Here is a 115,343-nt window from a genome sequence, read left to right on the forward strand (position 1 = left end):
ATTACAAAAATGATCGCCAACGTATCGATCAGCCATCCCGCTGTTTGCGTGGTATGCGCCATAAGCACCCCCACTGCGAACAATATGAATGCCTCGATGCTGTTCTGGTGCGCCGCCAGTGCCCTCGCACCGTAACCAGTGAGCTGTGCCTGCTGTTGGCGCGGCAGGTGGTTGTTGTAACCGCCCTGCTCTTTCATGGCCTTGCCCACCGGCAGGCGCGCGATATAAATCAACAGGGCACTGATAAACACACACCAGAACGGAATACTCATGAAACGACCTCTTTGCTCGCCTCGGGAATGGGCGCCTCTGTAGGGGTATAGACCATGACATCCAGAACGTCGGAATGAAACTCGCGGCGATACAAGACGACGACTACTCCGGCACTCATCAGCATGAACAACCAAGGGCTGACAAACCACGCCAGCATACTCATGCCGAAGTAGTACGAGCGCAGGCCGAAGTTGAACTGGTTGGCCGCCATCGAAATCACCCGCGCCGCTCGCGAAGCGAAGGCTTTGCGCTCCAGCTCCGAGACTTGTCGCTCACCGATCATCGGCGCCGAGCCCACCAGAATCGCCGCGAAGTTGTACTGGCGCATGCACCAGCTGAACGTGAAGAACGCGTAGACAAATACCATTGCCAGGCACAGCAACTTGATCTCCGACATGCCTTGCGAGGCCTGCTGCACCATCGGAATATCCGCCAGCAATGACACTGCACGGTCGGAAGCGCCCAGCACGGTGAGGATACCTGCAAGGATAATCAGGGTGCTGGATGCAAAGAACGAGGCGTTACGCTCCAGGTTGCCGATCACGCTGGCGTCCGCGATGCGGTTGTCGCGCAGCAACATGCGGCGCATCCAGTCTTCGCGGTACAGGTGCAGCACGCTGGCCAGACACGCGGTGTCGCGAGCCTTCCAGCCGGCGTAACGGGTATAGCCGCCCCAGCAGATGACAAACCAGAGTGCGGCGAGCAGATGAATCAGATTGGCCTGGATGAACGACATGCGGTTCCTTGTGATGTGTGAACACGATTCCTGTAGGAGTGAACCTAAGCAACCCTTCGACGCTAGCTCACGGAAAAAGACACTGCCTGATACCCATAAAAAATGCCCCGTATCGATTGATACGGGGCATTTCTGTTTAAGCGTCACCGGCCCGCTTATGACGGGCCTGATGAACGTCAGGCGATTGCGCTACGACGTTTGCCCAAGGCGCTATCGATCGCCACGGCGAACACCAGCGTGATCACGGACGGGATCAGCCATGCAAGGCCCTGCTCGCTCAGTGGCAGCGTCGCAAGCGGTCCCGGCATCCAGCCTGCCAGATCGGCGCCTTTGAGCGCGTCAATGCAGCCGAACAGGAACGACACCAGCATGACCGGGCCGACGATGCGCACCTGCTCGTTCCAGAAGCTCGAGCAGAAACTCAGGGCGACCAGAACGATGCACGGTGGGTAAATCGCCGTCAGCACAGGAATCGAGAAAGCAATGAGGTTCGTCAGGCCCAGGTTGGACACCAACAGGGAGAACACAGCAAGAATGATCACCAGCGTCTTGTAGGACAGTGGCAGTACGCGGCTGAAATACTCGGCGCAGGCGCAGGTCAGGCCCACCGCCGTCACCAGACACGCCAGCGAGATCAGCACCGCAAGGAAACCGCTGCCCAACGAACCGAAGGTGTGTTGCACATAAGCGTGCAATACCGCCGCACCATTGGTGGCACCGACAGCCACTTCATGGCTACCCGAACCGAGACGGAACAGGCTGACATACACCAGCGCCAGACCGACACCGGCAATCAGCCCGGCGATGATCGCGTAACGGGTGATCAGCGCTGGCGACTCGACGCCACGGGAGCGAATCGCGTTAACGATGACGATACCGAACACCAATGCGCCGAGGGTATCCATGGTCAGGTAACCATTGATGAACCCCTGGGAGAACGGCGCCGCCACGTATTCAGGTGTGCCGTGACCGATATCACCGGCCGGCAAGGCGAAGGCAGCGATGCCCAGCACGGCCAGCGCGATGATCTTCAGCGGCGCGAGGAAACGCCCTACGGTATCCAGCAAACGGCCCGGATACAGCGAGATGAAGAACACCAGCAGGAAATAAACCGAGCTGTAGAGGAACAGCGCTAACGGGCTCTCGCCGGTCAACGGCGCCAGGCCCACTTCGAACGACACGGTTGCAGTACGCGGGGTAGCGAACAGCGGGCCGACCGCCAGGTAGCACGCGGCAGCCAGCACACCACCGGCAATTTTGCCGATCGGGCTGCTCAGGGCATCCATCGCTCCACCGACCTTGGCCAGCGCAACCACGGTGATCACCGGCAAACCGACTGCGGTGATCAAAAAGCCCAGCGCCGCCATCCAGACGTGAGGTCCGGCCTGCAAACCGACGATAGGCGGGAAGATGATGTTACCGGCCCCAACGAACAGGGCAAACGTCATAAAACCGAGTGCCAGGATGTCCTGACCTTTCAAAACTTTCATTAAGGAAATACCACACTACTGAATCGGAATTTAGAGGGGGATTGCCCTGTGGGATTAGGGAAATGCTGTCGATCCGTATGGGACTGACCCGTAACGCGCGGTGCATGCCTTGTGGGCGGCAGACGCAAAAATGGCGGCTAGCCTAACGAATTTGCCTGACAAACGCACTGTTAGAGGGCGAACTATCCGATACCCGACGTTTCCGTGTCGCGTTTATGTATGAAAAGCCGCTCCAGGCTACAAGTTTCAAGCGGCAAGCTTTTGTCTTGTAGCTAGCAACTTGAAGCTTGCAACCGCTCTGAAACGACAAAGGCCACCCGAAGGTGGCCTTTGTTTGGTAAAGCGTCAGCTAAGCGGGAAGCTTACTTGACAGCCCAACCGGTCAGCTCGGACAAAGCCTTGCCGATGTCTGCCAGCGAACGCACGGTTTTAACGCCTGCGTCTTCCAGGGCAGCAAACTTCTCGTCTGCAGTGCCTTTGCCGCCAGAGATGATTGCGCCAGCATGGCCCATGCGCTTGCCCGGAGGAGCAGTCACACCAGCGATGTAGGAAACAACCGGCTTGGTCACGTGTGCCTTGATGTAGGCAGCCGCTTCTTCTTCAGCCGAACCGCCGATCTCACCGATCATCACGATCGCTTCGGTCTTCGGGTCTTCCTGGAACAGCTTCAGGATGTCGATGAAGTTCGAACCCGGGATCGGGTCACCACCGATGCCGACGCAAGTCGACTGACCGAAACCGGCGTCAGTAGTCTGCTTCACAGCTTCGTAGGTCAGGGTGCCGGAACGCGAAACGATACCGACCTTGCCTGGCAAGTGAATGTGACCTGGCATGATGCCGATCTTGCATTCGCCTGGGGTGATAACGCCTGGGCAGTTAGGGCCGATCAGGACTACGCCCAACTCGTCGCACTTAACTTTAGCGTCCAGCATGTCCAGGGTAGGAATGCCTTCGGTGATGCAGACGATCAGCTTGATGCCGCCGAAAGCCGCTTCCAAGATCGAGTCCTTGCAGAAAGGAGCTGGAACGTAGATCACGCTGGCGGTGGCGCCAGTTTGAGCAACAGCATCTTTCACGGTGTTGAACACTGGCAGACCCAGGTGCTCGGTGCCGCCTTTACCAGGAGTAACGCCACCAACCATCTTGGTGCCGTATTCAATGGCTTGCTGGGTGTGGAAACTACCTTGCGAACCGGTAATACCCTGGCAGATAACTTTGGTGTCTTTATTGATCAGGACGCTCATTATTTGCCCTCCGCAGCTTTAACAACTTGTTGAGCAGCGTCGGTCAGGCTGGTAGCAGCGATGATGTTCAAACCGCTTTCTGCCAGTACTTTAGCGCCCAGCTCAGCGTTGTTGCCTTCAAGGCGAACAACAACCGGGATTTTCACGCCGACTTCTTTCACAGCGCCGATGATGCCTTCGGCAATCATGTCGCAGCGAACGATGCCGCCGAAGATGTTGACCAGTACTGCAGCGACGTTGGTGTCGGACAGAATGATCTTGAACGCTTCAGTTACGCGTTCTTTGGTAGCACCACCACCTACGTCGAGGAAGTTGGCTGGTTTGCCGCCATGCAGGTTGACGATGTCCATGGTACCCATGGCCAGGCCAGCACCGTTGACCATGCAGCCGATGTTGCCTTCCAGCGCTACGTAGTTCAGTTCGAACTTGGCAGCGTGCGCTTCGCGCGGATCGTCTTGCGACGGATCGTGGAAAGTCTTCAGCTTAGGCTGACGGTACATTGCGTTGGCGTCGATGTTGATCTTGGCGTCGAGGCAGTGCAGATCGCCGTCAGCCTTGATCACCAGCGGGTTCACTTCCAGCAGAGCCAGGTCGTGATCCTTGAACAGTTTGGCCAGACCTACGAAGATCTTGGCGAACTGAGCAACCTGCTTGCCTTCCAGACCCAACTGGAATGCCAGCTCGCGACCCTGGAACGGCTGAGCGCCAACCAGTGGATCGATAGTGGCTTTCAGAATTTTTTCTGGAGTGTCGTGAGCGATTTTCTCGATGTCCACGCCACCTTCGGTGGAAGCCATGAACACGATGCGACGGCTCGAACGGTCAACGACAGCGCCCAGGTACAGCTCTTTAGCGATATCAGTGCACGATTCAACCAGGATCTTGGTGACTGGCTGGCCATTGGCGTCAGTCTGGTAAGTCACCAGACGCTTGCCCAGCCACTGCTGTGCGAAGGCTTTGGCGTCTTCTTTGCTGCGAACCAGCTTAACGCCGCCCGCTTTACCGCGACCACCGGCGTGGACCTGGGCTTTGACAACCCACTCGCTGCCGCCGATTTTGTCGCAAGCTTCTGCTGCTGCTTCTGGGGTGTCTACTGCGTAACCAGTGGAAACTGGCAGGCCGTATTCAGCGAACAGCTGCTTACCCTGATACTCGTGAAGATTCATGCTTTTTACCGTCTTCGTTAGGTACTGCGCATTCGGCGCTGCACTCGTGATGAGTGCCGCGCCACCTTTGACTGCTGCTTGCGTAGCTGAGCTACGCAAGACTGCGTCCAGCGGACATTCCGCGGTGAGTCTTGCTCGCAAGGCTCACGACGGGCCGTTACCGCCGTGGTTTCTTATTGTCTGTTAACGCTTCTTGCGGTTGGCAATGTGGATGGCGCCGCCATTCACAGCCAGAGCAGCTTCGTGCAAGGCTTCAGACAGGGTCGGATGGGAGAAAACCATCATGCCCAGGTCTTCAGCGCTGGTGCCGAATTCCATACCGATCGCGCCCTGCTGAACCAGTTCTGCAGCGCTCGGACCAATTACGTGCACGCCCAATACGCGGTCAGTCTTGGCATCAGCGATGACCTTGACGAAACCACCGGTATCGTTGGCGGCCATGGCACGGCCGGAAGCGGCGAACGGGAAGGTGCCGACGTTAACTTCAACGCCTTCAGCTTTCAAGGCCTGCTCGGTTTTGCCAACCCACGCGATTTCCGGGTGAGTATAAATAACCGAAGGGATCAGATCATAGTTCATCTGGGCTTTGTGGCCCTTGATGCGCTCGACAACCATGATGCCTTCTTCCGAAGCCTTGTGAGCCAGCATCATGCCGCGAACCACGTCACCGATGGCGAAAACGCCCGGTACGGTGGTAGCGCAGTGATCGTCAACGTGCACGAAACCGCGCTCGTCCAGGGTCACACCGCTGTCGGCAGCCAGCAGATCAGTGGTCACCGGACGGCGACCAACGGCTACGATCAGCTTGTCGAAAGTGATGGTCTGTTCGCCGTTGGCATCGGTGTAGTTCACAACGACTTCGTCGCCATTCACTTTAGAACCGGTAACGCGAGCGCCCAGCTTGATGTCCAGACCTTGCTTGGTCAGGGTTTTCAGCGCTTCCTTGGAAACAGCGGTGTCCGCTGCCATCAGGAAGGTGTCCAGTGCTTCGAGGACAACCACTTGCGAACCCAGACGCGACCAAACCGAACCCAGTTCCAGACCGATTACGCCAGCGCCGATAACGCCCAGACGCTTAGGTACGGCTTGGAATTCCAGTGCGCCAGTCGAATCGACGATGACGTTCTGATCAACCGGAGCCGGTGGGATGTCGATCGGACGCGAACCTGGTGCCAGGATGACGTTTTCAGCTTCGATGATTTCTACCGAGCCGTCTGGCTTGGTGACTTCGACTTTCTTGCCGGCCAGCAGTTTGCCGTGGCCCTGGATCGAAGTAACGCCGTTGGCCTTGAACAGAGTGGCAACGCCGCCGGTCAGGTTCTTGACGATGCCAGCCTTGCGGCCAACCATCGCAGCAACGTCCATTTTGACTTCGCCGGTCGAGATACCGTGAACGTTGAAGCTTTCTTTCGCTTCCTTGTATTTCCAGGAGCTGTCGAGCAGCGCCTTGGAAGGAATGCAGCCGACGTTCAGGCAGGTGCCGCCCAGGGCTTGCTTGCCTTCGGCGTCGGTGTACTTCTCGATGCAGGCCGTGGTCAGACCCAGCTGCGCGGCCTTGATGGCAGCCACATAGCCACCAGGGCCAGCACCGATCACTACTACGTCAAATTTCTGCGACATTCAAAAAATCCTCTTTAGCGAAAAGCTTCAAGCCGCAAGCTTCAAGCTGCAAGCCCACCCGCTCGCCTTGAGCTTGAGGCTTGTAGCTGAAAGCTTGCAGCTGCTTTTTAGATATCCAGCAACAGACGAGCTGGGTCTTCCAGCAGGTTCTTGATGGTCACCAGGAAGGTCACAGCTTCTTTGCCATCGATCAGACGGTGATCGTAGGACAGTGCCAGGTACATCATCGGACGGATAACGACCTGACCGTTGATGGCCATCGGACGCTGGATGATGTTGTGCATGCCCAGAATCGCTGCCTGCGGCGGGTTGACGATCGGGGTCGACATCATCGAACCGAAGGTACCACCGTTGGTGATGGTGAAGGTACCACCGGTCATCTCGTCCATCGACAGTTTGCCGTCACGGGCTTTCTTGCCGAAGGTGGCGATGCCGCCTTCGATTTCAGCCAGGCTCATCAGTTCGGCGTTACGCAGAACCGGAACCACCAGACCGCGGTCGCTGGAAACAGCAACACCTACGTCGGCATAGCCGTGGTAAACGATGTCGGCACCGTCGATCGAAGCGTTGACAGCCGGGAAGCGTTTCAGCGCTTCGGTAGCAGCCTTCACGAAGAACGACATGAAGCCCAGACGTACGCCGTTGTGCGACTTCTCGAACAGGTCCTTGTACTTCGAACGCAGCGCCATGACTTCAGTCATGTCGACTTCGTTGAAAGTGGTCAGCATCGCCATGTTCGACTGAGCTTCAACCAGACGCTTGGCCACTGTGGCACGAACGCGGGTCATAGGAACGCGCTTCTCGATGCGGTCGCCAGCGGCGAACACAGGAGCAGCAGCCGATGGTGCAGCAGCCTTGGCAGGAGCGGCGGCCGGAGCAGCTTTCTTGGCTTCAACAGCGGCAACCACGTCTTCCTTGGTTACACGGCCATCTTTACCGGTGCCTTTGACGGACGCCAGGTTGATGCCGTTTTCTTCAGCCAGTTTGCGTGCAGCAGGCGCGGCGATAGCATCTTCGTCGGTGCCGGCAGCAGGTGCAGCAGCAGCTTGGGCAGCGGCCGGAGCAGCAGCGGCAGCCGGAGCAGCGGCAGCCGGAGCAGCGGCAGCAGCGGCAGCAGCGCCGCCCGCTTCGATGGAGCCCAGGACTTCGTCGGACAGAACAGTGTCGCCTTCGTTCTTGACGATAGCGCCCAGTACGCCGTCGGCAGTCGCCAGAACTTCCAGTACGACTTTGTCAGTTTCGATGTCGACGATCAGGTCGTCACGCTTGACGGCGTCGCCCGGTTGCTTGTGCCAGGTGGCAACGGTGCCATCGGCAACCGATTCCGGGAAAGTGGGGGCTTTGATCTCGATAGCCATTATCTGTAGTTCCTTAAATTCGGTTTCAGGTGCGCGAAGGCGTTAAACGGTAAACGCGGCTTGCAGCAGTTTTTCCTGCTGCTCGGCGTGCATCGATGCGTAACCACAAGCAGGTGCAGCAGAGGCATCACGGCCCGCGTACTCGAGTACGAGAGATTTGTCGTGTTTGCCAACGATGCGGCGCATGTGGTGCTGGCTGCAGTACCAGGCACCCTGGTTCATCGGCTCTTCCTGACACCAAACGATATGTTTGAGGTTGGTGTACGGAGCCAGGACTTCAATCAAGTCGTCCTCAGGGAATGGGTACAGCTGCTCGATACGCACGATGGCGATATCTTCACGGCCTTCGGCACGGCGTTTTTCCAGCAGGTCGTAGTAGACCTTGCCGCTACACAGAACAACGCGCTCGACCTTGTTCGGGTCCAATACGTCGATTTCCGGGATAACGGTCTGGAACGAACCCTCGGCCAGATCTTCCAGGGTCGAGACAGCCAGCTTGTGGCGCAGCAGCGACTTCGGAGTCAGGACGATCAACGGTTTGCGCAGCGGGCGAATCACCTGACGACGCAGCAAGTGGTAGATCTGAGCCGGCGTAGTCGGTACCGCTACCTGAATGTTGTGCTCGGCGCACAATTGCAGGTAACGCTCCAGACGAGCCGAAGAGTGCTCAGGACCCTGACCTTCATAACCGTGCGGCAGCAGCATGGTCAGACCGCACAGACGGCCCCACTTGTGCTCGCCACTGGTGATGAACTGGTCGATAACCACTTGGGCACCGTTGGCGAAGTCGCCGAACTGGGCTTCCCAGATCACCAGCGCATCCGGCGTGGTGGTCGAGTAACCGTATTCGAACGCCAGAACGGCTTCTTCCGACAGGAACGAGTCGTACAGGTCAAAACGTGGCTGACCGTCGTACAAGTGCTGCAGCGGAATGTAAGTGCCCGCATCTTTCTGGTTGTGCAGAACAGCGTGACGGTGCGAGAACGTACCGCGACCGATGTCCTGACCGGTCATGCGAATCGGGTGACCTTCGAACGCCAGGGTCGCATATGCCATGGTTTCGGCGTAACCCCAGTTGATCGGCAGGCCGCCGGCTTGCATCTTCTGACGGTCTTCGTAAATTTTCGAGACCTGGCGCTGAACCACGAAGCCTTCCGGAATTTCCAGCAGCTTGGCGGACAGTTCCTGCAGGGTCTTGAGGTCGAAGCGAGTGTCGTGACGCGCGGTCCAGGCGTGGCCCAGATACGGACGCCAGTCCACGAACAACTCTTTATTCGGCTCTTTGACCAGGCTTTTTACTACGTGCAGACCGTTGTCCAGCGCGTTGCGGTATTCGTCGACTTTCGCCTGAACACGCTCAGCGTCGAGCACACCGCTCTGAGTCAGACTGTCAGCGTACAGCTCACGGGTGGTGCGCTGTTTGGTGATCTGCTGATACATCAGAGGCTGGGTGCCGCTTGGTTCGTCAGCTTCGTTGTGGCCGCGACGACGGTAGCAGACCAGGTCTATCACCACGTCACGCTTGAACTGCATGCGGTAGTCGATGGCCAGCTGAGTCACGAACAATACGGCTTCCGGATCATCGCCATTCACATGGAGGATCGGTGCCTGGATCATTTTCGCAACGTCGGTCGCGTACTCGGTGGAACGCGAGTCCAGCGGGTTGCTGATGGTGAAACCAACCTGGTTGTTGATCACGATGTGCACGGTACCGCCGGTCTTGAAACCGCGGGTCTGCGACATCTGGAAGGTTTCCATCACCACGCCCTGGCCGGCAAATGCCGCGTCGCCGTGGATGGAGATTGGCAGAACCTTCTCACCGGTAGGGTCGTTACGACGATCCTGACGGGCACGAACCGAACCCTCGACCACCGGGGAAACGATTTCCAGGTGGGACGGGTTGAACGCCATGGCCAGGTGAACTTCACCACCGGTGGTCATCACGTTGGACGAGAAGCCCTGGTGGTATTTAACGTCACCGGAACCCAGCTCGACCTTCTTCTTGCCTTCGAACTCGTCGAACAGCTCGCGCGGGTTCTTGCCGAAGGTGTTGACCAGCACGTTGAGACGGCCACGGTGGGCCATGCCGATCACGACTTCCTTGGTGCCATACGAACCGGAACGTTGAATCAGCTCGTCGAGCATCGGAATCAGGCTTTCGCCGCCTTCCAGACCGAAACGCTTGGTACCCGGGTATTTGGTGCCCAGGTATTTTTCCAGACCTTCGCCGGCGGTGACGCGCTCGAGCAGGTGGCTCTTGATGTCGGCGGAGTACGTTGGACGGCCGCGCACGCTTTCCAGACGCTGCTGGAACCAGTGACGCTGCTCGGAATCGGTGATGTGCGTGAATTCAGCGCCGATGGTGCGGCAATATGTCTGCTGCAACGCTTCGTGAATTTCGCGTAGGCTCGCTTCCTCTTTGCCGATGAACAGGTCGCCGGCACGGAAGGTCGTATCAAGATCGGCATTGGTCAAGCCGTAATGATTGATCGACAGGTCTGCAGGTGCAGGACGCTGCCACAGCCCCAGCGGGTCAAGCTGGGCTGCCTGGTGGCCACGCATACGGTAGGCCTGGATCAATCGCAGCACTTCAACTTGCTTCTTCTCGTGCTCACTGCTCACGCTGCCGGCGGAAACCGGTTGAGCGCGGCGCTGGTTCTTTGCCAGCAGCACGAAATGATCGCGAATCGTGGAGTGCGAAACATCAGTGGCAGAGCCGCCGTCGGCAGGCAGCTTCTGAAAGTAGGTGCGCCACTCTTCTGGCACAGCGTTAGGGTCGTGCAGGTAGAGCTCATAAAGCTCTTCCACATAGGCAGCGTTTCCACCTGAAAGGTAGGCGCTGTTCCACATGCGCTGCATCACGCTTTCTTGCATGCTTGGTCACCCTCGGTTAGGGGAACACCATCGATGTCGACACCGAGCAAACTTGCAGAAGTCCGAATGCAGCGACTAAAACAAGCCACTTAGGATCACACTGATAGTCCGGGTACCAGCCCGGATGCCCCTGCTTGTCTCATTTCTTCAAAATAAGAGCCGCAGCTTGTGGCTGCTGCTCTGGTTATAGCCATGACGCGGGTTGAAGCCCGCGCCACAGCCTCTACGGTGCAGCGGTTACAGCAGCTGAATCACACGCCGCTAGAAAGCAGCATGTTACGGATGTGACCGATGGCCTTAGTCGGGTTCAGGCCTTTCGGACATACGTTGACGCAGTTCATGATGCCCCGGCAGCGGAAAACACTGAACGGGTCATCCAGCGAAGCCAGACGCTCGGACGTCTTGGTGTCACGGCTGTCTGCCAGGAAGCGATAAGCTTGCAGCAGTGCGGCCGGGCCCAGGAACTTGTCCGGGTTCCACCAGAAGGACGGGCAAGAGGTCGAGCAGCAAGCGCACAGAATGCACTCGTACAGACCGTCGAGCTTTTCACGCTCTTCAGGGGACTGCAGACGCTCGATGGCCGGAGCCGGCGTGTCGTTCTGCAGGAATGGCTTAACCTTCTCGTATTGCTTGTAGAAGATGCTCATATCGACAACCAGGTCACGGATAACCGGCAAACCTGGCAGCGGACGAACGATCAACTTGTTGCCTTTTACGACAGCGGACAGCGGCGTGATGCACGCCAGGCCGTTTTTGCCGTTGATGTTCATGCCGTCGGAACCGCAAACACCTTCACGGCAAGAGCGACGATAGGAGAAACCCTCGTCCTGCTCTTTGATCAGGGCCAGCACGTCCAGCACCATCAGGTCTTTACCACCGGTATCAACCTGGAATTCCTGCATGAACGGCGCGGCGTCCTGATCAGGGTTGTAACGATAAACGCTGACTTGCAACATGGCGGCCACCCTTAATAAGTCCGAATCTTAGGTTCAAAAGTCGGAACAGTTTTCGGCGAGAAATTCACGGCACGCTTGGCAACGCGCTTGTCACCCGGGAAGTACAGGGTGTGGCACAGCCAGTTTTCGTCATCACGATCTTCAAAGTCTTCACGGGCGTGCGCGCCGCGGGACTCTTTACGGACTTCGGCCGCAATGGCAGTAGCCTCAGCGACTTCCAGCAGGTTTTGCAGCTCAAGCGCTTCGATACGTGCAGTGTTGAACGCCTGCGACTTATCGTTGATTTTCACGTTGGCGATACGGGTGCGCAGGTCTGCCAGCTGGGCAATACCTTTCTGCATGTATTCGCCGGTACGGAATACGCCGAAGTAGTTCTGCATGCAGCTTTGCAGCTCGCGACGCAGCGTAGCAACGTCTTCGCCATCGGTACGGCTGTTCAGTGCATTGAGGCGCGACAGGGCAGCGTCGATATCAGCTTCGGTGGCGTCATCGTATTCGATGCCGTCAGTCAATGCTTTCTCGAGGTGCAGGCCGGCAGCGCGGCCGAACACTACCAGGTCGAGCAGCGAGTTGCCGCCCAGACGGTTGGCACCATGAACCGATACGCAAGCCACTTCGCCGACGGCGAACAGACCATGAATGATCTCGTCCACGCCTTCAGCGTTCTGGGTGATCGCCTGGCCATGAATGTTGGTCGGAACACCGCCCATCATATAGTGGCAAGTCGGAACAACCGGAACCGGAGCAACAACCGGGTCAACGTGTGCGAAAGTCTTCGACAGTTCGCAGATGCCTGGCAGACGGCTGTGCAGCACTTCTTCACCCAGGTGATCGAGTTTGAGCAGCACGTGGTCGCCATTCGGACCGCAACCGTTACCCGCGATGATTTCCTTAACCATCGAGCGGGCAACAACGTCACGACCGGCAAGGTCTTTGGCGTTCGGAGCATAACGCTCCATGAAACGCTCGCCGTGCTTGTTGATCAGGTATCCACCTTCACCACGGCAACCTTCGGTAACCAGTACACCGGCGCCGGCGATGCCGGTTGGGTGGAACTGCCACATTTCGATGTCCTGTACCGGCACACCCGCACGCAGAGCCATGCCGACGCCGTCACCGGTGTTGATCAGGGCGTTGGTGGTGGACGCGTAGATACGACCTGCACCGCCGGTTGCCAGAACAGTAGCCTTGGCGCGGATGTAGGTGGTTTCACCGGTTTCGATGCAGATAGCGATCACACCGACGAACTCGCCTTGAGCGTTTTTCACCAGGTCGACAGCGTAGTACTCGTTCAGGAACGTGGTACCGGCTTTCAGGTTGCCCTGATAAAGGGTGTGCAGCAGTGCGTGACCGGTACGGTCGGAAGCGGCGCAAGTACGGGCAGCCTGCCCGCCTTTACCGTAATCCTTCGACTGACCGCCGAACGGACGCTGGTAGATGCGGCCCTGTTCGGTACGCGAGAACGGCATCCCCATGTGGTCCAGCTCATAAACAGCAGCCGGGCCTTCCTGACACATGTATTCGATAGCGTCCTGGTCACCGATGTAGTCGGAGCCCTTGACGGTATCGTACATGTGCCAGCGCCAGTCATCGTTCGGATCGGCAGAAGCGATCGCGCAGGTGATGCCACCCTGAGCCGATACAGTGTGCGAACGAGTCGGGAAAACCTTGGTGATCACGGCAGTCTTGTGACCACCCTGTGCCAGTTGCAGCGCAGCGCGCATGCCAGCACCGCCGCCACCAATAATGATGGCGTCGAAAGAAATCGTTGGAATGTTAGCCATGAATCAGATACCCCAGAGAATCTGCACACCCCAGACGAAGTAAGCGAACATCGCAACGCCGCATACTGCCTGGAAAAGGAAACGTACTGCGGTCGCGGACTTGCCCAGCGCCATTGGCGTCAGGTAGTCGGTCGCGATGGTCCACATGCCGACCCAGGCGTGAGCGCCAAGGGCAACGAGGGCCAGCAGACTGAAGATACGCATCCCGTTGTGGGCGAACAGGCCATGCCACTGGTCGTAACCAATGCCCGGATTCGCTGCAAGGTATCCGATCAGGAAGATGAAATAAGCCGCGAGAACAACCGCAGACACACGTTGCGCCATCCAGTCATAGAGGCCCGAACGCGAAAGGTTCGTAACGCTGGTTACCATATCCAAACTCCTGCCAGAACGATCAGCACCACGGAAATGGCGACGATGATTTTCGAGCCCAGGCGGCCGCCTTCCAGCGTCTCACCGATGCCCATATCCATGATCAAGTGGCGCACACCGGCTACCAGGTGATACAGCAGAGCGGACAGGAGGCCCCATGCTACGAACTTGGCCAGCGGGCTGGTCAAGCATGCCTTCACCTCGGCAAAACCTTCCTCGGAATCCAGGGATTTGCCCAATGCATAAAGCATGAAGCCCAGGCCCAGGAAGAGGATGATGCCGGAAACACGGTGAAGAAACGACGTAACGCCGGTGATGGGGAGTTTGATGGTCCTTAGGTCTAGGTTTACAGGTCGTTGGCTTTTCACGGCTTTTTTTTCACACTGAAGAGCCCCTAACAATCAGGGCAAAGTTGTTGGGGAGTGCACTGGTCAGGTAACCACCACCCAGGGATGCGACCCCCAATAAAGCAGGCCCAAAAGCCCTTGGCGGTCGGTGGCCGAGTATAGACAGTTAGGCTACTAATGACAACGCAATCACCTACCCCAAATAGCGCATTGCACAAGTCGTATAAAAGGCGTAAATGGCAGTCAATTTCGAGGAAAAAGGGCAGTTAAAGCCTTCTGGAGCAAGACTTTAGGCAAATTGACATTCGAATTTATCTCACTATAGTGGTGCGGGCCCTGCGTGGGGGGTCTGTCTGATGGTTCAAGCATAAATAGGAGGCCACATGGCTGACAAAAAAGCGCAGTTGATCATCGAGGGCGCAGCCCCCGTCGAGCTGCCCATTTTAACCGGCACCGTTGGTCCCGATGTTATTGATGTTCGGGGCCTGACGGCCACGGGCCGCTTCACTTTCGACCCGGGTTTCATGTCGACCGCCTCGTGCGAATCGAAGATCACCTATATCGACGGCGACAACGGCATTCTGTTGCACCGCGGCTACCCGATCGAACAGCTGGCTGAAAAGTCGGACTACCTGGAAACCTGCTATCTGCTGCTCAACGGCGAACTGCCGACCGCAGAACAGAAGGCCCAGTTCGTCAGCACCGTGAAAAACCACACCATGGTTCACGAGCAGCTGAAAACCTTCTTCAACGGTTTCCGTCGCGACGCCCACCCGATGGCCGTCATGTGCGGCGTAGTCGGCGCCCTCTCGGCCTTCTACCACGACTCCCTCGACATCAATAACCCGCAGCATCGCGAAATCTCCGCGATCCGTCTGGTTGCGAAGATGCCGACCCTGGCAGCGATGGTTTACAAGTACTCCATGGGTCAACCCATGATGTACCCGCGCAACGACCTGACGTACGCGGAAAACTTCCTGCACATGATGTTCAACACCCCGTGCGAGATCAAACCGATCAGCCCGGTGCTCGCCAAGGCCATGGACAAGATCTTCATCCTCCATGCCGACCACGAGCAGAACGCATCGACTTCCACCGTGCGTCTGGCGGGCTCTTCGGGTGCCAACCCGTTCGCCTGTATCGCCGCCGGTATCGCCGCACTGTGGGGCCCTGCCCACGGCGGTGCGAACGAAGCCGTTCTGACCATGCTTGACGAAATTGGCGATGTGTCCAACATCGACAAGTTCATCGCCAAGGCCAAGGACAAGAACGACCCGTTCAAGCTGATGGGCTTCGGTCACCGCGTTTACAAGAACCGCGATCCTCGCGCGACTGTGATGAAGCAGACCTGCGACGAAGTATTGAAGGAACTGGGTATCAACAACGATCCGCAACTCCAACTGGCCATGCGCCTGGAAGAGATCGCGCTGACCGACCCGTACTTCATCGAACGCTCGCTGTACCCGAACGTCGACTTCTACTCGGGGATCATCCTCAAGGCGATTGGCATTCCAACCAGCATGTTCACTGTGATTTTCGCGCTGGCACGTACTGTTGGCTGGATCTCCCACTGGAAAGAGATGCTCTCGAGCCCGTACAAGATTGGCCGTCCGCGCCAGTTGTACACCGGCTACGAGTCGCGTGACATTACCAAGCTGGAAGACCGCAAATAAGATTTGTCTTGCGATAACGTTTTAAGTTGTACCGGGAACGGCCTCTATTTATATAGGGGCCGTTTTTGTTTGTTTGGTTTCAGCGGCCTGTGGGCCGACTGTGTTTTTGATTGGGGGCATATCCGTTTTTGCGGGTGTTGCCGCTGGCGGTTTCGCTTTTACAGCGAGTCCCTTTTTCAAACGCCAAAAAGGAACCAAAAGGCTTTGCCCCTGGCGTACGGCACTTCGCTGAAGCTCAGTGTTCCCTCGCTACGGTGTCCATCCGGGGGCATCGCTCGGCCTGCCGATGGGGCAAAAAAATCAAAAGCCAAAGCCAAAGCCAAAGCAAGATCAAGAGCCCCCTCACCCTAGCCTTCTCCCGGAGGGAGAGGGAACTGATCGAGGTGTTTGGCAGAGCTATGCCGACCTGGGATACCGAGTCGAACTTAGATTCTGAAAGCCTCACAAATCGGCTCCCTCTCCTCGGGGAGAGGGCCGGGGTGAGGGGCGAACACAACACAAAACCTAAGCCGACCGCATCGCTCTCCCGCCACTCAACAGGATGAGCGTTAGCTCGGCTGCAGCTTTTGATCTGTAAGGCGACGTCGGAAAGCCCGATAACCGCCCACAAAAAAAATGCCCCGATCTCTCAACCGGGGCATTCAGAACAACATTACAAAACCATCAAGCAATCAATGCGAAACCGCCCCACTCGCCCCCAACCCTGTCTGCGAACGCACAAACTGAGGGAAGAACAACGCACGTTCCCGGTCCGCAGCCGCCGACTTGTCAGTGATCGAGAAGAACCAGATCCCCACAAACGCAATGATCATCGAGAACAGCGCCGGGTACTCATAAGGGAAGATCGCCTTCTCATGATGCAGAATCTGCACCCAGATGGTCGGGCCGAGAATCATCAGGCCAACAGCGCTGACCAGACCCAACCAGCCACCAATCATCGCCCCACGAGTCGTCAGCTTCTTCCAGTACATCGAAAGCAGCAATACCGGGAAGTTACAGCTCGCCGCGATCGAGAACGCCAGGCCAACCATGAACGCAATGTTCTGGCTCTCGAAGAGAATGCCCAGACCAATCGCCAGCACCGCCAGGGCAATCGTGGTGATCTTCGAAACGCGAATCTCGTCCTTCTCGTTCGCCTTGCCCTTTTTGATAACGCTGGCGTAGAGGTCGTGAGAAACCGCCGAAGCACCCGCCAGGGTCAGACCTGCCACTACAGCAAGGATGGTCGCGAAGGCAACCGCCGAGATGAAGCCAAGGAAGATGCTACCGCCGACCGCGTTGGCCAGGTGCACCGCCGCCATGTTGTTGCCGCCCAACAGCGCGCCAGCAGCATCTTTGAAGGCCGGGTTAGTGCTGACCAGCAGGATCGCGCCGAAGCCGATAATGAACGTCAGAATGTAGAAGTAGCCAATGAACCCGGTAGCGTACAGCACGCTCTTACGGGCTTCTTTTGCATCACTCACGGTGAAGAAGCGCATGAGGATGTGCGGCAGGCCAGCGGTACCGAACATCAACGCCAGACCCAGCGAGAATGCCGAAACCGGATCCTTGACCAGACCGCCCGGGCTCATGATCGCTTCGCCCTTGGCGTGCACCTTGATCGCCTCGGAGAACAGCGTGTTGAAGTCGAAGTTGACGTGCTTCATCACCATCAGTGCCATGAACGATGCACCCGACAGCAGCAACACTGCCTTGATGATCTGCACCCAGGTGGTTGCCAGCATGCCGCCGAACAGCACGTACATGCACATCAGCACACCAACAAGAATCACCGCAACGTGGTAATCCAGACCAAACAGCAGCTGGATCAGCTTGCCCGCACCCACCATTTGCGCGATCAGGTAGAACGCCACCACCACCAGCGAACCGCAGGCGGACAGCGAGCGAATCTGGGTTTGCCCGAGGCGGTAGGACGCCACGTCGGCAAAGGTGTATTTACCCAGGTTACGCAGACGCTCGGCGATCAGGAACAGAATGATCGGCCAGCCCACCAGGAAGCCGATCGAGTAGATCAGGCCATCGTAGCCGGAGGTGAACACCAGCGCGGAAATCCCCAGGAAGGACGCCGCCGACATGTAGTCACCGGCAATCGCCAAACCGTTCTGGAAACCGGTGATCTTGCCGCCCGCTGCATAGTAGTCGGCCGCGGAGTTGTTTTTCTTCGAGGCCCAGTAGGTGATGTACAAAGTGGCGCCGACAAATGCCACGAACATCAGGATCGCGGGAATGTTCAGCGGCTGCTTGGCCACCTCACCGGTCAAGGCATCAGCTGCCCAGGCACCCGGTGCGAAAGCTGCAACGCTCAATAGAGCCAGTAGACGCCGGATCATTGCTGAGCCTCCTTGAGAATCGCATTGTTCAGGTCGTCGAACTCGCCATTGGCGCGCTTTACGTAGATGCCGGTCAGGATGAAGGCCGAAAGAATCAGCCCGACACCGATAGGAATGCCCCAGGTAATGGAGGACTCAGGACTGATCTTCGCGCCCAGAAGATGCGGCCCGTAAGCAATCAGAAGGATGAAACCGGAGTAAAGCCCAAGCATGATCGCTGAAAGAATCCAGGCGAACTTTTCTCGCTTGCTAACCAGTTCCTTGAATCGGGGACTGTTTTGAATCGAGAGGTAAATGCTGTCGTTCATTGTTTTTATCCTCGCAGCACAGATTATTGTTGGAACGATATCCACTGTATGCGGCTGCGAGCCAGGTTCCAGACGACCTTAGTAGTAGAACGCCATGACAGCTTTGCCATTCTCAAGCACATATAAAAAACTGTGGGAGCTGGCTTGCCAGCGATTGCGTCATGCCAGTCGACTGATTAGCCAACTGACAGACCGCTATCGCGGGCAAGCCCGCTCCCACAGGGTTCGCGGTGAAAAAGCTATGTCAGGTTATTTAGTCCAGTCAGCCACACGCTCCGGGTGCTTGGCTACCCAGGCTTTGGCGGCGGCGTCAGGTTTTGCACCGTCCTGAATCGCCAGCATCACTTCGCCAATTTCGTCCTTCGAGGCCCACTGGAAGTTTTTCAGGAACTTCGCCACTTCCGGCGCTTTGGCATCAAGCTCTTTGCTGCCGATGCTGTTCACGGTTTCAGCTGCACCGTAAACGCCTTTCGGGTCGTCGAGGAAACGCAGTTTCCACTTGGCGAACATCCAGTGCGGTACCCAACCGGTGACGGCGATGGATTCGTTTTTCTTCTCGGCGCGGGTCAGTTCGGCGATCATGCCGGCGCCGGAACTGGCCTTGAGCGAGTATTTGTCGAGGCCGTAGTCCTTGATCGCCTGATCAGTCTTGAGCATCACACCTGAACCGGCATCGATGCCGACGATGCGATTTTTGAAGGTGTCGTCGGTTTTCAGGTCTTCGATGGATTTGGCTTTGACGTACTCCGGCACGATCAGGCCGATTTTTGCATCCTTGAAGTTCGGGCCGTAGTCGACGACCTGATCCTTGTTCTTCGTCCAGTAATCACCATGGGTTACTGGCAGCCAGGCCGAGAGCATGGCGTCAAGTTTGCCGGTGGCCACACCTTGCCACATGATCCCGGTGGCGACGGCTTGCAGTTTCACGTCGTAGCCGAGTTTCTGCTTGATCACTTCGGCCGCCACGTGGGTGGTCGCGACGCTGTCGGACCAGCCGTCAACGTAACCGATGTTCAGGGTCTGTTTTTCAGCGCTGGCGAAAGTGGAGCTCATCGCAAGCGCCAGAACGGCACCTGCGCTTAAAAGTCGTCGCATCTTCATTGTTACTTCCCCGAAATGCTGCGCCCGACGGATGCCGGGCATCGTCAACGTATTGTTATGGTGCACAGCGCCCCCATCACGCCCGACCGCACACTCATTCGAACATCAGCGCGATTTATCAATAAGGGTTACTGACGACTTCGATCATCAACCTGACGCCCGAGGCGACCTGCTCTGCCAGCGACCTCAAGGCAACGAGAAACGACATTAGAAGGCCATTAACCACGTCTATATAAATGACGCCAAATAATCCGCCCGAACTTTGCATGTCAAAATCATGCGAGCCACCTACCGCCGGATAAATACAGGTAACATGCGTCGCTTTGCAGCCACTCGGCCTGACCATGTCCGCGACGCCCCGCTTTCCTTTTCTCCCTTATCTCTTCGCCTGCCTGCTCGGACTGTTTGCCTTCGGCGGCTTCTGGTATGGCCTCGGCAAACCGGTGATCCTGCCGGACGCCGCAACACCGACGCACAAGCTGCAATGCGCTTCCTACACCCCGTTCGACAAAGACCAGTCGCCATTCGACGTACCGTTCAAGTTGCGCCCGGAGCGCATGGACGCCGACCTCGCCCTGCTCGCCACCCGCTTCGAATGCATCCGCACCTACTCGATGACCGGCCTTGAAGCACTGCCGGATCTGGCGCGTAAACATGGCCTGAAATTGATGATCGGCGCCTGGGTCAACAGCAACCCGGTGGAAAGCGAGAAGGAAGTCGACCTACTGATCGCATCGGCCAACGCCAACCCGGACGTGGTCAGCTCGGTGATCGTCGGCAACGAAGTGTTGCTGCGCAAGGAAGTCACCGGCGGACAGCTGGTGAAGCTGATCAACAAGGTCAAAAGTCAGATCAAACAACCGGTGACGTACGCCGATGTCTGGGAATTCTGGCTCAAACACCCGGAAGTCGCGCCAGCGGTGGATTTCCTGACCATTCACTTGCTGCCGTACTGGGAAGACGATCCGTCGAATATCGATGCGGCGCTGCAGCATGTGGCGCAGGTGCGCCAGGTATTCGGCAACAAGTTCGCACCCAAGGACTTGATGATTGGCGAAACCGGCTGGCCGAGTGAAGGTCGCCAGCGCGAGACGGCACTGCCGAGCCGGGTCAACGAAGCGAAGTTCATTCGTGGTTTTGTTGCCATGGCCGAGAAAGAAGGCTGGCATTACAACCTGATCGAAGCTTTCGATCAGCCATGGAAGCGTGCCAGTGAAGGCGCGGTTGGCGGGTATTGGGGGTTGTTCGATGCCGACCGTCAGGACAAAGGCATACTCGCGGGGCCGGTGACGAACGTGCCGCACTGGAAGCAGTGGCTGGCGGTCGGCGGTCTGATTTTCCTTGGCACCCTGTTTCTCGGTGGTCGGGTGCGCAATACGCGCTCGGCATTGGTGCTGCCGCTGTTAGGCGCCCTCGCCGCTTGCTCGATCGGGGCCTGGGGTGATCTGGCATTTGTGACCACACGATTTGCCAGCGAATGGCTGTGGGTGGGCTTTCTGACGGCCTTGAATCTGTTGGTGCTGGCGCATGCTGCGCTGACCTTGAGCGCTCGTACGGGCTGGCGTGAGCGCATCTTCAATCTGCTGGAACGGCGTGCCGGATGGCTGGTGGCGGCCGCCGGATTTGCGGCTGCGGTGATGATGCTCGAGATGGTGTTCGATGCACGTTATCGCAGCTTTGCCACCATGGCATTTGTGCTGCCGGCGCTGGTTTATCTCTGCCGACCGGTGAACGTGCCGCGTCGGGAGATTGCTCTGCTGACGTTCATCATAGGCGCCGGCATTGCGCCGCAGTTGTATCTGGAAGGCATGCAGAATCAGCAGGCCTGGGGTTGGGCACTGGTCAGCGGGTTGATGGTTGTGGCTTTGTGGCGCTGCCTTCGCGTTCGCACCCGCTGATCTTCAGCGTTTGTGCCGGCCTCTTCGCGAGCAGGCTCGCTCCCACATTAGATCTGGGTGTTCCCCAATACCCTGTGGGAGCGGGCTTGCCCGCGATGACTGACCGTTATGCGCTACGGGACGCCCGGACCAGGCGCAGCCCCGCAATCACCCCGGCAAACACCGCCAACGTCGTGTTGTACAACGCCAGTGCCGGCAGCCCGAACACCAGCGCCAACACCGCCAACCACCACCCTGCCCGCCCCGGCACGACAAAACCGATCAGCGCACAGCTCAGTGCCGCCCAGCCCAATACCTTGAAGTGAATCATCAGCCCAAGACTGGCTCGCAGCTGACATTCCCAACGGCTGGCCTCATCGACGCAAATCCCCACCCATTTGCCATCCTCCATGAAGCCATAACGCGCGCCGTAGCTGGCGGCCAGCCACAATGGCAACAAAACGAGTAACAGAATCACGGGCAAGCGGCGGGACATGAAGCACTCCAATCTTCGGAAATCGGCGGCCAGCTTAATCCGCCGCCAACCATACGCAAGCAATAACAACTGTTAACTAGGCATCCAATCAGTGCAAAGTGTATCGTCCAGCTACTATTACTCCGAATTCTGCCTGTTTGGTGCCGCGGCATGGCACTTTGGCGCAAGCACGGTGGTCATAGCCTGCGAACTTCATTCGGCACCTTCCTCTTAGGGATCCAGTCATGCTCCATTCCTTGCGCTTCGCCGCGCTGTTTAGCGGCCTTATTTTGAGTGCGTCCGCACTGGCGGTGGATATCGACGCCGCCAGTTATGGCTATCCCCTGACCAACCCGTTCGAGGCGACCATCGCCACGACTCCGCCGGACTTGCGCCCGGAACTGCCGTTGGACGACGACATCAATCAATCGGACCGCAGCGTCACTCTGCGTCCGGAGCGCGAGTTCATCCTGCCGGACAACTTCTGGCCGGTGAAGAAGCTGACCTACCGAATCGCCGAACAGGACAAACCCGCGCCGCTGATCTTCCTGATCGCCGGCACCGGCGCCCGCTTCGACAGCACCCTCAACGAATACCTGAAAAAGCTCTACTACAAGGCCGGCTACCACGTCGTGCAGCTGTCTTCACCGACCAGCTTCGACTTCATCAGCGCTGCGTCCCGCTTCGCTACGCCGGGTATTACCAAAGAAGACGCCGAAGACATGTACCGGGTGATGCAGGCCGTACGGGCGCAAAATCCGGATGTGCCGGTCACCGACTATTACCTCACCGGTTATAGCCTCGGTGCGCTGGATGCCGCATTCGTCGCGCACCTGGACGAGACCCGTCGCAGCTTCAACTTCAAGAAAGTTCTGCTGCTCAATCCGCCCGTCAATCTCTACACCTCGATCACCAACCTCGACAAACTTGTGCAGACCGAGGTTAAAGGCATCAACAACAGCACCACCTTTTATGAACTGGTGCTGGCAAAGCTGACCCGCTACTTCCAGCAGAAAGGCTACATCGATCTCAATGACGCCCTGCTTTACGACTTCCAGCAGTCCAAGCAGCATCTGAGCAACGAGCAGATGGCGATGCTGATCGGCACTTCGTTCCGCTTCTCGGCAGCCGACATTGCCTTTACCTCGGACCTGATCAACCGTCGCGGCCTGATCACCCCGCCGAAATACCCGATCACTGAAGGCACCAGCCTCACGCCGTTCCTCAAGCGTGCGCTGCAATGCGACTTCGATTGCTACCTGACCGAACAGGTCATTCCGATGTGGCGCGCGCGCACCGACGGCGGCAGCCTGCTGCAACTGATCGACCAGGTCAGCCTGTACGCACTCAAGGATTACCTGCACGACAGCCCGAAAATCGCGGTGATGCACAACGCCGACGACGTGATTCTCGGCCCGGGCGACCTCGGCTTCCTGCGCAAGACCTTCGGTGATCGCCTGACCGTTTATCCACTGGGCGGCCATTGCGGCAACATTAACTACCGCGTCAACAGCGACGCGATGCTGGAGTTCTTCCGTGGCTAAATATCTCCTGCTGGTAGCAGCGTTCCTCTGTGCAGGCGTGGCCCAGGCCGACAACAGCAAAGCCAACGCACCGGTGGTGGTCGACAGTGACGGTTTCAAGGAACCGCTGTCCAAACTCAAGTTCAACCCGGGCCTGGACCAGCGTGAATTCGAACGTTCGACGCTCAATGCGCTGGCCGTCTATGACCCGCTGGAGTCGTGGAACCGTCGGGTTTACCACTTCAACTATCGCTTCGACCAATGGGTGTTTCTGCCTGTAGTCGACGGCTATCGTTACGTCACGCCAGGTTTCCTGCGCACCGGCGTAAGCAACTTCTTCAATAACCTTGGCGATGTGCCGAACCTGGTCAACAGCCTGCTGCAGTTCAAAGGCCAGCGCTCGATGGAAACCACCGCGCGCCTGTTGCTCAACACCACGATCGGCATCGCCGGCCTGTGGGACCCGGCCACCGCCATGGGCCTGCCGCGTCAGAACGAAGACTTCGGTCAGACTCTGGGCTTCTACGGCGTACCGGGCGGCGCGTATTTCGTCCTGCCAATTTTCGGCCCATCCAACCTGCGTGACACCGCAGGTCTGGCCGTGGACTACACCACCGAATCGGCGATCAACTTCCTCAACGTCTCGGAAGTCAGCTCCAACCACCCGGAAGTCTGGGCCCTGCGCGCGGTGGACAAGCGCTACCAGACCGGCTTCCGCTACGGTCAGCTGAACTCGCCGTTCGAGTACGAGAAAGTGCGCTACGTGTACACCGAGTCGCGCAAGTTGCAGATTGCCGAGTAGATTCGGCAGGTACAAAAAAGGCCATTCGATGCGAGTCGAATGGCCTTTTTTCATAAAGATCAAAGAATCGCAGCCTACGGCAGCCCCTACATTGGGATGGAGTACACCCTGTAGGAGCTGCCGCAGGCTGCGATCTTTTTAGCCTTTCACAGCTTTCCAGATCTTGCCGATTACCGACACAACCGCCAGCACCACCGCACCGGCAATAATCCCCGCCACACCATTGAGCAGCACCGGCACCACAAACCCCGCGCTACCCGCCGCTGCACCGACGCTTTCAATCCAGTGATGAACCACAGGCACGCCGTGGGTCAGGATGCCGCCGCCGACCAGGAACATCGCCGCCGTGCCGATCACCGACAGAGCCTTCATCATGTAGGGCGCGGCGACCAGAATGCCGTTGCCGATTTTTTGGGCCATTTGCCCCGGCTTCTGGGTCAGCCACAGACCCAGGTCGTCGAGCTTGACGATGCCGGCCACCAGGCCATACACACCGATGGTCATGACAATAGCGATGCCGGACAGCACGATCACTTGCTGGGTCAGCGTGGCGCCAGCCACGGCACCCAGGGTGATGGCGATGATTTCTGCCGAAAGGATGAAGTCGGTGCGGATCGCGCCTTTGATCTTGTCCTTCTCGAACGCCACCAGATCAGTCGCAGGATCGGCTACGGCCGCGCTCAGTTGCGCGTGATCGGCGTCATCTTCAGCCTTGCTGTGCAGAAATTTGTGCGCGAGCTTTTCGAAACCTTCGAAGCACAGATACGCACCACCGACCATCAACAGCGGCGTCACCAGCCACGGCACGAACGCACTGATCGCCAGCGCCGACGGCACCAGAATCAGTTTATTGAGGAACGAGCCCTTGGCCACCGCCCACACCACCGGGATTTCCCGCTCGGCGCGCACGCCGGAGACCTGCTGGGCGTTGAGCGCCAAATCATCGCCGAGCACCCCGGCGGTCTTCTTGGCGGCCATTTTGGTCATCAACGCAACGTCATCCAGTACGGCGGCGATATCGTCGATCAGCACCAGCAAACTGCTTCCTGCCATGAATCCTGTTTCCTTCTATGTATGAATGTTGCGAAGCATAACGCGACCGCAGGCCACATGGGGCATTGTTGAGCGCTGCGCGAGGCCGGTGCTACCATGCGCCACCGCCAGAACAGGCAAGGAACCACCGGGTTTATGAGCACAATCCGCGAGCGCAACAAAGAACTGATCCTGCGTGCTGCCAGTGAGGAGTTTGCCGACAAGGGCTTCGCTGCGACAAAAACCAGCGACATCGCCGCGAAGGCAGGATTGCCCAAGCCCAACGTCTACTACTACTTCAAGTCCAAGGAAAACCTCTACCGCGAGGTGTTGGAAAGCATTATCGTGCCGATCTTGCAGGCTTCGACTCCGTTCAACGCGGACGGCGTGCCGAGCGAAGTGCTCAGCGGCTACATCCGCTCGAAGATCCGCATCTCCCGCGACCTGCCCTTCGCTTCCAAGGTGTTCGCCAGCGAAATCATGCACGGCGCCCCGCACCTGAGTGCCGACCTGGTCGAGCAGCTCAACGGCCAGGCCAAGCACAACATCGACTGCATCCAGACCTGGATCGACCGCGGCCAGATTGCCCCGATCGACCCCAACCACCTGATGTTCAGCATCTGGGCCGCCACCCAGACCTACGCCGACTTCGACTGGCAGATCTCGGCGATCACCGGCAAGGACAAACTGGATGAAGCGGATTATGAAGCGGCGGCGCAGACGATTACCCGGTTGGTGCTGAAGGGGTGTGAGCCGGATTGAGACCGAGTCGCGGCCATCGCTGGCAAGCCAGCTCCCTCAGGTTTCTGTGCCGAACACAAATTCTGTGAACGACACTGGTCCCTGTGGGAGCTGGCTTGCCAGCGATAGGGGCAACCCGGTGTCAGATCAAATCCAAATGGCATCCCACAGCGGATAGTCGCCCAGCTTCTCAACCAGACCAGCCCGCAGTGGGTTTGCGACGATATACCGCGCCATTTTCACCAAATCATCCTCCTTTCGAAGTGCCCGGTCATGATAGCCCTGCTGCCATAGCTGCCCACTTCTGCCACTACAAAGATTCACCTCCCGAGTAATCAGGGACTTGGTCTCGCGCATCAGCTTGCGCAGTGAGCAGTTCTCCAGCTCAACGAGCCAATGAAAGTGGTCAGGCATGACTACCCACGCCAGTGATTTTGCCAACCCAAGATCTTGTGCCCGGCGCAATTGGTGAACTACCAATCTACCCAACGCAAAATCGGCAAAAACCGGCTCGCGATTCAGTGTATTGGTTGTCAGTAGATAGACTCTGTTGGGCTCGCCATAACGGCCGGCTCGCAGACGATGTGGAGCAGGAAGATCAGGCAATCCATTGCCCCCTCATGATGAGTTCATCAGAAGGCTAGACCTCAGTGATCCATCTGGCTGACTTAGTCTTTTTTCTTCATGTGTCCATCAGGCCGCCATCGCTGGCAAGCCAGCTCCCACAGGTTTTTGTGTTGAACGCAGAACGGGTGAACTACACAAAACCATGTGGGAGCTGGCTTGCCAGCGATGACTATCAGTCAGACGCTTAAGATCAAGCAGCAACCCCCCCATCCGCCCTCAAATCCAGCGCCTGCACCGCTTTGATCGCCACCTGCTCATCAATGTCCGACAGGTCGCCGCTAATCCCGATCGCACCCAGCAAATTCCCCGCCTGATCGCGGATCAACACACCGCCCGGTGCCGGCACGACGCTGCCCTGCCCCGTGCTGTTGAGTGCCGCGAAGAATGCCGGGCGTTGTTGAGCATCCACTGCCAGCAGGCGTGAGCCCTTGCCCAGCGCAATCGCGCCCCAGGCTTTGCCGATGGCGATCTGCGGGCGCAGCAGGCTGGCGCCGTCTTCGCGTTGCAGGGTGATCAGGTGGCCGCCGGTATCGAGTACCGCGATGGTCAACGGCGCGGCATTGATGCCCCGCCCTGCGCTGATGGCTTCGTTGACCAGGTTGACTGCGACTTTCAAGGTTAAAGCGCTCATGGTGCCGTCCTCATTTTGTTATAGGGAAAGTCGTGGAGCTGCGCTTAAGTGCCGCAGTCCGATGCAACAAATAGAACACAATGAGTTATTTTTTTGTATACAATAATTCTCGAAAAGCGCCACATGCGACGAAAAGCCACAGCAGAACCGGCTTCCGACGAATGAAACAGTCGCTTGAGAAAATGGATTGACCTGCGCCGTCCGCCGTGAATACACTCTGCGCAAAGCCACTTGTATACAATTACAAAACGTAAAGAGGCACAAAACCATGAGCAAAATGAGAGCAATCGAAGCCGCCGTTCTGGTGATGCGCCGTGAAGGGGTTGATACCGCTTTTGGCATTCCGGGCGCTGCAATCAACCCGCTGTACTCCGCCTTGCAGAAAGTCGGTGGCATCGATCACGTCCTTGCTCGCCACGTTGAAGGCGCCTCGCACATGGCCGAGGGCTACACCCGCACCAAGGCCGGCAACATCGGCGTGTGCATCGGGACTTCCGGCCCTGCCGGTACCGACATGGTCACCGGGCTCTACAGCGCCTCGGCCGACTCGATTCCAATCCTGTGCATTACCGGCCAGGCACCCCGCGCCCGTATGCACAAGGAAGACTTCCAGGCTGTCGACATCACCAGCATCGTCAAGCCAGTCACCAAGTGGGCGACCACTGTTCTGGAACCGGGCCAAGTGCCGTACGCGTTCCAGAAAGCGTTCTTTGAAATGCGCTCCGGCCGTCCAGGCCCTGTGCTGATCGACCTGCCGTTCGACGTGCAGATGGCCGAAATCGAATTCGACATTGACGCTTACCAGCCTCTGCCGCTGGCCAAGCCGACCGCGACCCGTGTTCAGGTCGAGAAGGCTTTGGCCCTGCTCGATCAGGCCGAGCGTCCATTGCTGGTGGCCGGCGGTGGCATCATCAACGCCGATGCCAGCGATCTGCTGGTTGAATTCGCTGAACTGACCGGCATCCCGGTCATCCCGACCCTGATGGGCTGGGGCACCATCCCGGACGATCACCCGCTGATGGTCGGCATGGTTGGTCTGCAGACTTCGCACCGTTACGGCAACGCGACCATGCTGAAATCCGACGTGGTGTTGGGTATCGGTAACCGTTGGGCCAACCGTCACACCGGTTCGGTTGACGTCTATACCGAAGGTCGCAAGTTCATTCACGTCGACATCGAAGGCACGCAGATCGGCCGCGTATTCACACCGGATCTGGGCATCGTGTCCGACGCCGCTGCCGCGCTGACCGTGTTCATCGAAGTCGCCCGTGAGTGGCAAGCGGTCGGCAAGCTGAAAAATCGCAGTGCCTGGCTGCAGGATTGCCAGCAGCGCAAAGCCAGCCTGCACCGCAAGACCCACTTCGACAACGTGCCGGTCAAACCGCAGCGCGTGTATGAAGAGATGAACCAGGTGTTCGGCAAAGACACCTGCTACGTGAGCACCATTGGTCTGTCGCAGATTGCCGGCGCGCAGTTCCTGCACGTCTACAAGCCGCGTCACTGGATCAACTGCGGTCAGGCTGGCCCGTTGGGCTGGACCATTCCGGCCGCACTGGGCGTGGTCAAGGCCGATCCGAGCCGTAAAGTCGTGGCCCTGTCGGGGGACTATGACTTCCAGTTCATGATCGAAGAACTGGCGGTCGGCGCTCAGTTCAAACTGCCTTACATCCACGTCGTGGTGAACAACTCGTACCTGGGCCTGATTCGTCAGGCACAGCGTGGGTTTGAAATGGACTACTGCGTGCAGCTGTCCTTCGATAACCTCAACGCGCCGGAACTCAACGGTTACGGTGTTGACCACGTCGCAGTTGCCGAAGGCCTGGGCTGTAAGGCACTGCGTGTGTTCGAACCATCGGAAATCGCCCCTGCCTTGCGCAAGGCCGAACAGATGATCGAAGAGTTCAAGGTGCCGGTGATCGTCGAGATCATTCTGGAGCGTGTGACCAACATCTCCATGGGTACCGAGATCAACGCCGTCAACGAATTCGAAGACCTGGCGCTGGTCGGCAACGATGCGCCAACGGCGATTTCGCTGCTTGATTAACTGCTGACCGCTCTCCTTGTGGGAGCGAGCCTGCTCGCGAAGACGGCTTCATATCCAACACCGATGTTGGCTGACAGACCGCTTTCGCGAGCAGGCTCGCTCCCACGAGGGGAACCTCACAAGATTTACGGGAGACCACCATGCCGCGTTTCGCAGCCAACCTGTCCATGCTGTTCACCGAACAGGATTTCCTTGCCCGTTTCGACGCCGCCGCCAAGGCTGGTTTCAGTGGTGTTGAATACCTGTTCCCGTACGACTTCAGCTCTGCCGAAATCAAGGCCAGGCTCGACGCCAACGGTCTGACCCAAGTGCTGTTCAACCTGCCGGCCGGTGACTGGGCCAAGGGCGAGCGCGGTATCGCGTGCCTGCCGGATCGGGTTGAAGAGTTCCGCGCCGGGGTTGATCTGGCGATTGCTTACGCACAAGTGCTGGGCAACACCCAGATCAACTGCCTGGCCGGTATTCGTCCGCAGGGCGTTGACGATGCCACCGTTGAAAAGACCTTTGTCGCCAACCTCAAGTACGCCGCCGAAAAGCTGCAAGCAGCGGGCATCAAACTGGTGATGGAAGCGATCAACACCCGTGACATTCCGGGCTTCTACCTGAACAACACGGCGCAAGCCCTGTCGATTCGCGAGCAGGTCGGCAGCGCCAATCTGTTCCTGCAATACGACATCTATCACATGCAAATCATGGAAGGCGATCTGGCCCGCACCCTGCAATCGCACCTGGGCGAGATCAACCATGTGCAGCTCGCGGACAACCCGGGGCGTAACGAGCCAGGCACCGGTGAAATCAACTACCGCTTCCTGTTCGAACACCTTGATCGCATCGGTTATCAGGGTTGGGTTGGCTGTGAATACAAGCCACTGACCACCACCGAAGCAGGCCTCGGCTGGCTGAAAACCCACAACGCGATTTAAGAACACTGCAAAAACCCTGTGGGAGCGAGCCTGCTCGCGAAGAGGCCGGCACATTCACCATCAGTGGCGCCTGGCATATCGCATTCGCGAGCAGGCTCGCTCCCACATAAAAGCAACTCCCCCTATTTGCTTGAGCAAGACAAAAACAAGAGGATTTTCTCATGGCTAAAATCGGATTTATCGGCACCGGCATCATGGGCCACCCAATGGCGGCGAACCTGCAGAAAGCCGGTCACAGCCTGTTCCTGTCGGCGCACCACGACGCCGCGCCTGCCGACCTGGTTGCCGCTGGCGCCGTCGCTTTGGCCAATCCGCGCGAAGTCGCGCAGGAAGCTGAATTCATCATCGTCATGGTGCCGGATACCCCGCAGGTCGATGACGTGCTGTTCCGCGCCGACGGCGTTGCGGCAGGCATCAGCAAAGGCAAAATCGTCATCGACATGAGCTCCATCTCGCCGACCGCCACCAAAGCTTTCGCAGCGAAAATCAACGAGAAAGGCGCGCAATACCTCGACGCGCCAGTGTCCGGCGGTGAAGTCGGCGCCAAAGCCGCGACCCTGAGCATCATGATCGGTGGCGACGCCGACGCCTTCGAACGCGCATTGCCGCTGTTCCAGGCCATGGGCAAGAACATCACCCTGGTCGGTGGCAATGGCGACGGTCAGACCGCCAAGGTCGCCAACCAGATCATCGTTGCCCTGAACATCCAGGCCGTCGCCGAAGCGCTGCTGTTTGCTTCGAAAAACGGTGCGGATCCAGCCAAGGTGCGTGAGGCGCTGATGGGTGGTTTCGCCTCGTCCAAGATTCTCGAAGTACACGGCGAGCGCATGATCAAAGGCACCTTCGATCCAGGCTTCCGCATCAGCCTGCACCAGAAGGACCTGAACCTGGCCCTGCAGGGCGCCAAGGAGCTGAACATCAACCTGCCGAACACCGCCAACACTCAGCAAGTGTTCAGCACCTGCGCGGCGATCGGTGGCAGCAACTGGGACCACTCGGCGCTGATCAAGGGTCTGGAACACATGGCCAACTTCTCGATTCGCGACAAGAAATAATCTGCGCCTATGGCTCGCTCCCTGTGGGAGCGGGCTTGCCCGCGATGGCATCAACTCGGTCTGCCTGACGACCGCAGCGCCTGAATCGCTGGCAAGCCAGCTCCCACAAGGACCGCGTCGCTACACCGTTGTCGCTTTATCCCAATAACAAGAATTCCGGGAGCCCGCCATGTCGGTCGATCCGCAACAACTGCTGCGCGAGCTGTTTGCTACAGCCATTGACGCGGCCCATCCGCAGCAAGTCCTCGAAGCCCGTCTGCCAGCCGATCGTACCGGTCGGGTGATCGTCATCGGCGCCGGCAAAGCCGCCGCCGCCATGGCGCAAGTGGTCGAGCGCTGCTGGCAGGGTGAAGTATCTGGCCTGGTTGTGACCCGTTACGGTCACGGCGCCCCGTGCGAAAAAATCGAAGTGGTCGAAGCCGCGCATCCAGTGCCGGACGCTGCCGGTCTGGCCGTAGCCAAACGCGTGCTGGACCTGGTCAGCAACCTGACCGAAGACGACCGCGTGATCTTCCTGCTGTCCGGTGGCGGCTCTGCCCTGCTCGCCCTGCCAGCCGAAGGCATCACGCTTGCCGACAAGCAGTCGATCAACAAAGCCCTGCTCAAATCCGGCGCGACCATCGGCGAGATGAACTGCGTGCGCAAGCACCTCTCGGCGATCAAGGGCGGCCGACTCGGCAAAGCCTGCTGGCCGGCGACTGTTTATACCTATGCGATTTCCGATGTACCGGGCGACCTCGCCACGGTCATCGCTTCCGGCCCGACCGTGGCCGACCCGAGCACGTCAGCCGAAGCCTTGGCGATCATCAAGCGCTACGGCATCGAGATCCCGGCGTCGGTACGCACCTGGCTGCAAAGCCCCGAGTCGGAAACCGTCAAACCCGGTGACCCGAGCCTGGCTCGCAGTCATTTCCAGTTGATCGCCCGTCCGCAGCAATCGCTGGATGCCGCCGCGGTGAAATGCCGTCAGGCCGGTTTCAGCACGCTGATCCTCGGCGATCTGGAAGGTGAATCGCGCGAAGTGGCGAAAGTCCACGCCGGCATCGCCCGCCAGATCATCAACCACGGCCAGCCACTGGCCGCACCTTGCGTGATCCTTTCCGGCGGCGAAACCACCGTGACCGTGCGCGGCAATGGCCGTGGCGGTCGCAATGCCGAATTCCTCCTGAGCCTGACCGACAGCCTAAAGGGCCAGCCCGGCGTCTACGCCTTGGCCGGTGACACTGACGGCATCGACGGCTCGGAAGACAACGCCGGCGCCATCATGACCCCGGACAGCTACGCCCGCGCCGCCGCCCTTGGCCTGAGCGCCAGCGACGAGCTGGATAACAACAACGGCTACGGCTACTTCCAGGCACTCGACGCGCTGATCGTCACCGAGCCGACCCGCACCAATGTCAACGACTTCCGCGCCATTCTGATCCTTGAGAACTCTAAATCATGACGCCTGATAAAAAGGTCAAAATCCTCGCCACCCTCGGGCCTGCGGTCGATGGCATTGACGCTATCCGCGAACTGGTCGAGGCCGGGGTCAATATCTTCCGCCTCAACTTCAGCCACGGTGATCACGCCGACCACGCCAAGCGCTATCAGTGGATTCGCGAAGTCGAGCGCCAGCTCAACTATCCGCTGGGCATTCTGATGGACCTGCAAGGGCCGAAACTGCGCGTCGGCAAATTCGCTGACGGCAAGGTGCAGTTGCATCGCGGCCAGGCATTCCGTCTCGATCTGGACGCAACACCGGGCGATGAGCGTCGGGTCAACCTGCCCCATCCGGAGATTATCGAAGCGCTGGAAGCGGGCATGGATCTGCTGCTCGACGACGGAAAACTGCGCCTGCGCGTGGTCACCAAATACGCCGACGCGATCGACACCACCGTGCTCAATGGCGGCGAACTGTCGGATCGCAAAGGCGTGAACGTGCCACAAGCGGTGCTCGAACTCAGCCCGCTGACCGCCAAGGATCGCCGTGACCTGAGTTTCGGTCTGGAGCTGGGCGTGGATTGGGTCGCGCTGTCGTTTGTGCAGCGCCCTCAAGACATTCTCGAGGCCCGCGCACTTATCGGTGACAAAGCGTTCCTGATGGCGAAAATCGAGAAGCCGTCGGCGGTTGAGCAACTGCGTGAAATCGCCGAACTGAGCGACGCGATCATGGTGGCTCGCGGTGATCTGGGCGTAGAAGTCCCGGCCGAGAGCGTGCCGCAGATCCAGAAAAACATCATCACCACCTGCCGCGAACTCGGCAAACCTGTCGTCGTCGCGACGCAAATGCTCGAGTCGATGCGCTTCTCCCCTGCCCCGACTCGCGCCGAAGTCACCGACGTTGCCAACGCGGTGGCCGAAGGTGCCGATGCGGTCATGCTGTCGGCGGAAACCGCGTCCGGCGAGTATCCGCTGGAAGCTGTGCAGATGATGAGCAAGATCATCCGCCAGGTGGAAAACGGTCCGGATTATCAGACACAACTGGACGTCAGTCGGCCGAAGGCTGAGGCCACCGTGTCCGATGCGATCAGTTGCGCGATCCGGCGCATCAGCAACGTGTTGCCGGTGGCCGTTTTGGTCAACTACAGCGAGTCGGGCGCATCGAGCCTGCGTGCATCGCGGGAACGGCCGAAAGCACCGATCCTCAACCTGACGCCGAACCTGCAGACCGCGCGCCGTTTGAGCGTGGCATGGGGCATTCACTCGGTGGTCAACGATCGCCTGCGTCAGGTCGATGAAGTCTGCTCGACCGCGCTGGAAATCGCCCAGGCGCAGGGAATGGCCGAGCGTGGTGACACGCTGCTGATCACTGCCGGCGTGCCGTTTGGGCAGCCGGGGTCGACGAACTCGCTGCGTATCGAAACATTGATTTAAGCCACACCGTTTCAAGCTCAAAAAGCACCTGGGGGAATAGCGGTAATTCCTTCAATCAAAATGCTTGAGCGCTACAACTGGCCTCATCGCCAGCAGGCTGGCTCCTACATGGGTTTTGTGTCGTTCACAAGATCAAGACTGAACAGAGATTCAGTGTGGGAGCCAGCCTGCTGGCGATGCGGGTGACCCGGTTTCTTTGACTTCAGAACTGCCATGCCTGCCAAACATTTCAATACCCACTGCCCCGACTGGGCCGAGGCTTTGCTCAACGGTTTCAGTCAGATATTCCTCCAGCGCCATCCACTGTGCGGCCTGCTGTGTCTGCTGGCGATCCTGCTGACCGCGCCTGTGCTGTTCGCCGGTGCGCTGCTCGGCGCCGTCGCCGGATTGCTCACCGCGCAACGGCGCAACTACGCCAAGGCTGATCGCCAGGCCGGGTTGTTCAGTTACAACGGCGTCCTGCTTGGTTTGTTGCTGAGCCTGTATTTCCCGTGGTCACCGCTGCTGCCGCCGCTGATTCTCGCCGCCGGCGGCTTGAGCGCGATGCTCACGCAACAATGGCTCAAACATGTGTACCGCAACCGATCCATACCGGCCTACACCTCCCCGTTCGTGGCCATGAGTTGGGTGTTACTGCTGTTCGCCGAACCGTCGGCGCCGATAGCTCACGTCGAGATGAACCTGATCAATCTGTTCGCAGCCGAGTTCAAAGGGCTAGGACAGGTGATGTTCCTCGGGCATCCATTGGCCGGGGGGTTGATTGCCATCGGTTTGCTGATCGCTGATCGCCGCGCTTTTGCCTGGGCACTGCTGGCTTCTGCAATCGGTCTGGCGTCCAGTTTGCTGCACCACGAAACCAGTTCCGCGCTGCTGGGCCTGGGCAGCTACAACGCCGTGCTCGCCGCCCTCGCCTTCAGTGCTAAACGCGAACAACCGTGGTTGCCATTGCTCGGCATCGTCCTGGCATTGCTGATCACACCGCTGTTCGCCGCCATGGGGCTGGCCACTTTGACCGCGCCGTTCATCCTGGCCTGCTGGCTGATCCGCGCCGGTATCCAGATGCTTGGCAAAGCCAACGTCGACAGCACGCCTTGCGCTCAGGGGGAGAATCAACCTAGGCTGCGCTGATCTTTGATTCAGGCATTATTCATGGACAGCAGCAGCAACTGGCGTGAACGGCTTTACGTCATGATTTTCCAGAGCGACACCCTCGCCGGACGGCGCTTCGACGGCATTTTGCTGTTGATCATCCTCGCCAGTCTGGTGATCGTGATGCTCGACAGCATCGACAGCATTCACCAGAACTACGCCAACGTGCTGGCCTACATCGAGTGGGGTTTCACGATCATCTTTCTCGGTGAGTACATCCTGCGTCTTTACTGTTCGCCCAAGCCGCTGCGCTATGCCTTCAGTTTTTACGGGCTGGTTGATTTGCTGGCGATCGTGCCGGGCATTCTCGCGCTGTATTACAGCGATGCGCAGTACCTGCTGATTATTCGCATCATCCGCATGTTGCGGATTTTCCGCGTGCTCAAGCTCAGTCCGTACCTCAAGCAAGCCAATTACCTGATGTCGGCGCTGCGCGGCAGCAAACAGAAAATCGTGGTGTTTTTGGTCAGTGTCTGCACGCTGGTGACGGTGTTCGGTACGTTGATGTACGTGATCGAAGGCCCGGAGCACGGTTTCACCAGCATTCCCAAAGGCATCTATTGGGCTATCGTGACGCTGACCACCGTGGGTTTTGGCGACATCGTGCCGAAAACGCCTCTGGGTCAGGTGATTTCGTCGCTGGTGATGATCACCGGTTACTCGATCATCGCCGTGCCAACCGGGATTTTCACCGCCGAACTGGCCAACGCCATGCGCGGTGAACAGCTGCAACATGATTGCCCTGTGTGCAAGAAGAACAGCCACGAACATGGCGCCGCGTTTTGCTCGCGATGTGGCAACGCGCTTTTCAAAAAAATGGAATAAGCAAAGAGTTTTTTAATCTTTAAACGACTATGTCCGACCCGTTATAGTCAGTGGCAATTAAACATCACTCCCCTGTAGCAGACACAACAAGGAATGCGCAGTGAAAAAACTCTTTGGCGCCTCACTTCTCGCCGCTGGTCTCGCGTTCGGCAGCGTGGCTCAAGCCGCACCGACCCTGCTCAACGTTTCGTACGACGTGATGCGCGATTTCTACAAGGACTACAACACTGCGTTCCAGAAACACTGGCAAGCCGAGCACAACGAAAACATCACTGTGCAGATGTCCTTCGGCGGTTCAAGCAAACAGGCGCGATCGGTGATCGACGGCCTGCCGGCTGACGTCATCACCATGAACATGGCAACTGACATCAACGCCCTCGCCGACAACGGCAAACTGGTGCCGGAGAACTGGGTCACACGCCTGCCGAACAACAGCGCGCCGTTCACTTCCGCCACCGTGTTCATCGTCCGCAAAGGCAACCCGAAAGCCCTGAAAGACTGGCCGGATCTGCTCAAGGACGGCATACAAGTGATCGTGCCGAACCCGAAAACGTCGGGCAACGGCCGCTATACCTACCTGTCGGCATGGGGCTATGTGCTGAAGAACGGCGGTGACGAGAACAAGGCCAAGGACTTCGTCGGCAAACTGTTCAAGCAAGCGCCGGTGCTCGATACCGGTGGTCGCGCCGCCACCACCACCTTCATGACCAACCAGATCGGCGACGTGCTGGTGACCTTCGAGAACGAAGCCGAAATGATCGCCCGCGAGTTTGGCCGTGATCAGTTTGAAGTCGTCTACCCAAGTGTCTCCGCTGAGGCCGAGCCACCGGTTTCCGTGGTCGACAAAGTCGTCGACAAGAAAGGCTCGCGTGCGGCGGCTGATGAATATCTGAAGTACCTGTGGTCGCCACAAGGTCAGGAAATTGCTGCCGCCAACTACCTGCGCCCGCGTGATCCGGCGGTGCTGGCGAAGTACACCGATCGTTTCCCGAAAGTCGATTTCCTTTCGGTGGAGAAGACTTTTGGTGACTGGCGCACCGTGCAGAAGACTCACTTCAATGACGGTGGGGTGTTTGATCAGATTTACACGGGGCAGTAAGGCTTAAGTAGCAATGAAAAAGGCGACCTCGGCAGGTCGCCTTTTTTGTGTCCAGCATCCCCTCACCCCAGCCCTCTCCCGAGGGAGAGGGAGCCGACCACGTCGTTCTGAATCATGCGTCGACCTGAAAGATTGTGGCGATTATGGATTCGGTCACGCTCGTTCAGGTTGGCGTATTTCTCAAGCATCCCCCTATCAGTTCCCTCTCCCTCGGGAGAGGGCTAGGGTGAGGGGGGAGCGTGTGATCATAAGCACGCTATCGAACAGATGTAAGTGAATGTATCATCGGCGCTCACCAGTCGGACGCCAGTCCATCCAGGATGAAACGCTGAAACACCCCAACATTGCGCACCTTGATAACTGATATCAACCAAAGGCGTCTTCTGCCCGCCCGGTTTGTCCCATAGCCTCACCGCATTCCTTTCGCTGGATCGAGAAACCCTATGACCGCCACGACTCACGCAATGACCCGAGGCATGGTTCTGCTGTTCGCTTTTTGCTGCGGCGCCATCGTTGCCAACATCTACTACGCGCAGCCGATCATCGGCCTGATCGCGCCGGACATCGGTCTGACCGACACCATGGCCAGTTTCATCGTCTCGCTGACGCAGATCGGCTACGCGCTGGGCCTGTTCTTTCTGGTGCCGTTGGCGGACCTGCTGGAAAACCGCCGGTTGATGATCACCACCACGTTAGTCGCTATCGCCAGCCTGCTGGCTGCGGCGTTCACCGATCAACCCAACCTGTTTCTGCTGATCTCGTTGCTGGTGGGCTTCAGTTCGGTGTCGGTGCAGATCCTGATTCCATTGGCCGCGCATCTGGCGCCTGAGGAATCTCGCGGTCGCGTTGTCGGCGGAATCATGGGCGGTTTGTTGCTGGGCATCCTGTTGGCGCGACCGGTATCGAGCGTGGTGGCCGACCACTTGGGCTGGCGGGCGATGTTCATGATCGCGGCGGCGTTGATGGCGGCGATCAGCGTGGTGTTGGCGCTGACAGTCCCCAAGCGCCAACCGGATCACAGCGCATCCTATGGACAACTGCTCGGCTCGTTGTGGACGCTGCTGCGCCAGCAACCGGTGCTGCGTCAGCGTGCGTTTTATCAGGGCTGCATGTTCGCCGCGTTCAGCCTGTTCTGGACCGCAGTGCCGCTGGAACTGGCGCGCAATCATGGCCTGTCGCAAACCGAGATTGCGATCTTCGCCCTGGTCGGCGCCATCGGTGCCATCGCCGCGCCGATCAGCGGCCGCCTGGCCGACGCCGGCCACACCCGAATCGCGTCCTTGCTGGCCATGCTGTTCGCCAGCCTGAGCTTCCTGCCCGCCTTCATCCACCCGGCCTACAGCGTCATCGGCCTGGCCGTGACCGGCGTCGTCCTCGACTTCTGCGTGCAGATGAACATGGTGCTCGGCCAGCGTGCGGTGTACTCGCTGGACGCAAAAAGCCGTGGTCGTCTGAACGCGCTGTACATGACCAGTATCTTCATCGGCGGCGCTTTCGGCTCGTCGGTGGCCAGCGCGGTGTATGAGCATGGCGGTTGGTTATGGATCGTGATTGTCGGCAGCGTATTTCCGTTGCTGGCGTTGCTGCGATTTTTGAGTGTTTCTGAAAAGCGCTCACTGGCGGCTGCCTGACACGCTAAAAATATCGCCAGCAGACTCGCCCCCACAGGTTAAGCACTGACCCTGTGGGGCGTTGCCGTCAATACCGAACCAATTTTTCCATCGCCGCATCCGCCAGAAACGAGGAGCGGCTTTTGACGTTGTGCTCGCGCACATAACGGTCGATTCGCTGGATCACGTAACCGGGCAGCGTCACATTGACCTTTTCGGTCTTGCCCAGATACGGCGAGATATCCAGCTCCAGCATGCCCCAGCCCATCTCGGCGAATTCCGGATTATTGCGATGTGCCGCCGCCGAGGTCGGCAACGGGATCGAATGCCCATCCGCCGCAATCTCTTGCAGCATGAGGTGTGCAATCTCTACCGCTGCGTTGTACGCATCTTCAAAGGTATCCCCGGCCGTGACGGCGCCAGGAATATCGGGGATCTGAATACCAATGGCGGTGCTCTCATCGCCCCACTCGATGCAGATTGGATATTGCATTATGGATCTCCTTCATAGATGGCTGGCGGGTTGTACAACCCGGCACGCCTCCTGATGCTTTTGACCGTTCCCAATGGCAGATCCTTTTTCGGATGCGGGACGGGAATCGTGTTCGGGTTGTAACGGTGCCTGAAGATGTGATGACTGCCGGTGACACGATCCAGCGTCCAGCCCGCTTCCTCCAGTTCCTTGATCAATAACCTGCTTTGCACCAATCGCCTCCTTGCCAAGGCCCGTTAAAAATAACTCTAGAGTTATCTTTACTCAAGCACAGAAATTGGCAGAACGACGTCTGGTTGTTTTACAGGGTGTGATTGAAACCGCTAAACCCTGAGCTTTGTGCAGCACTTCCATGAGCAATTTTTGTGTAAAACCAACATGCACACAGCAAAACGGCGATCCGAAGATCGCCGTTTTCATTACTGCCCGAATTTCTTGCCCAACCCCGGAGGTACGCCGTGGATGTTGGTGTCTTCCCATGGGCCGTTGGGGCTGACCGCGCGGCTCCAGCCGTTGTTCCAGCGGTAGTAGGTGCGCTGGCGATAGAACGTATTGGTCTGATCGTCGAGAACGTAAACGCCGAGTTTCTGATCCCAGTGGCTGTTGCCGCCCGGTGGTGGGGCGAAGCTGGCCGAGGTGCGCGGGACGGGTTTTGCCGGTTTGGCCGGGATGCTTTTGCCTGGGGTCGGCGAAGTCGACGGGGTCGGGCTTGGCTGTGATGGCGGAATCGGCGGCAGGTTGGTAGTCGGTTCCGGTCGTTGCTGCACCGCACATGCACTCATGCCCAGGGCCAGTGTGAGGACTGTGATTCGGGCGATGGTGTGCATGTCGGTGCGTTCCTCTGGTTCCGGTTATTTATCCGGGCTGTCGATGGTCAGTTTTTGCGGCGCGGTGGTGCTGCTGGGCAAAGGCCCGCTGCGACCGACCCATTCACCAGCAGTCGGCTGGCCGGCACGGGAGACGCGCGCAACCAGTTGGACTTCAGGGAAGTTCGACAGTTTCAACTGCGGCATCATCGCATCGGCATCCCCCAGTTCGACAGTCACTGGCAGATCAGCCACGGTCAGGCGCTTGGCCGCCAATGGCGCCGGCGGGCCGGACGTAGCGCGGGCGAAAATGAACACGCTGTCGCCCGGTTGCACCTTGCCTTTGAGTTCGCTGGCCAGATCGACGCGGACTTTCAACAACGCGGCTTTCGGCGCTGTGGCCTCAGCGACTGTGCCGCCACTGGCCTTGAGACGCTCGGCTGCACGTTCGATTCCACCTTGCAGCGCGGCCCGGGATTTGTCGTCCGGCGGCAGTTGCGCCAGCAAGCGGTTCCAGTAATCGATGGCTTGCTGATAACGCTCGCCTTCAAACGCGGCGATGCCGAGCAGGCCGAGACTGGTCACTTCTTTCGGATCAGCCTTCAGTGCTTCGTCGGTCAGGGCCTGAATCTTGTCCGACCACTTTTTACCGTCGGCAAAATACTGTGCCTGCGCCCACTGACCAAGCAACTCCGGTTGGCGACCGGCGAGGTTGGCAGCGCGCTCGAACATCTTCGCCGCGTCCGCCGGACGCTCCTGAGCCATGTAGGTACGGCCGAGGAAGTAGAGGCCTTCAGCGGAATCCGGTTGCGCGGCAACGGCGCGCTCCAGACGCTGGGTCATCTCTTCCATCGACTGCGGCGCCTGGGCGAATTCGCGGGTCAGTTCAACCTTGTCGGCGGCGCCAAAGTGCAAGTACAGCGCCAGGCCCAATACCGGCACCAACACGGCAGCCAGCAGCGGCAACGGCTTGCCCAGTCGGGACACCCGCGGCGCAACGACACCTTCGGTATCGGCGAGCAGTTCACGCGCGGCTTCAGCGCGGCCGCTGTCCATTTGCACGGCATCGAGTACGCCTTCGGCCTGTTGCGTTTGCAACTCGGCAACGCGCTCCTGATAGAGCGCGACGTTCAGGGCAGTTCGATCCTCTTCACGCTGGGCGCGACGTTCACGCAATACCGGGATCAGCAGAAAACTCAGGGCGACCAGTAGCAACAGCCCTGCGGCGAGCCAGAAATCAATCATTCTTGGTTTTATCCAACAGTTGGTCGAGGCGCTGACGTTCTTCGGCAGACAGCGATTGCGGTGTCTCGGCGCGTTGTCCGCGACGGCGGCGGACGATCACGGCGATCACCACAAAACCACCGAGCAGCAGACCGGCCGGGCCAAACCACAGCAGCGCGGTCTTGGCGTTCAGCGCGGGTTTGTAGCGGACGAAATCACCGTAGCGATCGACCATGAAGTCGATGATCTGCTGATTGTCCTTGCCCTCGCCCAGCATGCGGAAAATCTCTTTGCGCAGGTCAGCGGCAATCGGTGCATTGGAGTCAGCGATGTCCTGATTCTGGCACTTGGGGCAACGCAGTTCCTTGGTCAGTTCGCGGAAACGCTCGCGATCACCTTCTTTGGCAAACTCGTAAGTGTCGATGGCCGCGTGAGCCACGCCGACCAGACTCAAACCCAGCACCAGGGCAGCTAAAAAGCGCTTCATGGCTTGGCCTCATCGACCAGCGCCTGGTACTTGGCCGCGAGTTTTTCGCGCCAGACCTGCTCGTCGATCACACCGACGTACTTGTCGCGGATGATGCCCTTGGCGTCGATGAAAAAGGTTTCCGGCGCGCCATAAACACCAAGGTTCAAACCCAGCGAGCCATCGTCGTCACGGATGTCGAGCTGATAAGGATTGTGGAACTCGGCCAGCCACTTCAAGGCATCGGCGTTGGTGTCCTTGTAGTTGATGCCGTAGATCACCACCCCGCGTTCGGCGAGCTTGTTCAGCACCGGATGCTCGACCCGGCAGGAAATGCACCAGGTGCCCCAGACGTTAACCAGTGCCGGTTTGCCGAGAATATCGGCTTTGGTCAGGGTTTTATCACCCTGCACGTTTGGCAGGGAAAACTCCGGAAATGGCTTGTTGATCATGGCCGACGGCAGTTCCGCCGGATCGAGGTACAGACCGCGATAAAGGAATACCGCCACCAGCAGAAAAATCGCCAGGGGCACCAGCATCAACCAACGTCTCATGCAGCCGCTCCTTCCATGCCCAGCGCTTCACGCACCCGGGCTTTAACCTTGACTCGGTAGCGTCGATCCATCGCCGCCAGCAACCCGCCGAAACCTGTCAGCAAGCCGCCGAACCAGATCCAGCGCACGAACGGTTTGACGTGTACGCGCACCGCCCAGGCGCCGTTTTCCAGCGGTTCACCCAATGCGACGTAGAGGTCACGGGTGAAACCGGCGTCGATTCCGGCTTCGGTCATCACCGAATTCTGCACCGTATACAGACGCTTCTCAGGGTGCAGTACGCTGATTTCCTTGCCGTCACGGATCACCCGGATTGTGCCTTTGTCGGACGTGAAGTTCGGCCCTTCGAAGTGCTTGGCGCCTTCGAACACAAACTGATATCCGCCCAGATCCATCGACTCGCCCGGTGCCAGACGCAGGTCGCGCTCGGCACTGTTCTGGCTCGACAACACCACGCCCAACGCGCAAACGGCGATACCGAGGTGAGCGATCTGCATGCCCCAATAGCTGCGAGTCAGCGTTGGCAGGCCTTTGATCAGGCCTTTGTGGCGCGTCTTGTCGAAGATGTCGCGCACACCGGCGAGCAATACCCACGCGGCGAGCAGGAAGGTGGCGATCACCGCCCAGTTGAAATCGCCGTAAGCAATACCGGCGATCACGGCCAGAGCAACGCTGCCGAGCAGCACCGGGGCCAGCATGTTCAACAGCCATTTCACCGGCGTGTCTTTCCAGCGCACGAGCATGCCCACCGCCATCACCATCATCAACAACGCCATCAACGGAATGAACAACGCGTTGAAGTATGGCGGTCCGACCGACAGTTTGGCGCCGCTCAAGGCATCGAGAATCAGCGGATACAACGTGCCAAGCAGGATCATTGACGCCGCCACGACCAGTACCAGGTTGTTGCCCAGCAGCAGCGTTTCACGCGACCACAGGTTGAACCCGACCTGGCTTTTTACGACCGGTGCGCGCAACGCAAACAGGGTCAGCGAACCACCGACGACAAACAGCAGGAAGATCAGGATGAACACGCCGCGCTCCGGGTCGGACGCAAATGCATGCACCGAAGTCAGCACACCGGAACGCACCAGGAACGTACCAAGCAGGCTCAGCGAGAAAGCGGCAATCGCCAGCAACACCGTCCAGCTTTTAAACACGCCACGTTTCTCGGTAACCGCCAGCGAGTGAATCAGCGCGGTACCGACCAGCCATGGCATGAACGAGGCGTTTTCCACCGGGTCCCAGAACCACCAGCCGCCCCAGCCGAGTTCGTAGTAAGCCCACCACGATCCGAGGGTGATACCGATACCGAGAAAGGCCCAGGCAACGATGGTCCAGGGACGCGACCAGCGCGCCCACGCCGCATCAAGACGACCGCCCATCAATGCCGCGATGGCGAACGCGAACGCCACCGAAAACCCGACGTAACCCATGTACAACATCGGCGGGTGAACGATCAGGCCGATGTCTTGCAACAAGGGATTCAGGTCAGCGCCATCGCTGGGCATTTGCGGCAGGATGCGTTTGAACGGGTTGGACGTGAGGATCAGGAACAGCAGGAAACCGGTGCTGATCATGCCCATCACTGCCAGCACACGGGCGAGCATCACTTGCGGCAACTGGCGCGAGAACACCGACACGGCGAACGTCCAGCCGCCGAGGATCAATGCCCACAGCAGCAACGAGCCTTCGTGGGCGCCCCACACCGCGCTGAATTTGTAATACCACGGCAACGCGCTGTTGGAGTTGTTGGCCACATAGGCGACGGAGAAGTCATCGGCCATGAATGCGTAGGTCAGGCAGCCGAAGGCGAACAGCAGAAACGCGAACTGCCCCCACGCGGCCGGCTGGGCCAGACTCATCCAGAAACGGTCACCGCGCCAGGCACCGACCAATGGCACCACGGCCTGCACCAGCGCAAAACACAGCGCCAGAATCATCGCCAGATGGCCGAGCTCGGGAATAAAGATTGCGGAAGTCATCAATCAACTCTCCTTCGCTGGGGTCGGGGCGGATTGACCGCTGTCTTTCAACGCTTTGGTCACTTCCGGCGGCATGTACTTCTCGTCATGCTTGGCCAGCACTTCATCAGCGACGACTACACCGTCGGCGTTGATCTTGCCCAGGGCGACAATGCCCTGCCCTTCGCGAAACAGGTCTGGAAGGATGCCGCGATAGGTAATGGTCACGGATTTCTTGAAATCGGTGACGACGAATCTGACGTCCAGCGAGTCCGGGGAGCGTTGCAGTGAACCGGCCTCCACCATGCCGCCAGCGCGAATACGCGTACCCTGCGGTGCTTCGCCATTGGCGATCTGGGTTGGCGTGTAAAACAGGTTGATGTTTTCCTGCAGCGCGCTCAAGGCCAGGCCGACAGCAGCACCGACCCCGACCAGAATTGCCAGAATGATGATCAGACGCTTTTTACGCAGCGGATTCACTTGCCGTTCTCCCGGCGCAGACGACGCGCCTCTTGTTGCAGATAGCGCTTGCGGGCGGCAATTGGCGCCGCGACGTTGAGGACCAGTACCGCCAGACAGATGCCGTAGGCCGACCAGACATACAGGCCATGATGGCCCATGGCGAGGAAGTCGCCGAATGAAGCAAAACTCATCGCGCGCCCTCCAGACTGTTCTGCACTTCTTCTTTCACCCAACTGGCGCGGGCTTCGCGCTTGAGCACTTCGAGGCGCATGCGCAGCAACAACACGGCGCCGAAGAAGCAGTAGAAACCCAACACAGTCAGCAGCAGCGGCAGCCACATTTCGACAGGCATTGCCGGTTTTTCGGTGAGGGTGAAAGTCGCGCCCTGGTGCAGGGTGTTCCACCACTCCACCGAGTATTTGATGATCGGGATGTTGATCACGCCGACGATGGCCAACACTGCGCAGGCCTTGGCGGCGCTGTCGCGGTTGCTGATCGCGTTGCCCAGCGCGATCAGGCCGAAATACAGGAACAGCAGAATCAGCATCGAAGTCAGGCGAGCATCCCAGACCCACCACGAGCCCCACGTCGGTTTGCCCCAGATCGCCCCGGTGACCAGCGCCACGGCGGTCATCCACGCGCCGATCGGTGCGGCGCATTGCAGGGCGACGTCGGCCAGTTTCATCTTCCACACCAGACCGACAACACCGCACACCGCCAGCATCACGTAGATCGACTGAGCGAGCATCGCGGCGGGCACGTGAATGTAGATGATGCGAAAGCTGTTGCCTTGCTGATAATCCGGCGGCGCGAAGGCCAGGCCCCAGACTACGCCGACACCAATCAGCAGCAACGCTGCAATGCTCAACCACGGCAAAAACTTGCTGCTGATGCCGTAGAACCACTTGGGCGAGCCGAGCTTGTGAAACCAGGTCCAGTTCATACTGTATCCATCACGGGTGCCGCTCATCGGTGTGAGCTGGCATTTGGGTCATGCCTTTCCTGAAAAAAGCGGTTAATTTTTAACCAGACCTCATTATTATTCGCCGACGCTGATCTTCAGGCCAGCCGCTATTGCAAAGGGTGTCAGGGTTATCGCCAGGGCGGTCAGGCTCCCAAGCCACAGCAGATAACCGGTCGCCGGCATGCCTTGCAAGGCTGCCTGCAAGGCGCCACTGCCGAGGATCAACACCGGGATGTACAACGGCAGAATCAGCAGCGCCAGCAACAGGCCGCCCCGCTTCAAACCCACAGTCAGTGCCGCGCCCACCGCGCCGAGCAAGCTCAGCACCGGGGTACCCAGTAGCAATGACAGCAGCAATACCGGCAGACAGGCAGCAGGCAAACCGAGCATCAACGCCAGCAAGGGTGAGAGCAAAACCAGCGCCAGCCCGGAAAAGAGCCAGTGTGCCAGCACCTTGGCCAAAACCAGAAGTGGCAGCGGGTGCGACGAAAGGACCCACTGCTCCAGAGAGCCGTCTTCGAAATCACTGCGGAAAAGCCCGTCCAGCGAGAGCAGCACGGATAAAAGCGCCGCCACCCAGACTAACCCCGGGGACAGGTTTTGCAACACTTGAGTTTCCGGGCCGACGGCCAGCGGGAACAAGGCGATGACGATGGCAAAGAAAATCAGTGGATTGGCCAGCTCCGCCGGGCGGCGAAACAGCAGTCGGGATTCACGGGCAACCAGCAGGCCGAACACACTCATACTGCCCAGCTCCCCAAATCGATGTCGCGATAACCCGAAGGCATGCGTGTCAGGGTGTGGTGCGTGGTCAATACGACGAGACCGCCGCGCTCACAGTGTCCGGCCAGATGTTCTTCAAGTTGCGCCACGCCCTGCTTGTCGAGAGCGGTAAACGGCTCATCGAGAATCCACAGCGGCGGGCTATCGAGATACAGACGCGCCAGCGCCACGCGGCGTTGTTGACCGGCAGAAAGACTGTGGCAGGGAACATCTTCGAATCCGCGCAATCCTACCGCTGCCAGTGCTTGCCAGATCGCATCGCGTTCGGCGGGATGATGCAGGGCGCAGAGCCACGACAGGTTCTCTTCCGGAGTCAGCAAATCCTTGATCCCGGCGGCATGGCCGATCCACAACAGATTGCGCGCCAGTTCACTGCGTTGCTCGGTCAATGGCTGACCATTGAGCAGGACCTGACCTTCGGTCGGCTGCATCAGACCGGCCAGCAAACGCAGCAAACTGGTTTTACCGCTGCCGTTCGGGCCGCTGATCTGCACCATATCGCCGCTGACGAGTCGCAATTCGAGATTTTCGAAGAGCAGCCTCAGATCACGTTCACACGCGAGGGCAACGGTTTGCAGGACAGGACTGGTCAAGGGATCACGGGCCTTATACGGTTCAAGTCGGCTCTGGCGCGGCCGTTAAAGAGATGCAGCATAAATGCAATGACGGCTCGATCTAGAGAGCTGCGTCAAACAATTGCTATGTTTTTTGAACGAAGCGCAAGACGGGCGGCATTATACATGTCGTGCCTTACTCTCAAGAGTGCAATTTCCTCAGGTTGTGTCCGCGTATGACAGGCGAAATGAACATCCTCCCGCTCCCCACGACCACCCCGGCGACCGTTCGCCCGCAGGTCGGCGAGTTGCTCAAGCTGCTGACACCGGTCGAAGGCTTGATCGGGACCGGCCAGAGCGCCAAGGCTGAGGTGTTGTCACTCAAGCAGGCGGATCAGACGTTTGAACTGCTGCTCAAGGTAACGCTGGACAGCGGTCGCCAGACCACCGTGCAAGCGACCAGCAATCTACCGCTGGCGCAAGGCACCAGTCTGGCGATCACTCAGCCGTCTGCGGGTAACCTGGCGATTACCGTGCAACAGGCCATTGCCAGCAGCGTTGCCGCCCTCACCCGCATCGACACGGCGCAATTGCCCGTGGGCACCCTGCTGCAAGGCAAAGTGCTGACTTCGCAGGTGCTCCCGCAAACGCCGGGGCAAACGACGGTGTTTCGTTCGATGGTCAGCCTGCTCAATACCGCCTTGAGCGGCAGCACATTGACCATCGACAGCCCGCAGCCACTGCGCATCGGCACCCTGCTCTCGGCGTTGGTAGAAGATTCGCAAACGTTGAAATTCCTGCCGCTGAGCAGTCGTCAGGAGCAATTGGCCGTGAGCCAGCAACTGGTCGGCCAGCAAGGTCGTCAGGCTTCATTGACCGGCTTGCTGAACGCGCTGCAAAACCTGCCAGCCAACACCGATCAAACGTCGACAGATTTACGCGCTGCGGTAGATCGCCTGCTCGCCAGCCTGCCGAACGTGCAACAGCTGAGCACCGCCAAAGGCGTCGCACAGGCCTTGGCCAACAGCGGCATGTTTCTCGAAGCCAAACTGCTGACCGGACAAACCCCGACGCTGGCACCGGACATGAAAGCCGACCTGCTCAAACTGGTCGCGCAACTGACACCGGGCCTGCCTAGCAGCACCAGTTTCAACGCGATCATCGCCGCCAACACCCTCGCGCAGGCGATGCCGAGTTTCGTACGCAACGCCCTCGGCATGCTCGGCCAGGTCAGCGCCAAACCGCTGCCCAGCAGCTTCCCGCTGCCCGACCGTTTGCTGCAAAGCCAGGACGGCGAAGGTGATCTGGAGCATTTGCTGCGCCTCGCTGCTGCTGCCATCTCGCGCTTGCAAAGCCATCAGTTGTCGAGCCTGGAACAGACTGGCGTCACCGATGACGGGCGGCTGCTCAGCACCTGGCAGCTGGAAATTCCCATGCGCAACCTGCAAGACATCGTGCCGTTGCAGGTCAAGTTCCAGCGCGAAGAAGCGCCGGAGAAAGAACCGCAACCGAACGAGCGCCGCGACGAACGCGAGCCGAAACAACAACTGTGGCGCGTCGATCTGGCGTTCGACATGGAGCCGCTCGGGCCGATGCAGATTCAGGCGCAGTTGATCGCCGGCAGCCTGTCGGGCCAGTTGTGGGCCGAACGGCCGTACACCGCAGATCTGATCGAAAACAACCTGTTCGCGCTGCGCCAGCGCCTGCTGGATCGTGGGCTCAACGTTGGTGATATCGACTGTCACCACGGCACCCCGCCACAAGGCAACCAAACCCGTCTCGACCACCGCTGGGTTGATGAAACCGCATGAATGACGCCACCGCTCCACGCCAGGCCATCGCCCTCAAGTACGACGGCAACCACGCCCCGACGCTCACCGCCAAAGGTGATGACGAACTGGCCGAAGAAATCCTGCGGATCGCCCGCGACTGTGAAGTGCCGATCTATGAGAACGCCGAACTGGTGCGACTGTTGGCGCGAATGGAATTGGGCGACAGCATTCCCGAAGAGCTGTACCGCACCATCGCGGAGATCATCGCGTTTGCGTGGAATCTGAAGGGGAAATTCCCCGAGGGTCATGACCCGGATGCACCGATGGTCGAGAAGGACATCACCGAGCGCGGGGATGATTATTAAGCCGTAAAAGCAAAGATCGCAGCCTTCGGCAGCTCCTACAGGGTTATCTACCCACCTGCAGGAGCTGCCGAAGGCTGCGATCTTTTGACTTTTCTTGCAGCTTTCTGCTTGAAGCTTCTAGCTGCTCTTGTGCAACTTACGCATCAACTCCGCCTCAGCCTGGGTCAAGCCACAGGACTGAGTCAGCTCATCAACGCTCGCGCCCATCCCCACCAGTTTCGCCGCTTGGGCGAACGACAGGCTGGATGGATCACGCTGTTCCAGCTGAACGATTTTGTCCGGCAACGGACCGACTACCGCCCGCAGCTCGTGCAGGGCTTCGCCCATGCGCACATTACCGTTCTGATAATCGTCAACGCGCTTGGCCAGTTCCTTGATGCGCTGATCACGCAGCGCATCGCCCTCGGCCTGTTGCGCAGCGATCACCCGCTGCGCCTTGATGTACGCCAGAAACATTGCCAGCGTGCCTGCCCAGAAGAGGAACAGGACAATGACCGCAACTTCGAGAATCAATCAGATGTTCTCCAGGTCCGACCACTCTTCTTCGCTCATCATCTTGTCCAGCTCGACCAGGATCAGCAACTCGTTGTTCTTGTTGCATACGCCCTGGATGAACTTGGCCGACTCTTCGTTACCGACGTTTGGCGCCGTTTCGATTTCCGACTGACGCAGGTAAACCACTTCGGCCACGCTGTCGACCATGATGCCGACGACTTGCTTGTCGGCTTCGATGATGACGATACGGGTGTTGTCGCTGATCTCGCCGGTGCTCAGGCCGAAGCGCTGACGGGTGTCGATCACGGTGACCACGTTACCGCGCAGGTTGATGATGCCCAGCACGTAGCTTGGCGCACCCGGCACCGGAGCGATCTCGGTGTAGCGCAGCACTTCCTGAACGCGCATCACGTTGATGCCGTAGGTTTCGTTGTCCAGCTTGAAGGTCACCCATTGCAGGATCGGATCTTCAGAACCCTTTGCCGCCGTCGCCTTGTCGTTCATACCCTAGCCCCTCGAAGTACCGCCCCTGGCGGTGTATGTTCTATGCCCCGCCATGCGTATGCCGGTGCTTGTCTGTTATGTAAGTGTTAAGTCGGTTTGTGGTTCGGCTTACTGCCGGGCATGTGCTTTGCCCCGCCGCTGGCGATCAACTCCGCAAGAGCTGCGACATCGAGCAAGGCGCACATGTGTTCAATCACGGTGCCGGCAAGCCATGGCCGCTGACCCCGATGACTTCTCCATTTGATTTCATTCGGATCAAGACGCAACGAACGACTGACCTGATGCACCGCCAGGCCCCACTCGTAACCTTGTACCGAAATCACGTACTGCAAGCCCTGACGGAAATCATCGCGATAGCGATCCGGCATGACCCAGCGCGCGGTGTCCAGAACTTTCAGGTTGCCGGCCTGGCTCGGCAGAATCCCGAGGAACCATTCCGGCTGACCGAACAGCGGCGTCAACTCGTGACCGGCCAGCGAGTAGATCGAGCCCAGGCAAACCAGTGGCACGGCCAGGGTCAATCCGGCGACATCGAACAGCAGGCATTCGAAGGCTTCGGAGGCCCAGGCCGGACGGCCGTCGGTGTCGACCGGCGGCGGTGTGTTGCTTGGCGGCAGATGCACTTCCACCAGCGGCGTGACGAGCGCTTGAACAACCGGTTCGGCCGCTGGTGCTTCTGGCTCTGGCTCTGGCTCGACGGGTTCAGGCACAGCTTGCAGCAACTGCGTTTGCAGCAGCGGCGCAAGGGTCGATACCACGCGCACAGGTTCAGCCGTTTCGAGCAACACCACGGGCGCCCTGGCCACCGGGGCGGGCGCAGCGACCGGCGCCACAGCTCTGGCTGCTTTCTCGGCATCGCGCGCCTGCTCTTCAAGCACCGCCGCCTGGAACTCATCCAGCGCTTCGGCGCTTTCAATCACCTCAGGCTGGGAAGCGACCTGCACCGGCAACTCGTCCGGGATCTCCTCCAACAAGCTGTCCAGATACGACTGCAACGCCATCTGCGGCTTGGAGGTCAACTTCACCGGCCGATTCATACACAACCGCCTGCAGGAGCTGCGGAACGCTGCGATGTTTTGATTTTTTCAGAAGCGCCACAAAACCCGATCAAAAGATCGCAGCCTGCGGCAGCTCCTACACAGGGCAAAATCATCTCAAGCCACCTGCGCAACAAGTTGTTGCGCCAACAGATGCTTGAGCAGCGCGCGGTAAGCCAGCACACCACGACTCTTGCCGTCGAATTGCGAAGGCGTGACACCCGCGCGGCTGGCGTCGCGCAGACGCGTATCGACCGGGATGTAGCCCTGCCAGATATCGTCGGGAAATTTGTCGCGCAGCACGCGCAATGTGCTCATCGACGCTTGAGTACGGCGGTCGAACAACGTCGGCACGATGCTGAACGGCAGCGCCTGTTTGCGTGAGCGGTTGATCATCGCCAACGTGTTGACCATGCGCTCCAGGCCTTTGACAGCCAGGTGCTCGGTCTGTACCGGGATCACCAGTTGCTGGCTCGCCGCGAGGGCGTTGACCATCAGCACGCCGAGCAACGGCGGGCTGTCGATGACTGCATAATCAAAGTCCTGCCACAACTGCGCCAGACTCTTGGCGATCACCAGCCCCAGGCCACTTTGCCCAGGCGACTGGCGCTCAAGCGTTGCCAGCGCGGTGCTCGATGGCAGCAGGGAAATGCGTTCGTCACTGGTCGACAGCAGCAACTGTCCGGGCAAGCCTTGCGGCACGCTGCCCTTGTGCAGGAACAGGTCGTAGTTGCTGTGTTCCAGGCTGTCGGGATCGTAGCCGAAATAGCTGGTCATCGAGCCGTGTGGGTCGAGATCGACCACGACCACGCGCTTGCCCGCCTCGGCCAGCAATCCGGCTAAAGCGATGGAAGAGGTGGTTTTACCGACCCCACCCTTTTGATTGGCGACTGCCCAGACTCTCATTCAGTTCGTTCCTCCCGACCGAGATGCTCGGCCGAGACATGGCTCAGCGTATTAATGCGGGTGACGGAGAATTGACGGCACTCTCGCGTCCCGGCGTCTTGACCGGGGTCGGTGCAGTTTGTGTGCCAGCGCGCTTCAGTGCGGCGTCCGGTTGCGCATGAGCGGTTCCGGTACCCGTCAGGCTGCGGCGCACATCCAGATTGCGCGACACCACCAGCACCACGCGACGGTTTTTCGCCCGGCCTTCGGCAGTGGCGTTATTCGCTACTGGCTGGAATTCACCGTAGCCCACCGAGGCCAGCCGACCGGGATTGACGCCCTGCATCGCGAGCATGCGCACGATGCTCGCCGAGCGCGCCGAGGACAGCTCCCAGTTGGTCGGGTACTGCGCGGTGCGGATCGGCTGGTCGTCGGTAAAACCTTCGACGTGGATCGGGTTGTCGAACGGTTTGAGGATCGCTGCAACCTTGTCGATGATGTTGAAGGCGATGTCGCTCGGCATGGCGTCGCCGCTGCCGAACAACAGGCTGGAGTTGAGTTCGATCTCGACCCACAACTCATTGCCGCGCACAGTCATCTGGTTGGAGCTGATCAGGTCACCGAATGCGGCGCTGATGTCGTCGGCAATGCTTTTCAGCGGATCGCTGGCGCCGGCGATACCGGCGTCAACCTGCTCGGCGTCCTTGACCAGCGGTTTGGCCGGGGTCACGGTCTTCGGTCTCTCGTCGCCAATCTGGATCGGCTTGAGCGCGCGGTCGGAGTCGGTAAAGACCCCGACCAGCGCTTCGGAAATTTCCTTGTACTTGCCTTCGTTGATCGACGAAATCGAGTACATCACCACGAAGAAAGCGAACAGCAGCGTAATGAAGTCGGCGTAGGACACGAGCCAGCGCTCGTGATTAACGTGTTCTTCCTGATGCCTGCGACGAGCCATAGTCCATTACCCCCATCAATCCATGAAGCCCTGAAGCTTCAGCTCGATAGAGCGAGGGTTTTCACCTTCGGCGATCGACAAGATCCCTTCCAACAACATTTCGCGATAACGCGACTGCCGCAACGCGATGGACTTCAGTTTGGCCGCTACCGGCAACAGGATCAGGTTGGCACTGGCCACACCATAGATCGTCGCAACGAACGCCACGGCGATGCCGCTGCCCAGTTGCGTCGGGTCGGCGAGGTTGCCCATCACGTGGATCAGGCCCATCACCGCGCCGATGATGCCGATGGTTGGCGCGTAGCCACCCATGCTTTCAAAAACTTTGGAGGCTTCGATATCGCGCGCTTCCTGGGTGTAAAAATCCACCTCGAGGATGCTGCGGATGGCTTCCGGCTCGGCGCCATCGACCAGCAGTTGCAGGCCTTTGCGCGAGTAGTTGTCAGGTTCGGCGTCAGCCACCCCTTCCAGCCCGAGCAAGCCTTCCTTGCGCGCGGTGAGGCTCCAGTTGACCACGCGGTCGATGCCGCCAGCCAGGTCCACGCGTGGCGGAAAGAAGATCCACGCGAGGATCTGCATCGCGCGCTTGAACGCGCTCATCGGCGATTGCAACAGCGCGGCACCGATGGTGCCGCCTATTACGATCAGTGCCGCCGGGCCGTTGGCCAGCGCACCCAGGTGACCACCTTCCAGGTAGTTGCCGCCGATGATGGCGACGAACGCCATGATGATCCCGATAAGGCTTAGAACATCCATCAGATACACGCCTCGACGATGTGCTTGCCGATGTCGTCCAGACCGTACACCGCATCAGCGAGGTCGGCTTTGACGATGGCCATCGGCATGCCGTAGATCACGCAGCTTGCCTCATCCTGCGCCCACACCGAACTGCCGCCCTGCTTGAGCAGGCGCGCGCCTTCACGGCCGTCAGCGCCCATGCCGGTCAGCACGACCGCCAGAACTTTGTCGCCGTACGACTTGGCTGCAGAACCGAAGGTGATGTCCACGCACGGCTTGTAGTTCAGACGCTCGTCGCCCGGCAGGATTTTCACCGCCCCACGGCCGTCGATCATCATTTGCTTGCCACCCGGTGCCAGCAGCGCCAGGCCCGGACGCAGGATGTCGCCATCCTCGGCTTCCTTGACGCTGATGCGGCAGAGCTTGTCCAGACGCTCGGCAAAGGCTTTGGTGAACGCCGCCGGCATGTGCTGGATCAGCACGATCGGCGCCGGGAAATTCGCCGGCAACTGCGTCAGCACGCGTTGCAGCGCAACCGGGCCACCTGTTGATGTACCGATAGCGACGAGTTTGTAGGCCTTGCGTTTCGGTGCCGGCGACGAAGCACTTGCAGCCGGCGCGCGGGTCGGCGCCGGAGCAGGTGCCGGGCGTGCCGGTGCGCTGCTGGCGTGGCTGCTTTGGCTACTGAAACTCGATGCAGCCGGGGCCGGCGTCGGCGCAGGGGCTGGAGCAGCAACAGGCGCAGGTGCGCTGTAAGCACTGAAACGACGATTACTGCGCGAGATGCTATGCACCTTTTCGCACAGCAGTTGCTTGACCTTCTCGGGGTTACGCGAGATGTCTTCGAAATTCTTCGGCAGGAAATCCACCGCGCCGGCGTCCAGCGCATCCAGGGTTACCCGGGCGCCTTCGTGGGTCAGCGAGGAGAACATCAACACCGGGGTCGGGCAGCGCTGCATGATGTGCCGCACTGCCGTGATGCCGTCCATCATTGGCATCTCGTAGTCCATGGTGATCACGTCAGGCTTGAGCGCCATGGCCTGATCGATCGCCTCTTTACCGTTGGTTGCCGTACCGACAACCTGGATGCTCGGATCCGCTGAAAGAATTTCCGAGACGCGGCGGCGGAAAAAACCCGAATCGTCCACCACCAGGACTTTGACTGCCATAAACACTCCATTAGGTGCAGCGGAGCATCATCGCCCCGCCGCCCCGGATTCAAATACGCCGTGCGGCGTAACGCTTGAGCATGCTCGGAACATCAAGGATCAGCGCGATACGGCCGTCACCAGTGATGGTGGCGCCGGACATGCCCGGAGTGCCCTGAAGCATTTTGCCCAATGGCTTGATGACCACTTCTTCCTGGCCGACCAGTTGATCGACGACGAAGCCGATCCGCTGGGTGCCCACCGAAAGGATCACCACATGGCCTTCGCGCTGCTCTTCGTGAGCGGCGGAGCTGACCAGCCAGCGCTTGAGGTAGAACAATGGCAAGGCCTTGTCCCGCACGATCACCACTTCCTGACCATCGACAACGTTGGTGGTCGACAGGTCGAGGTGGAAGATTTCGTTGACGTTGACCAGCGGGAACGCAAACGCCTGATTGCCCAACATGACCATCAGCGTCGGCATGATTGCCAAGGTCAACGGCACCTTGATGACGATCTTCGAGCCCTGGCCCTTGGTCGAGTAGATGTTGATCGAACCGTTGAGCTGGGAAATCTTGGTCTTCACCACGTCCATGCCGACACCGCGGCCAGACACGTCGGAGATCTCGGTCTTGGTCGAGAACCCAGGGGCAAAGATCAGGTTGTAGCACTCGGTATCGCTCAGGCGATCGGCTGCATCCTTGTCCATCACACCGCGTTTTACCGCGATGGCGCGCAGGACGTTCGGGTCCATGCCTTTGCCGTCATCGGAAATCGACAGCAGGATGTGATCGCCTTCCTGTTCGGCGGCCAGCACCACTTTGCCGCCACGGGCCTTGCCCGAAGCTTCGCGTTCTTCCGGCGACTCGATGCCGTGGTCGACCGCGTTGCGCACCAAGTGGACCAGCGGATCGGCCAGAGCCTCGACAAGGTTTTTGTCGAGGTCGGTTTCTTCGCCGACCAGTTCCAGATTGATTTCTTTCTTGAGCTGACGGGCCAGATCGCGAACCAGACGCGGGAAGCGCCCGAAGACCTTCTTGATCGGTTGCATCCGCGTTTTCATCACCGCGGTCTGCAAGTCAGCCGTGACCACGTCGAGGTTCGACACAGCCTTTTGCATGGCTTCGTCGCCGCTGTTCAGACCCAGGCGCACCAGACGGTTACGCACCAGCACCAGCTCGCCGACCATGTTCATGATTTCGTCGAGACGCGCGGTGTCGACCCGCACGGTGGTTTCGGCTTCGCTGGCCGGTTTTTCCGGCGGTGGCGCGGCTGGCGCACGGGCCGGAGCCGGTGCAGCAGCGGCCGCAGGTTTTGGCGATTCGGCTTTCGGCGCAGGCTTGGGCGCTGCGGCCGGGGCCTTGGCGGCAGGTTTTGCGACAGCGGCAGTGCTGCCGGCAGACGCGGTCCCTACTTCAGTGAACTTGCCTTTGCCGTGCAGTTCGTCGAGCAGCGATTCGAATTCGTGATCGCTGATCAAATCGCTGCCGGCCGCAGCCGCTGCCGGAGCAGCAGGCGCAGGCACCGCAGCAATCGCCGATTCCAGCGCATCAACGGCAAAGTTGCCCTTGCCGTGTAACTGATCGAGCAGCGCTTCGAATTCGTCGTCGGTGATGTCCGAGCTGTCGCCCTTGGCCGGTGCCGCAGGAGCCGCCGCCGCAGGGGCCACAGCATCAACCGCGAACTGGCCTTTGCCGTGCAGTTGATCGAGCAACGACTCGAACTCGGCATCGGTGATTTCATCGCTGGCCGCTTCAGTTGCAGCAGGCGCAGCGGCAGCCGCCGGGGCTTCGGCCTGAGCCTTGACGGCGTTCAGCGAGTCCAGCAACTGTTCAAATTCGTTATCGGTGATGTCGCCCGAATCGCTTTCGGCAACCGGTGCCTCGACGACTTCTTCAACCGCTTCGGCTTCAGCCGATTGCGGTTCGGCCAGACGCGCCAGGGCGGCCAGCAGCTCAGGCGTAGCAGCCGTAATCGGGCTGCGCTCGCGCACTTCGGTGAACATGCCGTTCACCGCATCCAGCGCTTCAAGCACAACGTCCATCAGTTCTGAATCAACGCGACGCTCACCCTTTCGCAGGATGTCGAACACGTTTTCGGCGATGTGACAGCACTCAACCAGCTCATTGAGCTGAAGGAAGCCGGCGCCCCCTTTTACAGTGTGGAAACCGCGAAAAATTGCGTTGAGCAGATCAGCATCATCCGGACGGCTTTCCAGCTCGACCAATTGTTCTGACAGCTGCTCAAGAATCTCGCCGGCCTCAACCAGGAAATCCTGAAGGATCTCTTCATCGGCGCCGAAGCTCATTAAGGGGGTGCTCCTACAGGTCTAAAAACCTAAAACTCAAAATCCAAGGCTGGATAGCAAATCGTCCACATCGTCCTGACCGGACACAACGTCTTCTCGTTTATCGGCATGAATCTGCGGACCTTCACCCTGCGAGAGATGTTTTTGTGGATCTTTTTCAGCGAGCATCGCCGCACGGTCATGTTCGATGCCCGCAAAGCGGTCCACCTGACTGGCCATGAGCACGAGTTTGAGCAAATTGCTTTCGACTTCGGTGACCAGTTGGGTCACACGTTTGATCACCTGACCGGTGAGGTCCTGGTAATCCTGAGCCAGCAGGATGTCGTTCAGATTGCTCGACACCGCACGGTTGCCCGTGCTGCTGCGTGACAGAAAACCGTCGACCCGGCGCGCCAGTTCGCGGAACTCTTCGGCCCCGACCTCACGACGCATGAAGCGACCCCAATCGGTACTCAAGGTCTGGGCTTCATCAGCCAGACCATTGACCACCGGCGTGGCGCTTTCCACCAGATCCATGGTGCGGTTGGCCGCGGCTTCCGTCAGTTTGACCACATAGCCCAGGCGTTCGGTGGCGTCGGTAATTTGCGACACTTCCTCGGCCTGCGGCATGTTCGGATCAATCTGGAAATTGACGATCGCACTGTGCAGTTCACGTGTGAGCTTGCCAACTTCCTGGTACAGGCCACGGTCACGGGTCTGATTGAGCTCATGGATCAATTGCACAGCGTCGCCGAACCTGCCCTTTTCAAGGCTTTCGACCAGTTCGACCGCATGTTTTTTCAGGGTCGATTCAAAATCGCCCTGTGAAGATTCTTTGTGGTCCATAGCTCCCCCGTGGCGCAGTTTCTCAACCGATGCGTTCGAAAATCTTCTCGATTTTGTCTTTCAACGCCTGGGCCGTGAAGGGTTTCACCACATAGCCGTTTACACCGGCCTGGGCTGCTTCAATGATCTGCTCGCGCTTGGCTTCAGCGGTCACCATCAGCACTGGCAGGTGCTTGAGTTTTTCATCGGCGCGCACGTGACGCAGCAGGTCGATACCGGTCATGCCCGGCATGTTCCAGTCCGTTACCAGAAAGTCGATGCTGCCGCTGTTGAGAACCGGAATGGCGGTAATGCCATCGTCAGCCTCGACGGTGTTGGTGAACCCCAGATCGCGCAGCAGGTTCTTGATGATCCGCCGCATCGTTGAGAAGTCATCAACGATGAGGATTTTCATGTTCTTGTCCAATTCGACCTCCAAGCAGTCTTAAACGCGCCCAGCACCTGGACGCGCCATTTCATTCAATCCGGCGTAACACTCAAAGACTGTCTGGAGCACAACAGAGCAAGACCGGTGCCGTTCATCACCGCACCAGCCTCGTTCGCAGTGTCCCCACACTGCCTTCAGCGCGCTCGCCACTCCCCCAAACGCCCCCGCAAACGGGCCGCGCACTGGCTGTGTAACTGGCTGACCCGCGACTCACTGACGCCAAGGACTTCACCGATCTCCTTGAGGTTCAGCTCTTCGTCGTAGTACAGCGCCAACACCAGTCGCTCACGCTCCGGCAAATTGGCAATCGCGTCCGCCAGCGCTGCCTGGAAGCGTTCATCTTCCAGATCGCGTGACGGCTCAAGATGAGCACTCGCGCCATCCTCGTGCAGCCCTTCGTGTTCGCCGTCCTGCAACAGGTCGTCGAAACTGAACAAGCGGCTGCCCAGGGTGTCATTCAAAATCCCGTAATAATCGTCGAGACTCAATTGGAGTTCGGCCGCAACTTCGTGATCTTTAGCATCACGGCCGGTTTTAGCTTCAATCGAGCGAATTGCGTCGCTGACCATACGGGTATTGCGGTGAACCGAGCGTGGTGCCCAGTCCCCTTTGCGCACTTCGTCGAGCATCGCGCCGCGGATTCGAATGCCCGCGTACGTTTCGAAACTGGCGCCTTTGCTGGCGTCATATTTGGTCGAGACTTCGAGCAGGCCGATCATCCCGGCCTGGATCAGATCCTCGACCTGCACACTCGCCGGCAACCGTGCCAGCAAGTGGTAGGCAATGCGTTTGACCAGTGGCGCATAACGCTCGATCAACTCGTACTGCGCATCACGTGCCGACTTTTTGTAGTAGTTCATACCGCTTGCGGTCATATGACAGGCCCTGCCGTTTGCTGCACGAGGCGCTCGACGAAGAATTCAAGGTGGCCGCGCGGGTTGGCAGGCAGCGGCCAGGTATCGACCTTCTGTGCGATTGCCTTGAACGCCAGTGCGCACTTGGAACGCGGGAAGGCTTCATAGACCGCACGTTGTTTCTGCACAGCCTTGCGCACGCTTTCGTCGTAAGGCACGGCGCCGACGTATTGTAGGGCCACGTCAAGAAAGCGATCCGTGACCTTGGTCAACTTGGCGAACAGGTTGCGACCTTCCTGCGGGCTCTGCGCCATGTTGGCCAGGACGCGGAAGCGGTTCATGCCGTAATCGCGGTTGAGCAACTTGATCAGCGCGTAAGCGTCGGTAATCGAAGTCGGCTCGTCGCAGACCACCAGCAACACTTCTTGCGCGGCGCGTACGAAACTGACTACCGAGTCACCAATGCCCGCAGCGGTGTCGATCACCAGTACGTCGAGATTGTCGCCGATGTCGCTGAACGCCTGAATCAGACCGGCATGCTGAGCCGGGCTCAGATGCACCATGCTCTGAGTGCCCGATGCAGCCGGCACGATGCGAATTCCGCCCGGGCCTTGCAACAGCACGTCGCGCAATTCGCAGCGGCCTTCGATCACGTCGGCCAAGGTGCGTTTGGGCGTCAAACCCAGCAGAACGTCGACGTTCGCCAGTCCCAGATCGGCGTCCAGCAGCATGACCCGACGGCCAAGCTCTGCCAGCGCCAGAGACAAGTTCACTGACACGTTAGTCTTGCCGACGCCACCTTTGCCGCCAGTCACCGCGATAACCTGTACGGGATGCATGCTGCCCATGTTATTTCTTTACCTTGTCTTGCATAGACGGAGGCCACATTACTGGCTGCGCGTTCACAAACGGAACAATGCATGGCAGACCATCGATGTAGGTACAAAAATTGTTCATGATTACCTCAGCCTACCTGCTTGGTCGGGCTGTGATAGATATCAGCGAACATGTCAGCCATGGCTTCTTCGCTGGGTTCTTCCTGCATTTGCACGCTGACGGCGCGGCTGACCAGTTGATGACGGCGCGGCAGATGCAAATCATCCGGAATCCGTGGGCCATCGGTCAGATACGCGACCGGCAATTCATGACTGATCGCCAGGCTCAACACTTCGCCAAGGCTGGCCGTTTCATCCAGTTTAGTCAGGATGCACCCGGCGAGCCCGCAACGCTTGTAACTGTGATAAGCGGCGGTTAGAACCTGTTTTTGGCTGGTGGTTGCCAGCACGAGATAATTTTTTGAACGGATGCCACGTCCGGCCAGACTTTCGAGCTGCATACGCAGTGCCGGATCGCTGGCCTGCAGGCCGGCGGTATCGATCAGCACCACGCGTTTGCGCAGCAGCGGGTCCAGGGCCTGCACCAGCGACTGACCCGGATCGACGTGCGTTACCGGCACGTTGAGAATCCGGCCCAGGGTCTTCAGTTGTTCCTGAGCGCCGATGCGGAAGCTGTCCATGCTCACCAGCGCGACATTCTGCGCGCCGTACTTGAGCACGTAGCGGGCAGCAAGCTTGGCCAGCGTGGTGGTCTTGCCCATGCCGGCAGGGCCGACCATGGCAATCACACCGCCCTCTTCCAGCGGCTCGACTTCCGGTACGGCAATCATCCGCGCCAGGTGCGCCAGCAGCATGCGCCAGGCCTGACGAGGTTCTTCGATATCCGTGATCATCGCCAGCAGGTCGCGCGACAACGGGCCGGACAGGCCGATCCGTTGCAGACGACGATACAGGTTGGCTTGCGCCGGGCGGCTGCCTTGCAGCTGGTTCCAGGCGAGGGTGCCGAGCTGAACTTCCATCAGCTCGCGCAGGCTGTTCAATTCAAAACGCATCGAATCCAGTGCACGCGGATCAATCCCGCCTGACGATTGCGCAGGTGCCGGGGCCGGACGTGCCGGGGCCGCGTAAGTCGGCTCGCTCAACGGTTCGGCAGCGGTCAGCGGCAGGCCGGCCGTCATTGGCAAACCGGCGAACAGCTGGCGATTGGTGTCGCCGTCGGCTTCGCCCCGCAGGCTCAATTCGGCCTGAGCGGTGACGATGCGCGACTGGGTCTTGCGCAGCTCGTCTTCGAGCTCCATGTTCGGAACCCGTGGCGCGAGCGCCGACAACTTGTAATCCAGCGCCGCCGTCAGTTCGACGCCGCCGGCAATGCGGCGGTTGCCAATGATGGCGGCATCAGCGCCCAGCTCATCACGAACCAGCTTCATGGCCTGACGCATATCGGCGGCGAAAAAACGCTTAACTTGCATAAACCACTACCTCAGCCGTTGGGCCCTACTGTCGCAACGATCGTCACTTGCTTGTTGTCCGGTATTTCCTGGTAGGCCAGCACGTGCAATCCAGGGACTGCCAGGCGGCCAAAGCGCGAGAGCATCGCGCGGATCGGGCCGGCTACCAAGAGGATGACCGGCTGACCTTGCATTTCCTGCCGCTGCGCCGCTTCGATCAGTGAACGCTGCAGCTTCTCGGCCATGCTTGGCTCCAGCAGAACGCCCTCTTCCGAGCCTTGTCCTGCCTTCTGCAGACTATTGAGCAATATCTGTTCCAACCTTGGCTCCAGAGTGATAACAGGTAGCTCAGACTCCGTGCCTACAATGCTTTGGACGATTGCGCGAGATACGCCGACCCGCACAGCAGCCACCAACGCGGCGGTATCTTGACTCTTCGCGGCGTTGTTGGCGATGGCTTCGGCAATGCTGCGGATATCGCGTACCGGCACATGCTCGGCCAGCAACGCTTGCAGCACCTTGAGCAACTGCGACAACGAAACCACGCCCGGCACCAGCTCTTCCGCCAGTTTTGGCGAGCTTTTGGCCAGCAATTGCATGAGTTGCTGCACTTCCTCGTGGCCGATCAGCTCGCTGGAGTGCTTGTACAGAATCTGGTTCAAGTGCGTCGCGACCACGGTGCTCGCATCCACAACGGTATAACCCAGCGATTGTGCCTGCGCGCGCTGACTGATTTCGATCCACACCGCTTCCAGACCGAAAGCCGGATCTTTGGCGTTGATACCGTTGAGCGCGCCGTAGACCTGACCGGGGTTGATCGCCAGCTCGCGATCCGGGTAAATCTCGGCCTCGGCCAGGATCACCCCCATCAAGGTCAGGCGGTACGCGCTCGGAGCCAGATCGAGGTTGTCACGAATGTGCACAGTGGGCATCAGGAAGCCCAGATCCTGCGACAGCTTCTTGCGCACGCCCTTGATCCGCGCCAGCAATTGCCCGCCCTGATTGCGATCCACCAGCGGGATCAGGCGATAGCCGACTTCCAGGCCGATCATGTCGATCGGGGTTACGTCGTCCCAGCCAAGCTCTTTGGTTTCCATGGCGCGGGCCGGCGATGGCAGCAATTCCTGCTGACGCTTGACCTCTTCCAGCGCGACGACTTTGGCCACGTTCTGTTTTTTCCAGAACAGGTACGCGGCGCCGCCAGCCAGTGCGGCCATGCTCAGGAACGAGAAGTGCGGCATGCCCGGCACCAGGCCCATGACCGCCATCAGACCGGCAGCCACTGCCAGCGCTTTGGGCGAGGCGAACATTTGGCGGTTGATCTGCTTGCCCATGTCCTCCGAACCGGAAGCACGGGTCACCATGATCGCCGCCGCTGTTGATAACAACAGTGATGGCAATTGCGCCACCAAACCGTCACCGATGGTCAGCAAGGCGTAAACCCGGCCAGCGTCACCGAAGCTCATGTTGTGCTGGAAGATACCGACGGCCATACCGCCGATGAGGTTGATGAACAGAATCAGCAGGCCGGCGATGGCGTCACCACGGACGAATTTGCTCGCACCGTCCATGGAACCGTAGAACTCGGCCTCTTGGGCGACTTCCTGACGGCGCGACTTGGCCTGGTTCTGGTCGATCAGACCGGCGTTGAGGTCGGCGTCGATTGCCATTTGTTTGCCGGGCATCGCATCGAGGGTGAAACGTGCGCTCACCTCGGAAATCCGCCCGGCACCCTTGGTCACCACGACAAAGTTGATGATCATCAAAATCGCGAATACCACGATACCGACCACGTAGTTACCGCCGATCACCACCTCACCGAAGGCCTGGATCACCTTACCGGCGGCGGCGTGGCCGTCCTGACCGTGGAGCATCACCACCCGCGTCGACGCCACGTTCAACGCCAGGCGCATCAGCGTCGCCACCAGCAGGATGGTCGGAAACACCGCAAAATCCAGTGGCCGCAGGGCGTAAACGCACACCAGCAGCACGACGATGGACAAGGCAATGTTGAAGGTGAAAAACACGTCCAGCAGGAACGGTGGAATCGGCAACATCATCATTGCCAACATGACCAGCAGCAACAACGGCACGCCCAGATTGCCTCGACTGAGATCGGCAACGTTTGAACGAGCACTGTTGAGTAACTGAGAGCGATCCACCGGTTTTCCCCGTTCCTTTAAAGCAAACTTTTGACGCCCAGAGCGGACGTACGGCGGCTATTGCAAGAAACCTTCCAACTTTTGCCAATGATCGAACAGGGAGGTTTTGACCTTGAGTTTTTTACCGGGACTGCCCTTTCGCGAGCAGGCTCGCTCCCACAGGAAACTGCATTCAAATTATGAGAATTAAATGCGAACCAGATGTGGGCGCGGAATGCATTCCAACCGTGGGAGCGAGCCTGCTCGCGAAGGGGCCATAAAAACCGGCGCGATTCTTTGATTTAAACGAAGGTGTTTAAAAGACACTTGCAGACACGGGTTCCAGGCTACGAATCCTTGCGCCTTTGCCTACAGCTACGCCAGAATCCGCCGGCTTGTGCGCCTTGGGGGTGGACTCTATTGTTGATCCGTCGCTGATTTCTCAGTGATCGGGTTTAGCAGCCTGGGTTTTCTCTAGACGCACAAGTCCGTTGCCGTTATGGCGGCTTTGCGTGGGGCACTTCGGTGCGCCGGGTTCTAGAGTCCTGGTCTGCTAACCCGCGTATAGCCGCCACCCCTTTCGTTAGCAGCGAACAGTGGCAGCTTCATTACTCTAGAGGCTTCACCATGATAAAACCCACGCCCAACCCGCCCGAAACCGACCCCACCTCTCCCTACGAATCCCTCGATTCAAAAAAACTCGACGCCGCCGACCGCGCCCTCGATCACTACCTCTGCCCACCCGGCTCCACGCCACCGCCCCGTCAAACCCGCCGGATGTACGCCGTTACCGCCGATTTCAAAAAACGAGGAACTGCTGGTCGATGCCTGCGAAACACTCGCCTCGGCCAAAACCATCGCCCAAGACTTCGCCCGCCTCTTGCCAGCGTCGCAGCGCAGGACACTGCTGGGGATTGCGCAACTGATCATGCTTGGGGAGCTGGCGGTGAATCGGGTGCTGGATAATCTGCAATTGCCGGGCTGAGCCCTGAACACGGGGTTTAATTACACAGATATTTCCCTGTAGGAGCTGCCGTCAGGCATAAAAAACCGCCGTCCCGTTCAATCGGGACGGCGGTTTTTTTGTTTCATCACGGTAATGTCAGGAATCGCGGCGCAAGTCCGGAGGAATCGGCAAATCATCCTTGAGCGGATCCGGACGCTTCCCCTTGCCCGCCTGGTATTGGCGGATCTGATAGACATAGGCCAATACCTGGGCCACGGCCAGGTAAAGCCCGCCCGGGATTTCCTGATCGAGTTCGGTCGAGTAGTAGATCGAGCGCGCCAACCCCGGCGATTCGAGGAGCATGACGTTATTGGCCACGGCAATTTCGCGGATCTTCAGCGCCAGGAAATCACTGCCCTTGGCCAGCAGTATCGGCGCCCCGCCCTTTTCCGAATCGTATTTCAGCGCCACGGCGTAGTGGGTCGGGTTGGTGATGACCACGTCGGCGTCGGGAATGGCCGCCATCATGCGTCGCTGGGACATTTCGCGCTGGGTCTGGCGGATGCGCTGTTTGACCTCCGGCCGACCTTCCTGATCCTTGTGCTCGTCGCGCACTTCCTGCTTGGTCATCTTGAGCTTTTTCATGCTCTCCCAGATCTGCACCGGGACATCGACCGCCGCGATGATGATCAGGCCACAGGCCAGCCACAGCGTGCTCCAGCCGACCAGCACCACACTGTGAATGATCGCCAGCTCGAGTGGCTCATGGGCAATACGCAGCAAGTCATCGACGTCCGCAGCCAACACCATCAAGGCCACGGACAAGGTGATCAAAAACTTTGCCAGCGCCTTGAGCAGTTCGATGATGGCCTTCATCGAGAACATCCGCTTCAGGCCGGCTCCCGGGTTCATCCGGCTGAACTTGGGCGCCATGGAGCCTGCTGCGAACAGCCAGCCACCGAGGGAAATCGGCCCGATCAGCGCGGCCAGCAGCAGCGTGATCATGATCGGCTGAATCGCCACCAACGCGAGTTTCCCTGACTGCAAGAGAAACGCGCCCATGGAGCCCTGGTCCATGATCACTTCGCGCGACAGCGTGAAGTTAAGGCGCATCAGGTCCATCAGGTCTTCGGCAAGCATGCCGCCGAACACCAGCAGCGCGCCGGAACCGGCCATCATTACAGCAAGGGTGTTTAGTTCTTTGGAGCGGGCAATCTCGCCCTTCTCACGGGAGTCCTTTTTACGTTTCTCCGTGGGGTCTTCTGTTTTGTCCTGACCGCTTTCGCTCTCTGCCATGACTCAGCGCGCCCGTGCGAGTTCGCGTAGCAACTGCAAGGCCTCGGTGGCCAGCGGCTGATACTGATTGAGAATATCCGCCAGACCGACCCAGACGATGAACAGCCCGAGCACCAGGGTCAGCGGAAAACCGATGGAGAAAATGTTCAGTTGCGGCGCGGCGCGGGTCATTACGCCGAAAGCGATGTTGACCACCAGCAACGCGGTCACTGCCGGCAGCACCAGCAGCAACGCCGCCCCCAGGACCCAGCCGAGCTTGCCGGCCAGCTCCCAATAATGCGCGGTCATCAGCCCGCTACCCACTGGCAACGTGGTGAAGCTCTCGGTGAGGACTTCGAAAACCACCAGATGACCGTTCATCGACAGGAACAACAACGTCACGAGCATGGTGAAGAACTGCCCGATCACTGCCACCGAAACGCCGTTGGCCGGGTCGACCATCGAGGCGAAGCCCATACCCATCTGGATCGCGACAATTTGCCCGGCCACGGCAAATGCCTGGAAAAACAGCTGCAGGGAAAAGCCAAGCACGGCGCCGATCAGAATCTGCTCGGCAATCAGCAGCAAGCCACTGAGATCGAGCGGACTCACCGCCGGCATCGGCGGCAGGCCCGGGACAATCACCACGGTGATTGCGACGGCGAAATACAGACGCACGCGCCGCGGGATGAGGGTCGTGCCGAATACCGGCATGACCATCAGCATCGAGGCCACGCGAAACAGCGGCAACATGAACGTCGCCACCCAGGAACTGATCTGGGTGTCGGTCAGCTGAAGCAGCGACTGCATGGCTTAGCCGATGACCATCGGGATGTTTTTGTACAGCTCGATGATGTATTCCATGAACGTCTGCACGATCCACGGACCGCCGACGATCAGGGTCACCAGCATCACCAGCAGACGCGGCAGAAAGCTCAAGGTCTGTTCGTTGATTTGCGTGGCCGCCTGAAACATCGCCACCAGCAAGCCCACCAACAGGCTCGGCACCACCAGAATCGCGACCATCAGTGTGGTCAGCCACAGCGCCTCACGAAAGATATCGACCGCGACTTCCGGCGTCATGGCGAGACACCTCCGAAACTGCTGGCCAAGGTGCCGATAATCAGCGCCCAGCCATCCACCAGCACGAACAGCATGATCTTGAACGGCAGCGAGATGATCAACGGCGAGAGCATCATCATACCCATCGCCATCAGCACACTGGCCACGACCAGGTCGATGATCAGGAACGGAATGAAGATCATGAAGCCGATCTGGAACGCCGTTTTCAGCTCGGACGTGACGAACGCCGGCACCAGAATAGTCAGCGGTGCCTGATCCGGGGTGGCGATGTCGGTGCGCTTGGACAGGCGCATGAACAACTCAAGATCACTGGTACGCGTCTGGGCGAGCATGAAGTCCTTGATCGGCACCTGGGCTTTTTCCACCGCTTGCTGGGCGGTGAGTGTCTCCGCCAGATACGGTTGCAGCGCATCTTTGTTCACCCGGTCGAACACCGGCGCCATGATGAACATCGTCAGGAACAGCGCCATGCCGGTGAGGATCTGGTTCGACGGCGTCTGCTGCAAGCCCAGGGCCTGACGCAGGATCGAGAAGACGATGATGATCCGCGTGAAACTGGTCATCAGGATGACCGCCGCCGGGATAAAACTCAGCGCGGTCATGATCAGCAGGATCTGCAGACTGACCGAATACTCCTGCGCGCCGTCGGCGTTGGTGCCCAGCGTGATCGCCGGGATCGACAACGGATCGGCGGCGAACGCCAGCGGCGCGGCCAGCATCAGGGCCAGCGTCAAGACGATGCGTAGCGCACCCATTACTTCTTATCCTTCTGATCCTTGCCGAGAATCCTCAGCAGATGCTGGGCAAATTCCGGCGTCGCTTTCTCGCTGGTGCTCGGCACCTCGACCGGTTCCTTGAGCACGTGCAGCGCGGTGATGGTGCCGGGGCTCAAGCCGAGCAGAATCTGCTCATTACCGACCTGCACCAGCATCAGACGGTCACGCGGGCCGAGCGCGCGCGAGCCAATCAGCTCGATCACCTGCCCTTTGCCCGCAGGCCCCGCCTGCTGCACCCGACGCAACAGCCAGGCGAGGAAGAAGATCAACCCCAGCACCAGCAGCAGGCCGAACACCAGCTGCGTCAATTGCCCGGCCACGCCACTGTTGACCATCGGTGCGGTAGCAGCGGCAGGCGCGGCGTGGCCAGCCACCGGTTCGGCGGCCAACACGCTCAGGGGCAAGGCCAGCAGAGCCCAGAGAAACCTTTTCACTCAGCGCAGCTTCTTGATGCGTTCGCTTGGGCTGATCACGTCGGTCAGGCGGATGCCGAACTTCTCGTTGACCACCACTACTTCGCCGTGAGCGATCAGCGTGCCGTTGACCAGCACGTCCAGCGGCTCACCGGCCAGGCGATCAAGCTCGATCACCGAACCCTGGTTGAGTTGCAGCAGGTTGCGGATGTTGATGTCGGTGCTGCCGACTTCCATCGAGATGGACACCGGGATGTCGAGGATCACGTCCAGGTTCGGGCCGTCCAGTGTCACTGGATCGTTGTTCTTCGGCACGCTGCCGAACTCTTCCATCGGCAGACGCGAGCCGCTGGATGCATCGGCCGCCAGCAGTGCGTCGATTTCGGATTGACCATCACCGGTCTCTTCCAGGGCAGCAGCCCATTCGTCAGCCAGTGCCTGATCGTCCTGGGCGTTCATATCGTCGTTCATCATTTGTCCTCGGCGGGCAAAAATTCAGCTAAATGTGGGGGTAAACGCGCCGCTTCAGCGACGCTCGATCGGCTCGATCACTTGCAACGCGAGGTTGCCTTTGTGCGAGCCCATCTTGACCTTGAAGGCCGGCACGCCGTTGGCGCGCATGATCATTTCGTCCGGCATCTCGACCGGGATCACATCCCCCGGCTGCATGTGCAGGATGTCGCGCAGCTTCAACTGGCGGCGGGCCACGGTGGCACCGATCGGCACGTCGACATCGAGCACGTCCTGGCGCAGGGCGTTGACCCAGCGCTCGTCCTGATCGTCGAGGTCCGACTGGAAACCGGCGTCGAGCATTTCCCGCACCGGCTCGATCATCGAGTACGGCATGGTCACGTGCAGGTCGCCGCCACCGCCATCGAGTTCGATGTGGAAGGTGGAGACCACAATCGCTTCGCTCGGGCCGACGATGTTGGCCATGGCCGGGTTCACTTCCGAGTTGATGTACTCGAAATTGACTTCCATGATCGCTTGCCAGGCTTCTTTCAGATCGACGAAGGCCTGCTCCAGCACCATGCGCACCACGCGCAGTTCGGTCGGGGTGAATTCACGCCCTTCGATCTTGGCGTGACGGCCGTCGCCGCCGAAGAAGTTGTCCACCAGTTTGAACACCAGTTTGGCGTCGAGGATGAACAGCGCGGTGCCGCGCAGGGGTTTGATCTTGACCAGGTTGAGACTGGTCGGCACATACAGCGAGTGCACGTATTCGCCGAACTTCATCACCTGTACGCCACCGACGGCAACGTCCGCCGAGCGGCGCAGCATGTTGAACATGCTGATGCGGGTGTAGCGGGCAAAACGCTCGTTGATCATTTCCAGAGTCGGCATGCGTCCACGGACGATGCGATCCTGGCTGGTCAGGTCGTAGCTTTTGACACTGCCGGGTTCGGCAGCGTTATCGGTCTGTACCAGACCATCGTCGACGCCATGCAACAGCGCATCGATTTCATCCTGGGACAGCAGATCCTGCACGGCCATGTCGTGTTCCTACTGCAGTACGAAATTAGTGAAAAGCAACTGTTCGATCACCACTTTGCCCAGCTCTTTCTGCGCCACTTCCTGCACGCTGGCGGTGGCCTTCTGGCGCAACATTTCCTGGCCGACCGGGGTCGCCAAGGTGGCGAAGTCCTGACCGGAGAAGAGCATTACCAGGTTGTTGCGGATCACCGGCATGTGCACTTTCAGCGCTTCCAGGTCGGCCTGGTTACGCGCCAGCATGGTGATGCTCACCTGCATGTAGCGCTGACGGCCGTTCTGGTTGTAGTTGGCGACAAAGGCGGGTGCCATCGGTTCGAAAATCGCCGGCTGCTTGCCGACCGGCGCTGCTTGGGCGGCATCGGCAGGCTTGCTCTGAGCGCTGTGCATGAAGAACCAGGTCGCCCCCACGGACGCACCAATGGCCAACAACAACGCCAGCACGATCACGATGATCAGCTTGAGTTTGCCTTTGGTTGCGGGGTCTTTTACTGCTGCTGTTTCGCTCTTCGCCATGCCAATAATCCGTCACTATTCGGGTTTTCACAGTCGCACGGCAAGGCAAGAGCAAGTGTTATGCCAGAAGTGTTGGAGGGGAGGACGGGCACCATAAAACAACTGTGGGAGCGAGCCTGCTCGCGAAAGCGATGTAACAGTCGACGTAAAAGTTGAATGTTAAACCGCATTCGCGAGCAGGCTCGCTCCCACAAGGGCGATCAGTGCTTTATCAGGCGTAATAATCGACTGCGCTGGTACCGATCACGCTGGTGGTTTGAACGGCTGCTTCAGCAACAGCGGCGGCTGCCAATTCTTCATCTGCCGAATCCAGTCGACCACCGCCAGCGCTGGTGCGCCCGCTCTGGCCTTGTTGCGCCTGTTCCTGACCTTGCTGACCCTGCCAGCCACGGCTCTGGTCGGACACATTGACGTCGACCTGGCCCATGCCCTGCTGGTTGAACATCTCACGCAGGCGATGCATCTGCCCGTCGAGCGCTTCACGCACACTCGGGTGCGCACTCATGAACGTCACTTGGGTTTGCTGGTCCGGGACCATGTTCACGCGGATATCCAGACGACCCAATTCGGCCGGCTGCAGCTGAATGTCCGCCGCCTTGAGATTGACGCTCGACAGATACATGACGCGGTTGACCACTTCTTCGGTCCAGCCGCTCTGATGCATGGCAATCGGCTGATTGACCGGCACTGCGTTCGCGGTCTTCGGTGTAGCGGCCTGGGTCAGCGCTGCCAGACGGTTAGCGAAGTCATCGACGCGGGTATCGCTGGTGGCGGACTTGAGGTCTTTGAGGCCGTCATCGAGCAGACCGCTGAAGGCTTTGTCACCGCCCTGCTGACTGGTGCTGTCCTTGTCGGTCTGCACGTCGAGCATGCTCGCCATGCCCGCGGCAAACGTCTGCGCCGAGGTCAATTCACCATCGGCCTGTGCTGGCGCAGCTTTGGGCTGCGCCTGGCTAGCGGCGGAAATATGACCACCCTGCTCCATCGCCATCCGCACGGCAGGCAGCGAGTCAAGCGGATCGGCCGAAGGGTCGAAATCGCTGTCGGCGCTGGCCGCCGGGTCTTTGACCATACTCGCCAGCACGGCAACTTCCAGAGTTTCGTCCTGGGCCGGTGCGGCCGCTGGAGCCGCTACGACGGGCGCCGTCACGGTCGGCTGCACGATGGCAGCCAGCGCCGGGTCCAAAGCCGGATCAACCACTGTGGCGTCAGCTACCGGGGTCTGTGCGCCATCGTCGCTGGCAGCCTTGTCGTCGCTCGATGCCGCTGTATCAGCAGGCAACGCCTTGCCGCTATCGGCAACCGCCGGCTCGGGAGCGGCAGACTGATCGGTGCCGGCGTCCTTTTTGCCACCGGTATCGGCAACCTTGTCGCGCGCCGATTTCACCGAATTATCAGCAGAGACCGCAGGCTTGTTCGAGCCCTGATCGGCGAACACTTTGGCGAAGCTTGTAGCCTTGTCCCCAGCGTCTGCGGCCATTGCCGACGATTTGGCAGACGCGGCCTGAGCCTTGGCCTGGGCGGCGTTCTGAAGAAGAATGTTGGGGGTCGCAGGCATGAAACGGTCTCCGCTGCACTGGGATCGTAGGTACAGTTATGGAGTTATTAGCAAGCGCCGGGCCATGTTTGCCCCACACTTGAGAAAAGCGCCGAACGGAGGAGTCAGTGGAGGTGGATGTGCTGTCGCTCGTTTTCGTAAACAGGGCGCACATTGGCAAATTCGCCGCTGATTTCAGCCACCAGTTTGACGTTTTCTGCCGGGCTTTTGTTTTTTGCGTCCGACTCAAGCTCCTGGCACAGCGCTGCCAGTCGAACAGCCCCCATATTGCTGGCGCTGCCCTTGAAGCTGTGCGCAACCTCCGAAAGAACCCTCGCATCAGCGGTCTTTTGCAGTTCATGCAAACGGCTTTCGGAATCGCTCAGGAAGGTATCCAGCAGGTCCGGATAACTGTCTTCCATCACTTCGCGCAAGGTATCGAGTACCTCGCGATCAACTTGTTTATCTGCCACTTGTTCACTCCTTGATCAAGAATTGCGCGGATTATGCCTCAACCTCCCAGAAAAACTCCACGTGGGCACTACGACCTTCGTCAGACCAACGGGCGTTGCGCCCCAATTGCCGGACCAAGCTGACACCTCGCCCCGACAAACGGACACCGTCCAGCGGTCGTTCCATCACCCGTGCCACATCAAATCCCTTACCGCTGTCATCGACACGAATGACCAGACAGCCGCCCGCGCCTTGCGGCCTGACCTGCAAATGCACACGCACATAGCCGTCCTGCAAGACCTCCAGACGCGCGTTGCGCTGTTCATAATAGCGGGCGAATCCTGCGGCATCGCGCTTGAGGCTGGAATCGAGCCCCAGCACCCCGTGCTCCAACGCATTGGAATACAACTCCGCGAGCACACTGTACAGCGCGCCGCTTTGCGTACGCAGGCCGTGCACTTCCAACAGCAATTGCAGCAGGTAGGGCAACGGGTTGTAACGCCTGAGCGTAGCGCCACGGAATTCGAAGCTCACCGACCAGTCCAGCGGGCTCAATTGGCCGCTGTCGGAATACATGGGCGCCGGCGGATGAACCTGCTCAGGCTCCAGCAGACTGACCTCAACCATGCTGACATCGTCGCGGGCCTCGCCGCGAAAATCCCGCAGCGCCCGCTCGATGTCCTCGAACAGCCGATCCGGCTCACGGTTGGCGGCAAATACTTGCTGTAAACGCTCGACACCGAACAATTGATCGTTGGCATCGCTGGTGTCGATCACCCCGTCAGACAACAGAAAGACCCGATCACCAACGGCCATCGGGTGCACTTGCGTACCGTCATCAAATGCTTGCGGGCTGAGCACACCCAGCGGCAAATGCCGTGCGGCCAAAGGTATGCGTTCACCGCTGGCGATCCGGTGCAGATAACCGTCCGGCATGCCGCCGTTCCACACTTCAACCGAGCACCGCTGAAAGCTCAGGGACAGCAGCGTCGCGCAGCAAAACATGTCCACCGGCAAAATGCGTTTGAGCTTGGCATTCATCTCGCGCAGGGTTTCGGACAAGCCGTAACCCTTGGCTGTCATGCCATAAAACACCTCCGCCAACGGCATGGCCCCCACCGCAGCCGGCAAGCCGTGCCCGGTGAAATCGCCGAGCAGCACGTGCATGTCGCCCGCCGGCGTGTATGCCGCCAGCAACAAATCACCATTGAACAGCGCGTAGGGGGATTGCAGATAACGGATGTTCGGCGCACTCAAGCAACCGGAATGCGCGACTTTATCGAATACCGCTTTGGCAACACGCTGCTCATTAAGCAGGTAGTCATGATGTTTGGCGATCAGGTCGCGCTGTTGCAGCACCGTGGCCTGCAAGCGGCGCAAGCGGTCCATCGCCTTGATTTTGGCGGCAAGGATCACCTGGTTGTAGGGCTTCGCCAGAAAGTCGTCGCCGCCAGCCTCCAGACAACGGGCCAGCGCTTCACTTTCAGTCAGCGACGTGAGGAAGATGATCGGCACCAGCGTTTCCCCGGCCAGTGCCTTGATCTGCCGCGCAGCCTCGAAGCCGTCCATCACCGGCATCATCGCGTCCATCAGCACCAGACTCGGTTGCTGCTGGCTAAAGATATCGACGGCTTCGGCCCCGTTGGCCGCCGTCAGTACCTCATGACCTTGGCGGCGGACAATGGTCGACAGCAGCAACCGGTCAGCGGCGCTGTCTTCGGCGATCAGGATTATCAGCGGCTCTTGCGCCTGCATGGCCGTCAACTGATGTCAAAGAGCTTGTCGAAGTTGGAGATGGCGAGGATTTTGCGCACGTCGGAGTTAGAGTTGACGACGCGGATCTGCGAGTCGTCTCCGCCAGCGTGATCACGCAAAAGCAGCAGCATCCCAAGCGCGGAACTGTCCAGATAAGTGGCGTCTTTCAGGTCGACCACGATGGACTCGGGCTTTTGATTGAGTCGCTCGTAGGACTCGCGAAACTCCTGATGGCGACCGAAATCGAACCGCCCTTTGACTGAAATCGTCAGTTTGTGACCATCGGGAGAGACTTCTGTAACGACTGACATTGACTGGCTTCCTTGTCATTAACAAACGTCTACAAGGTTTAGCACTTGGCAGACGCAGGGGCAAGGTGCAACGCAGGATCAAATGTGGGAACGAGCCTGCTCGCGAAGGCGTCGTGTCAGTCAACATTTCAGTCAACTGGCCGATTGCATTCGCGAGCAGGCTCGCTCCCACAGGGGATGTCGCAGTGGTTTAAAACGGATCATGCCGTGGCAAACGCTGGGACAACTCATCCAGCAACTTCTGCTCACGCTTGTCTTCCAGGCGTTGCGCCTCTTCGCGATACCGCTGGACCAGTTTGCGCAGGCCTTCGACCTTGGCGAACGCTTTCTGCCATTCGTCACGCGCCTTGTCGAGATTGTTCTGGTGCCAGACCAGGCTCTGGCGCTGCTGATCAACAGCCGTATCGAGTTGCGCGAGAAACCCCTGAAAGCCGAGCAACCATTGCCCGCTCACGCCAGTGCTGCCGCGCACGATCCACTGCTCGGAGTAATCCAGACGAAAGGCGTTCAGGTCGGCAAGTTTGCTTTCAGCGACCTTGACCTGACCCTGAAAGTACCCAAGGCGCTGCACGGCGGTTTTCTCGGCCTTCTCGGCCATGTCCACCACCGGCGCCAGGCGCGCGGCTCGGCTGACGGCCATAAACGGTTACCCGCCCGCCGCAGGGGCGAACAGGGTTTCGAGATATGCCTGGCTTTCGCCCATGTTGATTTTGTCGTTCAGGCCCTGACGCTGATACCTGACCAACTGCGCTTGCAGGGAAATCGCCAGGTCGGTCTCGCGGTCGCCACCGGCGACATAGGCACCGACGCTGATCAAGTCGCGACTCTGCTGATAACGCGACCATAGCTGCTTGAAATATTGCGCGCGCTGCATGTGCTCCGCCGAGACAACCGCCGGCATTACCCGGCTGATTGACGCTTCGATATCGATGGCCGGGTAGTGACCTTCCTCGGCAAGACGCCGCGACAGCACGATGTGACCGTCGAGCACGCCCCGCGCCGAGTCGGCAATCGGGTCCTGCTGGTCATCGCCTTCGGATAACACGGTGTAAAACGCGGTGATCGAACCCCCGCCTTTTTCGGCATTACCGGCGCGCTCCACCAGTTTCGGCAGTTTGGCGAACACCGACGGCGGATAACCCTTGGTCGCTGGCGGTTCGCCGATGGCCAAGGCGATTTCCCGCTGGGCCTGGGCGAAACGGGTCAGCGAATCCATCAGCAACAGGACGTTCTTGCCCTTGTCGCGAAAATACTCGGCGATACGTGTGCAGTACATCGCCGCGCGCAAACGCATCAATGGTGCGTCGTCCGCAGGCGACGCGACCACCACCGAGCGCTGTAGGCCTTCTTCACCAAGGCTGTGCTCGATGAATTCTTTCACTTCCCGACCCCGCTCACCGATCAGCCCGACGACGATAATGTCGGCCTCGGTGAAGCGAGTCATCATGCCCAGCAATACCGATTTACCGACACCGGTACCGGCGAACAGACCCAGACGCTGGCCACGACCGACCGTCAGCAAACCGTTGATGCAACGGATGCCGACGTCCAGCGGTTCGCTGATCGGGTCACGGTTGAGCGGGTTGATCGTCGGGCCGTCCATCGGCACCCAGTCTTCGGCTTTCATGCCGCCCTTGCCGTCCAGCGCACGACCGGCGCCATCGAGCACACGACCGAGCATGCTCATGCCCATCGGCAGGCGACCGGTATCGGCCAAAGGCACCACGCGGGCGCCCGGGGCAATACCGGCGACGCTGCCAACCGGCATCAGAAAGACTTTGCTGCCGGAGAAGCCCATGACTTCGGCTTCCACCTGCGAAGGATGGTAGCTGTCGTCGTTGATCACCAGGCAGCGCGTACCCATGGCGGCGCGCAGGCCTTCGGCTTCCAGCGTGAGGCCGACCATGCGCAGCAGGCGACCTTCAAGAATCGGCGCCCCGGCAATTTCAGTGGCCTCGGCGTAGGTGCTCAGGCGCTTGGCGAAACTGGTGCGTTCAAGGCGCATCGTCGGCGTCCGCGAGCGGCTCTTCAGTCACGGCAGCCGGTTTGACGTCTTCGGCAATGTCCAGACTCAAGTCCGCCGCCGCCGGGTGCAGGGACTGTTCGTGCAACTGATTGAACAGTTTGTCCATAACCTGCGTCACACGCGATTCAATGCTTGCATCAATGCGGCTGTGCGCCGTCTCAACCCGGCAACCGCCCGGCATCAGCGCTTCATCCTCGACAATGCGCCAGGTTTCTTCGTGACGTTCGCGCAGGGCTTTGGCCTGCTCGAAGTCCTGCGGATTGACGAACAGGCGGACATTGTCGACACCCAACGGCAACAGCTTGAGGGCGTCGCGCATGACGTGTTCGATCTGGCTCGAATCGATGGACAGTTCGCGCTTGATCACCTGTTTGGTGATGTGCTGAACGAGATCAACCAACGATTTTTCGATCTGTGTGTCTTGCTCGGCAATGGGCTCGAACAGGTTCGCCATCAATTGCTCAAGGCTGGCCAGTTTCGCCGCCAAGGCGACCTCAGCCTCTTGGCGCACCTTCAAAGTGGTGCTGTGAAAGCCCTCTTTTTCGCCGGTCGCGAAGCCTTCGTTATAAGCCTCCTGACGGATGCTTTCGAGTTCTTCCAGGGTCAGTGGCTGGACTTCTTCCAGCGGCACTTCTTCCATTTCCGGCGGTTCGGGCTCTGGCTCAGGCTCGGGTTCCGGTTTTGGCGGATCGAAGCTTGGCATCGCCCAGGACTCGAAACCGCGTACATCGCGGGCACGGATCAGATCCGTCACATCGTCGTCGTGCTTGTCCATGGGCTTAGATCATTTCCTCGCCGCCCTTGCCACCGAGCACGATTTCTCCGGCTTCGGCCATACGGCGGGCGATGGTGAGGATTTCCTTCTGCGCGGTTTCGACGTCGCTGACGCGCACCGGGCCTTTGGCCTCGAGGTCGTCGCGCAACAGTTCGGCGGCACGCTTGGACATGTTCTTGAAGATCTTCTCCTTGACGCCTTCGTCCGAACCCTTGAGGGCCAGGACCAGCACGTCGGAGGACACTTCGCGCAGCAGCGCCTGGATCCCGCGGTCGTCGACATCGGCGAGGTTGTTGAACACGAACATGAGGTCTTCGATCTGACCGGACAGGTCTTCGTCGACTTCGCGGATCGAGTCCATGAGCTGGCCTTCGATCGAGCTGTCGAGGAAGTTCATGATGTCGGCCGCACGCTTGATGCCACCCAGGGTGGTGCGCGAGGCATTCGAGTTGCCGGAGAACTGCTTCTCGAGAATCTGGTTGAGTTCTTTCAATGCCGCCGGTTGCACGGTGTTCAACGAGGAGACGCGCAGGATGATGTCCAGACGCACCTTGTGGTCGAAGTTGCCGAGCACTTCACCCGCCTGATCGGGGTCGAGGTAGGCGACCACGATCGCTTGAATCTGCGGGTGTTCGTAACGGATCACGTCGGCAACGGCGCGCGGCTCCATCCATTTCAGGCTGTCGAGACCGCTGGTGTTGCCACCGAGCAGGATGCGGTCGATCAGGCCGTTGGCCTTGTCTTCGCCCAATGCCTGGGTGAGCATTTTGCGCACGTAGTCGTCGGAACCGACGCCCAGGCTGGTCTGATCGCCGACGATGTCGACGAACTCACTCATGACCTGTTCGACCTGCTCACGATGGACGTTGCCCATTTGGGCCATGGCCACACCTACACGCTGAACCTCTTTGGGGCCCATGTGGCGCAGCACTTGCGCAGCATCGGTCGAACCCAGTGACAGCAGCAGAATCGCAGCTTTGTCGACCTTGGTCAGCTTGACGGTTGCGGCTCGGTTATCACTCATCTGCGTTAATCCACTCTTTCACGACCTGAGCCACACGACCCGGATCTTCGGCCACCAGGCTCTTGATTGCATTCAGTTGCGCGTCATAACCCTCGCTCGGGCTCGGCAACAGAATGCTCTGCGGACCACCGAGGCTCACGCGGTCGTTGGACAGTTCGCCGTCCAGGCCGCCCATGCCTCCGAGTTCCACGTCGCTGCCCAAACCGGCCAGCTCCTTGCCTTTGCCGCCGCCGGTGATGTTGTTGAGCACCGGACGCAGCACACCAAACACCAGCACCAGGATGAACAATACACCCAGCACTTGTTTGACGATGTCCCAGAACCAAGGCTGGGAGTAGAACGGAATTTCGGCAAACACTTCACCGCGCTCTGCGGAGAACGGCATGTTGATCACGCTGACGCTGTCGCCACGGCTGGCATCGAAGCCGACCGCGTCCTGCACCAGACGCGTAAAGCGGCCCAGTTCGTCGGCGGTCCACGGCGCGCGGGTGGTTTCACCGTTGGCCGCGTTGACCTTGACCTGATCGTCGACCACTACCGACACCGACAGGCGATTCAGGCGACCCTGCTGCTGCTTGGTGTGGCTGATGGAACGATCGAGCTCGAAGTTCTTGGTGGATTGTTGACGCTTGTCCGCCGGGTACGGCGCGAGCATCGGCTGCCCGGTGGCAGGGTCCATGATCTGCTGGCCGTTGGCGTCAACCAGTGGCTGACCTGGCTGCACCATGGCGGCCGGAGCGGCTGCACCCGCGGTGGTTTGCGGCGCCGAAGCCGGCGACGGCGGCTGGTTGCTCAAGGCACCCGGCACACCTTGCGGGCCATTGCTGGCGGTGCGTTGCTCGCTGACCGACTGCTCGCTGCGCAACGCCGGTTGATCCGGGTTGAACTGTTCGGCAGTCGACTCGACGGCGTTGAAATCGATATCGGCCGAAACCTCAGCCTTGTAGCGATCGTTGCCCAGCACCGGTTGCAGAATGTTGTGGACGCGCTGGGTCAGCATGCTTTCCATGCGGCGGCTGTAATCGAACTGCTTGCCGGCCATGGTCATTTCGGAGTTTTCCGCCTGATCAGAGAGCAGGTTGCCCTTCTGGTCGACGACGGTGATCTGCGATTTGCTCAACTCGGGAACGGAAGTCGCCACCAGATTGATGATCGCCACTACCTGACCCGGCTCCAGCGAACGACCGGAATACAGCTCGACCAGAACCGAAGCACTTGGCTTGCGCTCATCGCGAACGAATACCGAACTCTTCGGAATCGCCAGGTGCACGCGGGCACCTTTGACGTTGTTCAGGCTGGAAATGGTTCGCGCCAGTTCACCTTCGAGGCCGCGACGGTAACGGGTCGCTTCCATGAACTGGCTGGTACCCAGACCCTGTTCCTTGTCGAGGATTTCATAACCGATGTTGCCGTCGCTGGGAGTGACACCAGCGGCTGCGAGCTTGAGCCGCGCACGGGACAAGTCATCGGCCTTGACCAGCAAGGCACCGGAGTTCGGTTCGACGTTGTAAGGGATGTCGGCGGCGGCCAGTGTTTCCATGACCTGCTTGGCGTCCAGGCCGGCAAGGCTGCCATACAACGGACGGTAATCCGGCTGCTGCGACCACAGCACCACGGCAAAGCCAATCGCCACGCTCGCAGCCAGGCCGACCAACAGGCCCACCTGACGCAGCACGGTCATCTCGGAGAGGTTTTCCAGGAAGGACAGGCCGAACAACGGCGGTTTGCCGTCTATCGGGGTGGCCTTGGCCGGAACGTTATCGGCGACTGCTTCTGCCATGACTCAATCTCGTCCTTATACCGGCATCTGCATGATGTCTTGATAAGCCTGAACCAGTTTGTTGCGCACCTGGGTCAGAGCCTGGAACGACACGCTGGCTTTTTGCGAAGCGATCATCACGTCCGTCAGATCGACGCCGCTCTTGCCCACTTCAAAGGCGTTGGCCAACTGAGTCGACGCCTGCTGGGTATTGCTGACTTTGTTGATCGCCTGACCGAGCATGTCGGAAAAGCTGCTGCCCGCCAATTCAGGGACAGCGGCAGTCGATTTCGGCGCAGACATGGCGTCTATTTTCATAGCCTTCATGTCCATCATCAATCGATTGAATTCAATACCTTGGCTCATGGTCTACTCTCTTGGGCGGCCCGCAATTTTTTGACACTCACTCGGCGGGTACACAGGTATTAGCAACAAGGGTGCCAGCTCATGGCCGGCCCTTTCAGAAAAGCGTTTTCAAACATTGCGCCAGCGATCAAGTGGCGAACAGATAACCTTCGACGTCCATCCCGGCATCGCGCATTTGTGCCAGCTTGTAGCGCAAGGTGCGCGGGCTGATGCCGAGTTTTTCCGCGGCTTCCTTGCGTCGGCCGCGCTCGCTGCGCAAGGTGTCGATGATCATCTGAAACTCCCGGCGGCGCAGGTCATCGCCCAAGGCACCGGCCGAATCAGCATCGATTTCGACTTCACGAATGACCGCAGGCGTCGGCACTGACACAGGCAACGCAGCAAACATCACCGGCCCGGCCAGGCAGAAATCCTGCGGCTGAATCACGCCGCCCTGCTGCAAGATCAAAGCACGCTGAATCGCGTTATCCAGCTCACGCACGTTGCCCGGCCACGGGTATGCGGTCAGGCACGCTTGCGCCTCAGGCGAAAGTTTGGCCGCTGCATGCTTCATTTTATTGACGTGTTTGGTCAGCAACCGCTCAGCCAGCGGCAAGATATCGGCAGTGCGCTCGCGAAGTGGACGCCACGCCAGGGGGAAAACCGACAAACGGTAGAAAAGATCTTCACGGAAGCGCCCTGCCGCCACTTCTGCGGCCAGATCACGGTTGGTCGTGGCGACCACACGGATATCAAGGGTAATGGGCTTGCGCCCGCCGACCCGTTCGACTTCACGCTCTTGCAGCACTCGCAGCAGCTTGGCTTGCAGGCCGAGAGGCATTTCGGAAATTTCGTCGAGCAGAATGGTGCCACCATCCGCCTGCTCAAACTTGCCCGGCTGCGCAGCAATGGCGCCGGTGAACGAGCCTTTTTCGTGACCGAACAGTGTGGCTTCGAGCATGTTGTCGGGGATCGCGGCGCAATTGATTGCGATGAACGGTTGAGTGGCGCGATGGGATTGCTGGTGAATGTAGCGCGCCAGCACTTCCTTGCCGGTACCGGACTCACCGGAGATCAGCACCGTGGAATCACTGCGAGCCACTCGCGCCGACAGCTCCAGAAGCTGGGCACTGGCCGGCTCGACCGCAATCGGGCCTTCGACGTCGGTTGCACCGACGCTGCCTAGCGCATGTCGCGACACCAGATCGAGCAAGGCCTTGGGCTCGAACGGCTTGACCAGATAATCCGCAGCACCCTGGCGCATCGCATCGACGGCACGCTCGACGGCGCCGTGGGCAGTCATCAGCAACACCGGCAATTGCGGCTGACGCACTCGCAGCAGCGAGAGCAATTGATGACCATCCATACCGGGCATGTTCACGTCACTGATCACCAGGCTGAACGCTTCGCGCGCCACCGCCGTCAACGCTTCTTCAGCGCTGCCGACCGCGTGGTAATCATGGCCGGCCAACAGCAACGTATCAGCCAGCGCTTCGCGCAACGAACGGTCATCCTCGACCAGTAACACCTTGATGCCCATGTCTTTTACTCAGCTCCGTGGACAGCGCAAAACAGCGGCAGGATCACCTGCGCGCACGTGCCGCGCCCGACTCGCGAGCGCAGCTGCAATTCTCCCTGATGTGCTCGCGCCACCGCTTTGACCACGGTCAGGCCCAGGCCAGTGCCGGTGACCTTCGTAGTAAAAAATGGCTCGCCGAGTCGCGCCAGCACCGCAGGTTCGATCCCGCTACCGGAATCGCTGATGCACAGACGCAGGGTGTTGTCGCGGGTGTAGCAATGCACTTTCAGGCGCACCTCGCCGGCGCTGGCCTGAATCGCGTTTTCGATCAGATTTAAGAGCGCGCCGACCAATGTGTCACGGTTGCACAGCAGCTCACCGGCATGGCTGTCGCACTGCCAGCGAATCGGCAGATCCTGTACGTGGGTCAGGGCCGCAGCTTGCAGCGCCTGCATCAAGGCATTGGGGGTGAGGCGATCCGTCAGCGGCAATTCGCCGCGAGCGAACACCAGCATGTCGCGCACCTGATGCTCCAGCTCGTGCAGGCGCTCTTTAAGACGCCCGGCAAAACGTTGCTGAGTGGCGACCGGCAACTCCTGCTCAGTCAAATGACTGGCGTAGAGCAAAGCGGCGGACAATGGCGTGCGGATCTGATGAGCCAGCGAGGCCACCATTCGCCCCAGCGAGGACAGACGTTCGTGGCGCGCCAGTTGATCTTGCAGATGACGGGTTTCTGTCAGGTCGTTGAGCAACACCAATTGCCCAGGCTCGGCATCCAGCGAACGCGTGGCAATCGACAGGCGTCGACCGTTCTTCAAGGAGATTTCGTGACCGTCGTCTTCACGCGGGGCGAAGCAGCGAGCGATGACATGGCGCCACAACTCGCCCTCCAGCGGCAGACCGAGCAAGTCGATGGCGGCAGGATTGGCTTCGCGCACGATGCCGTGACCATCAATTACGATGACGCCACCGGGTAACAGATCAAGGAGGTTTTGCAGACGGTTGGCCAGACGTTCTTTTTCCGCCAGCTCCTGCATGCGCTGGGCACTGACCACGGCCAGTTCACCCTTGAGCTCGGTGACCCGCGCTTCAAGCATGCTGTAGGAGTCGGTCAGTTGACTCGACATCTGACTGAACAGCTCGAAAGCCTGCTCAAGACCCTGGCGGCTCGCCTGCTCTACGGACGAAGGTTGCCCCTCGGGATTGGAGGCAGAGATCTGGGCGGCTTGGGGCATTGTGCTCTCTCGCTTGGCTGACCGTCAGTTAAACGGAACGTTGCGAGGGATGTAGCAATACCCGTGCCTAAAAAAAACTGCTTATAAATGAAGCAGTTGAAAAACAGGCGTCAATCCTCCGCCTGTTCGTCACCGTCGCGCCGGCTCATGCCGTACTTGCGCATCTTCTCCACGAGCGTGGTACGGCGAATGCGCAAGCGCTCTGCCGCGCGCGCCACAATGCCATTGGCATCGTCCAGCGCCTGCTGAATCAGGCCCTGTTCCAGACCACCGAGGTAGTCCTTCAGGTCCAGGCCTTCCGGCGGCAACATGGCGTTGGCGGTGAAGTCCGGCGTATGACCGTTGATTGCCACGCGCTCTTCAAGATCGCTGCGCAGGCTGTCGACCAATTGCTCGTCTTCGTCGTCGACGTAGCGGAATTTCTTCGGCAATTCGACCACGCCGATCACCCCGTACGGATGCATGATCGCCATGCGCTCCACCAGGTTGGCCAGTTCGCGGACGTTGCCCGGCCAGCCGTGACGGCACAGCGACATGATTGCCGCCGAGTTGAAACGGATCGAACCGCGCTTTTCGTGTTCCATGCGCGAGATCAGTTCGTTCATCAGCAGCGGGATGTCTTCGACACGCTCGCGCAGCGGCGCCATCTCGATCGGGAACACGTTCAAGCGGTAGTAGAGATCTTCGCGGAATGTGCCGATCTCGATCATGCTTTCGAGATTCTTGTGGGTGGCGGCGATGATGCGCACGTCGACGCTCTGGGTCTTGTTGCTACCCACGCGCTCGAAGGTGCGTTCTTGCAGCACGCGCAGCAGTTTGACCTGCATCGGCAGCGGCATGTCGCCAATTTCATCGAGGAACAGCGTACCGCCGTTAGCTAGCTCAAAACGGCCGGCTCGGCTGGTGATAGCGCCAGTGAAGGCGCCCTTCTCGTGGCCGAACAGTTCGCTTTCCAGCAACTCGGCCGGGATCGCCCCGCAGTTGACAGGTACGAATGGCCCGTCGCGACGCTTGGAGTGGTAATGCAAGTTGCGCGCGACCACTTCCTTGCCGGTGCCCGACTCGCCGAGGATCAGCACGCTGGCGTCGGTGTCGGCCACTTGCTGCATCATCTGGCGCACGTGCTGAATCGCCCGGCTGGTGCCGACGAGGCTGCGGAACAGATTAGGTTCGCGATGACGGCCACGCTCGCGGGCCTGGTCGTACATCTCGCGATAGACCTGGGCACGGTGCAGAGAGTCGAGCAATTTGCTGTAGCTGGGCGGCATTTCGAGGGTCGAAAGCACTCGGCGACGCTGGTCTTCAGGCAAGTCGATGGAAGAATTATCGCCCATTAACAAAACCGGAAGGAACTCATCCCAGGTTGAGAGTGTCTTTAGCAAGCCCAAAAGCGCGCCAGGAGCATTTACAGTCCCGATCAGTACGCAAATGACCTCACGACTAGACGACAAAGAGCCGACTGCCTGCTGCCAGTCATGGCTGCCGCAGGGTAAATTTTCTTCGCCGAGAAAATTTAGAATCACCGCCAGGTCGCGGCGGCGAACGCTATCGTCATCGATCAGCAGAATTTTCGTTTCACGCCACATGCAATAGCAACTTCCCTAGTCAACTCAATGCCCGAAAAATGGGGCAAGCGAGACGCTTGCAGGACACCATGTGCCTGTAGACGCCTGAAATCTGAAAACAGCCACTAGTTAAGTCAAAAAACCGTGCACAGTCAAATTTATGGCGCACATGTTTGGATTAACTGGAGGTTAATTAGCCAAACAGATGGTAAACCTTTGCCGCCTTCTGCGCTTGGGTGATCTGCGACATCTCGTTGGCTAGCGCTTGCCGCTCCCCCATGGCCACTTCAAGAAGCTCCTTGTAGACATGGAGCAACTCCTCAAGGTTATCGCGCAACGCGACTTCGTCCATCGAAGCCTCACTCAAGACGTCTTCCATGCAGGAACGGCAAGCCAGATCCAACTCGCCAATGGCTTCCCAATTGCGCTCGGCCAGGGCACTGACCAATGCTTCACGGGTATCGGCAATTCGCTGCAATACAAGACTCATGGTGATCTCCTTAGAACTGGGGGCCTGATGGAGCGATGCCGTCCCAGCCTTCCTTTACGGTGCGCAACAGACCGGCAACCTCGTCGAGAATACGCGGATCAGTCTTGAGGTTGGCCTCTGCGAGTCGCTTCATCATGTAGATGTAAAGCTGGTTGAGCTCACCCACCGAATCGGCACTATTTTCCAGATCCAGGCCTTCACACAAGCCGCCGATAATGCCAACGGCCTTGCTGATGGCCGTGCATTTGGCAGAAATATCCTTGCGTTCGATGGCGCCTTTGGCCTGAGCGATGCGCTCCAGACCTCCTTCCATCAGCATTTGCACCAGACGGTGCGGGCTCGCTTCGGACGTCTGCGCATGCGCGCCGACTTTCTGATATTGCCGAAGGGCTAACATTGGATTCATGTTCTACCTCATTGCCACAATGACTCGTATAACCAGTGTATCGCCAACGAATCACAGAACTTTAGATCAAAAGGACAAAAACCCGGCGCACGCCGATAAAGCGTAGCCGGGTTTTTGTCGTGCTCGCCTGTTACTTCGCGGATTGCTGAGCGTTCAGCGTGCTGAAGAACGACGTGATGTTGCTGGCTGTGGCCTTCATCTGCCCTACCAACAAGTCCATGGCGTTGTACTTGGCAGTCAACACCTTGGTCAGGTTGGCGACACGCACATCCAACGCCACTTGCTGGTCGGTCAGAGTGCGTGTGTTCTTGGTGAGGATGGCCATGCGCTGATCAAGCAAACTGGTGCCGAGTTTGTCATTCGCTGGCGCTTTGAGGTACGGATCCACCGCCTTGCTCATACGCGCCAACAGACCATTGGTGTCGTCGGTACCCGTGAACAATTGCTGGACCTGACCCGTCATGCCTGGCTGATCCATGGTTTTGGTGAAGGCAGCGGTATCAAACTTCAGGTTACCGGTGTTGCGGTCGGTCATCACACCCAGTTGGGACAGCACGGCCAACGGACCGCCAGCACCCGTTGCCGTCAACTCGGCACGAACGCTGGCAATCAGCGAGCGCGGCATCGCATCGCCAGTGAACGCCGCTTGCACGGTCAGCTTGCCATCTTCGTCCGGCGTCGCCTTGGACAAGGTGTCGATGGTAGTTTTCAACGTGTTGTAAGCGTCGACAAACGACTGAATCGATGCCTGCAGCCCTTTGGTATTGGCATCTACGCCAATAACAGTCGGGGTACCCGCCGTTGGCGCGCCAGCGCTGACCGTTGTCAGATTCAGGGTCAGGCCACTGATTGCGCCGGTCACCGTGTTGCTTTTGCTGGTGACCTGAAGGCCGTCGATGGTCAACTTGGCGTTTTTCGCAATGTCGCTGACGGCCCCTGAGGCGCCTGCAGCCGGGCTAGTGCCCATCGGCTGGGTACCATCGATTTCCAGACCGGCGATACCGCTGACGCTGAGGTCAGAGCCTTCGCCAGTCTTGTTCGAACTGATCACCAGGCGCGAAGCACCGGTGCTGTCGGTCACAATGTTGGCGGAGATGCCGTTGGCGCCCTGAGCCTTGTTGATGGCGTCACGGGTAGTCTGCAAAGTGGCATTGGCCGGGATGTCCACATTGTAATCAGTGCCATTCTGACTGATTTTCAGGGTACCAGTCGGAATGGCACTGGCGGCGCCGCCGGCGAAAGAGGCACTGGCGATTTTCGAGCCGGTGGCCAGTTGGTTCACGACAACACTGTAATTACCCGAAACCGCGGTGCTATCGGCGGTGGCGTTCAAAACGGCGGTATTGGCCGAAGTCGCGGTGAATCCGGCAAACGCAGGATTGGTCTTGCTGCTCAGATTGTTCATTGCCGTCTGGAACGCAGTCAGCGCGCTCTTCAACGAACCGACACCGGAAATCTTCAGCGTGTTGGTTTTGGTCGCGGTATCGATTTGCGTCTGCTTTGGTGCCTTGTCGGCGTTGACCAGTGCAGTAACGATAGCACCGATGTCCAGGCCGGAACCCAGTCCGGAACCCGGTAGAATTGGACTTGCCATGTGCATCTCCCTTCAGATTGTTGCCATTCTTTTGACCGTTACACGCATCTTGAGAACGTACAAACATTATTCATGCCAGCTATCAGGCCTTGGCGTCGAACAACACATGACTTGCGTTGGCGAGGCTGTCTGCCAGCTTGAGGGCTTCTGCGGAGGGAATCTGTCGAACGATTTCACCCGTCTCGCTTGCGATCACCTTGACGATGACCTTCCCGGAATGCTCATCGATAGAGAACTCCAGATTGCGCTTGATCGATTGAACAAACTTCTCGATCTCCTGCACTGCCAGTTTCAACTTGGCATCGTCCGTATCCTGACTCTTGGCAGCGACCGGAGCTTCAGCCTTGGTAACTTTAGGCGTCTCTGACGGTTTGTCAGCAACCTGCGTTACTGGCTTGGGAGCCGGATAAGACAGGTTAAGCTTCAAGCTCATGTCCATGCTCATCACCTCCTGACGTAAAAAGGCGAGAGAGCACGACTAGCGCACTCCCCCGCCCAAACTTGTTCCGAAATTACTGAAGCAGTTTCAGTACAGCGGAAGGCAGTTGGTTGGCTTGAGCCAGAACGGAGGTCGAAGCCTGCTGCAGAGTTTGCTGCTTGGTCAGGTTAGCAGTTTCTGCGGCGAAGTCGGTGTCTTGTACACGACCCTGTGCAGCAGTGGTGTTCTCAACGATGTTCTGCAGGTTGGAGATGGTGCTGGTCAGACGGTTTTGCGAAGCACCCAGGCTAGCACGGGTATCACCGATCGCAGCGATAGCAGCGTCGATTGCAGTGATAGCGGCGTCGATGTTGACACCGGCGTTAGCAGCGTCAGTACCGGTCAGAGCCAGAGTAGCCTTGTCCACGGACAGGCTCACGGCGTCGAACTTGGAGCTCAGTACCAGGTCGATGTGGTTGGCAGTACCGGTGTTTGCGCCAACTTGCAGAGTCACAGTACCAGCCGAACCGTCCAGCAGGTTTTTGCCGTTCAGGTTGGTGGAAGCAGCGATACGGCTGATTTCGTCGGACATGTCGGCGAATTCAAGGTTGGTTGCTTTCTGGTCAGCAGTGCCGTTGGTGCCGGTACGTGCTTTAACAGCCAGTTCACGCATACGCTGCAGGATGTCGGTAGTAGCCTGCAGAGCGCCTTCAGCGGTCTGAGCAACGGAGATACCGTCGTTGGCGTTCTGGATAGCCTGGTTGCCACCGCGGATTTGCGATTGCATACGGGTGGAGATCTGCAGGCCAGCGGCGTCGTCTTTAGCGCTGTTGATTTTCAGGCCGGAAGACAGGCGCTGCATCGAAGTCGACAGAGCGTCGGAAGCTTTGTTCAGGTTTTTCTGAACGTTCAACGATGTGGTGTTGGTGTTTACTGTTAAAGCCATGACGAATTCCTCGTTGGTTGGGTACTGCGGCTTCCGGCCCTGGCAACCGCCGGGTATGGCCTAGAGAACCTTCGTAATAGTTATCGTCGGGAATGCAGGTTGCTTGAGGGCTTTTTAAAAAATATTTGCCATCACCCTGCCACCCCAGAGAAAACAAAGGCTTAGCCGCCCCTCACTTTCGAAAAAATGACGCCATAAAACCGACCACTGCGCAAACCTGCGGGCCAGCGCGGTTGCCCGCCCTCAGGCTGGCATGGCCGTCAGCAGTTCGATCAGTTCGTACTCCATGGAGTCCGCCAGCCCCAACCAGTCCTGGCGCTCCTGGCAATCGAGCATTTGCGTCAGCACCTGCGCCCACATCTGTTGGACATCCGCAGGCGCGGACTGCAGTAACTGCTGCGTACCCTCAAAGACCTCGACCATGCTTAGCGCCGCCTCGACGTCACGTCCCAGTCGAAACAGACTTGCGCACTCGCGGCACTCGATGATGCATTGCGCCATTGCCGTCATTGCACAAACTCCTGATTGAATTGTGTGCCGGCGATCAGCGCGCCCGCTCTGCTGCTATTGAGAAACTCAACCTGGGGATGGGCGGCGATGTAGCGTTCCAGAACACATAAATAGCCACGGAAGTTCAGTTGTGTGCTGACGCGCTGACCATGCCCGTCACGCACCCAATGCCGCGCCTGATTCACACTCGGCCCAAGCTCACCGTCATTCCAGCCAGCATGGGTCTTGTTCATCGGGAAGGCGAAGTCGGCGCCAAACAGAGTGATGCGCGTCGCGCCCATTTTCACGGCAAGGTCCACCGCCGGATGAATCACACTGCCGCCGACATGCAGTTCGCCTCGCGGATATTCCTCGCGCAATGCCGCATAAACCGGGCTTGCGGAATAGCCGCCGTAGCGCTTGCCCTTCCAGGCGCGCAATACCTCGGGGTCGCTCATGGGCAAATAGACCAGAGGAATGCCTTCGGACTGTTCAAATGGCAGATGACGGAAGCTGATGAGCTGATCAATGCTCACCACCAGATCCGGCACCACACCGTGCTCACGCAGCGGTCGATAAGCGGTGTCGACACAGATGAACAGCGGACGCTGCGCCTGAGCCCGCACTTTCGCCAGCCGTTCGAAATGCCCCTCCAGCGTCGGCCCCGTGGCGATCACGTAGACGTCCCGGTCGACGCAAGTGCCGAACAGTTGCGCCACATCGTCATCGCCGAGCAACACTGGCAAGCAATCCTGCAAGCGTTGCTGAATGGCCGGCGACTGCGGATCGAATTCACGATTGTTGAAGCTCAGGTGCACTTCACTGACCAGCCGATCACGGATCTTTGCGTTGAAGTCATCAGCCAGCAGCATCTCGGCCGGCAGGGCAAAAAACGGCGTGCAGATATCAGACAGATCACCGGCGTAAAACAGTTCCACGCGCGGATCCTCCAGCCACTGGCGCTGATCAAGCAACCGCACGACAAGCGCAAACAGAGCGCCATTGAGAATATGCACATACAACCGCTCAAGCCCGGCGCGCTCCAGCAACACCGCAGGCAAATCGCCTAGGCCGGTGCCGTAGACATGCAATTGCGCTTTATCCGCCAGGCTGGCTGCCTGAACACGGGCTTCGTGAGTACGGTCATGGCGACTGGTGAGTTGAACGCCATTGACGCTCAGAGTCGAACCCAGCCCCTGCACCAACTCAGCCTGAACCGCCGCACTGTCTTCGGCCATCAAGCGCTCGAACAGCGCCGGCCAGCGGCGCTGAAGGACTTCGGCGTTGGCCTGGAAAAACTCGCTCATGGCGCCTCGCGCTCCGTTTCAGGCAAAAAAATAGCGTTCAAGGTTAACCTTGAACGCTATTTTTGTATCCGCCGTTTTTAATCAGGCTCAGGGGCGGAAGATGATCGCCGAACCCCACGACAGACCGACACCGAAACCACTGAGCGCGACGCGCTGCCAGGCGGAATCGATTACGTGCTTTTCCAGCAGCAGCGGAATACTCGACGACACGGTATTGCCGGTCTCGACCATGTCCTTGATGAACTTCTCAGGCTCGCCTTCAAAGCGTCGCGCCACGGCATCGACAATCGCCGCACTGCCCTGGTGAATGCAGAAGGCATCGATATCATCAGCCTTGAGACCGGAATCATCGAGCAGCTCGTGCAAGTGCGCCGGGACTTTGAGCAGCGCAAAGTTGAACACCTGACGACCGTTCATGAAGAACACACCATCGGTGACTTTCAGGTGTGGCGCGCCGGAACCGTCGGTGCCGAACTTGGCCTTGCCCAGCGCCCAGGTCGGATCTTCACCCATCCAGGTCGCGGTGGCCGCATCACCGAACAGCATGGTGGTGTTGCGATCTTCCGGGTCAACGATTTTCGAATACGGGTCGGCGGTGATCAGCAGGCCGTTCTTCAGGCCTGCGGCTTCCATGAAGCCCTTGATCGCGTAGATGCCGTAGACATAACCGGAGCAGCCCAACGAAATATCGAACGCGGCGACATTGGTCGGCAGACCGAGTTTGTCCTGCACGATCGCGGCAGTGTGCGGCAAGCCTTCTTCATCACCGTTCTGAGTGACGACGATCAAGGCATCGATCGATTCACGCTTCAACTCAGGGTTGCTGGCAAACAGCGCGTTGGCTGCTTCAACACAAAGATCGGAGGTTTCTTGATCAGCGTCTTTGCGCGGCAGGAATGCCGAGCCAATCTTGCCAAGGATGAACTCTTCATCCTTCTCGAATTTTGCACCTTGTGCGTAATTGTCCACGCCGGCTACAGGAACGTAGCTCGCAATGCTTTTTATGCCAATCATTACGGCTTCCCAATAAAAAACAGCCCAAGACCACCGCTCGCAAGGATTTGAGGGGCGCCGACAAACAGAAAATGGTTGCCACGAAGGGCAACCAAGGGGAGCGCAAAGGGCTATCACTGGAACCGAAAACGGGCCAGGCGCCATCTCCCCGATCAATACAATACAGTGAAGATGCGCGTTATGACTCGCAGGTCACGCTATTTTGCCGAATCCATTACAGATTGGGTTATTCGACCAATGACCAATCCAGCGGCGTACCGCGCTTGATCGGCGCGCGAGCGCAGCGCCCGAGGACGGCATCGGTGTGCTTGGGCGGCAGACCGAGGCCGGGACGAATGGCGCGCAGATTGTCCCGCGTAAAGGGGTCACCTGCGCCCATATCGGCGGTCACATATAGCGAGCGGCGATACACCACCGACTTGAGTTCGGCTTCTGTTGCGCCGTATTGCACCTTGCCGAGCGCTTGCCATGCGCGTTCGGTTTCCACCACCAGGCTGGCCATCTCGGCCGGCTCCAGCGAGAAACTGGCATCCACCCCGCCCGCCGAACGGTCGAGGGTGAAATGCTTTTCCACCACTGTCGCGCCGAGCGCCACGGCCGCCACCGAGACGCCAACGCCCATCGAATGATCGGACAGCCCCACCTCGCAGCCGAACAATTCACGCAGATGCGGGATCGTCCGCACATTGCTGTTTGCCGGAGTCGCCGGATAAGTGCTGGTGCATTTGAGCAACACCAGATCCTTGCACCCGGCTTCACGGGCGGCGCGCACGGTTTCATCGAGTTCGGCAATGCTGGCCATGCCGGTGGAGATGATCAGCGGCTTGCCGGTGGCGGCGACACGGCGGATCAACGGCAGATCGGTGTTTTCAAAACTGGCGATTTTGTACGCCGGCACGTCGAGGCTTTCGAGAAAATCCACGGCCGTGTCGTCGAACGGCGTCGAAAACGCGAGCATCCCCAGTTCCTTGGCGCGAGCGAAGATCGGCGCATGCCATTCCCACGGCGTGTGGGCCTGCTCGTACAAGTCATACAAAGAAGTGCCGGCCCACAGGCTGCCCGGGTCTTTGATGAAGAACTCACCCTCGGCCAGATCCAGCGTCATGGTCTGGGCGGTGTAGGTTTGCAGTTTCAGGGCGTGCGCGCCGGCCTTGGCGGCGGCTTCGACAATTTGCAGGGCCACGTCCAGCGACTGGTTATGATTGCCGCTCATCTCGGCAATGATGAACGGCGGCGCATCGGCACCGATCAGACGGTCGCCAATCTTGAAACTACTCATGAACGGTGTTCCCTATTATTCAAACTGGAGTTCAGCCCGTCGGGCAGCAATTGCGCATCGTCCAGTGTGGCGTGGCTTGACTTGAGCACACCATCGGCCAATGCCGCGGCGACTCGCAATGCACCGCGTCCATCGACCATTTGCCGAGAACGTTCAGCCATGCTCTGGCGCAGATAAAAATTAGCGGCGACAAAACCAATCGCGTCACGCAACTGCGCGACGCTGACCTGCTCGCGCGCGCCCATGAATACATGTGCGCCCGCTGCCGCCATGACTTCACCGTTGACCTGCTGGTTATTCGACACCGCTATACAGATCGTCGGCAGACCCAACGCCGCACGCTCCCAACTGGTGCCGCCACCGGCGCCGATAAACAGATCGGCCTCGATCATGCGTTGATGGAAATCGCTGACAAAACTGTGCAGACGCCAGTTTGGCCGCGTTTGCGCCAGTGCCTGCATCTGCGCCCATGCCGGGTTGTCGACACCGGCGACGAAGTCCACTTCAAGTTCAGTAAAATCGGCCAACGCCAACATCGCGTGATGGGTCTGCATCGCCGCGTCGAAACCGCCGAAGTTCACCAGCACTCGCCGGGCTTCGGGTTTGATGTCGATCGCCGGGCAATCGAACTCTTCGCGCAACATCGCATAGCGCGGGCCGAGCAGTGTGCGGCAGCCCTCGGGCAACAGCGGCGTGTAGTTATCGCTGAGGCCGGACAAATTCTGATTGAGCAGCAAATCAACGCTGTAGCGCCGAGTGGCGAGATCGTCGACGGCAGCAATACGCGGCGCCCAACGCCGTGCGGCGGTCTGCCAGTGATGATCGAGGCCGTAATGATCGACGATCATCCAGTCGAATTCGGCGTGATCTTCCAGCAGCAAATCCAACGCATCGATGTCGGCCTGCCACGGCAGCATCGACTCGATGGCCTGCTGCGGATCTTCACCGGGATAAAATTCAGGCAGTGCGAATGTCTCGAAACCTTCGGCGCTCAGAGCATCGAGTCGATGCCCCGGCAACTGCCGACAGGCAAACGCGACATGACTGCCCTGCTTGCGCAGCACCCGCGCCAGCGTCAGGCAGCGGGCGATATGGCCGCTGCCGATGGTCGGCGAGGCGTCAGCGCGAATCAGGATTCTCATTGCAACTCTCCGCCAGCCTTGAGCGCGGCGTAAAGGTATTCGGCACGTTTCCAGTCTTCAGGCGTATCGATGTCCTGCACCAGGTGCCGAGGCAGAATTACTGGCAGGCTGGCGGGCGAATAGACCACCTCGCCGCGCAGCCACGCGTCGCTGCGCCCCCAGTAGAACTGGCCAGCATCCTGAAACGCCTCGGACAGATCCTGCGAACGGGTGTCACGAAATTCCGGGTACAACGCCGTAAGCGCGCCCTGCCCGTCCAGCGTCAGCGCACGCTGCACAGGGAAGCCGAAGTTGCACACGGAGAAAGCGAAAGACTTGTCCGGATGCTGCTCCAGCAACTCAAATCCTTCGCGCAGATAACGCACCTGCAACAGCGGCGCCGTGGCGTACACGCAACAGGCGTAATCGAAGGCCGGCAGTTGCTGCAAGGCATGCACGATCACTGCGGCGGTGCCGGTAAAATCATCCGCCAGATCGGCCGGGCGCAAAAACGGCACATCAGCCCCGTGCGCCCGCGCGACCTCGGCGATTTCTTCGTCATCGGTACTAACGACGACTTGATCGAACAAGCCCGAATCCAGCGCCGTACGAATCGAACGGACAATCATCGGCACGCCAGCGAACAGCGCCAGGTTCTTGCGCGGGATACGTTTGCTGCCCCCGCGCGCCGGGATGATTGCAATGTTGCTCACGTTGCCCTACTCCTCAATCAGCAGCCGGCGCAATTGCTCGACCACGTAATCCTGCTGCTCCTCGGTCAGCAGCGGAAACATCGGCAGGCTGATCGCCTCGGCGTAATAGCGTTCGGCTTCGGGAAAGTCGCCCTCGGCAAAACCCAGTGCCTGATAGTAAGGCTGCAGATGCACCGGAATGTAGTGCAGATTCACGCCGATGCCGGCCGCGCGCAAGCCCTCGAACACCTGACGGTGACTGAGGCTGATGCGCTCGGTCTGCACGCGCACCACATACAAATGCCAGGCTGATACCGCGTCCGGTTCAGCGCTGGGTAACGTCAGCGGCAAGTACGTCAGCAACTGCTCGTAGCGCGCTGCCAACTCACGACGCCGAGCGATGAAGGCATCCAGCTTGGCCAGTTGCGACAAGCCCAACGCGGCCTGCAGATCGGTGATCCGGTAATTGAAGCCCAGCTCGATCTGCTGGTAGTACCAAGGGCCGTGACTGGGCTCGGTCATCTGCTGCGGATCGCGGGTCATGCCATGGCTGCGCAGGCGTTGCAGGCGCTCAGCCAGGGCCGGGCGATTGGTCAGAACCATGCCGCCCTCGGCACTGGTGATGATCTTCACCGGATGAAAACTGAACACGGTCATCGCCGCAAATTCACCGCAACCCACCGGACGCCCGGCGTAAGAAGCGCCGACCGCGTGGGAGGCATCTTCGATCACGGTGAAGTTGTAGCGCTCGGCCAGTTCGCCAATCTTGCGCATGTCGCAGCTCTGCCCGGAAAACGCCACCGCCACCAAGACTTTTGGCAGTTTGCCGTCCTGTTCAGCCTGATCCAGTTTCGCCGCCAACGCGTAAGCATCAAGGTTCCAGGTCAGCGGATCGATGTCGACAAAGTCTACTTCGGCGCCGCAGTAACGCCCGCAATTGGCCGAGGCCAGGAATGTATTCGGCGTGGTCCACAGACGGTCGCCCGGGCCAAGACCCGCCGCCAGACACGCAATGTGCAACGCCGCCGTGGCGTTGCACACCGCCACGGCGAAATCCGCTTGGCAACGCTCGGCCACAGCCTGTTCGAAGCGCTCGATGGTCGGCCCTTGCGTCAACCAGTCCGACTGCAACACCCCGACGACGGCATCGATGTCCGATTGATCGAGACTCTGCCGGCCGTAGGGGATCATACCGAGAGCTTCGCGTGCAGCGCCGCGATCTGTCCGACCGAGAGGAAGTGCGGATTGGTGTCGGAGCGATATTCAAAATCTTCGCTCACCGCGCGCCCACGCTCGCCAAGTTTGTCGACGGCAAAATCGACATCGACGCTGGTAAAGCGAATCGACGGCTGGATCGTGTAGTGGTCCTCGAATTCAATAGTCATCCGCGCATCGTCCAGCGGCACCATCAACTCATGGAGTTTTTCCCCTGGACGAATGCCGACATTTTTGTGCGGCAGATGTTCGGCCATGCCCCGAGCCAGATCGACGATGCGGATCGACGGAATCTTCGGCACGAACACTTCACCACCGTGCATGCGCGCAAAGCTGTCGAGCACGAACTGCACACCGTGGTCGAGAGTGATCCAAAACCGCGTCATGCGCTCGTCGGTGATCGGCAGCTCTTGCGCTCCATCGGCAATCAGTTTGCTGAAGAACGGCACCACCGAGCCCCGCGAACCGGCTACGTTGCCGTAACGCACCACGGCAAATCGGGTTTCCTGCTCGCCGGCAATATTGTTGGCGGCCACGAACAATTTGTCCGACAGCAATTTGGTCGCGCCGTACAGATTGATCGGGCTGGCAGCCTTGTCGGTGGACAACGCCACAACCTTTTTCACACCGTTGTCGATGGCCGCGGCGATGATGTTTTCCGCGCCGTTGACGTTGGTGCGAATGCATTCGGTCGGGTTGTACTCAGCCGCCGGCACCTGCTTCAACGCGGCGGCATGCACCACGTAATCGATGCCGCGCATGGCCTGACGCAGGCGGTCAGCGTCACGCACGTCACCGATGAAGTAACGCATGCACGGCGCGTTGAACGTCTGCTGCATTTCGTATTGCTTGAGCTCATCACGGGAGAACACCACCACGCGCTTGGGCTGGTACTGCTCCAGCAAGCGGCGGATGAAGTTGCGCCCGAACGAGCCCGTGCCGCCGGAGATGAAGATCGATTTACCGTTGAACATGTGTAATTCCTGTTCCCTGTCCGACGGACTCAAGCCAGCAACTGCGACCAATTGATCGAAGTGTTTTCAGCCAAGGTAAAGCCTTTGCCGGTCAGGGCCAGGTTGGCGTTGTAAGCCGGGTCCTGGGCAAAAGCGCTGCTCCATTTCTCGCGCAATGCGGCCAGCGCCTCAGGGGCTTGCGGCAATTCACCGGTGTGCAACACCTGGACCAGCGGCGTCCACACGGTGAGGTAACCGGCCTGCCCGGCCTTGAGGCACAGATCGACATCGCTGAAACCATCAGCAAAGGTCACTTCATCCAGGCCACCGAGCGCATTGAACAACTCTTTGCGCACCATCAGGCACACCTTCGACACGGCCGAATAGTTCTGCTCGACCGACAGGCGCTGCATGTAACCCGCGGCGCTGTGCTTCTCGCCGATGAACGCCGAACCGACGCCACCGTTCAGACCGAGAATCAAACCCGCCTGGGAGATTTTCCCGTCACGGCTGACCAGTTTGGCACCAACGATCCCGACTTCCGGACGCTGGGCATGGTTGAGCAACGAGTCGAGCCAGTTCGGGTTGACGACTTCTGCGTCAGCGGCCAGCAGCACCAGATATTCACCCTGAGCCTGCTCGCTGGCAGCGTTATACAGCGCCACTTCGCCGAGTGTTTGATCGGCGCGCAAGACGTTCACTTTCGGATGGCGCAATCCACCCAGCCAGTCATTGACCGCTGCCGACTGATTAGCGTTTGCCGCCACCAGTACTTCGTAACGGTTGTAGCGGGTTCTGAGCAGCAGGCCTTCCAGGCAGCGGCGCATCACTGGCAAGTCATCAATGACCGGCAGAATGATCGACACCATCGGCTGCTCAGTGTGGCGGTAATCAATCTGCCAGGTGCCCGGCGCCGCCGAAGTCACTTTGGCCTGGTAGCCGCGATTGCCTAGATGGCGCAACAAAGCCTGACGCTCGTGGGCGTTTTCTTCCAGCGCTGCTGCTTGTGTGATCAACAACGGCTCGTCGAGATGCGCCAGACCGTCGAGGCCACCCTGCTCAATGATGCGCAGCAGCAGGTCGAACTCCATCGCTTTGCTGAAGTCGGCCTGATAACCGCCGACCTCCAGCAGCACGTCGCGGCGCACAAGCCAATGGCGTGCCATCAGCGACGGGATGCTCTGCAGCAAATCAAGATTGAAGCCAGGGCGGAATACGTCCACCAGCGCACCTTCTTCAGTGCGCTGGATTTCATCAGTGGCCACCGCGCGAAGCCCCGTGACCGACATCAACTCCAGACCAGCGCGCAACAGGCCGCTCGACGTGAATTCATCACCCACGTTCGCCAGAAGCAACCAGTCGCAGGGAGATTGCGCGGCGCTCAGGTTCAGTTTGTCGACGAGGCTGCCCGGCGTGACCCGGACAAAGTGCAAGGTGTTCTGTGCGGTGGTCGCACTCTGCGGCTCGCCCGTGGTGAAGACGACGATTTTGAAAGCCTTGCTGTGACCTTCGACGAGGCTGTCGAGTGTCACTTGCAGCTTCTCGACGTTGTTGTCCAGATCCAGCAGGAAAATGCCGAATTGTGGACCGCCATTGTTCGCCGCCAGATGCTTGGCAATCAAAGCAGCCTGTTCGGCGTCCGGCTTGCGAGCCGCCAGCCAGTCGAGCAAACGGCCCGAGCGCATCTTACCGAAGACCGGGTAATGATCGGTGTCCGCCACTGCCGCCAGACGAGCATCCCACTCAGCTATCTTCTGCGCTTGCTCGTCTTCACCGAGGGTTTGCAGTTGCGCCGACAGACGCTTGAGCACAGCGCGGTTGAACGCGTTGCTGTCATGGGCCTGCCACAACCGGTCGACGACACTTTGCGCCGTATCGTTATTGCGTGCCTGCAGCAGGTATTCCTGCCGGGTCCACACACCCTCGAGTTTTTCCAGTTGAATGCGACCGGCCGGCATCGCGTGCAGCAAAAACTCGAACTGCGTCAGCAAGTCAAAAAAGCGCTCGTTGTAGAAAGGCATCTCGACGTATTGGCGTGGCCCGAATTTGCGCTCTGGTGCCTTGGTAAGGTTGCTCCAGGTGGACTCGAAAATCAGCTCGGTCGTCAACGCCCGTCCGGAGACCAGGCTGTCCGTCATGGCCGCGAAGCTTTCCAGGGCCAACGCCTTGCGCTGCGCCTGGTCGAGATCGGTGATACCGGTCGGCAAAGAGGCGAGGAATTCGGCGAAGGCTTCGCGCTCGGTCACCGACTTGGTATCGGTGTACGACAGCGCGTGGTAGACCTCGGTGTTGTGGTCGGAGAAACCGATGTTGATCTCGCGCACGACATAAGGAATCGGCAGGATGCGCGCCTTGGCGTTCGCCAACAGGTAGTAGGTGTGGCCGATTTCCTGCCATTCGAAACTGGTGCCCGGCGGCAATGCCGCGTACCAGTCCTTGATGATCGAGGTGCGGCACACGCCATAGAACGGCGGCACGTACTGGTGCATGAAATCGAGAACGCGATCCTCGGCACGCTCCGACGCGTAGTCTTCGCAGATTTTCTTGTCGCGTCGGTAGTAGCTGACGCTGCCGGCCAGCGCCAGGTACATCAGGCAGTAGCCGTGGCACAACCCGTAGTCGCGGTTGGCCTCAAGGAAGTTGACCGACTCGGCCAGCGATTCATGCAGGATGAAATCGTCGTCAGCCGCGAACACCATATACGGCGTCGTCAGTTGCTCGACGCCGTAGGTCAGTTTGGCTTGCATCCCCCAGTAGGCGAATTGCGGCAGGTGCTGATAATCGACCGCGGAGAAATCACCTTCCGGGCGCTCGGAAGAAGAATCCAGTACCAAAACCTTGCAAGGCAGGCCGCTGTAGTACTGCAGCGCTCGACGCAAAAAAGCCGGGCGGTTGTGGGTGATCAGTACCACCGTCAGCAACTCGCTCAATGGCTGCTTGTTTTCAGAACCGTACTTGCCTTGCATAACTTCTCCCCACTACCGGCGAAACCGCCCGAAAAACACTTTAATGATGGAACGGATCAACGAACCCGACGCAGATAACCGTCCGAGGCGACCGTGATCAGCAGCTTGTCTTGCATCTGCTGGTCGATCTCGAAATCCTGGTTCTCTTTGAGGTAGGCCCAAACTGCGGTTTTCGGGTTGTCACCCGGACCCCACGGGCGATCCGGGAAGGCATCGGCCGGCATGTCTTCAACCACGGTGTCCATGACCACGCAGTAGCTGTCAGCCGAAACCAGTGGTGCGTAAAGACGCAGTTCTTCGAGGACATGGTCGTGGGTGTGATTGGAATCGAGCACCACGATCACTTTCTTGCCGGCCGCCGCCTGACGAACCTGCTCGACCACTGCCGGATCGAGGCTTGAGCCTTCGATCATGCTGATGCGCTTGATCATCTGATGGCTTTCGATGGCCTCACGGTTGTGCGCACGGATGTCGCGATCAATGCCCAGCACTTCGCCGTGGCCCTGCAATTCGAGCAGCGAGGCGTAGTAAATGATCGAACCGCCGTGGGCGATACCGCACTCGATCACCAGGTCTGGCTTGATCCGCCAGATCAGCTCCTGCATCGCCATCATGTCTTGCGGCAATTGAATGATCGGACGGCCCATCCACGAAAAGTGGTAGGTGTATTTGTGTTTGGCCGACTGGTTGTAGAACTCCTGGGCCAACGCCTTCAGGTCCTTGTCCTGGCCCTGGGCAATCACTTCGGCCTGGCACTCCGCCTCGAAGGCTTTGATTACGTTATCGCTCATTGTCCGGTCTCACTGAAAAGTCATTTGATAGTCACGCTGCCAAAGGCATTCGCTTCGAGGCACATCAGTTGCTCTGCTGCACCTCAAGCAGATCTTGCAAACGGTCGACCACCGCCCAGAACGCCATGGGTTCGTGTGTCGGGTAGGGGTAATGCCCCAGGTTCAAATCGATCGAAGCGCCGCGTTCGCGCAGGCGTTGCTCGACGAGGGTTCTTACTGAAATCGGCTGGCCACTGGCGCAATTGATCACACCGTCGAAGTCGCGTTGATGCAGGATCGCGGCGAGGTAAGTGGCCGCGGTGGCAATCGGCAGAAAGTCGCGCAACTGCTCGCCCGCAGACATGTTGAACGACGCCTCACCGGCGTCGACTGCGCGGTCCAGCGCCGCCAACAGACTGTTGGGGTTCTGCCCTTCGCCATGCAGGTAAAACAGCCGCGCCCATTGCAGGGTGAAAGGATGCTCTTGCTGCAAACTCTGCAAAAACAGGTGCAAGGTGTGCTTGGCCAGCCCGTACGGATTGCTCGGCCTTGGCTCGGTGTTTTCGCTGAGCGGGCCGCTTTGCATGCCGTACTCGAAGCAGGTGCCGGTGACCAGCACCTGCTTCACCCCCGCCTCGATCGCACGCTTGATGAAGCGGTAATCGGCCATCAGGTTGTGCTCGAAATGGAACAGCGCCCGATAGTTCGGCAAACCCGGCCAGGCCAGATGAACCAGCGCATCAACGCCTTCGGTCAACGCGGCGATATCGAGATCGTCGGCGTGAATATCCGCCGCGACGAACTCGACATCGTTGATCCACGGCATGCCCTGCGCGGTTTCTGCGTTGCGTGCCACTGCACGAACAACACAGCCGCGCGCCAGCAATGCCGCGACCAGATGCCGACCGACGAAGCCCGTGGCTCCGGTTACGAGGACCTTCACAGTACTTTCAACTCAGGCACCGCAATCACGAAGCGGCCGTCCCACTGACGCACCTGCGCCAGTTGCTGACTGACTTCGTGCAGCAGGTTCCACGGCAGCACCAGCACGTAGTCGGGTTTTTCGATGTCGATCTGTGCCGGCGCAACAATCGGGATGCGGCTGCCCGGCAGAAACTTGCCCTGCTTGTGCGGGTTGGCATCGGCTACCCAGGCGAGCAGGTCCGGTTTGACCCCGGCGTAGTTGAGCAAGGTATTGCCCTTCGCCGCCGCGCCGTAACCCACCACACGTTTACCGTCAGCCTTGGCCTGCAGCAAAAAGCGCAGCAGTTCATGCTTGATTCGTTCGGCGGCAGGCGCGAGGGTCGCGTAGTACTCGGGGGTTTTCACCCCTGCATCAAGTTCAGCCTGCAACTGTTGTTGCACCGCTGGTTGCACCGGGCGACGCTCGCCTTCCTTGCGCTGCACGAATACCCGCAGCGATCCGCCGTGAGTGCTCAACTGGCTGACGTCGAAGACTTCCAGGCCGTTGCGTTCGCACAGGGTTTGCACAGCCGTCAGCGACAGATACGAATAGTGCTCGTGATAAAGCGTGTCGAACTGCGCGCCTGCCATCAGCGTCAACAGTTGCGGGAATTCGAAAGTCGCCACACCGGTCGGTTTCAGCAGTGCCGCGAAACCACCGAGGAAATCGTTGATGTCCGGCACATGCGCGAGCACGTTGTTGGCGGCCATCAGGTCAGCGCCCCAGCCTTCGCTTTTCAACTGCGCGGCGGTGTCGCGACCAAAGAACAGCTCACGAATGTCCAGCCCCTTTTCCCGCGCCGCTTGCGCGGTGCTGCGGGTCGGCTCGACGCCCAGACACGGGATGCCGCGACCGGCTACGTATTGCAGCAGGTAACCGTCGTTGGCAGCGACTTCGACCACGCGGCTGTCGGCGGTCAGGCCGAAGCGCTCGACCATCTCGGCCACATAGCGCTCGGCATGGGCCAGCCAGGTGCTGGAGAACGAACTGAAGTAGGCGTATTCGGCATCGAACAGGCTGTCGGCGGAGGTGTAATCCTCGGTCTGTACCAGCCAGCATTGCTGGCACACGGCGACCTTCAGCGGCACCCATTGCTCGGCCTGTTCCAGCCGATCGGCATGCACGTAGGCGTTGGACGGTGGCGAGGTGCCGAGGTCGATCAGCGGCAGGCTCAGCGGTGCGGCGCACCCACGGCAATTCATAGACGCACTCCAGCGAAGTGTTGATCGAGCGCGGGATGGCTGGAATCACGCGCTGACAAATTATTGACAGGCAACGGCCAGGCAATCGCCAGCCGTGGATCATTCACCGACAGACCGCCCTCATGCGCAGGTGCGTAATCGGCGCTGTGCAGGTAAAGCAATTCGGCGTCTTCGGTCAGCGTCTGGAAACCGTGGGCGAACCCGGCCGGAATCAACAGACTGCGACCGTCGCCGGCCTTCAGATGCTCGGCGTGCCAGTGCAAAAAGGTTTCCGAGTCCGGACGCAAATCGACCGCCACATCCCACACTTCACCGCGCAGGCAGGTGATCAGTTTGGCTTCCGGCGCATTCGCGTTCTGATAATGCAGACCGCGCACGCTGCCCTTCTCGCGGGTGCAGGAATGGTTGATCTGGCGGATATGAAACTCACTGCCAAACGCACTCAGACTGCCCTCGCAGAACAACCGGGAAAAGTGCCCGCGCTGATCTTCAAAGCGTTTGTGCTGCACGCTGAACAGCCCGGCCAGCGGCAATGCCTGCAAGGAAAATTCGCTCACAACGCGCCTCGGTACAGGTTCAGTTGGCCAAGGGTGACGGCGCGCATGTCATCGCCGTTCTGCCATGCCAAATGCCAGTCGAGGGTCTGGGTCAGGCATTGCTGCAAGGTCCAGCGCGGTTGCCAACCGAGCAGTTGGCGTGCGCGACTGCTGTCCAGACGCAGCAGACCGGCCTCGTGCAGGTCGCTCGGTTCGATGCGCAGACCGCGCGCTTGCGGCCAGCGGCTGGCGAGCAATTCGACCACTTCGCCGACGCTGCACATGTCCGCCTCGCCGGGGCCGAAGTTCCACGCACCGGCGTACTCCGGGCCTTGCTCGTAGAGGCCGGCAGCCAGTTGCAGATAACCGGCCAATGGTTCCAGCGCGTGTTGCCACGGGCGCACGGCTTGCGGGTAACGCAGGGTCACCGGCTCGTCTGCCGTCCAGGCTTTCAGCACATCGGGAATCAGCCGCTCAGGGGCAAAATCACCGCCGCCCAACACGTTGCCGGCACGCGCCGTGGCCAAGGCCAGACCGTGCTCGGCGTACTTGTCTGCCGGGAAGAACGACGCCGCGTAAGACTGCGCCAACAGTTCGCAACAAGCCTTGCTGCTGCTGTAAGGATCGTGGCCACCGAGGGCTTCGTCTTCGCGGTACGGCCACAGCCATTCCTTGTTGGCGTAAACCTTGTCGGTGGTCACCAGCACACAGGCACGTACGCAGCCGACCTGACGAATCGCCTCGAGCAGGTTCAGCGTACCCATGACGTTGCTGGAATAAGTGCCGAGCGGATCGCGATAGCCTTCGCGCACCAGCGGCTGGGCGGCCAGGTGCAGGACGATCTCAGGCTCGGTATCGGCAATGATTTCGAGCAACGCACCGAGGTCACGCAGATCGCCGCGCTGATCATCGATGCCTTCGTGCACCCGCGCCAGTTCAAACAGACTCGGCTCGGTCGACGGATCCAGTGAAAAGCCGCTGACTTGCGCGCCGAGACTTTGCAGCCACAGGGTCAGCCAGCTGCCTTTGAAACCGGTGTGGCCGGTGACCAGCACACGCTTGCCGCGCCAGAAATCCGCACTCAGGCCCATTGCTTCCATGGGGCCTCCCCGCTCTGCCACAGTGCTTCGAGATGGTTTTTGTCGCGCAGGGTGTCCATGGGCTGCCAGAAGCCATCGTGCTCGAAGGCCTTGAGCTGTTCGTCCTGGGCCAGGCGGGCCAATGGCTCCGCTTCCCAAGTGGTGTCATCACCCGTGATGTACGGCAACACTTTTGGCGACAGTACGAAGAAACCGCCGTTGATCCAGCCACCGTCTCCACGAGGTTTTTCGGTGAAGCCAAGGACCTGATCGCCTTGGCGTTCGAGGGCACCGTAACGACCCGGCGGCTGCACCGCAGTGACGGTCGCCAAGCGACCGTGAGCCTTGTGGTAATCGACCAGTTGGCGAATGTTCAAATCGGAAACGCCATCGCCGTAGGTGAAGCAGAACGCTTCTTCATCCTGCAGGTAACGGCCAGCGCGCAGCAGACGGCCACCGGTCATGGTTTCTTCGCCGGTGTCGATGAGCGTAACGCTCCAGGGCTCGCTGTAATTCTGGTGCACGTCCATGCGGTTTTCGCGCATGTTGAAGGTGACGTCGGAGGTATGGAGGAAGTAGTTGGCGAAGAAGTCCTTGATCGCGTAGCCCTTGTAGCCGAGGCAGATCACGAAGTCGTGAATTCCGTGGGCGGAATACTGCTTCATGATGTGCCAGAGAATTGGCTTGCCGCCGATCTCGATCATCGGTTTGGGCTTGAGGTGCGACTCTTCACTGATGCGCGTGCCGAGGCCACCCGCCAAAATAACTGCCTTCATCGTCTCCCCTCTTGTTCGTCACCGGGCTGCGCACAGCTTTCTTGAGCTTTGCGGCCTACTGGCTAACCTTTTTGCCGGTTCGGGCGCAGGTGGGATGCCCGCGAGCGCTCGTTTTATGGCGATTTGAGGGGGACTTGCAGGAAACGCGCCATCTAGGCAAGGTGGGTGCCGGCTGGGTGCAGTCGTAAAAAAGGCGAATCCAAAATCGGGTTCGCCCTTAACAAAATTGTTCACCATCAATCCCGTTGCAGGATCGACAGTGCTGGATTTAGTTGTCAGCCATACATGGCGAACGCATCGCTATTGAAGGGCATCAATCCGCCAGCCATCCGCTTTCCCAATAACGCAAGTTATCGCCGCGCAAGATGTAGTCGCGCAGCACGACTTCGCGCAGATCGTCACCCATGCGATAGCTGGCGTCCGGGTCGGCCAGGTGCATGCGGATTGCCTGCAGCCATTCGTCCGTGGTGTTGGTCTTGATCCGTGTGCACGGCAGATAGCCTTGGTAGGCCTCGGTGTTGGTGCAAATCACCGGATAGCCGCAGGCGCCGTACTCCAGCAGACGCAGGTTGCTCTTGCAGTCGTTGAAGATGTGGAATTCCAGCGGCGCCAAGGCCAGATCAAGATTGAGACTGGCCAGTTTCGCCGGATACGCGTCGAGGGCAATCACCCCGTGAAACTCATGCATGTACGGAAGCAGGTCGTCCGGGCACATGCCAAAAAATACCCAGTCGACTTCATCCGCCAGTTCGCGCACGACATCAGCGATCACCGCCAGGTCACCATGGTGACTGGTACCGCCGCCCCAGCCGACGCGGGGTTTTTTCGAGGTCCGGCGCTGGCTGCGCAGGTTGCTCCAGAATTCTTTGGCCAGCATGTTGGGCACTACACGAATGTCGTGATGCATATCCGACAATGCGTTGGCCAACGGCTGAGTCGAGACGACCACGCGATCGCACATGCCGATCGCACGGCGAACCAGACGCTCCATCTGATGCTTGTCCGGCATGTTGCGGATATGCGCATTGCGATGGGGAACATCGATGACGTAGTCATCCAGCTCATAGATTCGCCGCGCATTGAAGTAGTCACGCAGCACTGGCATCTCGTTGATCGGCGCTTCGGCATAACGGCCCTGCAGAACAATCACATCAGGTGACAGACGCTCGATTTCAACAATCGGCGGCAGGTTCACGCTATAGCGAATCTGCCCCTGCACCCTGCCTGCCGCTTCGAGTTCGATCAGCGGTTGGGTCACACGATAGTGCCCGACGGCGGAGGCATTGATCGGCAGCCCGAGAATTTTCGGCAAGGAGCTATTGCTGAAAGGACTCCAACCACTGCGCAGGCCCGGCTCGAGGGTGAAACTCGAACGGGTGGCCCCATTCAACGACAGGTTGGGATTGTAGGCCGGGTCGCGGGCAACCACCGGCAGCCAGCGCTTGTAGAAGGTTTTTTCCTGCTCACTGTGTGAGATTGCTGCTTCATCAATGACCGACTCGACTGGTTGCGCGCCGAGCGCCAGCACCGCGTAAGGGGTCCAGACCACCAGATAACCTTGCCGGGCGACGCGCAGGGCCAGGTCCACTTCGTGCAGCGTGCGCGGCAGGCTCTGCTCATCCAGACCGTCAACCGCATCGAACACCGACTTGCGCACCATCAGGCAATCAGCCCCGACGGCACTCAGGTCCTGGACCGCCTGCAACCGGAACATGTACCCGGCGGACTGCATCGCCTGCCCATAGAACGGCACACCGGCCGGGCCCTGCAAGCCCAGAACCAGCCCGGCATGCAAGACATAGCCATCGGGATTGAACAATTTGGCACCGACGATGCCCACTTCCGGACGCTGGGCGTGGTTGAGCAACTCGTCGAGCCAGTCACCCTGAGTGATCACCGCAAAGGGGTTGAGTAGCAGCACGTACTCGCCCCGCGCCTGGGCAACGGCAAAATTGCGCAAGGCTGCGACGTTGCCTTGCTGCGGGTACGTCAGCACCCGCACTCGCTCGCTGCCCAGTTGCGCCATACCGGCCAGCCAGGCTTGGGCCTCGGCTGTCTCGCTGCCGTTGTCGACCAGCAACAGCTCGTACTCGCTGTACGAAGTTTTTTCCAGCAGGCTCTCGACACAGCGCTGCAGCGCCGAAATCTTGTCGCGGGTAGAAATGATGATCGAGACCAACGGCCGGCTCACGTGCCGGTAATCGACTCGATTGAGCAACTCGACGCCGCCGCGACGGATGTCGTGGGCGATCCCCAGACGATCAAGATGGGTCGCCAGCAATCGCGCGTTATTTTCGGTCACTTCAGGCAGCGATAGCCACTTGGCCAAATCGAATGTCGACTCGATGGCGATCTCGGCCAGATGCCCGACCACCTGAGTGCCCTGATCTTCAACCATCCGCCACAACAGGTCGTGAGGCGCCAACTCAGTGAACGTCGAATCGAAACCGCCGAGCGCCACAAAGGCATTACGCTGGAACGCCAGGGCGCGACCGACATAAGGATAGGTGCGCATCAAGTCGAGGTTGAAGTCGGGCTTAAATGCCGGCTCTACCGACTCACCCGCCCGCAAACTGCCTTCATCGCTGTATAGACACTGCAAATCACTGTTGAAGGCGATTCGCTCGGCCATCATCAGCAAGGCAGGGGGCACCAGATGATCACCGGCACGCAGCAGATAAAACCAGTCGGCTCCCTGCAGCTGTGGCAGCAATTCATTGATCTGTTGCAGGCGATCGTCCTGCAGCGGCAAATGGAACACTCGTCCGTCCAGTACCGGCTCAGCGCAACTGGAAGACAACACCAGTGTCAGCTCGGGCGCATAGACCTGCGCGGCGAGACTCTCCAGCGTACGTTCCAGCGCTGCAGAACTGCCCTGATCATCAACCACGATGGGCACGATTCGCGGCGTGGACGGCCAGCCTGCCAGCGTGTCCGGCAACAGTCTGCGCTGAACGCCAGTGAGCGTGCGGCACTCCAGCCATTGCGTATAGAGCTCGGAAAAACTCAGGCTGCTACTGCCAACCGCCCATATCTGAGCGCTCTGTTTGGTACCGAGCGTGCGGCTCAGCGGCAGTTCTTCCCAGACCCGTGGCGACTCGTCTGCCTTGGGGATCGGCACATAACGCACCCAACCCTTGGCAGGCGCAGATTCTCCGCTGCGCGCCTTGAGCATTTGCATCAGCCATTGCCGCTCGATTTCGAGCGCGTCTTTCATGGCTTGCTGGCCGCTCAGACGATCGGGATACAGGCGTTCGACACTCAACACGTGGTTGGACACGACCACGTTGCCGCGCCGCATCAAACACACAAACAGCGCAAAATCGAGGCTCGCCACAAAGCAGTGCTCGGGCTGCGTCAGCGCCGGCAACAACTCCAGAACATCGGTGCGACGGAACATGGCACTGCTGAAACCACCGAGGATGTTCGCCGGGAACGCCTCGAAGATTGCCAGCAAGTCGTCACCCTTGAACAAACCACTGATCGGTGACAGCGGCGTATTTTCCAGACGTGAAGGGAGCACCATGTCGTCGGCGTCCCAGAGCAGACGCTGGGCCAGCACCAGATTGACCTCGTCACGTTCGGCCAGCACGCGAGCCTGATACTCGATACAGCTGGCAAACAGATGATCGTCGTCACACAAGAACTTGATGAACTCGCCCTGAGCCTGATCCAGGCAGGCTTTCAGATTGCCGATCATTCCCAACGTGTGCGGATTACGCACATAACGCACGGTGACGCCGGACTGCTCGACAACCGACGCAACGATGTCTTCGATCTCACTGCCGCGACTGTCATCGCACACAATGATCTCAAGATTGCCATAGCCCTGACTGACGGCACTGCGCAACGCCCGCTCAAAAAAACGCGAATTGAAGGCAGGAATAACAAGGCTGACAAGGGGAAGTGAATTCACGGCGGACTCGCAAGCGGCGGGACCCCGCCCGGAACAGCGAGCCCTCTGAAACCGCGAAAAAAGACATTGGAAACTAAAGAGCCGAGCTAGCGGGCGCTTGCGCGCCCGTTACCGTCAGATCTTGTTGAACAAACCCAACTGACTGATCTTGCTGAACGCCAGTTGCGAGGCCTGCAACATGGTCTGTTGCAAGGTCAGGCGGGTCATGACTTCAGACAGGTCCGAATCACGGATCGAGCCCTGGGTCGTGGTGTTCGCTGTGCTCAGGCTGTCGTTGGTGACGGACTGCATATCCAGCGACTGGCCACGGGCACCGATGGAAGTGACAGCAGTGCCGATCTGATTGGTGGCGGCGTCGATGTTGCCGATACCGGCCTCCATCGCGCCCTGCAGTTTCTGCTTGGCCACCGGGTCGCCATCGATCGGCGTATTCAGCGCGGTAATCATCTGCCCCAGGGTGTCGAGCACGTTCTGAGTCTGGTGGTTGTTTGGCTGAATCGAGAATTGATCGCCGGCTGCCGGGGCGCTACCCAGCGCGAACGTCACACCGGCTGCCGTCGCGTTGCTACCGGCCACAGTGCCCGAAGACACAGGCTTGCTGTCAGCAGTTACCGGTGCCGCGTACAGATCGAACGCAGTGGCGCTGGTGAACTTGAGGATCGCCCCGCCCTGCGGAAATGCCGCGGTGTAGGCCGCCTGGTCGGTGATGCTGGAACCGGTGATCACCGCCGTCGAAGGGTTTCCCGGGCTACGCGATGTGGTGAACGTGTCCGGTGTCACCGCCAGTTGAAAACTGTGCCCGGCAATGACCGCATCCGGGTTGGTGTCACCGGCCTTCAGGTTGATGTTCAGCTTCATGTCGACACCGCGGAAGCTGAAGCTCTGGTTGCTGCCGCTGGTGTTGCTGATCACGCCGTTCTTGCTGGCGTCAGCAGTCACGTCGTTACCCAGCGCGTCGGTGATCTTCATCTGCGTGCTGCTGACGAAGGCGACGGTGTACGGCTGACCACTGGCGAACTTCGAGTTATAGGTGGCAGCGGTGCCAACGGTACCGTTGGACAATACGACGCGACCGTCATCCACCGCGGGGGCAGTCAGGCTGGTGTTGGTGCGACCGGTGTTGATGGTCTGCTGGAATGCATCCCAACCGGTAGTATTGGTGCCGACCGTCAGGCCATCGCCGATGCCCAGATTGATGGTGGTCTGGTTACCGTTGTAGGTGTAAGTGCCGTCGGTGTTTTGCGAGTACGGCGCGGTGTCGGTTTTCGAACCGGAGAACAGGTAGTTGCCGTTGGCATCCTTGGAGTTCATCAGGCCCAATACCTGTTTCTGGATCTCGCCCAGTTCCGCCGCGTAAGCCTGGCGATCCTTGTCGGTGATCGTGCCGTTGTTGGCGGCCAGGGACAGTTCCTTGGCGCGGCTCAACGCCGTGGTGATGGCATCCAGCGTGGATTCCTGCACGGTCAACGCACTCTTGGTGCTGTTGATATTGGTGGTGTACTGCTCCAGCATCGCGGCCTGCTGACCCAGTTGCAGCAGGCGACCGGCGCCGACCGGATCATCAGCGGCGGTGTTGATGCGTTGCATGCTGCTCGCCTCGCTGCCGCTGGCCAGCACCTTGTTGAAGTTACGCTGATAGTCCGCAGCTTGCGTTCCGTAATACTGGGCGGTGGAAATGCGCATGAATTACGACTCCTTAAAGGCTGTTGATCAGCGTGGCGAAAGTTTCCTGCGCAGCTTTGATGATCTGCGAAGACGCTGTGTAGTACTGCTGGTATTTGACCAGGTTGCCGGTTTCTTCATCCAGGTTGACCCCGGACAGCGAATCACGCGCACCGGCAGCCTGCGTCAGGATAGCCGTAGTGGCTTCAACGTCGGATTTGCCTTGTGCGGTCTTGGTACCGACGTTGGTCACGAGTTTGTTGTAGGCGTCGGTCAGGCTGATGCCCTTGCTCGCCGAACCGGTGTCGACGGTCTGTCTGGTTTGCAGGCCAACCAATGCCTGGGCATTGCGGTTATCCGAAGAGGCCGCGCCGGTCATGTTCATGGTGAAGGTTTCGCCAGCCTTCGGCGTGCCGCCGACGGTGGTCTGCACGGTGAACGTCTTCTGCACGTTAGGCGTGACCGAGGTGTCCATGATCTTGGCGCCGTTGGCATCGACCATGCCCACTTTCAGGTCCAGGGTGTTCGCCTGCCCCGGAACGATCGTACCGGAGCTGATGAGCCCGCCCTTGGCGTCGACCATGGTGTACGGCTGGCTGCCGCCGCTCGCCTCGCCGAACACCAGTTTGACCGGCGTCGAATATTTCAGCGCAGTCTGCATTTCGGCCTGGGCGGCCGGGTTGTAGATGTTGATCTTGTCGGTGAGCGTCGGCTGGGTATAGGTGCCGGAATTATTGGCGCTAGCGACACCGGTCAACGGGCCCGCTGCAGCAATTTTCTTCGGATCGGTCAGTACGGTCTGGATGCTCGCTGCCGCATTGCGCGTCGGCGTCACTTTGAAGCTGTCGCCCGCGCTCAACGCGCCGCCCTTGAGGGCCAGACTGAAGCCGTCGATCACCGGCGGTGGCGTCGTGTTGGTGCTGAACGTCCCCATGTCAGTGCCGTCGGAGCGCTTGACGCTGTAATCGGTGGCGCTGGTGAACGTCACCTGGTAATCGCTGGTGGTCAGCTTGCCGGTGTCCTTGATGGTGACATCAAGGTTGCCCGAGCCTGCGCTGTTGCCCGACTGCGCAATGCTGCGCTGGCTGATCAGCGCGGCACTGTTGATATTGTTGAAAATCGCCGCGCCGAAGTCACCGTTCTTGTCGATGCCCTGGGCTTGCTGGCTGTTGATCTGATCGGCGATGACCAGCGCTACACGCCCCAACTCGTTGAGCGACGGGTCGAGCACTTCTTTGCGATAAGTCAGCAAGCCACCGATTTCGCCACCGTTGATCACCGAAGTGATGTCGATGGTGCTCGAACCGCGATCCATCTGGATGCCCAGGCGCGTCGGGTCATCCTTGCTCGGCACGGTGCTGAGGGAGTTGGTGGTGTTGCCGATGACCAGCGGCTGGCCGCTGCCGACATACACATCGAAACTGGTGCCACGCTCGACGACTTGCGCGCCGGTCAGTTCGGACAACTGACGCACGGCCTCATTACGGCTGTCGAGCAAATCGTTCGGCGCACCGCCGCTGGTGGAGATCTCACCGATCTTCTGGTTGAGCGCGGCGATCGAGTTGGCCAGTTTGTTCACCTGGGCGGTCATGTCGCTCAGGCTGCCGTTGATCGTGGTGTTCTGGTCGTTCAATTGCTTGGCGATGGAGTTGAAGCGACCGGTCAGCGCCTGTGCGCCAGTCAGCACCGATTGACGGGAAGTGTCATCGGTGGCCGAAGTCGATACGCCCTGCATCGAGGTGAAGAATTTCTGCAACACACCGGTCAGGCCGGTGTTGACGTCGGACAGCGTGCCGTCCAGCGGTTTGGCTTGCGCCAGAAACGACGCCGATTCGCTGTTGAGCGAAGTCGCGGTGTGCAACTGGGTTTCCAGGTACGAGTTGTAGACCCGGCGCACGTCGGCCAGGGTTGTGCCTGTGCCGATGAAAACGCTGCCGTACTGCTGCGAGGATTTGGTGCCCTGCACGGTTTGCTGGCGCGAATAACCGGCGGTGTCGACGTTGGCAATGTTGTTGCCTGTCGTAGCCAAAGAGGACTGGCTAGCCGACAGCCCCGACATCCCGATATTGAGCAAACTCATGGTTCAGACCTTATACCTTGTGCCTTATAAAGGCGTGGTGGAAACGCCCGCCGCAGCGTAGTTTTCAAAACTGTTCATCTGCTTGGCTATCTGCGAAATCTTGCTCGCGTAGTTCGGGTCGGTTGCGTAACCGGCCTTCTGCAACTCGCGTACAAACTGTTCTGGGTTATCGGCCGACTTCAGCACTTCTTGATAGCGATTATTGGACTGCAGCAAAGTCACCAGATCGTGGAAGCTGTCCTTGTACGAGGCATAGGAACGGAACTCGGCCGTCTCCTTGACCATGGCGCCATTGCGGAACTCGCTGGTGATTGCCCGGGCCGAATCGCCCTGCCAGTTGCTGCTCGCCTTGATGCCGAACAGGTTGTGGCTGCTGCTGCCATCCTGCGCGCGCATGACCGATTTGCCCCAACCGGTTTCCAGCGCGGCTTGCGCCACCAGGTAACGCGGATCGACGCCGATACGGTCGGCGGCTTCCTTGGCCATCGGCAGCATGGTGTTGACGAATTCGTCGGCAGAGCTGAAGGCTTTTTTCGCTGGTGCCAGCGGAATCTGCGCCACCGCACGGCCGTAAACCTGCATCTGGCCGCCTGAGGCTTTCTCGGCCTCGGCACGCGCCAGCCAGTCGCCGTTGTACAGCGGGCCTGTGCCAGTGATGGCAGCAGTCGTGGCGCGTTGCGGCAATTGAGTTGTCGCGGCAGGCGTTGCCGACGGCACCAGCCCAGCGAGCAAACGATCAGCCAGTTTCGGCGGCAAGGCCAGACGGCGCTGGTTGATCAGCGCCATGTCATTGCTGTGCGCGAGCTGAGTGTTCGGCGCATGCACCGCACGCGAGGCCCACAGCGGACGCTCGCCATTGAGGCGTGACAACGGGCCAGTGCCGACGGTGCCGGCCGCAATCGGCGTGGCGACATTAGCGGCAGCGGCTTTCGCGGCTTCCTGCTTGGCAGCAGAGGCGGCTTCAGCTTCGCCCGGCGCCATCGGTTTGTTCTTCGACATCTGGCGCATCAGCACGTCGGCCAGGCCAATACCACCGCCCTCGCGGGACATGGAAACGGCCAGTTGCTGGTCGTACATTTCCTGGTACTGCTTGGCCGCGGGCGTGTTCAGCGGATTGTCTTCGCCCAACGCATTTGTGGCAGAGCGCATCGACTTGAGCATTTCACCGAGGAACAGCGATTCGAACTCCTGCGCAACTTTGCGCATGTTCGCATCGCTGTCCTTGTCGCCGACCTTGAGCTGATTCAGACGATTGAGATCGGAGTAGGAACCCGAATCGCTGCTGCCGACCAGACCGCTTTTGCGCATATCCATAGTGGCCGTCCTCAGATCACGATCAGGTCGGCTTGCAACGCACCGGCCTGTTTCAGTGCTTCAAGAATCGCCATCAGGTCGCCCGGCGCCGCGCCGACCTGGTTCACCGCACGAACGATTTCGTCGAGGGTGGTGCCCGGGCCGAACTTGAACATCGGTTTGGCTTCCTGTTCGGCATTCACTCGCGAACGCGGCACAACAGCGGTCTGGCCGTTGGACAACGGACCTGGCTGGCTGACGATCGGGTCTTCGGTGATGGTCACGGTCAGGCTGCCGTGAGTCACAGCGGCTGGCGAAACCTTCACGTTCTGGCCGATGACGATGGTGCCGGTGCGCGAGTTGATGATGACTTTGGCGACGGCCTGACCCGGATCGACTTCGAGGTTTTCCAGGATCGACAGATAGTCGACACGCTGGCTCGGATCGAGCGGCGCGGTCACGCGAATCGACCCGCCGTCGATAGCTTGTGCAACGCCAGGGCCGAGCATGTCGTTGATCTTGTCGACGATGCGTTTGGCGGTGGTGAAGTCGGAGCGATTGAGGTTCAGCGTCAGGCTGTTGCCCTGGTTGAAACCGCTCGGCACCGAACGCTCAACCGACGCACCGCCAGGGATGCGACCGGCCGACGGAACGTTGACGGTAATCTTCGAACCGTCACGACCTTCAGCGTCGAAACCACCGACAACAAGGTTGCCCTGAGCAATGGCGTAGACGTTGCCGTCAATACCCTTGAGCGGGGTCAGCAACAGTGTGCCGCCGCGCAGGCTCTTGGAGTTACCGATCGACGAAACGGTGATGTCGACCTGCTGACCCGGCTTGGCGAACGCCGGCAGATCGGCACTGATCGACACCGCCGCGACGTTCTTCAACTGCACGTTGCCCGATCCCGGCGGCACCTTGATGCCGAACTGCGAGAGCATGTTGTTGAAGGTCTGCAGGGTGAACGGCGTCTGCGTCGTCTGGTCACCGGTGCCATTAAGCCCGACCACCAGGCCATAGCCGATCAACTGGTTGGAACGCACGCCGGAAATACTGGCGATGTCTTTCAACCGTTCGGCGTGTGCAGTGAAGGCCACCGACAACATAACGGCAGCCAGCATGAGGCTCTTGAAATTCAACGTAGCCACCTAGAAAGGGAACAGCGGGCTGAGGAAGAAGCGGTCGAACCAGCCTGGCTGACTCGTGTCGGCAAACGCGCCGGTACCCGAATAGGTGATGCGTGCATCGGCGACGCGAGTCGACGACACGGTGTTGTCGGTGGCGATGTCATCGGCGCGGACCATGCCGGCGATGCGCACCAGCTCGTCGCCGGTGTTCAGCGTCAGCCACTTCTCGCCGCGCACGGCGATGATGCCGTTAGGCAACACGTCGGCGACGGTTACGGTGATCGAACCGGTCAGGCTGTTGCTCTGTCCCGACTTGGCGTCACCCTTGGTCGAGC

107 protein-coding genes and 2 pseudogenes (2 of these 109 cut by a window edge) are annotated in these 115,343 nt (G+C 59.4%); 17 read left to right on the forward strand and 92 right to left on the reverse strand.

The window, feature by feature from the left end:
- The 12 genes from AB4P92_RS07230 to sdhC all read right to left on the reverse strand — a co-directional run.
- A protein-coding gene (locus AB4P92_RS07230) for an MAPEG family protein (RefSeq protein ID WP_047300304.1) crosses the window boundary here: on the reverse strand, window positions 1–272 show its 5' portion. It extends 130 nt beyond the left edge of the window; 272 of the gene's 402 nt are visible here — the first part of the coding sequence; it begins with the start codon at window positions 270–272; its stop codon lies off the left edge, out of view.
- Entirely contained in the window at window positions 269–1,009 is a 741-nt protein-coding gene (locus AB4P92_RS07235; RefSeq protein ID WP_395599190.1) for a DUF599 domain-containing protein, read from the reverse strand. Before AB4P92_RS07235 ends, AB4P92_RS07230 begins: the two co-directional genes overlap by 4 nt.
- Before the next feature lie 176 nt (window positions 1,010–1,185).
- Window positions 1,186–2,499, reverse strand: a complete 1,314-nt coding sequence (gene brnQ, locus AB4P92_RS07240) for a branched-chain amino acid transport system II carrier protein (protein ID WP_042558295.1) — start codon at window positions 2,497–2,499, stop codon at window positions 1,186–1,188.
- Between the two features lie 362 nt (window positions 2,500–2,861).
- Window positions 2,862–3,743: a succinate--CoA ligase subunit alpha gene (sucD, locus tag AB4P92_RS07245; RefSeq protein WP_042558294.1), complete on the reverse strand. Its 882-nt coding sequence runs from the start codon at window positions 3,741–3,743 to the stop codon at window positions 2,862–2,864.
- Window positions 3,743–4,909 (reverse strand): ADP-forming succinate--CoA ligase subunit beta, encoded by a 1,167-nt coding sequence (sucC, locus tag AB4P92_RS07250; protein ID WP_007919879.1) that lies wholly within the window; start codon window positions 4,907–4,909, stop codon window positions 3,743–3,745. The genes sucD and sucC overlap by 1 nt, the downstream gene beginning before the upstream one ends.
- Before the next feature lie 183 nt (window positions 4,910–5,092).
- A complete protein-coding gene (gene lpdA, locus AB4P92_RS07255) occupies window positions 5,093–6,529 on the reverse strand; it encodes a dihydrolipoyl dehydrogenase (RefSeq protein WP_042558293.1) in 1,437 nt (478 codons plus the stop codon).
- Between the two features lie 107 nt (window positions 6,530–6,636).
- Entirely contained in the window at window positions 6,637–7,887 is a 1,251-nt protein-coding gene (odhB, locus tag AB4P92_RS07260; RefSeq protein ID WP_395599191.1) for a 2-oxoglutarate dehydrogenase complex dihydrolipoyllysine-residue succinyltransferase, read from the reverse strand.
- 42 nt (window positions 7,888–7,929) lie between these two features.
- On the reverse strand, window positions 7,930–10,761 hold the full coding sequence (locus AB4P92_RS07265; RefSeq protein ID WP_042558291.1) for a 2-oxoglutarate dehydrogenase E1 component: 2,832 nt from the start codon (window positions 10,759–10,761) through the stop codon (window positions 7,930–7,932).
- Window positions 10,762–11,012: 251 nt separating this feature from the next.
- Complete coding sequence (locus AB4P92_RS07270; protein WP_007959035.1) at window positions 11,013–11,717, reverse strand: succinate dehydrogenase iron-sulfur subunit; 705 nt, start codon at window positions 11,715–11,717, stop codon at window positions 11,013–11,015.
- An 11-nt stretch (window positions 11,718–11,728) separates the two neighbouring features.
- On the reverse strand, window positions 11,729–13,501 hold the full coding sequence (gene sdhA / locus AB4P92_RS07275) for a succinate dehydrogenase flavoprotein subunit (RefSeq protein ID WP_042558290.1): 1,773 nt from the start codon (window positions 13,499–13,501) through the stop codon (window positions 11,729–11,731).
- A 3-nt stretch (window positions 13,502–13,504) separates the two neighbouring features.
- On the reverse strand, window positions 13,505–13,873 hold the full coding sequence (sdhD, locus tag AB4P92_RS07280) for a succinate dehydrogenase, hydrophobic membrane anchor protein (protein WP_007977503.1): 369 nt from the start codon (window positions 13,871–13,873) through the stop codon (window positions 13,505–13,507).
- Window positions 13,867–14,241: a succinate dehydrogenase, cytochrome b556 subunit gene (sdhC, locus tag AB4P92_RS07285; RefSeq protein ID WP_080896000.1), complete on the reverse strand. Its 375-nt coding sequence runs from the start codon at window positions 14,239–14,241 to the stop codon at window positions 13,867–13,869. The genes sdhD and sdhC overlap by 7 nt, the downstream gene beginning before the upstream one ends.
- 362 nt (window positions 14,242–14,603) lie before the next feature.
- On the opposite strand from sdhC, the gene gltA reads away from it, so the two are divergent.
- A complete protein-coding gene (gltA, locus tag AB4P92_RS07290) occupies window positions 14,604–15,893 on the forward strand; it encodes a citrate synthase (protein ID WP_042558288.1) in 1,290 nt (429 codons plus the stop codon).
- A 671-nt stretch (window positions 15,894–16,564) separates the two neighbouring features.
- On the opposite strand, the gene AB4P92_RS07295 is transcribed toward gltA, so the two are convergent.
- The 3 genes from AB4P92_RS07295 to AB4P92_RS07305 all read right to left on the reverse strand — a co-directional run bounded on the left by AB4P92_RS07295 (window position 16,565) and on the right by AB4P92_RS07305 (window position 19,632).
- Complete coding sequence (locus AB4P92_RS07295) at window positions 16,565–18,223, reverse strand: cation acetate symporter (protein WP_042558287.1); 1,659 nt, start codon at window positions 18,221–18,223, stop codon at window positions 16,565–16,567.
- Complete coding sequence (locus tag AB4P92_RS07300) at window positions 18,220–18,531, reverse strand: DUF485 domain-containing protein (protein WP_042558286.1); 312 nt, start codon at window positions 18,529–18,531, stop codon at window positions 18,220–18,222. The genes AB4P92_RS07295 and AB4P92_RS07300 overlap by 4 nt, the downstream gene beginning before the upstream one ends.
- 249 nt (window positions 18,532–18,780) lie before the next feature.
- Window positions 18,781–19,632 (reverse strand): glycine betaine ABC transporter substrate-binding protein, encoded by an 852-nt coding sequence (locus tag AB4P92_RS07305; RefSeq protein ID WP_042558285.1) that lies wholly within the window; start codon window positions 19,630–19,632, stop codon window positions 18,781–18,783.
- Between the two features lie 302 nt (window positions 19,633–19,934).
- On the opposite strand from AB4P92_RS07305, the gene AB4P92_RS07310 reads away from it, so the two are divergent.
- Window positions 19,935–21,530 carry a glycosyl hydrolase family 17 protein gene (locus tag AB4P92_RS07310; protein ID WP_395599661.1) on the forward strand — a complete coding sequence of 532 codons (1,596 nt, stop codon included), beginning with the start codon at window positions 19,935–19,937 and terminating at the stop codon, window positions 21,528–21,530.
- A 106-nt stretch (window positions 21,531–21,636) separates the two neighbouring features.
- On the opposite strand, the gene AB4P92_RS07315 is transcribed toward AB4P92_RS07310, so the two are convergent.
- The gene (locus AB4P92_RS07315) at window positions 21,637–22,005 is read right to left on the reverse strand and encodes a hypothetical protein (protein WP_395599192.1); all 369 of its coding nucleotides are present in this window, start codon (window positions 22,003–22,005) and stop codon (window positions 21,637–21,639) included.
- 224 nt (window positions 22,006–22,229) lie between these two features.
- On the opposite strand from AB4P92_RS07315, the gene AB4P92_RS07320 reads away from it, so the two are divergent.
- On the forward strand, window positions 22,230–23,528 hold the full coding sequence (locus AB4P92_RS07320; RefSeq protein ID WP_042558282.1) for a serine/threonine protein kinase: 1,299 nt from the start codon (window positions 22,230–22,232) through the stop codon (window positions 23,526–23,528).
- A complete protein-coding gene (locus AB4P92_RS07325) occupies window positions 23,521–24,309 on the forward strand; it encodes a VacJ family lipoprotein (protein WP_047300299.1) in 789 nt (262 codons plus the stop codon). Before AB4P92_RS07320 ends, AB4P92_RS07325 begins: the two co-directional genes overlap by 8 nt.
- Before the next feature lie 138 nt (window positions 24,310–24,447).
- Here the strand turns inward: AB4P92_RS07325 and AB4P92_RS07330 are convergent, their stop codons facing one another.
- Complete coding sequence (locus AB4P92_RS07330; protein ID WP_261736955.1) at window positions 24,448–25,362, reverse strand: DUF808 domain-containing protein; 915 nt, start codon at window positions 25,360–25,362, stop codon at window positions 24,448–24,450.
- Window positions 25,363–25,497: 135 nt separating this feature from the next.
- On the opposite strand from AB4P92_RS07330, the gene AB4P92_RS07335 reads away from it, so the two are divergent.
- Window positions 25,498–26,103, forward strand: a complete 606-nt coding sequence (locus tag AB4P92_RS07335; RefSeq protein WP_047300297.1) for a TetR/AcrR family transcriptional regulator — start codon at window positions 25,498–25,500, stop codon at window positions 26,101–26,103.
- 126 nt (window positions 26,104–26,229) lie between these two features.
- Here the strand turns inward: AB4P92_RS07335 and AB4P92_RS07340 are convergent, their stop codons facing one another.
- Window positions 26,230–26,688, reverse strand: a complete 459-nt coding sequence (locus tag AB4P92_RS07340) for an REP-associated tyrosine transposase (protein WP_395599193.1) — start codon at window positions 26,686–26,688, stop codon at window positions 26,230–26,232.
- Window positions 26,689–26,899: 211 nt separating this feature from the next.
- Entirely contained in the window at window positions 26,900–27,340 is a 441-nt protein-coding gene (locus tag AB4P92_RS07345) for a heme-binding protein (RefSeq protein WP_115147802.1), read from the reverse strand.
- A gap of 268 nt (window positions 27,341–27,608) precedes the next feature.
- Between AB4P92_RS07345 and gcl the strand changes: the two genes are divergently transcribed.
- The 9 genes from gcl to AB4P92_RS07390 all read left to right on the forward strand — a co-directional run bounded on the left by gcl (window position 27,609) and on the right by AB4P92_RS07390 (window position 38,922).
- A complete protein-coding gene (gene gcl / locus AB4P92_RS07350) occupies window positions 27,609–29,384 on the forward strand; it encodes a glyoxylate carboligase (RefSeq protein ID WP_395599194.1) in 1,776 nt (591 codons plus the stop codon).
- 140 nt (window positions 29,385–29,524) lie between these two features.
- On the forward strand, window positions 29,525–30,307 hold the full coding sequence (hyi, locus tag AB4P92_RS07355; protein WP_395599195.1) for a hydroxypyruvate isomerase: 783 nt from the start codon (window positions 29,525–29,527) through the stop codon (window positions 30,305–30,307).
- Between the two features lie 161 nt (window positions 30,308–30,468).
- On the forward strand, window positions 30,469–31,362 hold the full coding sequence (locus AB4P92_RS07360) for a 2-hydroxy-3-oxopropionate reductase (RefSeq protein ID WP_042558274.1): 894 nt from the start codon (window positions 30,469–30,471) through the stop codon (window positions 31,360–31,362).
- A 169-nt stretch (window positions 31,363–31,531) separates the two neighbouring features.
- The gene (locus AB4P92_RS07365) at window positions 31,532–32,806 is read left to right on the forward strand and encodes a glycerate kinase (protein WP_395599196.1); all 1,275 of its coding nucleotides are present in this window, start codon (window positions 31,532–31,534) and stop codon (window positions 32,804–32,806) included.
- Window positions 32,803–34,218: a pyruvate kinase gene (gene pyk / locus AB4P92_RS07370; RefSeq protein WP_042558272.1), complete on the forward strand. Its 1,416-nt coding sequence runs from the start codon at window positions 32,803–32,805 to the stop codon at window positions 34,216–34,218. The genes AB4P92_RS07365 and pyk overlap by 4 nt, the downstream gene beginning before the upstream one ends.
- Window positions 34,219–34,431: 213 nt before the next feature.
- Window positions 34,432–35,346 (forward strand): urea transporter, encoded by a 915-nt coding sequence (locus AB4P92_RS07375; RefSeq protein ID WP_395599197.1) that lies wholly within the window; start codon window positions 34,432–34,434, stop codon window positions 35,344–35,346.
- A gap of 21 nt (window positions 35,347–35,367) precedes the next feature.
- Complete coding sequence (locus AB4P92_RS07380; RefSeq protein ID WP_042558270.1) at window positions 35,368–36,192, forward strand: ion transporter; 825 nt, start codon at window positions 35,368–35,370, stop codon at window positions 36,190–36,192.
- A 100-nt stretch (window positions 36,193–36,292) separates the two neighbouring features.
- Window positions 36,293–37,291 (forward strand): sulfate ABC transporter substrate-binding protein, encoded by a 999-nt coding sequence (locus tag AB4P92_RS07385; RefSeq protein ID WP_395599198.1) that lies wholly within the window; start codon window positions 36,293–36,295, stop codon window positions 37,289–37,291.
- A gap of 443 nt (window positions 37,292–37,734) precedes the next feature.
- Window positions 37,735–38,922: an MFS transporter gene (locus AB4P92_RS07390; protein WP_395599199.1), complete on the forward strand. Its 1,188-nt coding sequence runs from the start codon at window positions 37,735–37,737 to the stop codon at window positions 38,920–38,922.
- Between the two features lie 67 nt (window positions 38,923–38,989).
- Here the strand turns inward: AB4P92_RS07390 and AB4P92_RS07395 are convergent, their stop codons facing one another.
- The 12 genes from AB4P92_RS07395 to ccmA form a co-directional block, all read right to left on the reverse strand.
- Window positions 38,990–39,394, reverse strand: a complete 405-nt coding sequence (locus AB4P92_RS07395; RefSeq protein ID WP_115147808.1) for a type II toxin-antitoxin system HicB family antitoxin — start codon at window positions 39,392–39,394, stop codon at window positions 38,990–38,992.
- On the reverse strand, window positions 39,394–39,606 hold the full coding sequence (locus AB4P92_RS07400) for a type II toxin-antitoxin system HicA family toxin (RefSeq protein ID WP_115147809.1): 213 nt from the start codon (window positions 39,604–39,606) through the stop codon (window positions 39,394–39,396). Before AB4P92_RS07400 ends, AB4P92_RS07395 begins: the two co-directional genes overlap by 1 nt.
- A 207-nt stretch (window positions 39,607–39,813) precedes the next feature.
- Window positions 39,814–40,221: a hypothetical protein gene (locus AB4P92_RS07405; RefSeq protein WP_042558265.1), complete on the reverse strand. Its 408-nt coding sequence runs from the start codon at window positions 40,219–40,221 to the stop codon at window positions 39,814–39,816.
- A 24-nt stretch (window positions 40,222–40,245) separates the two neighbouring features.
- Window positions 40,246–41,445: a c-type cytochrome biogenesis protein CcmI gene (ccmI, locus tag AB4P92_RS07410; protein ID WP_261736950.1), complete on the reverse strand. Its 1,200-nt coding sequence runs from the start codon at window positions 41,443–41,445 to the stop codon at window positions 40,246–40,248.
- A complete protein-coding gene (locus AB4P92_RS07415; protein ID WP_042558263.1) occupies window positions 41,438–41,911 on the reverse strand; it encodes a cytochrome c-type biogenesis protein in 474 nt (157 codons plus the stop codon). The genes ccmI and AB4P92_RS07415 overlap by 8 nt, the downstream gene beginning before the upstream one ends.
- Window positions 41,908–42,444: a DsbE family thiol:disulfide interchange protein gene (locus tag AB4P92_RS07420; protein WP_042558262.1), complete on the reverse strand. Its 537-nt coding sequence runs from the start codon at window positions 42,442–42,444 to the stop codon at window positions 41,908–41,910. Before AB4P92_RS07420 ends, AB4P92_RS07415 begins: the two co-directional genes overlap by 4 nt.
- Window positions 42,441–44,429 carry a heme lyase CcmF/NrfE family subunit gene (locus AB4P92_RS07425; protein ID WP_115147811.1) on the reverse strand — a complete coding sequence of 663 codons (1,989 nt, stop codon included), beginning with the start codon at window positions 44,427–44,429 and terminating at the stop codon, window positions 42,441–42,443. Before AB4P92_RS07425 ends, AB4P92_RS07420 begins: the two co-directional genes overlap by 4 nt.
- 3 nt (window positions 44,430–44,432) lie before the next feature.
- Window positions 44,433–44,888, reverse strand: a complete 456-nt coding sequence (ccmE, locus tag AB4P92_RS07430) for a cytochrome c maturation protein CcmE (RefSeq protein ID WP_042558260.1) — start codon at window positions 44,886–44,888, stop codon at window positions 44,433–44,435.
- Window positions 44,885–45,061, reverse strand: coding sequence for a heme exporter protein CcmD (gene ccmD / locus AB4P92_RS07435; protein WP_007959239.1), 177 nt, complete (start codon window positions 45,059–45,061; stop codon window positions 44,885–44,887). The genes ccmE and ccmD overlap by 4 nt, the downstream gene beginning before the upstream one ends.
- Window positions 45,058–45,813, reverse strand: coding sequence for a heme ABC transporter permease (locus AB4P92_RS07440; RefSeq protein ID WP_042558258.1), 756 nt, complete (start codon window positions 45,811–45,813; stop codon window positions 45,058–45,060). Before AB4P92_RS07440 ends, ccmD begins: the two co-directional genes overlap by 4 nt.
- Before the next feature lie 96 nt (window positions 45,814–45,909).
- Window positions 45,910–46,578, reverse strand: a complete 669-nt coding sequence (gene ccmB, locus AB4P92_RS07445; RefSeq protein ID WP_007919970.1) for a heme exporter protein CcmB — start codon at window positions 46,576–46,578, stop codon at window positions 45,910–45,912.
- On the reverse strand, window positions 46,575–47,210 hold the full coding sequence (gene ccmA, locus AB4P92_RS07450) for a cytochrome c biogenesis heme-transporting ATPase CcmA (protein ID WP_042558256.1): 636 nt from the start codon (window positions 47,208–47,210) through the stop codon (window positions 46,575–46,577). The genes ccmB and ccmA overlap by 4 nt, the downstream gene beginning before the upstream one ends.
- A gap of 197 nt (window positions 47,211–47,407) precedes the next feature.
- Between ccmA and AB4P92_RS07455 the strand changes: the two genes are divergently transcribed.
- The gene (locus AB4P92_RS07455) at window positions 47,408–48,982 is read left to right on the forward strand and encodes a flagellar hook-length control protein FliK (RefSeq protein ID WP_200610783.1); all 1,575 of its coding nucleotides are present in this window, start codon (window positions 47,408–47,410) and stop codon (window positions 48,980–48,982) included.
- A complete protein-coding gene (locus AB4P92_RS07460; protein WP_047300283.1) occupies window positions 48,979–49,308 on the forward strand; it encodes an EscU/YscU/HrcU family type III secretion system export apparatus switch protein in 330 nt (109 codons plus the stop codon). The genes AB4P92_RS07455 and AB4P92_RS07460 overlap by 4 nt, the downstream gene beginning before the upstream one ends.
- A gap of 117 nt (window positions 49,309–49,425) precedes the next feature.
- Here the strand turns inward: AB4P92_RS07460 and AB4P92_RS07465 are convergent, their stop codons facing one another.
- The 14 genes from AB4P92_RS07465 to flhA all read right to left on the reverse strand — a co-directional run bounded on the left by AB4P92_RS07465 (window position 49,426) and on the right by flhA (window position 63,930).
- Entirely contained in the window at window positions 49,426–49,821 is a 396-nt protein-coding gene (locus tag AB4P92_RS07465; RefSeq protein WP_042558252.1) for a DUF2802 domain-containing protein, read from the reverse strand.
- Entirely contained in the window at window positions 49,822–50,307 is a 486-nt protein-coding gene (locus AB4P92_RS07470; RefSeq protein WP_042558251.1) for a chemotaxis protein CheW, read from the reverse strand.
- 86 nt (window positions 50,308–50,393) lie between these two features.
- A complete protein-coding gene (locus AB4P92_RS07475; protein WP_200610785.1) occupies window positions 50,394–51,344 on the reverse strand; it encodes a CheW domain-containing protein in 951 nt (316 codons plus the stop codon).
- Between the two features lie 117 nt (window positions 51,345–51,461).
- A complete protein-coding gene (locus AB4P92_RS07480) occupies window positions 51,462–52,250 on the reverse strand; it encodes a ParA family protein (RefSeq protein WP_042558249.1) in 789 nt (262 codons plus the stop codon).
- Between the two features lie 43 nt (window positions 52,251–52,293).
- Window positions 52,294–53,184, reverse strand: a complete 891-nt coding sequence (motD, locus tag AB4P92_RS07485; protein WP_210622246.1) for a flagellar motor protein MotD — start codon at window positions 53,182–53,184, stop codon at window positions 52,294–52,296.
- Between the two features lie 15 nt (window positions 53,185–53,199).
- Complete coding sequence (locus tag AB4P92_RS07490) at window positions 53,200–53,940, reverse strand: flagellar motor protein (protein ID WP_042558247.1); 741 nt, start codon at window positions 53,938–53,940, stop codon at window positions 53,200–53,202.
- The gene (locus tag AB4P92_RS07495) at window positions 53,940–55,091 is read right to left on the reverse strand and encodes a chemotaxis response regulator protein-glutamate methylesterase (RefSeq protein ID WP_047300279.1); all 1,152 of its coding nucleotides are present in this window, start codon (window positions 55,089–55,091) and stop codon (window positions 53,940–53,942) included. The genes AB4P92_RS07490 and AB4P92_RS07495 overlap by 1 nt, the downstream gene beginning before the upstream one ends.
- A gap of 49 nt (window positions 55,092–55,140) precedes the next feature.
- The gene (locus AB4P92_RS07500; RefSeq protein WP_042558245.1) at window positions 55,141–57,378 is read right to left on the reverse strand and encodes a chemotaxis protein CheA; all 2,238 of its coding nucleotides are present in this window, start codon (window positions 57,376–57,378) and stop codon (window positions 55,141–55,143) included.
- 36 nt (window positions 57,379–57,414) lie between these two features.
- Window positions 57,415–58,203: a protein phosphatase CheZ gene (locus tag AB4P92_RS07505; RefSeq protein ID WP_395599200.1), complete on the reverse strand. Its 789-nt coding sequence runs from the start codon at window positions 58,201–58,203 to the stop codon at window positions 57,415–57,417.
- Window positions 58,204–58,225: 22 nt separating this feature from the next.
- Entirely contained in the window at window positions 58,226–58,597 is a 372-nt protein-coding gene (locus tag AB4P92_RS07510; protein WP_008072643.1) for a chemotaxis response regulator CheY, read from the reverse strand.
- A gap of 167 nt (window positions 58,598–58,764) precedes the next feature.
- The gene (fliA, locus tag AB4P92_RS07515; protein ID WP_007920004.1) at window positions 58,765–59,505 is read right to left on the reverse strand and encodes an RNA polymerase sigma factor FliA; all 741 of its coding nucleotides are present in this window, start codon (window positions 59,503–59,505) and stop codon (window positions 58,765–58,767) included.
- Window positions 59,502–60,332 carry a flagellar synthesis regulator FleN gene (fleN, locus tag AB4P92_RS07520; RefSeq protein WP_016771060.1) on the reverse strand — a complete coding sequence of 277 codons (831 nt, stop codon included), beginning with the start codon at window positions 60,330–60,332 and terminating at the stop codon, window positions 59,502–59,504. The genes fliA and fleN overlap by 4 nt, the downstream gene beginning before the upstream one ends.
- Window positions 60,333–60,448: 116 nt before the next feature.
- A complete protein-coding gene (flhF, locus tag AB4P92_RS07525; protein ID WP_047300277.1) occupies window positions 60,449–61,789 on the reverse strand; it encodes a flagellar biosynthesis protein FlhF in 1,341 nt (446 codons plus the stop codon).
- A gap of 11 nt (window positions 61,790–61,800) precedes the next feature.
- Complete coding sequence (flhA, locus tag AB4P92_RS07530) at window positions 61,801–63,930, reverse strand: flagellar biosynthesis protein FlhA (RefSeq protein ID WP_042558242.1); 2,130 nt, start codon at window positions 63,928–63,930, stop codon at window positions 61,801–61,803.
- A 606-nt stretch (window positions 63,931–64,536) separates the two neighbouring features.
- On the opposite strand from flhA, the pseudogene AB4P92_RS07535 reads away from it, so the two are divergent.
- Window positions 64,537–64,894 (forward strand): annotated as a pseudogene (locus tag AB4P92_RS07535) (DUF6124 family protein).
- Between the two features lie 117 nt (window positions 64,895–65,011).
- Here the strand turns inward: AB4P92_RS07535 and flhB are convergent.
- The 47 genes and pseudogenes from flhB to flgH all read right to left on the reverse strand — a co-directional run.
- The gene (gene flhB / locus AB4P92_RS07540; protein WP_047300265.1) at window positions 65,012–66,151 is read right to left on the reverse strand and encodes a flagellar biosynthesis protein FlhB; all 1,140 of its coding nucleotides are present in this window, start codon (window positions 66,149–66,151) and stop codon (window positions 65,012–65,014) included.
- A 3-nt stretch (window positions 66,152–66,154) separates the two neighbouring features.
- A complete protein-coding gene (gene fliR, locus AB4P92_RS07545) occupies window positions 66,155–66,940 on the reverse strand; it encodes a flagellar biosynthetic protein FliR (RefSeq protein WP_042558230.1) in 786 nt (261 codons plus the stop codon).
- Window positions 66,941–66,943: 3 nt separating this feature from the next.
- Window positions 66,944–67,213, reverse strand: coding sequence for a flagellar biosynthesis protein FliQ (fliQ, locus tag AB4P92_RS07550; RefSeq protein ID WP_042558229.1), 270 nt, complete (start codon window positions 67,211–67,213; stop codon window positions 66,944–66,946).
- Window positions 67,210–67,968: a flagellar type III secretion system pore protein FliP gene (fliP, locus tag AB4P92_RS07555; RefSeq protein WP_016984314.1), complete on the reverse strand. Its 759-nt coding sequence runs from the start codon at window positions 67,966–67,968 to the stop codon at window positions 67,210–67,212. Before fliP ends, fliQ begins: the two co-directional genes overlap by 4 nt.
- On the reverse strand, window positions 67,968–68,423 hold the full coding sequence (gene fliO, locus AB4P92_RS07560; RefSeq protein ID WP_042558228.1) for a flagellar biosynthetic protein FliO: 456 nt from the start codon (window positions 68,421–68,423) through the stop codon (window positions 67,968–67,970). Before fliO ends, fliP begins: the two co-directional genes overlap by 1 nt.
- Window positions 68,424–68,873 carry a flagellar motor switch protein FliN gene (fliN, locus tag AB4P92_RS07565; RefSeq protein WP_042558227.1) on the reverse strand — a complete coding sequence of 150 codons (450 nt, stop codon included), beginning with the start codon at window positions 68,871–68,873 and terminating at the stop codon, window positions 68,424–68,426.
- 54 nt (window positions 68,874–68,927) lie between these two features.
- The gene (fliM, locus tag AB4P92_RS07570; RefSeq protein ID WP_007920032.1) at window positions 68,928–69,896 is read right to left on the reverse strand and encodes a flagellar motor switch protein FliM; all 969 of its coding nucleotides are present in this window, start codon (window positions 69,894–69,896) and stop codon (window positions 68,928–68,930) included.
- Window positions 69,897–69,905: 9 nt separating this feature from the next.
- Window positions 69,906–70,409 carry a flagellar basal body-associated protein FliL gene (fliL, locus tag AB4P92_RS07575; RefSeq protein ID WP_042558226.1) on the reverse strand — a complete coding sequence of 168 codons (504 nt, stop codon included), beginning with the start codon at window positions 70,407–70,409 and terminating at the stop codon, window positions 69,906–69,908.
- A gap of 211 nt (window positions 70,410–70,620) precedes the next feature.
- Window positions 70,621–71,967, reverse strand: a complete 1,347-nt coding sequence (locus tag AB4P92_RS07580; protein ID WP_395599201.1) for a flagellar hook-length control protein FliK — start codon at window positions 71,965–71,967, stop codon at window positions 70,621–70,623.
- A 104-nt stretch (window positions 71,968–72,071) separates the two neighbouring features.
- A complete protein-coding gene (locus tag AB4P92_RS07585) occupies window positions 72,072–72,419 on the reverse strand; it encodes an Hpt domain-containing protein (RefSeq protein ID WP_042558224.1) in 348 nt (115 codons plus the stop codon).
- Window positions 72,420–72,450: 31 nt separating this feature from the next.
- Window positions 72,451–74,154 (reverse strand): SpoIIE family protein phosphatase, encoded by a 1,704-nt coding sequence (locus tag AB4P92_RS07590; protein WP_395599202.1) that lies wholly within the window; start codon window positions 74,152–74,154, stop codon window positions 72,451–72,453.
- Window positions 74,155–74,159: 5 nt separating this feature from the next.
- On the reverse strand, window positions 74,160–74,465 hold the full coding sequence (locus tag AB4P92_RS07595; protein ID WP_042558223.1) for an STAS domain-containing protein: 306 nt from the start codon (window positions 74,463–74,465) through the stop codon (window positions 74,160–74,162).
- A 190-nt stretch (window positions 74,466–74,655) separates the two neighbouring features.
- The gene (gene fliJ / locus AB4P92_RS07600; protein WP_042558222.1) at window positions 74,656–75,105 is read right to left on the reverse strand and encodes a flagellar export protein FliJ; all 450 of its coding nucleotides are present in this window, start codon (window positions 75,103–75,105) and stop codon (window positions 74,656–74,658) included.
- 6 nt (window positions 75,106–75,111) lie between these two features.
- Window positions 75,112–76,470, reverse strand: coding sequence for a flagellar protein export ATPase FliI (gene fliI / locus AB4P92_RS07605; RefSeq protein ID WP_042558221.1), 1,359 nt, complete (start codon window positions 76,468–76,470; stop codon window positions 75,112–75,114).
- A complete protein-coding gene (gene fliH, locus AB4P92_RS07610) occupies window positions 76,460–77,266 on the reverse strand; it encodes a flagellar assembly protein FliH (protein WP_042558220.1) in 807 nt (268 codons plus the stop codon). The genes fliI and fliH overlap by 11 nt, the downstream gene beginning before the upstream one ends.
- A gap of 4 nt (window positions 77,267–77,270) precedes the next feature.
- Complete coding sequence (fliG, locus tag AB4P92_RS07615; RefSeq protein ID WP_016771079.1) at window positions 77,271–78,290, reverse strand: flagellar motor switch protein FliG; 1,020 nt, start codon at window positions 78,288–78,290, stop codon at window positions 77,271–77,273.
- Window positions 78,283–80,070 (reverse strand): flagellar basal-body MS-ring/collar protein FliF, encoded by a 1,788-nt coding sequence (gene fliF, locus AB4P92_RS07620; RefSeq protein ID WP_047300263.1) that lies wholly within the window; start codon window positions 80,068–80,070, stop codon window positions 78,283–78,285. Before fliF ends, fliG begins: the two co-directional genes overlap by 8 nt.
- 15 nt (window positions 80,071–80,085) lie before the next feature.
- The gene (gene fliE / locus AB4P92_RS07625) at window positions 80,086–80,415 is read right to left on the reverse strand and encodes a flagellar hook-basal body complex protein FliE (protein WP_042558218.1); all 330 of its coding nucleotides are present in this window, start codon (window positions 80,413–80,415) and stop codon (window positions 80,086–80,088) included.
- Window positions 80,416–80,542: 127 nt separating this feature from the next.
- Window positions 80,543–81,934, reverse strand: a complete 1,392-nt coding sequence (locus AB4P92_RS07630) for a sigma-54 dependent transcriptional regulator (protein WP_042558217.1) — start codon at window positions 81,932–81,934, stop codon at window positions 80,543–80,545.
- A gap of 5 nt (window positions 81,935–81,939) precedes the next feature.
- Window positions 81,940–83,148, reverse strand: a complete 1,209-nt coding sequence (locus tag AB4P92_RS07635; protein ID WP_042558216.1) for a PAS domain-containing sensor histidine kinase — start codon at window positions 83,146–83,148, stop codon at window positions 81,940–81,942.
- A gap of 110 nt (window positions 83,149–83,258) precedes the next feature.
- A complete protein-coding gene (locus tag AB4P92_RS07640; protein WP_042558215.1) occupies window positions 83,259–84,734 on the reverse strand; it encodes a sigma-54 dependent transcriptional regulator in 1,476 nt (491 codons plus the stop codon).
- 172 nt (window positions 84,735–84,906) lie between these two features.
- Window positions 84,907–85,203 carry a flagellar protein FliT gene (locus tag AB4P92_RS07645; RefSeq protein ID WP_261736944.1) on the reverse strand — a complete coding sequence of 99 codons (297 nt, stop codon included), beginning with the start codon at window positions 85,201–85,203 and terminating at the stop codon, window positions 84,907–84,909.
- A 10-nt stretch (window positions 85,204–85,213) separates the two neighbouring features.
- Window positions 85,214–85,609: a flagellar export chaperone FliS gene (fliS, locus tag AB4P92_RS07650; protein WP_150618505.1), complete on the reverse strand. Its 396-nt coding sequence runs from the start codon at window positions 85,607–85,609 to the stop codon at window positions 85,214–85,216.
- Between the two features lie 130 nt (window positions 85,610–85,739).
- A complete protein-coding gene (gene fliD / locus AB4P92_RS07655) occupies window positions 85,740–87,203 on the reverse strand; it encodes a flagellar filament capping protein FliD (protein WP_261736943.1) in 1,464 nt (487 codons plus the stop codon).
- Between the two features lie 82 nt (window positions 87,204–87,285).
- The gene (locus tag AB4P92_RS07660; protein WP_395599203.1) at window positions 87,286–87,642 is read right to left on the reverse strand and encodes a flagellar protein FlaG; all 357 of its coding nucleotides are present in this window, start codon (window positions 87,640–87,642) and stop codon (window positions 87,286–87,288) included.
- 73 nt (window positions 87,643–87,715) lie between these two features.
- Window positions 87,716–88,567: a flagellin domain-containing protein gene (locus AB4P92_RS07665; protein WP_150618503.1), complete on the reverse strand. Its 852-nt coding sequence runs from the start codon at window positions 88,565–88,567 to the stop codon at window positions 87,716–87,718.
- A 243-nt stretch (window positions 88,568–88,810) separates the two neighbouring features.
- Window positions 88,811–89,077, reverse strand: a complete 267-nt coding sequence (locus AB4P92_RS07670) for a hypothetical protein (protein WP_395599204.1) — start codon at window positions 89,075–89,077, stop codon at window positions 88,811–88,813.
- Window positions 89,074–90,363, reverse strand: coding sequence for a motility associated factor glycosyltransferase family protein (locus tag AB4P92_RS07675; RefSeq protein WP_395599205.1), 1,290 nt, complete (start codon window positions 90,361–90,363; stop codon window positions 89,074–89,076). Before AB4P92_RS07675 ends, AB4P92_RS07670 begins: the two co-directional genes overlap by 4 nt.
- Before the next feature lie 87 nt (window positions 90,364–90,450).
- Complete coding sequence (locus tag AB4P92_RS07680) at window positions 90,451–91,377, reverse strand: ketoacyl-ACP synthase III (protein WP_210700850.1); 927 nt, start codon at window positions 91,375–91,377, stop codon at window positions 90,451–90,453.
- A gap of 226 nt (window positions 91,378–91,603) precedes the next feature.
- Window positions 91,604–92,656 carry a pseudaminic acid synthase gene (gene pseI / locus AB4P92_RS07685; protein WP_395599206.1) on the reverse strand — a complete coding sequence of 351 codons (1,053 nt, stop codon included), beginning with the start codon at window positions 92,654–92,656 and terminating at the stop codon, window positions 91,604–91,606.
- Window positions 92,657–92,667: 11 nt separating this feature from the next.
- Window positions 92,668–93,798: pseudogene (pseG, locus tag AB4P92_RS07690) on the reverse strand (UDP-2,4-diacetamido-2,4,6-trideoxy-beta-L-altropyranose hydrolase); the annotation flags it as partial.
- A complete protein-coding gene (gene pseF / locus AB4P92_RS07695; RefSeq protein ID WP_395599207.1) occupies window positions 93,795–94,490 on the reverse strand; it encodes a pseudaminic acid cytidylyltransferase in 696 nt (231 codons plus the stop codon). The gene pseF and the pseudogene pseG, both read right to left, overlap by 4 nt.
- Before the next feature lie 6 nt (window positions 94,491–94,496).
- Window positions 94,497–95,660 (reverse strand): UDP-4-amino-4,6-dideoxy-N-acetyl-beta-L-altrosamine transaminase, encoded by a 1,164-nt coding sequence (pseC, locus tag AB4P92_RS07700; RefSeq protein WP_395599208.1) that lies wholly within the window; start codon window positions 95,658–95,660, stop codon window positions 94,497–94,499.
- Window positions 95,657–96,658 carry a UDP-N-acetylglucosamine 4,6-dehydratase (inverting) gene (pseB, locus tag AB4P92_RS07705; protein WP_261736936.1) on the reverse strand — a complete coding sequence of 334 codons (1,002 nt, stop codon included), beginning with the start codon at window positions 96,656–96,658 and terminating at the stop codon, window positions 95,657–95,659. The genes pseC and pseB overlap by 4 nt, the downstream gene beginning before the upstream one ends.
- A 29-nt stretch (window positions 96,659–96,687) precedes the next feature.
- Window positions 96,688–99,603 carry a TIGR00180 family glycosyltransferase gene (locus AB4P92_RS07710; RefSeq protein ID WP_395599209.1) on the reverse strand — a complete coding sequence of 972 codons (2,916 nt, stop codon included), beginning with the start codon at window positions 99,601–99,603 and terminating at the stop codon, window positions 96,688–96,690.
- A gap of 56 nt (window positions 99,604–99,659) precedes the next feature.
- Entirely contained in the window at window positions 99,660–100,394 is a 735-nt protein-coding gene (locus AB4P92_RS07715) for a cephalosporin hydroxylase family protein (RefSeq protein WP_150618496.1), read from the reverse strand.
- 64 nt (window positions 100,395–100,458) lie between these two features.
- Window positions 100,459–101,316, reverse strand: coding sequence for an NAD(P)-dependent oxidoreductase (locus tag AB4P92_RS07720; RefSeq protein WP_261736934.1), 858 nt, complete (start codon window positions 101,314–101,316; stop codon window positions 100,459–100,461).
- Entirely contained in the window at window positions 101,313–102,539 is a 1,227-nt protein-coding gene (locus AB4P92_RS07725; RefSeq protein ID WP_261736933.1) for a class I SAM-dependent methyltransferase, read from the reverse strand. Before AB4P92_RS07725 ends, AB4P92_RS07720 begins: the two co-directional genes overlap by 4 nt.
- The gene (locus tag AB4P92_RS07730; protein WP_150594275.1) at window positions 102,536–103,096 is read right to left on the reverse strand and encodes a dTDP-4-dehydrorhamnose 3,5-epimerase family protein; all 561 of its coding nucleotides are present in this window, start codon (window positions 103,094–103,096) and stop codon (window positions 102,536–102,538) included. Before AB4P92_RS07730 ends, AB4P92_RS07725 begins: the two co-directional genes overlap by 4 nt.
- On the reverse strand, window positions 103,093–104,175 hold the full coding sequence (gene rfbG, locus AB4P92_RS07735; RefSeq protein ID WP_261736932.1) for a CDP-glucose 4,6-dehydratase: 1,083 nt from the start codon (window positions 104,173–104,175) through the stop codon (window positions 103,093–103,095). Before rfbG ends, AB4P92_RS07730 begins: the two co-directional genes overlap by 4 nt.
- Entirely contained in the window at window positions 104,157–104,930 is a 774-nt protein-coding gene (gene rfbF / locus AB4P92_RS07740; protein WP_042558195.1) for a glucose-1-phosphate cytidylyltransferase, read from the reverse strand. Before rfbF ends, rfbG begins: the two co-directional genes overlap by 19 nt.
- Before the next feature lie 313 nt (window positions 104,931–105,243).
- Entirely contained in the window at window positions 105,244–108,846 is a 3,603-nt protein-coding gene (locus AB4P92_RS07745; RefSeq protein WP_395599210.1) for a glycosyltransferase, read from the reverse strand.
- A 114-nt stretch (window positions 108,847–108,960) separates the two neighbouring features.
- Window positions 108,961–110,529, reverse strand: coding sequence for a flagellar hook-associated protein 3 (locus AB4P92_RS07750; protein WP_395599211.1), 1,569 nt, complete (start codon window positions 110,527–110,529; stop codon window positions 108,961–108,963).
- 13 nt (window positions 110,530–110,542) lie between these two features.
- The gene (gene flgK / locus AB4P92_RS07755; RefSeq protein ID WP_261736929.1) at window positions 110,543–112,588 is read right to left on the reverse strand and encodes a flagellar hook-associated protein FlgK; all 2,046 of its coding nucleotides are present in this window, start codon (window positions 112,586–112,588) and stop codon (window positions 110,543–110,545) included.
- A gap of 24 nt (window positions 112,589–112,612) precedes the next feature.
- Window positions 112,613–113,902, reverse strand: coding sequence for a flagellar assembly peptidoglycan hydrolase FlgJ (flgJ, locus tag AB4P92_RS07760; protein ID WP_042558190.1), 1,290 nt, complete (start codon window positions 113,900–113,902; stop codon window positions 112,613–112,615).
- A gap of 11 nt (window positions 113,903–113,913) precedes the next feature.
- A complete protein-coding gene (locus AB4P92_RS07765; protein ID WP_228732622.1) occupies window positions 113,914–115,002 on the reverse strand; it encodes a flagellar basal body P-ring protein FlgI in 1,089 nt (362 codons plus the stop codon).
- Between the two features lie 27 nt (window positions 115,003–115,029).
- A protein-coding gene (gene flgH, locus AB4P92_RS07770; protein WP_042558188.1) for a flagellar basal body L-ring protein FlgH crosses the window boundary here: on the reverse strand, window positions 115,030–115,343 show its 3' end. 382 nt of this gene lie beyond the right edge of the window; 314 of the gene's 696 nt are visible here — the last part of the coding sequence; its start codon lies off the right edge, out of view — the gene reads right to left on this strand; the stop codon is at window positions 115,030–115,032.

This window comes from Pseudomonas sp. A0308 (genome assembly GCF_044218815.1).
Classification (GTDB): domain Bacteria; phylum Pseudomonadota; class Gammaproteobacteria; order Pseudomonadales; family Pseudomonadaceae; genus Aquipseudomonas; species Aquipseudomonas iridis.

Excerpts from the sequence above, each read along its gene's own strand:
- AB4P92_RS07425 (WP_115147811.1), bottom strand. The coding sequence starts at position 44,429 with ATGACTTCCGCAATCTTTATTCCCGAGCTCGGCCATCTGGCGATGATT.
- AB4P92_RS07765 (WP_228732622.1), bottom strand. The coding sequence starts at position 115,002 with ATGCTGGCTGCCGTTATGTTGTCGGTGGCCTTCACTGCACACGCCGAA.
- hyi (WP_395599195.1), top strand. The coding sequence starts at position 29,525 with ATGCCGCGTTTCGCAGCCAACCTGTCCATGCTGTTCACCGAACAGGAT.
- fliI (WP_042558221.1), bottom strand. The coding sequence starts at position 76,470 with ATGCGCCTTGAACGCACCAGTTTCGCCAAGCGCCTGAGCACCTACGCC.
- fliA (WP_007920004.1), bottom strand. The coding sequence starts at position 59,505 with ATGACCGCAAGCGGTATGAACTACTACAAAAAGTCGGCACGTGATGCG.
- AB4P92_RS07395 (WP_115147808.1), bottom strand. The coding sequence starts at position 39,394 with ATGCAATATCCAATCTGCATCGAGTGGGGCGATGAGAGCACCGCCATT.
- AB4P92_RS07380 (WP_042558270.1), top strand. The coding sequence starts at position 35,368 with ATGGACAGCAGCAGCAACTGGCGTGAACGGCTTTACGTCATGATTTTC.
- AB4P92_RS07680 (WP_210700850.1), bottom strand. The coding sequence starts at position 91,377 with ATGATTGGCATAAAAAGCATTGCGAGCTACGTTCCTGTAGCCGGCGTG.
- AB4P92_RS07490 (WP_042558247.1), bottom strand. The coding sequence starts at position 53,940 with ATGGATGTTCTAAGCCTTATCGGGATCATCATGGCGTTCGTCGCCATC.
- AB4P92_RS07360 (WP_042558274.1), top strand. The coding sequence starts at position 30,469 with ATGGCTAAAATCGGATTTATCGGCACCGGCATCATGGGCCACCCAATG.
- odhB (WP_395599191.1), bottom strand. The coding sequence starts at position 7,887 with ATGGCTATCGAGATCAAAGCCCCCACTTTCCCGGAATCGGTTGCCGAT.
- AB4P92_RS07665 (WP_150618503.1), bottom strand. The coding sequence starts at position 88,567 with ATGGCTTTAACAGTAAACACCAACACCACATCGTTGAACGTTCAGAAA.
- fliJ (WP_042558222.1), bottom strand. The coding sequence starts at position 75,105 with ATGGCCGTCAGCCGAGCCGCGCGCCTGGCGCCGGTGGTGGACATGGCC.
- AB4P92_RS07475 (WP_200610785.1), bottom strand. The coding sequence starts at position 51,344 with ATGAATCGGCCGGTGAAGTTGACCTCCAAGCCGCAGATGGCGTTGCAG.
- brnQ (WP_042558295.1), bottom strand. The coding sequence starts at position 2,499 with ATGAAAGTTTTGAAAGGTCAGGACATCCTGGCACTCGGTTTTATGACG.
- flgK (WP_261736929.1), bottom strand. The coding sequence starts at position 112,588 with ATGAGTTTGCTCAATATCGGGATGTCGGGGCTGTCGGCTAGCCAGTCC.
- AB4P92_RS07265 (WP_042558291.1), bottom strand. The coding sequence starts at position 10,761 with ATGCAAGAAAGCGTGATGCAGCGCATGTGGAACAGCGCCTACCTTTCA.
- sdhA (WP_042558290.1), bottom strand. The coding sequence starts at position 13,501 with ATGGCTAACATTCCAACGATTTCTTTCGACGCCATCATTATTGGTGGC.
- AB4P92_RS07405 (WP_042558265.1), bottom strand. The coding sequence starts at position 40,221 with ATGCACACCATCGCCCGAATCACAGTCCTCACACTGGCCCTGGGCATG.
- fliS (WP_150618505.1), bottom strand. The coding sequence starts at position 85,609 with ATGAATCCAATGTTAGCCCTTCGGCAATATCAGAAAGTCGGCGCGCAT.
- fliN (WP_042558227.1), bottom strand. The coding sequence starts at position 68,873 with ATGAACGACGATATGAACGCCCAGGACGATCAGGCACTGGCTGACGAA.
- AB4P92_RS07365 (WP_395599196.1), top strand. The coding sequence starts at position 31,532 with ATGTCGGTCGATCCGCAACAACTGCTGCGCGAGCTGTTTGCTACAGCC.
- motD (WP_210622246.1), bottom strand. The coding sequence starts at position 53,184 with ATGGCTCGTCGCAGGCATCAGGAAGAACACGTTAATCACGAGCGCTGG.
- flgJ (WP_042558190.1), bottom strand. The coding sequence starts at position 113,902 with ATGGATATGCGCAAAAGCGGTCTGGTCGGCAGCAGCGATTCGGGTTCC.
- lpdA (WP_042558293.1), bottom strand. The coding sequence starts at position 6,529 with ATGTCGCAGAAATTTGACGTAGTAGTGATCGGTGCTGGCCCTGGTGGC.
- rfbF (WP_042558195.1), bottom strand. The coding sequence starts at position 104,930 with ATGAAGGCAGTTATTTTGGCGGGTGGCCTCGGCACGCGCATCAGTGAA.
- pyk (WP_042558272.1), top strand. The coding sequence starts at position 32,803 with ATGACGCCTGATAAAAAGGTCAAAATCCTCGCCACCCTCGGGCCTGCG.
- pseC (WP_395599208.1), bottom strand. The coding sequence starts at position 95,660 with ATGATCCCCTACGGCCGGCAGAGTCTCGATCAATCGGACATCGATGCC.
- AB4P92_RS07590 (WP_395599202.1), bottom strand. The coding sequence starts at position 74,154 with ATGCAGGCGCAAGAGCCGCTGATAATCCTGATCGCCGAAGACAGCGCC.
- AB4P92_RS07480 (WP_042558249.1), bottom strand. The coding sequence starts at position 52,250 with ATGAGAGTCTGGGCAGTCGCCAATCAAAAGGGTGGGGTCGGTAAAACC.
- AB4P92_RS07320 (WP_042558282.1), top strand. The coding sequence starts at position 22,230 with ATGCTCCATTCCTTGCGCTTCGCCGCGCTGTTTAGCGGCCTTATTTTG.
- sucD (WP_042558294.1), bottom strand. The coding sequence starts at position 3,743 with ATGAGCGTCCTGATCAATAAAGACACCAAAGTTATCTGCCAGGGTATT.
- AB4P92_RS07270 (WP_007959035.1), bottom strand. The coding sequence starts at position 11,717 with ATGTTGCAAGTCAGCGTTTATCGTTACAACCCTGATCAGGACGCCGCG.
- fleN (WP_016771060.1), bottom strand. The coding sequence starts at position 60,332 with ATGGGCAGCATGCATCCCGTACAGGTTATCGCGGTGACTGGCGGCAAA.
- AB4P92_RS07675 (WP_395599205.1), bottom strand. The coding sequence starts at position 90,363 with ATGAGCGAGTTTTTCCAGGCCAACGCCGAAGTCCTTCAGCGCCGCTGG.
- AB4P92_RS07505 (WP_395599200.1), bottom strand. The coding sequence starts at position 58,203 with ATGGACCACAAAGAATCTTCACAGGGCGATTTTGAATCGACCCTGAAA.
- AB4P92_RS07460 (WP_047300283.1), top strand. The coding sequence starts at position 48,979 with ATGAATGACGCCACCGCTCCACGCCAGGCCATCGCCCTCAAGTACGAC.
- AB4P92_RS07630 (WP_042558217.1), bottom strand. The coding sequence starts at position 81,934 with ATGGGCATCAAGGTGTTACTGGTCGAGGATGACCGTTCGTTGCGCGAA.
- pseI (WP_395599206.1), bottom strand. The coding sequence starts at position 92,656 with ATGAGTAGTTTCAAGATTGGCGACCGTCTGATCGGTGCCGATGCGCCG.
- fliM (WP_007920032.1), bottom strand. The coding sequence starts at position 69,896 with ATGGCCGTGCAGGATCTGCTGTCCCAGGATGAAATCGATGCGCTGTTG.
- fliH (WP_042558220.1), bottom strand. The coding sequence starts at position 77,266 with ATGGACAAGCACGACGACGATGTGACGGATCTGATCCGTGCCCGCGAT.
- AB4P92_RS07455 (WP_200610783.1), top strand. The coding sequence starts at position 47,408 with ATGACAGGCGAAATGAACATCCTCCCGCTCCCCACGACCACCCCGGCG.
- AB4P92_RS07725 (WP_261736933.1), bottom strand. The coding sequence starts at position 102,539 with ATGAATTGCCGTGGGTGCGCCGCACCGCTGAGCCTGCCGCTGATCGAC.
- AB4P92_RS07315 (WP_395599192.1), bottom strand. The coding sequence starts at position 22,005 with ATGTCCCGCCGCTTGCCCGTGATTCTGTTACTCGTTTTGTTGCCATTG.
- AB4P92_RS07495 (WP_047300279.1), bottom strand. The coding sequence starts at position 55,091 with ATGGCAGTCAAAGTCCTGGTGGTGGACGATTCGGGTTTTTTCCGCCGC.
- pseB (WP_261736936.1), bottom strand. The coding sequence starts at position 96,658 with ATGTTCAACGGTAAATCGATCTTCATCTCCGGCGGCACGGGCTCGTTC.
- AB4P92_RS07375 (WP_395599197.1), top strand. The coding sequence starts at position 34,432 with ATGCCTGCCAAACATTTCAATACCCACTGCCCCGACTGGGCCGAGGCT.
- fliQ (WP_042558229.1), bottom strand. The coding sequence starts at position 67,213 with ATGACGCCGGAAGTCGCGGTCGATATCTTTCGTGAGGCGCTGTGGCTG.
- AB4P92_RS07715 (WP_150618496.1), bottom strand. The coding sequence starts at position 100,394 with ATGAGCGATAACGTAATCAAAGCCTTCGAGGCGGAGTGCCAGGCCGAA.
- AB4P92_RS07670 (WP_395599204.1), bottom strand. The coding sequence starts at position 89,077 with ATGACGGCAATGGCGCAATGCATCATCGAGTGCCGCGAGTGCGCAAGT.
- AB4P92_RS07660 (WP_395599203.1), bottom strand. The coding sequence starts at position 87,642 with ATGGACATGAGCTTGAAGCTTAACCTGTCTTATCCGGCTCCCAAGCCA.
- ccmB (WP_007919970.1), bottom strand. The coding sequence starts at position 46,578 with ATGAGTGTGTTCGGCCTGCTGGTTGCCCGTGAATCCCGACTGCTGTTT.
- AB4P92_RS07335 (WP_047300297.1), top strand. The coding sequence starts at position 25,498 with ATGAGCACAATCCGCGAGCGCAACAAAGAACTGATCCTGCGTGCTGCC.
- AB4P92_RS07500 (WP_042558245.1), bottom strand. The coding sequence starts at position 57,378 with ATGAGCTTCGGCGCCGATGAAGAGATCCTTCAGGATTTCCTGGTTGAG.
- fliP (WP_016984314.1), bottom strand. The coding sequence starts at position 67,968 with ATGGGTGCGCTACGCATCGTCTTGACGCTGGCCCTGATGCTGGCCGCG.
- gcl (WP_395599194.1), top strand. The coding sequence starts at position 27,609 with ATGAGCAAAATGAGAGCAATCGAAGCCGCCGTTCTGGTGATGCGCCGT.
- rfbG (WP_261736932.1), bottom strand. The coding sequence starts at position 104,175 with ATGGAAGCAATGGGCCTGAGTGCGGATTTCTGGCGCGGCAAGCGTGTG.
- AB4P92_RS07645 (WP_261736944.1), bottom strand. The coding sequence starts at position 85,203 with ATGAGTCTTGTATTGCAGCGAATTGCCGATACCCGTGAAGCATTGGTC.
- AB4P92_RS07470 (WP_042558251.1), bottom strand. The coding sequence starts at position 50,307 with ATGAACGACAAGGCGACGGCGGCAAAGGGTTCTGAAGATCCGATCCTG.
- AB4P92_RS07300 (WP_042558286.1), bottom strand. The coding sequence starts at position 18,531 with ATGAACGACAGCATTTACCTCTCGATTCAAAACAGTCCCCGATTCAAG.
- gltA (WP_042558288.1), top strand. The coding sequence starts at position 14,604 with ATGGCTGACAAAAAAGCGCAGTTGATCATCGAGGGCGCAGCCCCCGTC.
- AB4P92_RS07345 (WP_115147802.1), bottom strand. The coding sequence starts at position 27,340 with ATGAGCGCTTTAACCTTGAAAGTCGCAGTCAACCTGGTCAACGAAGCC.
- flhF (WP_047300277.1), bottom strand. The coding sequence starts at position 61,789 with ATGCAAGTTAAGCGTTTTTTCGCCGCCGATATGCGTCAGGCCATGAAG.
- fliR (WP_042558230.1), bottom strand. The coding sequence starts at position 66,940 with ATGCAGTCGCTGCTTCAGCTGACCGACACCCAGATCAGTTCCTGGGTG.
- AB4P92_RS07510 (WP_008072643.1), bottom strand. The coding sequence starts at position 58,597 with ATGAAAATCCTCATCGTTGATGACTTCTCAACGATGCGGCGGATCATC.
- flhB (WP_047300265.1), bottom strand. The coding sequence starts at position 66,151 with ATGGCAGAGAGCGAAAGCGGTCAGGACAAAACAGAAGACCCCACGGAG.
- AB4P92_RS07580 (WP_395599201.1), bottom strand. The coding sequence starts at position 71,967 with ATGCCTGCGACCCCCAACATTCTTCTTCAGAACGCCGCCCAGGCCAAG.
- AB4P92_RS07330 (WP_261736955.1), bottom strand. The coding sequence starts at position 25,362 with ATGGCAGGAAGCAGTTTGCTGGTGCTGATCGACGATATCGCCGCCGTA.
- AB4P92_RS07635 (WP_042558216.1), bottom strand. The coding sequence starts at position 83,148 with ATGCCCCAAGCCGCCCAGATCTCTGCCTCCAATCCCGAGGGGCAACCT.
- fliD (WP_261736943.1), bottom strand. The coding sequence starts at position 87,203 with ATGGCAAGTCCAATTCTACCGGGTTCCGGACTGGGTTCCGGCCTGGAC.
- AB4P92_RS07710 (WP_395599209.1), bottom strand. The coding sequence starts at position 99,603 with ATGCAAGGCAAGTACGGTTCTGAAAACAAGCAGCCATTGAGCGAGTTG.
- fliE (WP_042558218.1), bottom strand. The coding sequence starts at position 80,415 with ATGAGCCAAGGTATTGAATTCAATCGATTGATGATGGACATGAAGGCT.
- AB4P92_RS07750 (WP_395599211.1), bottom strand. The coding sequence starts at position 110,529 with ATGCGCATTTCCACCGCCCAGTATTACGGAACGCAAGCTGCGGACTAT.
- fliF (WP_047300263.1), bottom strand. The coding sequence starts at position 80,070 with ATGGCAGAAGCAGTCGCCGATAACGTTCCGGCCAAGGCCACCCCGATA.
- AB4P92_RS07235 (WP_395599190.1), bottom strand. The coding sequence starts at position 1,009 with ATGTCGTTCATCCAGGCCAATCTGATTCATCTGCTCGCCGCACTCTGG.
- ccmD (WP_007959239.1), bottom strand. The coding sequence starts at position 45,061 with ATGAGTTTTGCTTCATTCGGCGACTTCCTCGCCATGGGCCATCATGGC.
- fliG (WP_016771079.1), bottom strand. The coding sequence starts at position 78,290 with ATGAGTGATAACCGAGCCGCAACCGTCAAGCTGACCAAGGTCGACAAA.
- AB4P92_RS07295 (WP_042558287.1), bottom strand. The coding sequence starts at position 18,223 with ATGATCCGGCGTCTACTGGCTCTATTGAGCGTTGCAGCTTTCGCACCG.
- AB4P92_RS07640 (WP_042558215.1), bottom strand. The coding sequence starts at position 84,734 with ATGTGGCGTGAAACGAAAATTCTGCTGATCGATGACGATAGCGTTCGC.
- AB4P92_RS07415 (WP_042558263.1), bottom strand. The coding sequence starts at position 41,911 with ATGAAGCGCTTTTTAGCTGCCCTGGTGCTGGGTTTGAGTCTGGTCGGC.
- AB4P92_RS07595 (WP_042558223.1), bottom strand. The coding sequence starts at position 74,465 with ATGTCAGTCGTTACAGAAGTCTCTCCCGATGGTCACAAACTGACGATT.
- AB4P92_RS07420 (WP_042558262.1), bottom strand. The coding sequence starts at position 42,444 with ATGAGACGTTGGTTGATGCTGGTGCCCCTGGCGATTTTTCTGCTGGTG.
- AB4P92_RS07305 (WP_042558285.1), bottom strand. The coding sequence starts at position 19,632 with ATGAAGATGCGACGACTTTTAAGCGCAGGTGCCGTTCTGGCGCTTGCG.
- AB4P92_RS07390 (WP_395599199.1), top strand. The coding sequence starts at position 37,735 with ATGACCGCCACGACTCACGCAATGACCCGAGGCATGGTTCTGCTGTTC.
- ccmI (WP_261736950.1), bottom strand. The coding sequence starts at position 41,445 with ATGATTGATTTCTGGCTCGCCGCAGGGCTGTTGCTACTGGTCGCCCTG.
- sucC (WP_007919879.1), bottom strand. The coding sequence starts at position 4,909 with ATGAATCTTCACGAGTATCAGGGTAAGCAGCTGTTCGCTGAATACGGC.
- sdhD (WP_007977503.1), bottom strand. The coding sequence starts at position 13,873 with ATGGTAACCAGCGTTACGAACCTTTCGCGTTCGGGCCTCTATGACTGG.
- fliL (WP_042558226.1), bottom strand. The coding sequence starts at position 70,409 with ATGGCGAAGAGCGAAACAGCAGCAGTAAAAGACCCCGCAACCAAAGGC.
- AB4P92_RS07440 (WP_042558258.1), bottom strand. The coding sequence starts at position 45,813 with ATGAACTGGACCTGGTTTCACAAGCTCGGCTCGCCCAAGTGGTTCTAC.